This window comes from Halopseudomonas pertucinogena (assembly GCF_014646575.1).
Lineage (GTDB): Bacteria > Pseudomonadota > Gammaproteobacteria > Pseudomonadales > Pseudomonadaceae > Halopseudomonas > Halopseudomonas pertucinogena.
This window is the reverse complement of the sequence record NZ_BMNN01000001.1, coordinates 1-113,545: the sequence shown is the minus strand read 5'-3', so window position 1 is coordinate 113,545 and position 113,545 is coordinate 1. Positions and strand designations below refer to the sequence as shown.

Here is a 113,545-nt window from a genome sequence, read left to right as displayed (position 1 = left end):
GGCGGATTGACGGCAAGCACCTGCAGGGGCAGCAACAACAATCCCGCAAGCAGGACCTTGCGGCTGATATGTATCAACGACATGGTGACTCTCCTTCTTGTTCAGTTCGTTGGGATAGCACCCGGCGCGCCCGGAAACGGACGGCAAGGTGCAGGAACTATAGGAGACTCACGAACAAACAAAAGGCGAAACTGCATCACAAAGGACACAGATCACGATTATTGGTCGGAACCACACCAACGGGGGAGGCTGGCCGGTATTACCCAGCCCGCCTTATCAGCCAGCTGCCCATCAGCAGCAGTATGAGGATCGGCAGCAGCACCGCGATCAGCGGTGAGAATCCGAACACCAGGCTGGATGGCCCCAGCAGGTCCTGCACTATGCGGAAACTGAAGCCGACCAATACCCCGGTGAACACCCGCTGGCCCAGCGTAACCGAGCGCAGCGGACCGAAGATGAAGGAAATGGCGACGAACACCAGCGCAGCGGTGGTGACCGGCTGCAGCAGCTTTTTCCAGAACGCCAGCATATAGGGGCTGTTGTTCAGCCCCTGCTCGGCCAGGTAATTCTGGTAATGCCAGATGCCGGTCAGCGGCAGCACGTCCGGGTCGAGCAGGACCACCCGCAGCAACCGCGGCGACAGCCCGACATCCCAGCGCTGCTGGTCATGGCTTTCCACCCGGCTGGTGCCATCCGCCTCGAACAGGGTGGCGGAGACGTCCTCCAGCAACCAGCTTTCGTCCTGTACCCGGGCGCGCTGGGCAAAGCTGGTCTCCAGCAGCCGGCGGTCCTCGTCGAAACGGTAACGGGTGATGCCGTGCAGCGTGCCGTTGGGCTGCACCGCGTTTATATGGATGAAGTCGTCCCCTTCCCGATGCCACAGGCCCCTGGCCTTGACCGCCTCACCGCTGCCCACCGCCAGCGCCCGCCGGCTCTCCGCCAGATTCTCGGTATAGGGGGCGGCGTATTCACCGAGCAGTACGCCGGCGGCCATCAATATCAGCAGCGGCTTGAGGACCGCGCCCATGATGCGGGGTATGGACACACCGGAGGCGCGCATCACGGTCAGCTCGGAGTTGCTGGCCAGCGTGCCGAGGCCGATCAGACAACCGACCAGCGCCGCCATCGGCAGCATCTCGTAGAGCCGCCGGGGAATGGTCAGGACAACGTAGATCAGCGCCTCGAGCGCGCCGTAATCCCCTTCCAGGTCTTCCAGCTCGCCGATATAGGCGAACAGCAGATCCAGCCCGACGATGATCAGCGCCACGCTGACCACGCTGAAGAACACGGTGGTGCCGATATGACGATCAAGCAGCCGCATGGGCACCTCCCGCGGGCGCGCCCGGCGCGGTAAGCGCACGGAAGTTGAGGATCAGACCGATGCCCAGGAACAGCACGTGTACCCACCACAGGCCGATCGCCGCCGGCGTCGTGCCCGACTCCATCCAGCCGCGTGCGCTGACCAGGAGGGCCAGATAGGCCATGTACAGGATCACCGCAGGGACGAGCTTGAGAAAGCGCCCCTGGCGCGGGTTCACCCGCGCCAGCGGTACGGCAAAGAACGCCACGATCGGCACCAGCAGGGGAATCGCCAGACGCCACTGCAGCTCGGCAAGGTCCTTCAGGTCGTCGCTGTTCAGCAGCCGGCTGGTGGGCATGGCTTCGCGGTCGGTGATCTCGGTGATCACCTCCGGCTTGGGCAACAGCACGCCATAGGTATCGTACTGGATGGTACGGAAGTCAGCCGACCCGGGCCGCCCGTCGTAGCGGTAACCGTTGTGCAGCACCAGGTAGCGGCTGCCGTCGGGGCTGAGCTGCTGACGCCCGCCCTCGGCCACCAGCACACCGACGCTGGCATCCTCACCGGAGCCGGTGCGCTCGGCAATGAACACCGTTTCCAGCTCGGTACGGTCGTCCGACAGCCCGCCGGCATAGGTTACCCGCTGGCCCGTACCCAGCGCCTGGAAGCGGCCCGCTGCCAGGGTATCGAATTCGGTCATGGCGTCCTGCTCGTTGAACAGCTGCTGGGTCTGCCATACCCCCGCCGGCGCCACCCAGAGGCTGAGCCAGGCGACGAACAGGGCCACCAGCAGGGCCGGGCCCTGGGTATAGCCGAGGATGCGCCGGTCGCTGATGCCGGTGGCCGAGAGCACTGCCATCTCGCTGTCCAGATGCATGCGCCCGTATGCCAGCAGGATGCCCAGAAACATGCCCAGCGGCACGATCAGTACCACAAAACCGGGCAGCCGGAACGCCATGATGGTGAACAGCACGCCCGGGTCCAGCTGACCCGCAGCGGCCTGCGCCAGGTACTTGATGAAGCGGCCACTCATGATGATCAGCAGCAGCACACCGCTGACCGCCGCCAGCGTCATCAGCACCTCACGGCTGAGGTATCGGAATACAATCACACTATGCTTCCTTGAAGCCGGGGCTTTATGGGCCCACGGTAATAGGCCAGAATGAACTCACGCATGTCTGCCCATGAATGGCCAACCGTGCTCCTGCCGGAGCCGGTTGCAATGGGCGCATTATCGGTCAAACCATCTGATTTGTCTTGGGGAGTACCATGGATTTCAACGTCAAACACGGCGCGCTGGCAACCATCAAAACCGGTTGTCTGGTGGTCGGCATCAGCGAAGCAAAAACCCTCACCGGCCCTGCCGCCGAACTGGACGCCGCCAGCGGCGGCCAGATCAGCGCTGCAATCAAGCGTGGCGACATCACCGGCAAACAGGGTCAGAGCCTGATGCTGTTCGCCCTGCCCGGCGTCACTGCCCAGCGGGTGCTGCTGGCCGGCGTCGGCAAGGACGAACTGAATGACCGCAGCTTCCGCAAGCTGGTCGCCTCGGTAACCGCCACCCTGAAAAATGGTGGGGCGACCGATGCCGTACTGACCCTGACCGACCTGCCGGTGAAGGACCGCGACCTCTACGCCCGCACCCGCCTGCTGGTGGAAGCTGTGCGTGACAACCTCTACGTGTTCGACCAGTTCAAGAGCAAGAAAGCTGATAAGCCTCGCCTGGCCAAGTGCAGCCTGTGGTCTGCCGACAAGGCCGATGCCGACGCGCTCCAGCGTGGCATCCAGCATGGCCAGGCCATCAGCGACGGTGCCAGCCTGACCCGGGACCTGGGCAACCTGCCGGGCAACGTGTGCACGCCCACCTACCTGGCCAAGCAGGCCAAGGCGCTGGCCAAGCAGTTCAACGCCATCGAGGTCGAGGTGCTGGAAGAGAAGGACATGAAGGCGCTGGGCATGGGCTCGCTGCTGGCGGTAAGCGCGGGCAGTGCCGAGCCGGCCAAGCTGATCCGACTCAGCTATCAGGGTGCCGACGCCAAGGCCCAGCCCCACGTGCTGGTCGGCAAGGGCATCACCTTCGACACCGGCGGCATCAGCATCAAGCCCGGTGCCGGCATGGACGAAATGAAGTACGACATGTGCGGTGCCGCCAGCGTACTGGGCGTGTTCCGTGCGGTGGTTGCCATGCAGCTGCCGATCAACCTCACCGGCATCATCGCCGCTGCCGAGAACATGCCCAGCGGCACCGCCACCAAGCCCGGCGATATCGTCACCAGCATGTCCGGCCAGACCATCGAGATCCTCAATACCGACGCCGAAGGCCGTCTGGTGCTGTGCGACGCCCTGACCTACGCCGAGCGCTTCAATCCGGCCAGCGTGGTGGATATCGCCACCCTCACCGGTGCCTGCATCATCGCGCTGGGCACCAAGACCACCGGCGTCATGGGCAACAACCAGGAGCTGGTCAGCCAGCTGCTGGACGCCGGCAAACAGGCCGGCGACCGCGGCTGGGAACTGCCGTTGTTCGAGGAGTATCAGGAACAGCTGGACAGCCCCTTCGCCGACATCGCCAACATCGGCGGTCGCGAGGCCGGCACCATCACCGCGGCCTGCTTCCTGTCCCGCTTCACCAAGGCCTATCCCTGGGCGCACCTGGACATCGCCGGTACCGCCTGGGTCAGCGGCGGCAAGGAGAAAGGCGCCACCGGGCGCCCGGTCCCCCTGCTGACCCAGTACCTGCTGAACCAGGTCGGCTGACCCCGACAGCCCTCAGCTGCCGCTTGCAGCGCGCAGCTGAGGGCTGGACACTCCCACCATGACCAGAATCGATTTCTACGTGCTCAACAGCGACAGCCGCGAAGCCCGCCTGCACTATGCCTGCCGGCTGGCCCACAAGGCCTGGTCGCACAACCGCAAGGTCTACCTGCACTGCGCCACCGAGGAAGAGGCCGAACAGCTGGATGAGCTGCTGTGGTCGTTCCGCCCGGACGCCTTCCTGCCCCATGCGCTGCATCCGGATCAGCCGGACTCGAATGTCGTCTGCGGCTGGGCGGATGATCCCACTCCGCATCACGACCTGCTGATCAATCTCAGCAACGACACCCCGCTGTTCTTCAGCCGATTCAACCGTCTGGCGGAAATACTCGTGGAACACGAGCTTGTGCTGTCTCCAGCGCGAGAACGATTTCGTTTTTATCGCGAACGGGGCTATCCTCTGAAAACTCATCAGATACGGATAGCAGGATGAAGTATGACGCAGCGCGAGCCAACGGACCCGTCCCGCTTGCTGAAGGACCTGGAATCCATCCGCACCCTGCTGGATGACGATCAGCCGGGCGCCGAACAGATGGACATCCCCTTGCTGGATGACATCATCACCTCCGGCAGCGACAAGCCCGCTGCGCCGCCGGCTCCCCCTCCGCCTGCCGCAGAGCGGCCGCCGAACCCCTTTCTGCCCTACGAGTCGCTGGCCAGACTGGCCGGCGAACGGGTGCAGCTTGAACGGTTACTGCAGCAGAATCTTGACTACGCGCCGCCAGGCCCGCATACCGGGGCCCGCGAGGTGCGTCTGGAGGCCCGCCTGCATTCCGAGGCACAGCTGGTCATGCAGGACGTGATCGACGAGATGCTGCCGATCATCGAGGCCGAATTGCGCAAGCGACTGAGCGGCAGGATGGAACAGCTGGTGCGCGAGCAGCTCAGCCAGCACTCCTGATCTGCCGCCCCGGCCGTCAGTCCTTCCTGTCGTCCAGATCGTGTATGTCGTCCGCCGCCGGCGGAATCGGCGGCTCATCCTTGGGCAGCACGCTGGGGGTGAGAACCGACGAAGTGGCTGTCTCCGACGACAGGGTGAGGAACGCCAGGTGCGCCTCGTAGCGCTCCAGCACGTCATCGATCACTTGCTGCTTGGTCAACCCCATCAGGTCATAGCCACCGGACCCCGTCTGGGTGAACACTTCCAGCCGGTAATAGACGTCCGTTTCCCTCGACATGCGGCCGGTGAACATCGGTACCGGCGCCTCGACCACCGCCACCTGATAGTGGAACGCGCGGAAGGACTCCATAACGACCCGCAGCACCGGCTCATCGGTACCGAAGGCGTTCTGCATGACCTCGCGTTCCACGGTATATCCCTGGTTGCGGAACTCCGCTTCCAGCTCATCCAGGGCCGGGCGCACGGTACGCTCCATGAACTGCATGACCTGGCGCAGCGACGGATAGGACCGCATCTGCTCCAGCCGCTGCTTCCACGACCGCTCCGGCAGATGCCCGCCAATGGGTGCCAGGGTCGGCCTGCGCAGCACCTGCCCCTCGCGCTCGGCGCGCTCCATGCGCAGTACCTTGTGGAAGGACATCATCACCAGATAGGCGATGATGGTCACCGGCAGCGCAAAGATCAGCGTGGCATATTCCATGGTGGTGACCCCGCCCGCCAGCAGCATGGCGATGGTCAATACCGCCGTCAGCACTGCCCAGAAGATGCGCAGCCATTTCGGCCCGTCCTGAGCCGGGTCGGGGATCGACGCGGAGAAGTTGGACATGACCATGGCACCCGAGTTGGCGCTGGTCAGGTAGAACAGCAGGCCCGACAGGGTCGCCAGACCGATCAGCAACATGGCACCCGGGAACATCGACAGAAGCTCGTACCAGCCCTGCTCGGGACTGCCCATCGCCAGCTCGGCGAAGTCCAGATTACCCTGCAGCACCTGGAACAGCGCCGAGTTACCGAACAGCGAAACGATGATGAAGTCGCACAATACCGGCGCGGTGATCGCGGCGATGACGAATTCGCGCAGGGTACGCCCGCGGGAAATCCGCGCCAGGAACACCCCGACGAAGGGTCCCCAGGCCAGCCAGAAGGCCCAGAAGAACAGCGTCCAGCCGCCCATCCATTCCGAGCCGCCGGGTTCGTAGACGAAGGTCTGCAGCGTGCGCGACGGCAGCGTCATCAGATGGCGTCGTAGACATGGGCATCCTCTTGGTCAATACGCAACACGGCGCCGTGTGTACGGCACCGTGAGCGATGCAATGAGATTAGCAGACGGTCATCCCCATGCTGGGGCATAATCAATCGCTGTCTGCGGAGTTCATGAGAGATGTCGCTGGAAGGGTCTTTACAGCAGAACCGCTGCGCCACCGATGACAATGGCGAAGAGTACGGACAGACCTATCATTACCTTCCAGGGAAACCGGCGCGGAGGCGGTTCAACCGCAAGCTCCTGGTTCAGAAAGTCTCTGAGCAGTCGGGTATTACGCATGTTGGCTTTGAACACGGCGTCAAAGGCATCGCCCACGATCGGCACCAGACCCAGGACAAAGTCGATGCCCATGTTACGCAGCATCTGGCGCTTGATCCTGCCACTGGCGCCAGCCCGCTGTGCCTCCCACAGCACATAACAGGACATGGCAAGGCCCGCGAAATCACCAATTCCGGGCACCAGGCCGATCAGGGGTTCAACACCGATCCTGAATCGGGTGAACGGCAAAGCGATGCTATTGTCGGTGAACCGGCTGAACTTCTCAAGCCGGGCCAGGATGGCGCGCTGTTCGGCAACAGAGGGTTTTCTGGGCATCGGAGCTCCGGCAGGCAGATAGACGTTCCGGAAATATAGGAGAAATCCTGCGCTCCGGCCGCAGCGGAAAGCCTGCTTGTAAAGGCTGCAGTGCTGTAATACTGTTCCGCTATCGCAATGGAGTGCGACCCGACTGATCCGAACGCTTCCGTGCAGAGTGTCCGGGGCTCACCCAGAGCAGATAACGACAACAAGAAAAGGGAATGGAAACTATGGAATGGTATCTGGAAGTTCTGAAGAAGTACGCGGTATTCGCGGGTCGCTCTAGAAGAAAGGAATACTGGATGTTCTGCCTCTTCAACCTCATCGTTGCCGTTCTGCTGGCAATCGTTGAAGGCGCAATGAACAGTCCCGGTGTACTTGGCCTGCTGTACAGCCTCTTTGTCCTGCTCCCCGCACTGGCGGTCACGGTCCGCCGGCTTCATGATATCGACCGCAGCGGATGGTGGATCTTCATCTCCCTGATTCCGGTGGTGGGCAGCATCATCCTGCTGGTGTTCCTGGTGCAGGACGGTCAGGCCGGCCATAACCAGTACGGCGCCAACCCCAAGGATCTGGTCGCCTGACCGGCCCGACGCCTGCCTGGGGCCAGGCAGGCGTTGCTCGGTACCTGCAGTCAGAACCAGGCGGACAGCGTCAGCGAGCCGAACTGGTCATGCTCGTCCTGCTCATGAAACTCACGGGTACGCCAGACACTGGCGAAGGTCAGCTGCCATTGACTCCAGGTCAGCGCCAGCCCGGCCTTGGCATCACCTACCCAGTCGCGGCTGTCCACCGAATGGCTGCTCTTGAAGGTGTTGCCGTCGAGCAGCATGTTGTGAGCCATGTAGCGCCCCTCCAGATTGAAGAAGACGCTCCAGGCGAAGCCGCCGCCCTGGTCGAAGAACATGCTCCCGCCCTGCGCCGGAGCCACCGCCGGCAGGCTGAAGCTGCGCCGCAGCGACTGCCCGATGCGCAGCCCCAGGCCAGCTGATCCATAGGTATACAGGTTACCGACTGAGCCGCCGAGACTCGTGCCGTATTCCAGCTCCAGCCCCGCAAACCGCTGCTGCAGCCACCAGCGCTGCTGGTAGCCCAGGTTGATGAAAGGCTCATTGCGCAGCTGGTTGTCCCAGCCCCTGGGCTCGTCGCTCCCGGTCGCGTCATGCACCGCCCGCTGGATTCGCTTGCCGCCGGCACCCGGGCCTACCAGGCCGACGTCCACATGCAGACCACGCACATCGCGCCAGCCGTCATGCTCGGTATCATCGAACAGCGACACGCCCGCGAACAACAGGCCGGCGTAGGGTCGGTCGTCCTCGATCAGCTCGGCAATCTCGATATCATCCGGGGTGTAGATCTGGTGGCCGAAGCGATAGGCCACGTTATCGAGATCGTCCACCAGCCAGTCCGGCGCTGCGTTGGCCAGGCGCTGCGACCAGTGATCGGCCGCCGGCTGGAACGAGCGCATCAGCTCGACCCCGTTGCTGTAATGACCGTCGCTGTCGGAGGCGATGATGTCGTTCTCTATCTTCAGGGAATACAGGTCCGCATGGCCGGCCAGTGGAACCAGACCCATGACGGCGATCGCCAGACGGTGCTGCAAACGCATACTTCCCATGCCATTCTCCCTGACCGGATTCATGTAATCACGATATGCAGTGTAGACGCCGCCTCGCCTGAGCGTGCTGTTTTACGCGGCTGAGATAACATGGTCATCTACCAGGTGCACAGGTGCCCATGCGTTGCCATACTGGATCACCACCATCGGGTGCCCGACATGAGCGAACTCACTGATCCCCGTGCCATCGAGCAGGTCTACCGGAACCATTCCCGCCGCGTGCTGGCGGCGCTGATCCGACTGCTCAATGATTTCTGCCTGGCGGAGGAATGCCTGCAGGAGGCCTTCATCGCTGCCCTGCGGCAGTGGCCCGGGGACGGCATCCCGGAGAACCCCACCGCCTGGCTTATCAATACCGGCCATCGGCGCGGCATCGATCAGATCCGCCGCAACCAGACGGCGCGGCGCTATAACCCGCAACTGGAGCCGGACGAGCCGGTTTCGGAAGATTTCACTTCCGGGCCCATCGACGACGATATGCTGCGCCTGCTGTTCACCTGCTGTCATCCGGCACTGGCCATGGAAGCGCGGGTGGCCCTGACCCTGCGCGAGATGTGCGGTCTCAGCACCGAGCAGGTCGCCCGCGCCCTTCTGCAGCAGCCTGCTACCCTGGCGCAGCGCCTGGTGCGCGCCAAACGCAAGATCCGCGATGCACGCATTCCCTACGAGGTGCCGGACCAGGATGAACTGCCCGGGCGCCTGCCGGACGTGCTCAAGGTCATCTATCTGGTCTTCAACGAAGGGTATTCACGCTGCGAGGGCCGGCAGCTGCAGGATGTCAGCCTGGCCACCGAAGCCATCGCCCTGGCCGAATCCCTCTGCGCCCTGCTGCCGTCGGGGGAGGTGTTCGGCCTGACGGCCCTGATGTACCTGCAACACGCGCGCCGGGATGCGCGCCAGGACACCCATGGCGATCTGGTCACGCTTGAACAGCAGGACCGCAGTCGCTGGCACCAGGCGGAGATCCGGCGCGGGCTTGACCATCTGACCCGAGCCCTGCAGCTGACGCCCATCGCCCCGTATACCCTGCAGGCCAGCATCGCCGCCGAGCATGCCATGGCCGCGCGTGCCGATGACACCAACTGGAAACGTATCGTCCAGTTATACGAAGCCCTGTACCGGCAGCAACCCACCGCCGTGATCGGCCTGAACCGCGCCGTTGCCGTCGCCATGCATGACTCGCCACAGGCGGGCCTGGCTCTGCTGGAGCAGCTTGGCTCATCCCGCGAGGCACTCAACTACCACCTGTTCCATGCCGCCCGAGCTGACCTGCTGCGACGGGCCGGGAACAAGCCCGCCGCCCGCCTCGCCTACCAGCAGGCCCTGGCATTGGTCGCCCAGGAGCCGGAACGGCGCTTTCTGCTTCGGCAACTGGACTCGCTGGATGCCGCGCCACCGGCACGATAGGAAAATTTTTCAGGAAAATGCCGCTGCGCTGTCGATTACGGCGTCGATCGCACGACTCAGGGATAAACACTGCCCAATGAGGAGAGCGACAAGATGAAATTCATGCTGATGCGCAAGGCCGACGAAGAGACCGAACAAGGTGTCATGCCCTCTGCCGAACTGTTGCACGCCATGCTCAACTACAACCAGCGTCTGGCCGAGGCCGGCGTCTTTGTGAACGGCGACGGCGTACGCCCCACCGCCGAAGGCTGTCGCATCGTCTTCAGAAACGGCGAGCCAGAGGTCGTTCGCGGGCCCTTTACCCCGGCAGTCGACCAGTTGGCCGGCTACTCGATCCTTGAAGTGGACACCCTGGAAGACGCCATCGAATGGGCCAGGCAGTGGCCGGTGGAGGACGGCCACGGCAACGTCACGCTGGAGCTGCGCCGCTACTACGAAGCAGGCGATTTCGACCTCAGCAGCGTCGAGGAGCAGTACCAGCGCCAGCTGCGGCTGCCGACCGAGATGAACATCCACCTGTCCTTCCCCGGCAACTGCCGGGAAGCCATGGCCTTCTACCAGGAGCTTACCGGCGGCGTGCTCGAAGCCCTCATCCCCTATCGCGACACACCCGCCGCAGCGGATGTGCCCGCCGATATGACGGACCGCATCATCCATGCCTCGCTGAACATCCGTGGCCGGCGACTGATGGGCGCGGATATGGCCTGCGGCGGTCATGAACCCATGCAGGGCAGCTGCGTGCATCTGGAATTCACCAGCCTGGAACAGGCCGCTGCCGTCTTCGACCAGCTGCAGCAGGGCGGCTAGATCTTCATGCCCTTCGCCGAGACCTTCTGGGCCAAGGGCTTCGGCATGACCACCGACCGCTTCGGCATTCACTGGATGATCGGTTACGGCACCGGCCATTCACAGTCACCCTCGGAGGTACCCAACCCATGAAATACGTCGCTCTGGTGTACTACCAGGAGAGCCTTATCGAAGCCATGACCGAGCAGCAATGGCATGACCTGAATCAGGAATGCGTGGCGGGCGTCGAGCGCCTGACCGCAGCGGGCAAGTACATTACAGGGCAGGCGCTGCAGCCCACGGGCACTGCCACCACGGTGCGGGTACGCAATGGCGAAACCCTGCTCAGCGACGGTCCCTTTGCCGAAACCAAGGAGCAGCTTGCCGGCTTCTATCTGCTTGAGGCCGAGAATCTGGATGAGGCACTGCAGCTGGCCAGCCGCATACCGCCCGCGCGGCTGGGCAGCATTGAAGTGCGCCCGGTGCGGGAACTACCGCCACGTGACTGAATGCTTTTTATTCTCTAAGGAGTCAATCATGAACTACATCGATGGTTTTGTTGCTGCAGTACCCACCGCCAACAAGGAGGCCTACATCCACCACGCCCGCCTGGCAGCCGCAGTCTTCAGGGAGCACGGCGCCCTGCGCGTCACCGAGTGCTGGGGTGATGACGTGCCGGAAGGTCAGCTGACGTCCTTCAGCATGGCGGTGAAACGCAAGCCGGATGAAGCCGTGGTATTCGCCTGGATCGAATGGCCCTCCCGCGAGGTGCGGGACAGGGGAATGGAAAAGGTCATGAACGACCCGCGCCTGCAGTCGGATACCAACCCCATGCCCTTCGACGGCAAGCGAATGATCTACGGCGGGTTCAGTATGGTGCTGGATGAGTGAAGGATGTCCAAACTATCAAGCACCGGCGGCTGGCGCGTTACAATCTGTCCCGCACAGCCGCCATCACCCTGGCATCCACTGTCCGCTGTACCCTTTCTTCAATCTCGCTGCACAGCGATTCGACCTCCTGCGCAGAATTGCCCACCACAACAAAACTCCATTCACTCGCATCCAGCCGTTCGCGATCACCGCTCTCGCAGACTGCCACCGCTGGCTGCCGCCCGTAACGCTCATGAATGCCACCCATGCGTTGCCGCTTCTCCTTGAGAGACCGGCAGCCAGGGAGCGAAAAGCTCATTGTCAGGATCTGGATATGCATCGTTTACGCTCTGTCGAGATGGTCCGCAGCGATTTCTTACCTTGATGGATATCCGAGGCGCCGGCAAGCGAGCCTGCGGTGACTATTTAGTTGGAGATGCCACTTTCATTTCATTATGATGTCGCGCGCTGAGCGCCCGCTGCAGGTGCGCCAGTACAGGACTTGCGGGAAATGGCAACTCCGTTTCCTGCAAGCATGATTGAATTCAAAGGGAATCGTTATGTATCTGAAGTTAGGGAAGCTGTGTGCGAGTGTTCTGGCCGCGGCAATGATCACTGGCTGTGCCAGCGGGCTCAACTCCATGCAGGAAAGGGAATATCGCGCGATGGAAGCGGCCGATGTTCTGGTTGAGGAAAAGGATCCTTCCGTAGGTGCCGCCCTGGGCATACTTCCTGGTGGGGGTTCGTTCTATGCACGGTCGCCGGGCCTCGGCGTTGTCAACCTGCTCTTCTGGCCTCTGTCAATTCTCTGGGATCCCATCAGCGGCTATAACGGCTCGATGGCGATCAACTACGACATGACCAAGCATCATCTCAAGCGTGAGATGCAGGCGGAGCTCAGCCGTCTGGATGACCAGCTGGCGCTCGAGGAACTGGACCGTCACCAGTACGTGACCAAGAAGCGGGCCATCGAGAGCAAGTACGACTTCAACTGATCTGGCCTGCCGAAACACAAAGCCCCGGGACATTGCTGCCCGGGGCTTTTTTTCATTGCGGATGGTCAGTGTCCGCTGTTGGGGTCGATCTTCTCCTTGGTCTTGAACACGCTGTCGTCAGCCTCGCCATTGACGGTCAGGATACCGGCCAGGCCTTTCTCCGCGCGGGACAGTGCATGGTCCACCAGAATGTACTTGCCGGGGTACTCGGTCTTGAACTCCACCATGGTTGCGCCGCCCGGGGGTACCAGTGTGGTCTGTACATCGGTCAGCGGCGGGCTGGTCAGGGACGCCTGATCCCACACCCGGTCGAAGATCTCGCCGATCACGTGGAAGCTGGATACCAGGTTGGGGCCGCCGACGCCGAAGAAGATGCGCACGGTTTCACCGACATTGGATTCCATCTTGTGGGTGGCGGACAGCGCATCCATGGAGCCGTTGAACATCATGTGCTCTGGGCGCTCATCGAGCAGTTTTTCCAGCGAGAACTCCTGCAGACCGGATGAGCCATGGCGCTGCGCGGTATAGAGCTCGCCCTGCATCACGTAGTACTCGCGATCCACCTTCGACAGCCCGCCTTCAGGTTCCACCAGAATCATGCCGTACATGCCGTTGGTGATGTGCTGGGCAACCATCGGGGTGGCGCAGTGGTAGACGTACAGGCCGGGAGCCAGCGCCTTGAAGGAAAAGCTCTTGGTGTGACCGGGTGCTACCTGGGTCACTGCGGCACCACCGCCCGGGCCAGTCACGGCATGGAAGTCCACCGAGTGGATATGCGCGCTGTCCTCGGCGTTCTTCAGGTTGATGTTGACGGTATCGCCTACGCGCACCCGCAGCATCGGGCCCGGGACAGTGTTGTTGAAGGTCCAGAACTTGTAGCTGGAGCCGTCACTCAGCCGGCCTTCCACCTCGGTGGTTTCCAGGTCGAAGGTGACCGTCTTCGGTCCGCGCTTGCCCACCGGCTCGCCCACCTCAGCCGGGTTCTTGGACAGATCGGGGAACTGGCTGCCAGCGCTCTCCTGAACATCGCCGACGATCAGCTTGCCGAACATACCAGCCGCCTTGTGACCCGGCAGTGAACAGAGGTATTCATAGACGCCGGCCTTGTTCGCCTTGAACACAATGGCCGTGGCCGAGCCCTTGCCACCGATCTGGTCGGATTTGACCTTGAAGTCGGGAATGGCAAAGTCATGCAGGGCACCGTCGCCATTGACGATGTTCACCTGCACCACGGCGTCCACCGGCACCCGCAGCTCAGGGTTAACCTGCCCCTTGGTCGGGCCGGCTTCGCTGATATACACCAGCTTGCCGTCGGCGATATCGGTGCGCAGAGTGAAGACGACATCCGGCACATACTTCACATTGGCGGTGCCACTGGGGTGGTCGGCAAATGCCGGGGCACCCAACCCGACAAGGCCGCTCAAGGCAAACAGAAAGAGAAGTAAGGTTCTCATAGGTTCGATCCCGGATCAGATTGGACCCTGCAGAGCAGAGTCGGAACATGCTCGGGAACGCAGGTGTAGACCAAGGTCGTCCTTGACACCCGCTCCCAAGCTTCATGCTCAGGCTACAAGCGGCACCTGAGCTGCCCCTTGATGGCTGTCAAGAAAAAGTGCGGGGAAATGTGGTCAGTTGTCGCAGGGCCGGAGCGGCCTGCTGGAAAGCATGCTGACGCTTGCCCGGCCGACTTAACCGGGCTTCAATCGAAAACATCCAGCAGAATATCGGCAATCACGCCGGTAGCCACCGACACCAGAATCAGATCCGTTCCTGCCATCTGCCACTCGTAGCCCTGGTGGCGGGGCAAGCGGTCCAGAAACGCACCGGGTGCGACCTTTCTGGCGATGCCCGGAGGCAGGGGTTTGCCACGCGCGAGGTTCTTGCGAATACCCGGCGGCAGATCTCGATAACCGGTCAGGCCTGCCTGGCGTGCGTAATCCCGCGCCAACACCGCAGAGATACCGGCACTGACTACAGTGCGCACCAGGTCACGATCGGAATAATGGTCATTCCTGTGACGATGCTCCCTCCCCGACTTGCCATGTCCGGGGTGTCCGTTTTCATGGGCGCGGTGATGTGGCGGCCCCTTGCCCTCCGGTGGCCCGGCATGAGCGGGGGAAATACAGAGACAGCCCGCCAGAAGGCAAGCTGCTACAGCGATACGATGGTACATGGCGCAATCCTCGAAAATCGCCCGCGATCCCCCGGGCGGCCCTCCGCCCGGTACGTCGAACGCGCCGGCGCTACCTACTTATACCGGGGCCCGCCCAGCGGGGCCATATATGCGGCCATCCTCTCCGGATGGCCGCATTCCACTGCTCACACCATCGGCGGATCCGTTTCCCGCTCGAAATGCCGGTGCTTGATCATGGAGGCGATCAGATCCGCGGTTCCATCCCCGCCCTTGGCCACCACATGCACACCGGGGTAGCTTGCGGTCGGGTCGATATCGGCCTTCTTCAGCACCTGCGCGCCCTCACCTATCACAAGCATCGGTTTGCAGTGGCGGAACAGGGTACGGACAAAGCCCAGCGCCTCCCCGTTCTTCATCATGGCTTCGGCTGCCGACTTGCCGCCGGGCAGCACCATGGCGTCGAACACCACGGAAGGCGACGCTTCATAGGTCGTATCCGCTTCCACCGACAGGCTTTCGCCGGTGATCGCGCCCAGTCTTGAGCTGACCAGTCGCACCACCGCGCCCTCGGCAATCAGTGCTTCGGCCACGTTGCGTACTGCGGCCCCGTCCACGCCGTCCTCGCAGAGAATGGCGACCTTGCGGGTGCGGATGCCCGCCTCGCCGGGGAAGGACCGCAGCGACAGGAAATCGGACTTCTCCACTTCAGGCTTGAACACCTTGTCGGTGGCCGGCGGCATGGGCGGCGGCAGCTTGGTGATGCCGAGCTTCTTCGCTACCGGAATCGCCAGCGCGTCGGTCACGTTGCGCAGCATCGATACGGTGCGCTCGCGCACCGCCGGCACCGTCACCTTGCCCAGCTCGAAGGCAAAGGCATCGATGATGTGCTTCTGCTCCGCCGGCGTCTGGCTGTTGAAGAACAGCCGGGCCTGGTTGTAGTGCTCGGCAAACTTCTCCGGCTTGCCGGTCAGCTCGACCCCGGAAACCGGCTCGGGGAAGGGCACAAAACCCGCATTGCCTGCCTGGAACGGGCAGCCGCCGGCCAGGGAGTTGGGCTCGTAGGCTACCTTGCCGCGGTGAATGGTCTGGCGGTGGAAGCCATCACGCTGGTTGTTGTTGACCGGCACCACCGCCGCGTTGATCGGTATCTCGTGGAAGTTGGGCCCGCCCAGACGCAGCAGCTGGGTGTCCTGATAGGAGTGGATGCGCCCGGCCAGCAGCGGATCGTTGGTGAAGTCGATGCCGGGAATCACGTGGGCCGCGCAGAAGGCCACCTGCTCGGTCTCGGCAAAGAAGTTGTCCGGGTTGCGGTTGAGCACCAGCCGGCCGATCGGCGTCACCGGCACCAGCTCCTCCGGAATGATCTTGGTCGAGTCCAGCAGGTCGAAGCTGAACTTCTCCGCATCCTCCTCGGGAATCAGCTGCACGCCGAAGGTCCACTCCGGATACTCCCCGGCATCAATCGCCTCCCACAGGTCGCGGCGGTGGAAGTCCGGATCAGCCCCGGCAATCTTCACCGCCTCGTCCCACACCAGCGAGTGGGTGCCCAGCTTGGGCGTGAGGTGAAACTTCACGAAGGTCGCCTTGCCCTCCCGGGTGACGAAGCGGAAGGTGTGCACCCCGAAGCCCTGCATCATCCGGTAGCTGCGCGGGATCGCCCGGTCGGACATCTGCCACATCAGCATGTGGGTGCTTTCCGGCATCAGCGACACGAAGTCCCAGAAGGTGTCGTGAGCCGAGGCCGCCTGGGGCATGGCATGGTGCGGCTCGGGCTTCACCGCATGCACCAGATCCGGGAATTTGATCGCATCCTGAATGAAGAACACCGGCATGTTGTTGGCCACCAGATCCCAGTTGCCCTGATCGGTGTAGAACTTGATGGCAAAACCGCGCACGTCACGGGCGGTGTCCTTGGAGCCGCGCTCACCGGCCACGGTGGAGAAGCGCACGAACACTGGCGTCTTCTTACCTTTTTCGGCAAAGGGCGCGGCGCAGGTCAGGTGCTCAAGACTGTCGAAAGCCTCAAAGAACCCATGCGCACCCGAGCCCCGGGCATGAACGACCCGCTCCGGAATGCGCTCGTGGTCAAAGTGGGTGATCTTCTCGCGGAGGATGAAATCCTTGAGCAGCGCCGGACCGCGCAGGCCGGCCTTGAGCGAGGACTGGTTATCCGCCATCAGCACGCCCTGGTTGGTGGTCAGCGGCCCCTGGGGCGGCGGCGCCCGGTCCTTGTCCAGCGAGCCGTCCTTGAACTGGCCATCCTTCACCGGCCCTGCCCCGCCGGTTTTGGCGTTGCTGTTCATCTCGCTCGGTGTACTGGCCGCAGCCAGATCGTCGAACACCGGCGACACCGACCCCGCCGGCGGCGCACCGGCGCGGCCATATTCGCTGGCCTTGGTGTCGTTGTGCGGCATGCTGGCAGACACCTCACCGATCACCTTGGCCTGCTTTACTGCCGCCCGGTCCGCACTGGCGGGCGCGGAAGCGGGGCCGCCATCGGTGCCGAGGTAGGCGGTTTCGGGAATGTAGGTACCGCCTTTACCTTTCTTGTCATTCGGCATCGTTTCATCCTCTGGGGTAAACAAAAAGATTGCCCTCCCGAGATGTGGACAAGAGGAGCAAACGAAGCGTTCAGGGGTTATTTTGCGCCTGTCTGCGATCACCGCGGTTAAGCCGCCGGGGCCCTTAAATGCTAGAGTTACGCCAATTCAACCCGGACGACTCCCATGCTCATATACATCCTGGTCGCCTGCGACCGTCTTGAAGAAAAGCGCGAAAAGAAACTGCGGCAGAGCCTGCCGGAATTGCAGGCGGCGCTGCAGGCCTATGCTGATGAGAATGCGGCCCACAAGGTGACGCTGATCAACGACTGCGAAAGCGACGATTGTGAAGACTGGCAGCTGGGCATCAGCCAGCCGGCGACCAAGAAGATTCACCTCAATCCGCCGGTGGATCTGTTCAACCGCCTGGCCGAGCAACACGGCATAGATTGTGAAGTGGGTTATGTCGAGGACGATACCCGCGAGCCGGTCAGCTATTTCGGCAAGTACGAAGGCAAAGGTGAAGCGTTTCTGATCGCGGAGTATCTGGGGCTTTAACAACGCCCCCTGACACCCGCCCGCGTCCCCATCGGATACAACTCGCCCTCCACCACCAGCACCGCCGCCTCCCCGGCCTGCGGCTGAATATCCCAGCCGCCGGTCAAAGCGCCGAAGGACGGCAATACCGTCACTCCCTCACGACACCAGAATACCGGGGCGCGTAACCGGTCACCCGCCGCCGACAGGCTGTACACCGGATGCAGATGCCCGGCCAGCACATGTCGGCCGGGCACACTTTGCGGCTCATGACATAGGTGAAAGGGGCCGACATCCAGGGTGGCATGCCAGGGGATGCCGATATCGATGCCTTTGGCGTGCCGGTCATGGTTACCAATCACCGCCTCCACCTGGACATGGCCATGGCGCGCCAGCCAGCCAGGAAACTGCTCAAGGAAAGGTTCACCGGGTTTGGGCCGGTGATGGAAGAAGTCGCCGAGTACTATCACACGCTGCGGTGCAAAATGCGCAATCAGGGCGGATAACCGTTGCAGGTCATCCTGGCTCTGCCCGGTCGGCACCGCCAGCCCCTTGCGACGGAAGAAGGCGCCCTTGCCAAAGTGAGTATCGGCCACCATGAGCGTGGCGTGGGCCGGGTAATACAGCGCCTTGTCACCGTGCAGGATGACCCGCTCGCCCGCGAGCGCCCACTCCAACGTGCGGCTCATTTGCGCTTCTTCGCGACGCGATCGGCGTTGCGCTCCAGGGTCACCAGCATGCGCTGCACGCGCTGACGCCAGTTCTCGGTGCTCAGCCGGCCACGCAGGCGATCGACCCACAACGGGAAGGCCAGGGGCGAGAAGTGTTTCGGTGTCATGATGATCAGCTCCTGCTCGGCGGCGCGCTCGAGCACGGCACGCAGCCTGCGGATATCCAGCTGGTCTTCCATCACTTCGCGGCGGGCCTGATCGAGCAGCTTGTGCTCGGGGTCGTAGCGCGCCAGGGTGTCGTAGAGCAGCCCGGTGGAAGCCTGCAGCTGACGGTCGGTCTTGCCCCGCCCGGGATAGCCCTGAAACACCAGCCCGCTGATGCGCGCAATATCACGGAACTGCCGGCGCGCCAGCTCACTGGCGTTCAGCGCGGCGAGCACATCGTCCAGCAGCTGCTCCGGGCTGAGCAGCAACCGCCACTGGGTGTCGGTAAGCGCGGGCGGTTCGGTTGGCGTCAGCAGCTCCAGACCGTAATCGTTGACCGACAGGGAGAAAGTGGCCGGCTGCAGCTGACCGATGCGCCAGGCCAGCAGCGCCGCCAGCCCCTCATGGGCCAGCCGACCGGCAAAGGGGAAGATGAACAGGTGGTGACCTTCCCGCGAGCGGCAGCGCTCGATCAGCAGGTGCTGCCGTCCCGGCAGGGCCGACTGCTCGCGCTGCACTTCCAGCACCGGGCGCACGGCCTCCACTTCTGGGTCGCGGTAGATGCCCCGATCCACCTCCTCCAGTATTTCCAGCACCGTATCGGCCAGCTCGGAGGACAGCGGCAGGCGCCCGCCGTACCAGCGGGGCACGCTGTGCCGTCGGGTGGAGGCGGGCTTCACATAGGCCACCAGATCGCGCACCTTGATCAGTTCCAGCGCCCGCCCGGAAAACAGGAACACATCACCGGGATTGAGCCGGGCGATAAAGGACTCCTCCACCGTGCCCAGGTAGCCGCCACGCAGGAACTTGACCCGCATCTGCGCATCGCTGGTGATGGTGCCGATGGCCATGCGGTGGCGGCGGGCGATGCCGGTATCCTCCACCCGGTACAGGCCGTCCTGTTCGACCACCCGATGAAACTGCGGGTAATGCTCCAGCACCGGTCCGCCCTGGGTAATGAACACCAGGCACCAGTTGAACATCTCCTCGGTCAGGCCGGCAAAGGCGTGGGTCGCCTGGGCCTCGGCCAGAGCCTGTTCGGCGCGGAAGCCGGGGCCTGCCGCCAGCGTCACCAGATGTTGGACCAGCACATCCAGACACAGGCGCAACGGCCGCCGCGCCTCGACCCGCCCCGCCGCCCAGGCGCGGCGTGCGGCGGCAATCTCCACCAGCTCGAAGGCATGGCTGGGGACGCAGAGAATCTCGCTGGGCGCTCCGGGCTGGTGGCCGGAGCGGCCGGCGCGCTGCATCAGGCGAGCCACGCCCTTGGGGCTGCCCACCTGCACCACCCGATCCACCGGCGAGAAATCCACCCCCAGGTCCAGACTCGAGGTGCAGACCACACAGCGGAAATCCCCGGCGCGCAGCCCATCCTCGATCCGCTTGCGCAGCTTGCGGTCGATCGAGCCGTGGTGCAGCGCCAGCTGGGTCAGCCAGTCCATGCGCGCCTTGAGTACTGACTCGAACCACAGCTCGGCCTGGGATCGGGTGTTGGTGAACAGCAGCGCGGTATCGCCCTGCTCCAGGTAGTCCAGCACGCCCTCCAGCTGCGCCAGCCCCAGATGGCCGCCCCAGGGAAAGCGCTCCAGCGTCGCCGGAATCAGGCCGCGCACGGCCAGCGTCTTGTGGGTGTCGCCGGCAATACTGACGCCCGGCGCGGCGCCCTCACCGAGCAGCACCTGCATGGCCTCATCCAGGTTGCCTAGGGTTGCCGAGAGCCCCCACACCGGCAGACCCGGACGGCGCGCGCGCAACCATGCCAGGCACAGTTGCAGCTGCACACCGCGCTTGCTGCCGAGCAACTCGTGCCATTCATCGACGATGACCGCATCCAGCTGGCGGAAACTCTCCTCCACGTTGCGGTAAGACAGCAGTACGGACAGACTTTCCGGGGTGGTGACCAGGGCCTGGGGCAGCTTGCGCCGCTGCCGTGCCCGTACGCTGGCGCTGGTGTCGCCGGTGCGGGTCTCCACCTGCCAATCCAGCCCCAGCCCGTCCACCGCCTGTTGCAGATTGCCCGCCGTATCCGAGGCCAGCGCCCGCAGCGGGGTAATCCACAACACCCGCAAGCCGGCAGGTGCCCTGCCCTGCTCCAGCGCCAGGGAAACCGGGCCGAGCCAGGCAGCCAGGGTCTTGCCGGAGCCGGTCGAGGCATGAATCAGACCGGACTGCCCGGCGCGGAAGGCCGCCCAGCTGCGCCGCTGAAAAAGCGCAGGCTGCCAGCCCTGGCGGGCGAACCAGTCTTCAATTGCCTGGAGGCCATCCACCGAGGTATCAGCTGCCATAGATGCGCAACAGCTCTCTGACCTGGTCGAGGGTATCGGCCTCCTCGACCGGCTTGTCCTGCCGCCAGCGAACAATGCGCGGAAAACGCAACGCGATGCCTGACTTGTGCCGGGGCGAAGGCTGAATCCCCTCGAAGGCAATTTCCAGCACCTGCTGGGGCTTGAGCGAGCGCACCGGGCCGAATTTTTCCACGGTATTACGCCGGATCCAGTGATCCAGCTGCTGGATCTCCTTGTCGGTCAGCCCCGAGTAGGCCTTGGCGATGGGCACCAGATTCTCGCCGTCCCGCACGGCCAGGGTGTAGTCGGTATACAGGTTGGCGCGCCGGCCATGCCCCGGCTGAGCGTAGAGCAGCACGACATCGATAGTCAGCGGATCGATCTTCCACTTCCACCAATCGCCCCGCACCCGCCCGCTGCGATAGGGGCTGGCGCGACGCTTGAGCATCAGGCCCTCGACGCCGCGCTCGCGGCTGCCTTCGCGGAGAGCCGCCAGCGCCGGCCAATCGCGGGCGTCGGTTATCGGACTCAGGCGCAGCGCGGGCTGCGCGGCTTGCTCCACCACGGCTTGCAGGGCAATGCGACGCTCCTCAAGGGGACGCTCCCGCCAGTCTTCACCCTGATATTCCAGCAGATCATAGGCCAGAAACACTACGGGAACTTCCTTGAGCAGCTTCGGCCCTACGGTCTTGCGTTGAATGCGCCGCTGCATCTGCGAGAAGGGCAATACCTGCTCATCCCATGCCAGCAGCTCACCATCAAGCACCACCTCCGGCAGCGCCAACGCGGCTTCCTCCACCTCGGGGAAGCGCCCACCCATGGGTTCTTCGCCACGGGACCAGAGCCAGATACCGCCGGGCCGGGCAATCAACTGGGCGCGGATGCCGTCCCACTTCCATTCAGCCAGCCAGTGGCTCAGGTCACCCAAATCAGAAGGATCACCCTCCAGAGGCGACGCGAGAAAAAAGGGATAGGGCTGGCCCTGGCGCTCCTCCCGGTGCTCCTCATCAAACAACCGCTGATAGAATTCGGCGCTGGGCTCGAACTCACCCATCAGGCGGCGCGCTATCAAGGCCCGGGGCTTGCCACTGAGCGCCGCCAGGGCGCGCTCCACCAGACCGCGGGAGACACCGACCCGCAGGCTGCCGGTCAACAACTTGTTGTACAGAAAGCAGGCGTGGCGCGGCAACGTGCGCCACAGTGCGATGACATGTTCCTTGCGCTGCTCCTCCTCCAGATCGCGCAGGCTGAGAATGCTCTGCTCAACCCATTCGGCGAAGCTGCCCTGCACCGCCGGCCGCTCACTGTCGTCTTCCATCAGCAGGCTGATGGTTTCGGCCAGGTCACCCACGTGCTGGTAGGTTTCCTCAACCAGCCAGTCCGGCAACCCACTGGCCTCGGCCAGCCACTCGCGCAGCCGGCGGGGACCGACCAGGCGCTTCATGCGGCGGCCAGTCAGTATGTACACCGCCCAGGCGCCGTCATGGGGATCGACGCCGTCAAAGTAGGCCGTCAGTTCATCCAGCTTGGCCTGGGTCCGGGTGGTTGAATCCAGCGCGGTATAAAGTTCGGCGAAGGCCTGCATCAGTCGTCCTCGCCGCCATAGAGGGTTTCCAGCTCATGGGCTTCGATGCCCTCGTGCTCGCGCAGATAGCGCACCAGATCATCGCTGCGACCGTGCGTGGTCAGCACAGTGCGGGCGCCACACTCGCGGATGGTGCGCAGCAAGGCCGGCCAGTCGGCGTGATCGCTCAGCTCGAAACCATAGTCATAACCGCGCCGGCGGCGGTTACCGCGGATGCGCATCCAGCCGGAGGCAAAGCCGGTGCTGGCATTGCGGAAGCGGCGCATCCAGGGCGAACCGGCGGCCGAGGGCGGCGCGAGAATCAGCTCACCGGCAAAATCATGATCGGAGGGCAGCTCGGTAACAGGAATAGTCTGCAGCATCTGCACACCGGCCTGCCGGTAGATCTCCGTCATCGCCACCATCGCACCATGAACAAGAACCGGGCGATCGGTATGGGCCGTCAGCGCTGCCAGTACCCGCTGCGCCTTGCCCAGCGCGTAGGTAAAGAGAATGCAGGGCCGATCAGGATGCGCCGCCCACCACTGCCAGATCTGCTCCCCCACCCGCTCCACCGGCGGCCAGCGGTAGCAGGGCAAGGCAAAGGTCGCCTCGGTGATCAGCGTATCGCAGGGGATAACTTCAAAGGGCGCACAGGTAGGATCAGGGTCGCGTTTGTAATCACCGGTCACCACCCAGACGCGACCATCATCATGGGCCAGCCGAACCTGAGCGCTGCCCAGCACATGGCCGGCCGGGTGCAGGCTCAGCGTGATGGCACCGAAACGCCGCTGCTCGCCGTAATCCAACCCGGTAAAATGATGCTCCCCCAGGCGGTGGCGCATGATCGGCAGGCTGTGGTGCTGGGCCAGATAATGCTCGCTGCCGGCGCGGGCGTGGTCGGCGTGGGCATGGGTAATCACGGCGGTCGCCACCGGACGCCACGGATCAATATGAAAACTGCCCGCCGGACAGAACAGGCCTTCATCGGTGGGAATGATGATCGGATCATGCATACGCAACGGCGCCCCAGTCACTCGTCGAAGATCGACACCTGTTACTTGGGACAATCGAGGCGGGGGGATGTTACAGAGGATCGCGGTAGCCCGAGTCTAGGCAGCCCCCGCGTGCGGCATAACCGAACAAGGATGCCACCATGCGCAGCCGCTGATCAGGTTTTTCCTGAAATATAAAAATTGACATGGCTGCAATATGCTGTAGGGTAGATCTGGTTAGGAAGTTCTGATCTATATTGTAAAAGCCTGTTCGATCCCTGCCAGTAGCTAGCAACTCTCCAGCATGTAATCGTCCCGTATTTTTTAGTAATAGACTCTTTCCCGGCAACACCGGTCCGATTGGGCCATCCATATCTTATTTGTAGGTACGATTATGTCAGCAGTTACTGGTACGGTTAAGTGGTTCAACGAAGCGAAAGGCTTTGGTTTTATTGAGCAAGCATCTGGTGCAGATGTGTTTGCTCACTTCAGCGCCATCACCGGCTCAGGCTTCAAAACCCTGACCGAAGGCCAAAGCGTCAGCTTCAACGTGACTCAAGGCCCGAAAGGCCTTCAGGCAGAGAACATTCAAGCTATCTAAGATAGTTTGACTCGGCGCTTCGGCGCTGATGTTCTAAAAAGGCGACTACCTCAGGGGAGTCGCCTTTTTTCATATGTAAAGGAACAAAAAAGCAATTCCTTGCTGATTGGCGGCGCACGACAGACCGGCAAGACCGACGCCACTCTGATTGAAGCGGTGTTCAACCAACCCTGTAACTGGACATGCCCATGGGGCACTATAAGGGTCTGGCGTCGGGGCAGTTAAAGGCAGATGGCAAGCAATGAATGGATTGAACTACGGTACGGAATTGCTGGGCTTGCTGATTGCCCTGGCGGTCGGACTGATCATCGGATTCGAGCGGGGTTGGCAGTCGCAGAACCTGGATGCCGAGCGGCACCAGGAGATCGACGATCAGACAGTAACCGGCATCCGCACATTTGGCCTGCTGGGTCTGGGCGGCGGGGTGGTCGCGCAGCTGGGCATGCTGTCGTCGGATTGGATATTAGCGGCGGGGCTGCTGGGCGTCACCGCCCTGCTTATCGTCGGTTATATCCACAGCAGCAAAGTCACCGGTGATCTTGGGGCCACCACCGAAGTCGCCGCGCTGCTGGCTTTCCTGCTTGGCGCGCTCGCCGTGCACGGTCTGTATCTGGAAGCGGCAACGGCGGCAGTGATAACTGCAGTACTGCTAGGCGCCAAGGAACGGCTGCATGCACTGCTGCGCAGCCTGTCCCGCCTGGAGCTGAATGCATCGTTGCAATTGCTGGTGATCGTGCTGGTGATACTGCCGCTACTACCGAACGAGGCCATGGGCCCGTGGGGCAGCATCAACCCACAGGTGATCGGCTGGCTGGTGATCCTGATTGCCGGCATCAGTTTCGCTGGTTATTTCGCCGTCAGACTGTTGGGAGATCGTGTTGGGCTGGTGCTGACCGCCCTGCTCGGCGGACTCGCGTCCAGTACCGCGCTGACCCTCGCTTTCTCGCGCATGGCACGCTCGGATGGCAGCCGCAACGCCCTGCTTGGAGCGGGCATTGCCCTGGCCTGCGGCACCATGGCGTTACGTTTGATACTGGAAGTGGCTGTGGTCAATCGCACATTGCTGCCGCCCCTGCTGCCAGGCTTGCTCGGGCTGGCACTGGTACCCCTGATGGCATTGTTGTGGATCCTGTTACGCCGCCGGGATGAACAGCCGGTAGGTCATACACCACCAATGCATAACCCGCTGGATCTTCAACAGGCATTGATCATGGCCGGGTTCCTGGCGCTGATATTCATATTGTCCAAGGGTGCAGAGCATTGGTTTGGCAGTGAAGGCGTCTATATCCTCGCAGTCATTGCCGGGATTGCCGACGTGGATGCCGTAACCATCGCCCTGGCCCAACAAGCCAAGGGCGAGCTGGCCAACGACGTGGCCGTGCGCGGTATTCTCCTTGCGGCGCTGACCAATACCGCCGTCAAGGCCGGGATAGTACTGGTAATCGGAGGCCTGCCGCTGGCGCGCTGGGCCAGCTCAATCCTGCTGGTGGCATTGGCGGTAGGCGCTCTGGGACTGTTTTGGGTCTGATCAGGAAAAGAGGCTTATCGCTCAATTGCGGATCACCATGCCGGTTGCAGTTTCGGTTAGCCGTGAAGATTGAGCGAGGTCACTCAGCTTTTCCGTATATAGGACGGTTGCTCAAACCTGTCATAGTCAATTACGGATTCCTGCCAAATCGATCCGTTCTCCGTTCGCCGCTCCTCGATGGACTTACCGAACACTGCAACATGCGCCCGGCCCATCAGTTCGGCCAGCTCCTTGCTTGAAGCAAATCCCATAAACGCCGCCCCCTGCATGAACCCTTCCAAGCGGTGTCGATCCTCCGCGGGAGCCTTGTAACCTTCACGCGAGGCGGAAAAGTATTTGAGTAATCGCTTTTCAATTTCGCTCAAGTACCGCTCTTTATCCACGAGCCTAACCTCCTTGATTGCCAGCTACTGTAAATCATCACTTCCAACTTCAAGAGCCAACACCACACGCCAGGGCATCCCCGTATATCTCTACCCGCAATTGTATTTCACGGGAGCTGGCATAGGTACAAACATCCATCATCAGTTGAAACCAGTCCGCCAGATCAGCCTCATCCACCTCGGATGCATCCTCAATCGAGAAGCGCCAGAGCGCAGGTTCTGACAGCTGATCCACATGGTCGAGCAACAGGTCATAGGCTGCATCCCAGTTGTCACCGAAGTAAGCCGGAAAGTTGAAAGCGCCACAGAGCGCCTGCAACAGGATCGACTTGTTCAACCGACCATTTGCATCCAGAGCAACGGCAGGTTGATCCAGCTGGTGCCTCGGTTGCCAGGTGATTGGCGCGGACTGGTCAGGTGCTGTCGTCATGTCAGTGCCCCCTGATTCGACTAAAGGAACGGTAGTGATCCTCGGTGTAATAGAACTCCACAGGCGGGTTGCCACCGGTCACCACCCGGCGCGGCCCCCTGTGCGACAAACCGGGCGTGTCCACTGTGTATTCCCGGTAATACCCCCGCGGCTTGCTTGGCAACAATCGCTCCCGATTTTCGAAGGTGATGCCATCGCGTTGGTAAGGGAATGGACCGTTTCGGCTAATCCGCCCCAGCGTCTTCTGCAGCTCCTGTTCCTGCGCGGACAGGTTCGAGTAACCGGCAGAGTCGGACTGAGTAGAGCCGCCGCTATTAAGCAGAGCATCAAGATGCCCGCCCTGCTGAAGTTGGAACAGGCCAAAGACGAAGACCAGAACAAGTAAGATTTTCTTCACAGAAGGTACTCAAGAGTCGCAAGAATAATCGGTGTCAGTTCAGCTCGGCGCCGCTGTTGCTGGCATACCCACGCTTTAACGAAGTAGCAGCGAGTTGTCGCTGTTGAAGCTTTCCTTGCTGTAGCGGTGCACTTGGTTGAAGACTTCGTGAATCGCCACGCCGCGCCGTTTCAGCTCCACCTGCACCAGCGTGTAGGCCATTGTAATGGAGTTGGTCAGTGCGTCGAATTTGTCCAGGATATTCACGGTATGGACTTGTTTGGCGAGTGACTTCTCTGGGTCTTCTGGATAAGCAGGCAGAGAACAGTCAAGCTATCTAAGATAGCTTGACTCGGCGCTTCGGCGCTGATGTTCAAAAAAGGCGACTCCCTGACGGGTTAACGTAATGTAGGATCTACCAGCACGCTGCCTTCCACTTCATACCAATCGCGGCCATAGATCAGTGGAATATAGAAATACTTCCGGGTGATCACTCCGTCCACCAGCGCAACACCGCCAGGATGAGACTGAATGGCTCTATCCAGCGCGTTCTTTGCGTTCGGGTACATACCTGTAGGGATAAACGAAATGATGTGGATGGTATCCACGCCCTTTACCCGCTTGTTGACACGCTGATATTCACCCATGCGGGAAAGCTCAACGTTCTTTGAGGAGATAACCGTGAAGTCGGTCAGACGGGTGGAACAGCCTGACAGAAGCCCAGTCACTACGGAAACAAACAGCAGCCCACTTAAGATCTTTCTCACTTCTCACTCCATACACAGCTGATAAAACCGGCGCTTGGGTAAACCAAACGCCACCTCAGCAGGGAAGCTTCCACGATTGCTATCAGGACGCTTGTCCTTGTCGCGCCTGTGAAATGATCAGAGGTATCGCCTTCCCTGGCAGCGGGCAACCATATAGCAAAAGAAAGCCATGTGCCATCTCAGCAAAGCCCGACTAGAAGTAGCCTGCTCCCAACATCGGGATTTCAGCTGCCACAATCTCATGCGAACCTGATCACAGATCCAGGTAAGCGAGCCCTGACATGGTGACTGCAGACGTATGATCGCCACATCAGTGTGAAACATGTGGAATCCAGGATGCTCGGTATAGGAGGTTTACCGCCGCTAAATACTTAGGCCGCGTTCATTTCAACGCGGCGGTTACCGTTTCCCTGAATGGACGCGAGATCTATAACGCGCCAATTATGCACGGCGCAGACCCGGGAATGTGGCCTGCAGATGAATTCACACCAATCGGCTCGGTATCGCTCGATCTACCCGAGCCCAAGCAGATGAACCAGGCATCCATCACAATACGAGGTGGTTACATATATAGCGCTCCTGAGGTCAACGCCGTTCCGCTACAGCCTACCGGCGCCATCACATTGCCGCTGGATATTGTTGAAGAGTAATGAAAGCTTTAATACCGTTTCTTTTAATCAGCTTCCTATGCATCGGTTGCAGCAAAGAGAATCCTTCTGGTAACCCAGCGCCAGACGCGGCGCAGGCGGCGCTGAGGGTCTCGAATGCCACGAGCCGCATCCAAGAGCAGGACTATCTCGCGGCACTATCAGACATGGAAGCGGCGGCAGCACTGGCGCCGCAGAATATGGAGTACCGCTTCCTTTATTGTTTGCTCAAGGAACGCACAGGTGAGCCCCGCACTGAAGCGAAGGCGTGCTACGCGGAGGTGGCAAGGCTTTTGAACAATCCAGGTTTGCCCTGTGAGAAAAACATGAACTGCGTAATTGCTGAGCTAATGGCCGAGAGCGAACTGGCGGAAACACGTAAGCATCAATTCTTGTCGCTGCCCGCCTTAGAACCAGAGTCCGAGATGCGGAGGCATGTGCTAGAAGGGTTTGACCGAGCCGCTTATTTAAAAAACATTTTGCCCTGACACCGGATGAGCGTTTCACCGGGAAAGGAGCGATCGGTACGGGCAGTCAGCGCCGCCAACACCCGCTGCGCTTGCCCAGCGCGCAGCATAGTCAATGAGATGCCACGGTTAAAACTCGGGGCGGCGCAGCGTATATATCTAGTGAGGAAGGAGGATCAATTTGCTGTCAGAACGATATAGGTCATCCATTTTGCTCGTGTAGCACTTCTGCAACCAGCTCCGTTAAGAACGCTGGACTTTACAGCTTTTGATGCCGCGCCGAGCGACCGTCTTAACCATCCAGAAGCCAATACCCGGCCGCCCGACAGCATCTCTGCAACCAGCAACTTCATGGACTCATTGCAATTGAGGTTTTGGCCAATCATCTCCTCCACAGCAGCCACAGTGTTCTCGTTAAAGGGCGGCTTTACTGCATGAAGCCTCGGGTCGTCACCGACAAAGGCGACGATCACCGCGTGCAAGTGATCCTTTTCCTCATTACTCAGCCGCATGTTGATGTCCCGTCAGAATCGAAACCAGCTCGTTTTGACCGAGCCCCCGCGAAGTCAGGTGGAGGATCTGCTCGGCTTGGCTTTCCTGCACGACGAGAGCTTCACAGTGTGGGGAACAAGCGATGTATACCGTTGCGCCATCAATTTTCAATGTATCGATGGGTGGATCGTTCATGCTGGATTTCATCTCTTCGCGCGAGTTATCGAAAGGCTTGGCAACTTCGGGAGGAAGGTCAGAGGTGTCCTTCAACCCAAAAAAGTACAGCGGGTAATCAGCAAGGTTGAAGTCCGCATCGAGATTTTCCAGTTCGTGGGTGATGATTGTCCCGGCAACGTACTCTGTGGACGAAAACCTGATGCCCAGCCCCCCCGCATACGAACCAAAGAAGGTTGCCCCTTCCAGCGAAGCGGTCGGCACATAGCCAGAGAAGTAGGCGCTATAGAAGATCCTGGTTTTTCCGGTGGCGGAAGCATTAAGGCTCAGGCTGCACAGCACTGCGAAGATGAGATAAAGAAAAAACCTTGTAGCGGCCATGTGACTTCTCTGTGTGAGGGAACAGGAGAATATACCGTTATGGAATTGCGAGCGGGGCTTCATGCACCGAGATTGGGACCACTATCACACCCGCAAGCCCAACAGGTCATCATTACGTAGCCACTTGACACACGGATCAGCATGAATTTGCCCGCCAGGCAAAAAACCTCAGACCGCTCGACCGCTGAAAGAGCGTCGACTTCATCCAGCGCAGCCATCCAACGCCGCTCTATTGATGGGTAGCGGCACTCGTTCTACCTCCTCGTCGACCATGTGCAACTTCGAAAGCTTTAGAACACAATAATTTTTCACTCGTGAGAATTCAGCTTCATACTCCGCATTAGCTTCCGGCCGAAGCTTAAAACTCAACCCACAAACTGATCCTCCTGAGTTCGACAGGGTGTTAGCTCTAAACATCACCTCTTTTTCAGGTATTAGCTTTATCTCTATGTAGTTTTTCGCACCCTGCGGCGGAGGGGCAGACATAGAAACTCTCCGTCGGGTATCAACAACCAGCCAGTTATTCAGCAAGCCCGTTGGTACCCCTCCACAATTCTTATCATCAATATAATCAAACGTAGCGTTAGTCAGGTCAGACACAAATCTTATTTTCGCCACGTCTTGCTCCGCCGGATCCTGATAAGCACCGCTGACACATCCGGCCAGAGATGCAGAGACGAGAAATATCAACGAGTATTTTTCACGATATCCACGCTTAAGAGATAAAAACAGCATCCTTGCAGCTCCTGATAGCTAATCTGGTTAATACATTCTGGCCGAGCTGGATTGAGCTATCCTTGCCGCGTGGGCGGAAGTTGCTGCAATCCATTGCTGGCCCGACCTTAACTTAGAAAGAAGCTCGTGGCCATAGGCCTTTTCCTTGGTATTAGACGTAGTCTGAAAGTGATACCGGCCCGCTCGCGGTCCATCGCTACCAGGACGCAACTTCCACAGATGAGGGGCCGTCGATCACATATAAAACTCGGGTATGAAAGCAGTAGGTCAGATGAAACTCTGTGGGCCAGGCCGCGCCTCGCTCCTTCCCAGCCCACACTTTTTCGCAATGCTCCAAGCGCAACTGACCGGCCAGTCGGTGACACTTGGCAAGCCGGGACGCCCGCCCCGGCAAAGACGGACAGCCCAACCAGACGTAAGCGCTCCATAAACCCCACCTACAATCAAAGTTCTGTCCGCGCCATGCTGACCTTCCGTATACCCTCTGGAGGTTTTCCGCATGATGCGTCCGGGCGCCAAAGTGAAAAAAGTCTACCTGTACCCCAAGCCGGTGGACTTCAGAAAGTCCATTGACGGCCTGTCAGCCCTGGTCGAGCTGGACATCAAGGCCGCCGTGTTCGACCCCGTACTGTTTGTGTTCCTGAATCGGGCCCGCAACCGGGTAAAGATCCTGTACTGGGAACGCAACGGCTTCTGCCTCTGGCTCAAGCGCCTGGAGGCCGAGCGCTTCAAAGCACCGCCAGATATCCGCGATGATGCCATCGAGCTGACCGCCGAGGAGCTGAACTGGATGCTGGACGGTTTTGACCTGTGGCGCGACCGTCCGCACAAGGTATTGAGGCCGCGTTATGTAGCCTGACACTGGTATAATCCACAGCATGATTTCACTGCCTGATCCCCTGCCGAACGACCCCGACTTGCTCAAGCAAATGCTGCGCGATGCGGTTGTTGATCGCCAGGCGGATCAGAACACCATTGCGCAACTGCAGGAGCAGGTCAGCCTCCTGCGTCAGCGCCTGTTCGGGCGCAAGTCGGAGCAGAGTACTGACCCGAACTCGCCGCAGCTGGGCATGTTCAACGAGGCAGAAAATCTGGCTGAGGCATCGCCAACGGCAGAGGATGAAGAGATCGTAGCACCGGAGCCTGCCAAGAAGCGCGGCAAGCGCAAACCACTGCCTGCCGAGCTGCCGCGTGTCGAGGTGATGCATGAGCTGCCCGAGCACGAGCTGACCTGTGACTGTGGTTGCCGCAAGCAGGCCATCGGTGAAGAAACCAGCGAACAGCTGGAGATCATCCCGATGCAGATCCGGGTTATCCGGCATATCCGCAAAGTTTATGCTTGCAAGGGCTGTGAAACAGCGCCGGTTACCGCCGACAGGCCGGCCCAACTGATCGAAAAGAGCATGGCCAGTCCCAGTGTGCTGGCCATGCTGCTGACCACCAAGTATGCCGATGGGTTACCGCTGCACCGCTTCGAGAAAGTACTGCAACGCCATGGCGTCTCGATCCCGCGCAATGCGCTGGCCCGCTGGGTCATTCAGTGCAGCGACCACCTGCAACCGCTGGTGAACCTGATGCGTGACCGGCTGCTCGATAGCTCGGTGATCCACTGCGATGAAACCCGGTTGAAGGTGCTCAACGAGGCGGGGCGAGACCCGACCAGCCAATCCTGGATGTGGGTGCAGACCGGTGGCCCACCGGGCCACCCGGTGATCCTGTTTGACTACACCACCAGTCGAGCTCAGGAAGTGCCATTGCGCCTGCTCGCAGGCTATCAGGGCTACCTGATGACGGATGATTATGCCGGTTACAACGGCATCGCTGCTGTGGAAGGCGTTGAGCGTCTGGGATGCTGGGCCCATGCTCGACGCAAGTTCATTGAGGCGCAAAAGGCTCAACCCAGGGGCAAGACCGGCCGTGCCGACATGGCCTTGAACCTGATCAACAAACTGTATGGCGTAGAGCGTGAGGGCAAGCATGCGGACGACAGCATGCGCCGGCAAATCAGGCAGCAAAAAAGCGAGCCGATCCTGCAGCAACTGAAAAGCTGGCTGGACAAGACACAGCCGCACATCACACCGCAGAGTGCGCTGGGTAAGGCTATCAGCTACCTGTCCAACAACTGGTCCAGGCTGATCCGCTACCTGGAAGGCGGCCACCTGCCGATCGACAACAACCCAGCCGAACGTGCCATCCGCCCGTTCGTCATCGGTCGCAAAAACTGGCTGTTCAGCGACACATCCAAGGGCGCCCGTGCCAGCGCGCTGCTCTACAGCCTGATCGAAACGGCCAAGGCCAACGGGCAGGAACCCTATGCCTGGTTGCGCCACGTGCTGGAGCACCTGCCGCTGGCCACGACCACCGCTGACTACGAAGCACTGCTGCCGTGGAACTGCGGACAGGTCAATAGTTACTGATCAGTAGCCCTGCTGGAAGGTGGGGTTTATGGAGCGCATACGGACAATCGAGGCGGGGCATCGTTACATTTAATATAGTCCGTTAACATGCAGCCGCTCGGCCGCCACTTCCATGAGCCGCAGTGAAAATAAAAAATTGAGAACAGGGTTGGACGTCGCAAGTCAGCAGCCATTCATAAGCCTTCTATTTCCAATTGCCTACTTTCACCGGAATCGACTCTCTCGGATATTTTTTTTGCATATTCTGCAACCCTATGCAACCTTATAACAAAAATGATAGACAAAAAAATGATAAAAAATAGCAGGTAGCCCACCGTCCTTTGCTGATTAATAACTTTATCCAAATACTCATCCACCCCACCCTCATTTAAAATCTCGCAAACCACCGCGCCATCTTGGTCAGAAAGCGCAATTAAATACTCTGAGCTTCCACAAGATTCCTTGTCGACAACCCAAGAAAACCCGTTCCATGACCGCGCCTTATTTTGATCTTGCTGAACCCACATCACGGTACCCGTATCCTTTATCGTTAAAAGCGCGGCGGGAAAGGAAAAAACAATAACCAGAATCATTGATGCAATGAGAAAAACTCCCGCTAAAGCCAGAGAAAATACAAAGCAACCCAGGCAGGGACTTCGCAGCCTGACATTTTTTGAATCAAAGTAACTTCTAACTAAAATCAACTCTTCAAGACCGACTTTATGATAGTTCAACCACCACATAGTTTCTTCTATCTTTGCGTAGCTCGGAAATCGTATCCCCGTTTTAAACTTAAAACTTTCATACTCTACTGTTTTTCTCCACGCCTCATTAATATCCTGATTTGCGAATGTGATTTGCCCGCTCAAAAATCGCCAAATTCTCTCGTGTAAAAACAAAGTAGAACCAGCCCTCGCGCGGACATACATAAAACCGGAACAAAGTAAAACCAGCCCTAGCAACGGAACATATGGTGATATCCAAGACTCCGAAAAACTTCTAACGTAGCTTTCAATAGTATCCATTACATCACCTATCTTGAGTAAAATAGACGCACCCGGCGCACAGCGTCGGCATAACTAATGTTCAACCGCGCGACCTAAGACGACTTACAGCATCCCGTACTTCTCAGCAGTATAACTTTTCTTCCTTGGTACGAAGCCGCGATCACGGCCGTGCTCTGCTGGACCAATTACCGGCTCAATCGAGATCGCGCTGCAACTTCCCTACCAAGGTCAGGGCGTCCATCTTCGGTAGCGTGCTCCAGTAACCGACGCCAAATATCAACCCCGCTGAAGCCGGTCCGGTAGAGACAGCGATCAACATAGTTTAAATAACAGGCCTTGGCCATTCAGGTTGTTCGGACTCGCTAGCCAGCAGCGGATGCGCGGTCAGCGACCGCTGGCATCCGCTGTGCCTTGTCTAGGGCGCAGGAAAAGAGAATGCATGGGGCGAGTAAAGCCAGGATCAGATGAACATATATACATTAGCGGTTACCGCCACACCGCACCCTGTGGGAAAATCGCTATGGCTCTTTGCTTGGTGATTTTGACTAATGTCTGTTGCAGTGCCATCGAACTGCCCCGAGTACTCTAGACACCCGTCAGGCTCTGGAAATAGCGACGTTCATATTCGACCGGCGACAGGTTGTCGGTCGTGCCATAGCGCCGTCTCGGGTTATAAAACATTTCGATGTAATTGAACACATCGCGCCTGGCAGCCTCCCGTGTTGGGTATATCTGCCGTTTAATTCGCTCACGTTTGAGAAGCTGAAAGAAGCTTTCGGCCACAGCATTATCATGGCAGTTGCCACGCCGGCTCATGCTTCCTACAAGACGATTTGCTTTCAAGAAGCTTTGCCAGTCACTGCTGCTGAACTGGCTCCCCTGATCAGAATGAACCATGACCTGGCCTGACGGCTTTCGTCGCCACACGGCAGCCAAGAGCGCGTCCAACGCCAGATCGGAAGCCATCCGGGGTTTCATCGACCAGCCGACAACCTGCCGAGAGAACAGATCGATAACGACTGCCAGGTAGAGCCAGCCTTCATAGGTGCGGATGTAGGTGATATCGGTAACCCAGGCCACATTGGGTGCAGGCGCGTCAAACTGTCTATCAAGATGATTGGGGGAAACAACCGCCGGTTTGCCACTGTAGTGCCCTGGACGGCGTCGATAGCCGGTCTGGGACCGCAGCCCTTCGCTACGCATGAGGCGGGCGACTCGATGCTTACCGCAGCGAACGCCTTCTTCACGCAAATCCTGATGGATCTTGCGGTACCCATACACCCCGCCGCTTTCCAGCCACGCGTGTTTTATCCGGCCGAGAAGACGTTGGTCTTCCTGATCACGCTGCGACAGCTTGTTCTGGCACCAGGCGTAATAACCACTTGGATGAACAGACATCACCCTGCACAGCCGACGTACCGGACACTGATCCGAATGAGCTTCAATGAACGCGTACCTCAGTCGGACTCTCTGGCGAAGTACGCGGTGGCCTTTTTTAAAATATCTCGCTCTTCTGACACGCGCTTCAGTTCTGCCTTCAATCGACGGTTCTCGGCCTGCAAGTCAGCATCCTGTTGGCGCGTTTCGGCGGGCTTGGAGTGAAGCTTTATCCACTGGTACAGGCTATGACTGGAAATCCCCAGTCGGATAGCCACATCAGCAACCCGGTAACCTCGGTTTACCACCTGTTTAACGGCTTCGATCTTGAATTCTTCGGTGTATCGTACTCGGCTCATGCGTCCTCCTAGGTGCCTTCAGTATAAGGCCTGGAGGTGTCTACAAAACCAGGGGCGATTCAAACCGAAACCAGTTTGCGCAGCGATAGTTACACCAGGCTAATACTGCTGAAGCAGTAATAGCACCCATGCCCACGACAGGGTATACGACCCTGACAACACCTCACCGGTTGTACCTCGGGCTGGGCAACACTCCCATAGCGCAGCCAGGCTGCATAACGCGACCTGTTTTTTTCGAGCAGAGCGTGCTTGTGGACTCCAGGTCCTTCTTCCTGCGACCGCCTTTTATGATCCACCTATTCGCGCTCGAATCGAGGCATAAGTCCACATCAGCAGTCTTGCTGCAAAGATTTATGAGGCTTACTGTACTTAGATGCGCTTATTTTTTATAAGTATCCTGAAATAGGGGCACTTGCCGTTTATTGACAAATCCTTTTCATCATCCCCCTTCCTGAACTTTATTATCTCAAACTGATCAGGGTTGAACTTATGCAAAAATGTTATTGGCACACCCATAGCGCCCTTGTAATCCAAAGGTATATCTTTCGTCCTATCAATATTAATCCCATCATAGTTGTCATACTTTAAGTATTTGCTTTCGTTGCCGTAATATCTTTTTGTCAGAACAATATCTTCGTGACGCATGGAGGTATCCAAATTCGTTAGCCACAAACAATTGTTCGGAGAAACTATTCTATTCCCTTGTTCATCAATACGGGCTTCTGTACCGTAAAGCTCATAGTGCTCGGGGACGATAAAGCCAGAAACACCTCTTCCCAAATTGATTCCTAACCACGCTTTATTCTCTGCGATTAGCTTAAAAATTTCCTTATAAGTTATCGCATTAACATTTCCAATTATCAAAAACTTCTTGTCAAACTTAACCAGCTGATCAACATACTCTCTAAACAGTGAGAATGGTGGATTGGTCACGACTATATCTGCCTGCTTCAGAAGCTCAATACTCTCTGGACTTCTGAAATCCCCATCACCCTTAAAATAAGCCACCTCAGGAGAGCTTATCTGACTTTTTTCCTCATCAGTATTTGTATATTCAAAGAAAAAACCACGCTCTTCGTTCGACTCCTTAAACAAATCGCCTGACTGCTCTCTGTAGCATGATGTGATTATCTTCTTTAACCCTAATTCCTCAAAATTATTAGCGAAATATCTAAAAAAATTGCTCACCCTTGGATCATCGCAATTACAAAAAACAACTTTATCTTTAAAGTGAGACTTGTAATGCTGCAGCTCACTTTCGATGTCACAGAGCTGAGTGTAAAACTCGTCACTCTTTGACTTTTTCGCTTTTCTCAGCAATTCATTGGTTGCTTGCCTAGCCATTAATCACTCGCCTTGGTCCACAAACCTTATTACCTCCAAGCTATTCTTTAGATGTGATTTGATTAAACAGATCACTACCAAGCGCTCTAAGGGAGGTTTTAGCAACGTCAACCATAACTTCAAACATATCTTCGGCGTCCCACCTTTTACCGTACCCTTGCGAGTATATTGAAGCTGCCTGCAGCATAATCGCTTTATCTTTATGCTTCACAAACTTATTTACACATAGATTCTTGTTTATTGGCATCCCATAGTTAGCCGCAGTCAATCTGTCCAGTCTATTCAACATCCCTGAATTGCAATCAAGCGTTACAACTCTTCCGTCAGGCCTAGCAACTGAGATTGTTTCAGTCAAAAAATTAGAGCCCTCAAGGAACAAAACATACGGGAAGTAGCTTTCCGACAACATCAAATTAGCAATTTCTGAAATGTTTTTATGCGATCTTTCTATCGCATTTCCGGCGGCCATCAAGTCTTGGTCACTATTCTTACCAACCAACACCCCTTTTAATATGTTCTCCACATCTTTTCCTTGATTTTTTGCCTCCGTTACCAACACAACTCTCCACTCACCGTTGTCGTCTTTAACCTCTACCACTCCGCCATCCGGCTTAATGCTAGAGTTTGAAACGAACAAAGTTTGGCCCAGCTCGGGATCAACTTTCTTTAACGCTTCATTTATCTCAGATTTCCTTATACTCTCTCTATGTCTAAAAGATAACTTAGGAAACTCGCTCGCGAGTTCCTTCATAACTAATCTTGAAATCTTACCAACCGTGAGATCATGCAATTTTGCATTCTCACCAAATATACCAACCACCCCCTGAGACAACTTGTGCTGACTCGTCAACCTACTTGACTGCTTCTTTCTATACATATTTTATGAACTTCCATTTTCAAACTAACATTCAGCTGGAATACTGCACATATAAATGTCTGGAGCTCTCTTGCGCACCATCAAAAGCTCCTATAAACTAAACACCAAGGCTCGGTCTAATCGCATCCTCACAACACATAATTTTAAACCCGTTAACTACACTACCCTCGGCTCGCTTTACTGTGTCTTTTCATTGCCTATTATCAGCGAAAACCGCCTGATCAACTAAACTACCGCTCTGCCACAGACAGGGGGGGGGGCAGGATATCTTTGGTCTTTTATGAACAAAAACCACCCTCTGCGCGTGAAAATTTTCATACTTACTTAGTCATCAACATAGCTCAACCAATAGCGCTTGGCCATAACCCGGAGCAGTCCACGGCTTGCACCCGTAAGCCGGGCGGTATCTTATCAGTCCCCGCAGAACCCGCCCATCCACCAATCAAAGATGCCTCCACCGCCCCACCTCGCTATAATGGCCCCTTTTGCGACTCTGTCTCACGGCGCGCGGAGCCTGCCTGTCTTTTCAGCCCCACCGATCAGCGGGCCGGGCGGGACTCCTGTTCGGCGCCGTGGCACCCTGTTACGTCGCCAGCCTGATACCGGACACTCAGAACACCCATGGATAAAACCTACCAGCCCCACGCCATTGAATCTTCCTGGTACCAGACCTGGGAGCAAAACAACTACTTTGCTCCCCAGGGGTCTGGCGAGCCCTACACCATTGCCCTCCCGCCGCCGAACGTGACCGGCAGCCTGCACATGGGCCATGGTTTCAACAACTCGGTGATGGATGCGCTGATCCGCTTCCGCCGCATGCAGGGTCGCAACACCCTGTGGCAGCCGGGTACCGACCACGCGGGTATCGCCACCCAGATGGTGGTCGAGCGTCAGCTGGCGGCTCAGGGTGTGAGCCGACACGACCTGGGTCGGGAGAAGTTCCTGGAGAAGGTGTGGGAGTGGAAGGAGCAGTCCGGCGGCACCATCACCAGCCAGATCCGTCGTCTGGGCAGTTCGGTGGACTGGACCCGCGAGCGCTTCACCATGGACGAGGGTCTGTCCGAGGCGGTGAAGGAGGCCTTTGTTCGTCTGTATGAGGACGGGCTGATCTATCGCGGCAAGCGCCTGGTGAACTGGGACCCGAAACTGCACACGGCCATTTCCGATCTTGAAGTGGAGAACCACGACGAGACCGGTTCGCTGTGGCACCTGCGTTATCCGCTGGCCGATGGCGCGACCACCGCTGACGGCAAGAACTATCTGATCGTTGCCACTACCCGCCCCGAGACCATGCTCGGTGATACCGCTGTGGCGGTGAACCCGGAGGATGAGCGTTACAAGGCGCTGATCGGCAAGTTCGTCGAGCTGCCCCTGGTGGGCCGGCGCATTCCGATTGTTGGCGACGACTACTGCGACCCGGAGTTCGGTACCGGCTGCGTGAAGATCACTCCGGCCCATGACTTCAACGACTATGACGTGGGCAAGCGCCACAACCTGCCGCTGATCAACGTGCTGGATAAGGACGCAGCGATACTGGCAACCGCGCAGGTGTTCAATGTCGATGGCAGCGTGAATAACGAGGTGGACGCCACCCTGCCCGCCGCCTATGCCGGGCTGGACCGCTTCGAGGCGCGCAAGCGCATCGTTGAAGACTTCGACTCTGCTGGCCTGCTGGAGAAGATCGAGCCGCACAGCCTGAAGACGCCGAAGGGCGACCGCTCCGGTGCGGTGATCGAGCCCTGGTTGACGGATCAATGGTACGTGTCCACCAAGCTGCTGGCCGAGCAGGCAATTGCCGCAGTGGAAGATGGCCGCATCCAGTTCGTGCCCAAGCAGTACGAGAACATGTATTTCTCCTGGATGCGCGACATCCAGGATTGGTGTATTTCCCGCCAGCTGTGGTGGGGCCACCGCATTCCGGCCTGGTATGACGAGGCGGGTAACGTTTATGTCGGCCGCGACGAGGCGGAAGTGCGCGCCAAGCACAACCTGGGCGATGCACCGCTGCGTCAGGACGAGGACGTGCTGGACACCTGGTTCAGCTCGGGCCTGTGGACCTTCTCCACCCTGGGTTGGCCGGAGCAGACCGAGGCGCTGAAGACCTTCCACCCCACCGATGTGCTGGTAACCGGTTTCGACATCATCTTCTTCTGGGTGGCGCGCATGATCATGATGACCATGCACCTGATGAAGCATGAGGACGGCACCCCGCAGATTCCGTTCAAGACCGTGTATGTGCACGGCCTGGTGCGTGACAGCCAGGGCCACAAGATGTCCAAGTCCAAGGGCAACGTGCTCGATCCGCTGGATATCGTCGACGGTATCGATCTGGAATCCCTGGTGGCCAAGCGCACCAGCGGCATGATGCAGCCGCAGCTGGCGGCGAAGATCGAGAAGCAGACCCGCGCCGAGTTCCCCGAGGGCATTGCTGCCTACGGCACCGACGCCCTGCGCTTTACCAACCTGTCGCTGGCCTCCACCGGGCGGGACATCAAGTTCGACATGGGCCGGGTCGAGGGCTATCGCAACTTCTGCAACAAGATCTGGAACGCCGCGCGCTATGTAATGATGCAGTGCGAGGACAAGGATACCGGCGTCAATGGTGAGCCCGTCGAGCTGACCCTGGCCGACCGCTGGATCATTTCCCAGCTGCAGCGCACCGAGGCGGAAGTGACCCGTCATCTGGATCAGTTCCGGTTCGACATGGCGGCCAGCGCGCTGTACGAGTTCATCTGGAACCAGTACTGCGACTGGTATCTGGAGCTGTCCAAGCCGGTGCTGTGGGACGAGAACGCCCCGGCCGAGCGCCAGCGTGGTACCCGCCGCACCCTGGTGCGCGTGCTGGAAACCGCCCTGCGCCTGGCCCACCCGTTCATGCCCTTCATCACCGAAGAGATCTGGCAGCGCATCGCACCGATGGCCGGCGTCAGCGGCGACACCATCATGCTGCAGCCCTGGCCGGTGGCGGCGGATGATCGCATTGATGCCGAGGCCGAAGGGGATATTGAATGGCTCAAGGGCCTGATCCTCGGTGTGCGTAACATCCGCGGTGAAATGAACATTGCTCCGGGCAAGGCGCTGGAGGTATTGCTGCGCAAGGCCGGTGCCGAGGATCAGCGCCGCCTGAGCGAGAACGAGGCCTTCCTCAAGAAGCTGGCCAAACTGGAGTCGATCACAGTATTGTCCGATTCGGACGAGGCGCCGCTGGCGGCCACCGCCCTGGTCGGGGAGCTGGAAGTGCTGGTACCCATGGCCGGGCTGATCGACAAGGACGCGGAGCTGGCCCGTCTGGACAAGGAAATTGGTCGCCTGCAGGGCGAGGTCAAGCGTATTGGCGGCAAGCTCGGCAACGAGGGCTTTGTCGCCAAGGCCCCGGCTGCGGTGATCGACAAGGAACGCGCGAAGCTGGCCGAGGCGGAAAAGGCCCTGGCCCAGCTGAGCGAACAGCGGGCGCACATCGCCACTCTGTAAGCAGTAACACGGACGCAATAACAATTAGACGAGGCCTTCTGCCGGCCCAAAGGAAATACAATGAAGTCACCGATCGCTAAATGGATGTCCCTCGGAGTTCTGGCACTGAGTCTGGCTACTCCGTTTTCCAACGCTGCTGCCGAAACCAAATCGGTGGCGGTTACTGCCATTGTTGAACACCCCGCACTGGACTCGGTCCGTGACGGCGTGCGTGCGGCGCTGGAAGAGGCCGGCTACAGCGGCGACAAGCTGAAGTGGCAGTACCAGACTGCCCAGGGCAACACCGCTACCGCGGCGCAGATTGCCCGCAAGTTTGTCGGTGACAGGCCCGATGTGATCGTTGCCATTGCCACGCCCTCTTCCCAGGCCGTGGTCGCCAGCACCAAATCGGTACCGACGGTGTTTTCCGCAGTGACCGATCCGGTGGCCGCCCAGCTGATCGCCAACTGGGAGCCGTCCGGCACCAACGTCACCGGTGTGTCTGACGAGCTGGAGCTGGACCGGCAGATGGAGCTGGTCAAGCGTGTGCTGCCCGATGCCAAGCGTGTGGGCATGGTCTACAACCCCGGTGAAGCCAACTCGGTGGTGGTGGTAGAGCGCCTGCGCGAACTGCTGCCCACCATGGGCATGACCCTGGTTGAGGCCGCTGCCCCGCGCACCGTCGATGTAGGCTCCGCTGCCCGCAGTCTGGTCGGCAAGGTCGACGTGATCTACACCAACACCGACAACAACGTGGTATCTGCCTACGAGTCGCTGGTGAAGGTCGGTACCGACACCAAGACGCCGCTGATCGCTTCCGATACCGACAGCGTCAAGCGTGGCGCCATTGCTGCGCTGGGTATCGACTACTACCAGCACGGGGTGCAGGCCGGCAAGCTGGCAGTGCGTGTGCTGCAGGGTGAAGATCCGGGCACCATTGCTCCGGAGAAGACCGGTGAACTGAGCCTGTACGTCAACCGTTCCGCTGCTAAGGCACAGGGCGTTACCCTGTCCCAGGAGCTGCTGGATTCGGCCGCCGAGATCATCGACTGACCTGACATGCGCCGGTGCCTCCGCACCGGCGCTGCCGTTCACCTAAGGCACAACATTCCATGTCATTGTTTTCCCTTTTCGGCGCCCTTGAAGTCGGCCTGATCTTCAGTCTGGTGGCGCTCGGTGTTTATATCTCCTTCCGCCTGTTGCGCTTCCCCGACCTGACGGTCGATGGCAGCTTCCCGCTTGGCGGCGCCGTGTGTGCGGTACTGATCGCCAACGGCACTGATCCCTTCATTGCTACCGTGATCGCGACCTTTGCCGGCGCCTTTGCCGGGATGATCACCGCGGTGCTCAACGTGCACCTGAAGATCATGGACCTGCTGGCCAGTATCCTGATGATGATCGCGCTGTACTCGATCAACCTGCGCATCATGGGCCGGCCGAATATTCCGCTGATCATGGAACCGACCATGTTCAGCATCCTGCAGCCCGAGTGGCTGTCTGATTATGTTGCGCGTCCGCTGATCCTGTTGCTGGTGGTGATTGCCGCCAAGCTGCTGCTTGATGCGTACTTTGCCACCCGCCAGGGCCTTGCCATCCGCGCCACCGGCTCCAACCCGCGCATGGCCCGCTCCCAGGGCGTCAACACCGGCGCCATGGTCATCCTCGGCATGGCGATCTCCAACGCGCTGGTCGGCCTGGCCGGCGCGATGTTTGTGCAGACCCAGGGCGGCGCCGACATCTCCATGGGTATCGGCACCATCGTCATCGGCCTGGCGGCAGTGATCATCGGTGAAAGCATCATGCCGGCACGGCGTATCTTCTTCGTCACCCTGGCCGTGGTCATCGGTGCGGTGATCTATCGCTTCTTCATCGCCCTGGCGCTGAACAGCGACTTCATCGGCCTGCAGGCCCAGGACCTGAACCTGATCACGGCGGTACTGGTGGTGATCGCACTGGTCATCCCGCTGATCAAGCAACGCCTGTCCCGCCGGAGGTACAACTGATGCTCAGCGCACAGAACCTGAAAATCACCTTCAACCCCGGCACGCCGATCGAGACCAAGGCGTTGCAGGGGCTGTCGCTGGATATCCCCACCGGCCAGTTCGTTACCGTGATCGGTACCAATGGTGCCGGCAAGTCGACCTTTCTGAACGCGGTGTCCGGCGACCTGTCCGTGGACAGCGGCCGGATCATGATCGACGGCGATGATGTCACCCGCCTCCCCGTCTGGAGCCGTGCCGACCGCGTGGCGCGGGTGTTCCAGGACCCCATGGCGGGTACCTGCGAGGACCTGACCATCGAGGAGAACCTGGCTCTGGCCCAGCAGCGCGGCCAGCGCCGCGGGCTGCACCGAGCAGTGCAGCGGGAGATGCGTGAGGGATTCCGCGAGCGGCTGTCGACCCTCGGTCTGGGGCTGGAGAACCGCCTCACCGACCGCATCGGCCTGCTCTCCGGCGGCCAGCGCCAGGCGGTGAGTCTGCTGATGGCCGCCCTGCAGCCGTCGCGCATTCTGCTGCTGGACGAGCACACCGCGGCGCTCGACCCGCGCACCGCTGACTTCGTACTGCAACTTACCGCCCGTATCGTCGAAGAAAAAAAACTCACCACCATGATGGTCACCCACAGCATGCGCCAGGCGCTGGATGTGGGCGACCGCACGGTGATGCTGCACCAGGGTCAGGTGGTTCTGGATGTGGCCGGCGATGAGCGCAAGGGACTGGACGTGACGGACCTGTTGCAGATGTTCGAGAAGGTCCGTGGTGAGAAGCTCTCGGATGATGCGTTACTGCTAAGCTGAGATGCACTCCGGGTGTAGCGCACCTGTGCTATACCCGACCCACCTCCTGACTGACCTGACATGAATCGAGTTACAAGGCTGTTCAACCTCTCCGACGAAGCTGGCGTGCTGCGCGCTTCCATTGCCGCGACGGTATTCTTCTCACTGCTCGGCATCTGCTTCGGCATCATCTCCGGTTCCTTCTCCATCGTGTTCGACGGGGTGTATTCCCTCGTGGATGCCTGCATGAGCCTGCTGTCGCTGGTGGTGGCCCGGCTGATTGCTGCCGCGGCGGCGATCAAGCCGGTGTCGAAGAAGCTGCAGGAGCGCTTCTCCATGGGGCTGTGGCATCTGGAGCCGATGGTGCTGTGCCTGAACGGCACCCTGCTGGTCAGTGTTGCGACTTATGCACTGTTCAACGCGGTGGGCAGCATTCTGGACGGTGGCCGGGAACTGGAGTTCGGTTGGGCAATTCTCTACACCCTGGTCACGCTGATTGCCTGCGTGGTCATGGCCAGCGTCGAGAAAAATGCCAATGAAAAGATCAACTCCGACTTCGTGGCGCTGGATATCAAGGGCTGGATCATGGCGGGCGCCATCACCGCTGCCCTGCTGATCGCCTTCATCTTCGGTTATCTGGTGCAAGGCACGCGCCTGGAGTGGGTGTCGCCCTATATCGATCCGGTGATCCTGGCTGCCGTCTGCGTGATCATCATCCCGCTGCCCATTTCCACCATCCGCCAGGCCCTGGCGGATATCTTCCTGGTCACCCCGGCTGACCTGAAGGAACACGTGGAGGAGGTTGCCAAGGCATTCAAGGAGAAGCATGGCCTGGTGTCCTACCGCGCCTATGTGGCACGGATGGGCCGCTGCAGGGAGATCGAGATCTACTTCATCGTACCGCCCGACGCTCCCTCTCGCACCATCCAGGAATGGGATGCGCTGCGTGAGGAAGTAGGCGAGATGATCGGCGACAAGGGCCCGGACCGCTGGCTGACGGTGGTGTTTACCGGTGATCCGGAGTGGGCGGAGTGAGCTCCCCTGCCGCTACCAGCCGAACCAGCGATTTACGCTGATCATGCCGTGCCAGATTCTGCCGAGCAGGCTGGGAAACAGCCTGGGGACGACAAAGGCGATCAGCGCAAAAATGGCCACCGAGACCAGCAGATAGCTGCTGCTGACAAAGCCTCCCCAGAATGCCAGCTCCCGGTTGACCCATAACCAGATGAGCGCGGCCGTGGGCACCGAAACAAACAGTGAAAACAATGCGGCCATGAGACGCGAGCCGAGTGTTTCTTGTGTTTCATGCTTCCTTTTCATAACGCCTCCCTGAATACCGGTACAACTGCGTATGCCTTCTACCCGAAGCGTACCTGAGCGAAGTGCTTGTTCTCCTCCAGCGCCGTCATGCTCAGCGCACCTTCCAGCACCACCCATTGCGGCCCGTCGCCGAGCTCCATCTGCAGGCATTCCTGGCGTTGCTCGTTATAGCCGGTATCCAGCGGCACCCCTTCCACCCGCTTGCCATCGGCCCAGTCGAGCGCGATGGGGATGCGGTAGAGGCAGGCGATTTCCAGATAATCGGACTGGTCACAGGTAATCTTCACGACAGCCTCCGGTGATGCAGATGCGGGATATGTCGCGCATCAGTGTAGCGCAGGGGCTGGCTGCCGCCTGCCCTACTTGCGCTCCAGCGCCTCGATCAAGGGTTTCAGCGACGCCTGCAGACTGCCGCCCAGTTCGCCGGCAAACCACTGCATGGCGGCCTTGGGTGGGGTTACCACGCGCACCTTGGGGCTGAGCTTGTGCAGGCTTTCCAGGCCGTCCACCAGTTGCTGCCAGGGTATGTCTTCCATCCGCACTCCGGCTGGCTGGTTTGCGGTGGCGCCCAGAGCACGAACGCCGTTCACCAGATCGTTGAGCTGCGCCACGACACGGCTGCCCACATCGGCATCGTCGCCGCCCATGGCCTTGTTGCGCATGAAGTCGGTCTTGATCTGCTCCCAGCGCGCAGCCTGTTCGTCGGTCATGTTGCCGCGCAGCTCAGCGAGCTTGAGCATGTTTTCCTCGGCGCCGGTGGTCAACAGCTGGGACTCGCCCTGGTAGTGATCGGCGATCAGCTGCATCAGCTCGTTCTGGTTCATCACTGCGGAAATCTTTTCCGCCAGCTTGTTCATATTGCGGTAACTGCCCTGCAGGCGGAACGGCGGTTCGGTACGGTAGCGATCATCCTGTGCGGCACTGGCGATGTACTGCTGGTTGACTCGGAAAACTACGTCCCGGGCCTGCATCAGGCGCTGCAGGGTGGCGGTAATCTCGTTGATCTCGGCGGTGCTGTAATCATGGCTCAGCTCGTTGCTGGAGAAGGGCTTGCCTTCCGCCTTGTCGACGAAGCGGTAGAGATCCTGCATGTCCCGGGTGGCCAGCGGGGCGAGCACCGGATTGGAGGTCAGGCTGTTCTCGATATAGCTGAGGGCGAACACCTCCTGCATGCCCCCGAGGGTATCGCCCAGGTTGTAGATGTCCGCCCGGTTGGCCAGCATGTCCGGAATCCGGAATACCTCCCCGGACTCGGTATAGGGGTTGCCGGCCATGACCACACAGAACTTGCGGCCGCGCATGTCGTAGGTGCGGGTGCGCCCCTTCCATACCCCTTCGATACGCCGGGTGCCGTCGCACAGGGAGATGAACTTCTGCAGGAACTCCGGGTGGGTGTGCTGGATATCGTCCACGTACAGCATGACGTTGTTGCCCATCTCCAGCGCCAGGTTGAGCTTGACCAGCTCCTGAGCCGAGGTCGCGTCGGGCGCCTGCTCCGGATCCAGCGAGCGCACCTCGTGTCCCAGCGACGGGCCGTTGATCTTCATGAACACCAGGCCGAGGCGGTGGGCAACGTATTCCATCAGCGTGGTCTTGCCGTAGCCGGGTGGTGAAATCAACATGAGCAGGCCGGTGAGGTCTGAGCGGCGGCTCTCTCCCGCAGTGCCCATCTGCTTGGCCAGGTTGTCGCCGATAACGCCCAGATAAACGTCGTTGATCAGCTTGTTGCGCACGAAGGAGCTGAGCGGTCTTGGCTTGAACTCGGCCAGTCGCAGGGCGTCGCGCTGCTGCTGGATGACCTCCTGGCGCAACGCCTGATAGCGCTGCATGCCCGGCAGGAACGCCTCACGGTGACGGCGCAGGCGCGCGAACAGATCATCCAATGCCAGTGTCATGCTGCCATTGTCTATCCGTGGGTGGTCACCCAGTAGCCCGTCAACGGTAAAGCGCAGGTCCACTTCGGTCACCTGCACGCCCGCCGACTCGGGCAACAGCATCAGCGCGATGGCCTCGGGCAGGTAATGTCGTGCACCGGCAAATTCGTCACTCTCGCACAGCCCCAGCAACCAGCTTTCCACCAGGCGCCAGCGCTGGGCCGGCTGATCCGCCAGCTGGGCCAGGGTCGTTTGATATTCCTCCCACAGGCCGGCGTGCTGCAGGCAATCCTGCAATCCCTCCGTGAGTTGGCGGGCGTACTTGCTCATCACCGGCTGGTTCCCACCGGCCAGCTCGGCCAGTAGATACTCGGCCGCTTCGGCCAGTGGCGCCTGCTCCATTGCCAGCTGCTGCACGTGATCGGCAAGGTGCTGCTGAACCTCGGCCCGCAGTTGGGCGAAGGCATCGCGGCGGCCGAACAGGCGCTGGATATGCGCCGCAGCCCGGGCTCGTTGCGGCCACTGCCGCTGCGCTGAGAGGTCGCCACGGGTGGAGATGAACAGCAGCCCCAGCGCCCGTGCCAGCGGACTGAATGCCAGCAGGCCGGCACTGTCGCGCAGCGGTATCAGCTGATTCAGGATAAGCGCGGCGTCATGGTCATGAATGCCTTTCTCATAGCCTTCGCGGTAACGGGGGGTGGCAAACTCGCGGACCATCCGCACCAACTGTTCCGGCTGCAGCAGGAGCTCATGCAGTTGGCCCATGTCCAGCCCGTCACGGCCGGCCTCGCAGGCGGCCAGCACTTCGCCGGCCAGGTACTCGGCACGGTAAAGCTCGTCGGATTCCGACTCCAGGTTGACCTGCCAGAAGGGTTTGAGCGCCTCCAGCTCAGGATGCTGCAAGGGCTCGAGGAAGTCGGTGCCGGTCAGATGCAGGTACAGCTGATCGCCCCGGGGCATCAGCGTCAGGTCCAGTTCCTGGGTGTTGACGCTGAAGCGATGCCGCGGCCCCAGGCGGATGACATTGCCGCCTTCCTCGAACAGCTCGGCCTTGTCGCGCAGGCCGCGCACAGCCTGGTCCCGGGTATGCTTGAGACGGGCTTCGACATCGTCAGCCTTGACGTTATCCTGCAGCGTGCGCAGCCGCTCGGTCAGCTCGCGGAGCTTGAGAATCAGCGGATCGGTGGCGAAGAAGGCGTTCATCTCCTCCGGGGTCTCCAGCCGCCCGGTACGGCGAGGCAGGCTGTCGATGATGCGCACGGCTGCATCAAGCAGGCCCTGCGCGCGGCGCTGACGCTCATCCAGCAAGGCCTGTCGATGGCCTTCAAAGGTTTCCAGCAGCTCTTCACGCTTGGCCAGGATATCACCGAGGAACTGCTCATGATCGCCGAACTGGCTTTCCAGCTCCTCCAGCTGCACCAGCAGGCGCGACAGCTGCGCGTCGCAGCCTTCTGGATCCCGAGCCTGAGCCAGAGCGCTGGTGATGCTCTGGCTGAACAGACGGAACTGCGCGCCGAACTGTGCAACCTGCTCGGCAGAACCCATGCTGCGCCGGCGCTGTTCGGCTCGGGCCTTGGCCTGATTGAGCCGGGCGTAGACCTCGGAAATGGACTCGACGATGCGGGTACGCTGGGTGGCATCCTCGATCTGCAGCGAGGCCATCAGGGACGACAGCATGTCGAGGTCGGCCAACATTCGTTCGAAGGCGGCCAGCGGCTCACCCAGTCCGGCTACGGTCTCTGCTCGCTGCGCCTGCTCATCCGCATCCTGCAGGGCGGACAGGTAGGGCTGAAGTGCGGATTCGCCCGCCAGAAACTCGGCGGTAGCTGCCGCTGCTTCGGCCTGCTGTTCCAGAAGCTCCGCTTCCATCTGATCGATGCGCTCGATGTCGATGTAGCGATAATCGCGGATGGTCAGCAGCTGGCCACGCAGCTGAGCGAGGTTGTTCAGCGCCGAGACATGCGCCTGGACATCCCCCCGCTCGTCACGGTGCAGGGTTTCCAGCAGGGACTGCCAGCGTGTTTCCGCCTCGTTCATGGCGCGGCGTGATTGCTGGCGGATGCTCTCCACCTTTTCGAACTCGTCCAGCACCAGTTCGGCGGTCGAGGCGACCTGATGCAGCAGTTTGCCCAGCCCCTGGCATTGGGGATCATCCAGCCAGTGGTAGGCATCGAACAGCCGGCGCACGTCCTGGCACAGTCGGGTGTAGCGCTGGATGGACACCTCGCTGCTGTCTATCTCGCGGCTCAGGTTCAGCAGTTCGGAGATGCCGCGCACCAGCTCGGCATTGCCGGTACGTCCGAAGAAATCGCTGCGCTGGGGCTGGCGCGCTGCGTACTCATCGGTGAAGAACGGCGTCTGCCAGATCTGCATGGGATGGATCCGCGTGGGCTCATCGCCCTCTGCCGAGAAGATCACCATGCGCCCGTCTTCCAGCCGCGCATAGCCGTGGCCGAACACGGGATTCTGCAGCTCGCGGCGGATCAGGTTGTAGGTGAACAGCGCTGAGCGTCCCTGCTCCGGGTGGTAAAAGACATATTGCACATCCTCGCCGTTGGGCGAGCGCATCGCCCGCTTGAAGCGCATGCCTTCCATCGACTGGTCGAAAGTCTTGTGCTCACCGCTCTGCAGATAATAACCACCGGGGAAGATGATGCCGTGGTCTTCAGGCAGTTGTACGCAGGCCAGGCCAATCGCATCGATGCGCTCGACCTTCCGGGTCAGGCTGTTGAAGACCAGATAGCGCCAGACCTCCTCCCGGTAGGGCAGGATCTTCAGCAGCACCAGGCTGCCGACCCTGGCAAACTCGATGACCGCGTCATCCAGCGACTGGGTCTTGTCCTGCACCGGCTCGCGGTAGATGCCCAGGCCGTCTTCGGTGTTGTTTTCCACCTTCACCGTCAGGTCGCCACCGACGGTCTCGACGAAGACGGTATCGAGGATATTGACGTGCGGATGGCGACCATTGACCGCCATCTCCCTCGTTGCACGCTGCCACTCGAAGTCGAAGGGCTGCGGCAGCGCCACGTCACGCTCGCCGCGGTTGTCGATGTAGCGCACCTGTTCGCCGTTCTGGGAAATCGACCAGCGGAACACGCGGACGTCGCTGATGCGCTCGCCGATCTGGAAGCTGGCCAGCAGTTTGCCGTCGCGGATCGTCAGCTGCAGCAGCCGGGTGTTCTTGTAATAGGCGTAGAGCTCGTTGAAATCATTGACGAAGCCGGGCTCGTCAAGGAAGCTGCCGGTCAGCGGGAGTGGCTCTGCCTCGTAGCCTTCCTCGTGCTGTATTACCCGATACAGGGAGAAGACATCGGCGACCCGGGTCTCCTTCTTCAGACCGAGGAACACGTTGTAGCCAAACAGCAGCGCGTCGCCAACCTGCACGATATCCCTGGCCAGGCAATTGTTCTCGGTGCGGATGCGTACGCGCCCCGTGACCTCCATCCGGCTGCTGCCGAAGGCCTCCTGACGCTGCTGGTTCAGCCCGTCGGCAATCGCCCTGAGCTGCGCTCCCTGCTCCTGCAACCGCCGCTGCAGCACCTCGTAGGCGCCGCCTTCGGCTACCGCCCGATCAACCAGCTCCTGTCCCGGCGCCTCGGTGTGCACATCCGTCATGCTGTTGTTCCTGAATCAAGCCAGACAAGCACCCCCGGAAGACCGGGGGCGGAGAGGGTGAAGCTCAGATCTCGCCGGGGATGGCGTGACCGTTGGCCTTGGAGGCATCGACCGGGGCCGCCTTGCCGGCCAGCAGGCGCTGGATGACATCCTGCACCACCGGACTCTTGCCGACCACGCCTTCGATGGCCTTGCCCACCGAGAGGGACTTGGCGAAGGAATTGAAGAAATCGCCCTCGCCGCCAACGATGTCGATCTTGGTCTTGGACAGCGCTGCGGAGAGTACTTCGGCCTGATCCTTGGCGATGTCCTTGTTCGCGGCGATCGCAGCCATGGCTTCCTCGAAGCTCTTCTCCAGCTGCATGCGGAACTCCTCGTGCTGGCGGGCGTTGTCGCTGAGTGCATCCAGCGCGCTGAACTTCTTGCCCAGACCTTCGGCTTCGGAGTTGAAGCGCTCCGGCAGGATTTCCGCCTCGGCCAGACCCTGTTCGCGGGTGGCGCGCGCCTGGGCGACACCGAGCTGCTCCTCGCCGCGGGCCTGGGCGGTGAGTTTCTCTTCCAGCACCTTGGCCTCGGCCAGCCCTTCCTTCTCCTTGGCCAGTGCCTGGGCTTCGGTAATGCGCGCCTGCGCCAGCCCCTTCTCCTGCTCGCCCCTGGCATCGGCGGCCATGTATTCGGCGTGCACGCGCGCTTCGGCCAGGCCTTCCTTCTCCTTCGCCGCTGCGGTCACTTCCCGTACCTTCGCTGCCGCCAGACCGGTGGCAGCCTGCTCGGCCTGGGTACCTTCGGCCAGCTTCTTCTTGGCTTCGGCCTTCTTCGCCGCTGCTTCCAGCTCGGCCTGGGCCAGGGTGTTGATTTCCACCGCCTTGTGCCGGGAACGGGTTTCGTCCGCTTCGGCCTGCTTGACCTGGCGTACCAGCTCCTGCTCGGCCTCGGCCTGGGCATTGAGCAGTACCACCTGCTTCAGACGTTCGGCTTCGGACACTTCCCGCACTTCCTTGATGCGTTCCTCTTCCTGAGCCACTGTCTTCTCCACCGCCACGCGTTCGCGGATGACCGAAGCAATGTTCTTGCGCTCTTCTTCCAGCGCCTTTTCCTTCTCGATACGCTGCAGCTCGACTTCACGCTCACGGGCGACGATCTCCAGATCCCGGGCGCGGAACACCTTCTCCTTCTCGATCACCACCGCCCGTTCGCGGTTCTGCTGGGCCACCTCCACTTCGCGCTGATGATTCTCCGCGCGGATATCCAGCTCCTGCTGGGTCTGAATACGCGCCTGCTCGGCCTTCAGCCGTTCCTCCTCGCGCACCCGCAGGGTTTCGGCTTCTTCCCGGGCGCGGATGGTCTCGATCTCGCGTTTCTGACGGGCCTCGGCGTCGGCCTGCTGGCGCTCAAGCGCCAGCGTGGCTTCGCGGGTCTCGACGTTCTTCTTCTTGATCGCCAGCTCTTCGTTGCGCTCGAGCTCGTTGGTGATCACGTTCTGCGCCGCGGTCAGCTGGGTGATCTTGCGGATGCCCTCGGCATCCAGAATGTTGTGCGGATCCAGCGAGGTGCGCGGGGTCTGCTCCAGATAGTCGATGGCCACGTCTTCGAGGATATAACCGTTCAGATCATTGCCGATTACCTCGATGATGCGGTCACGAAACGCCTGACGCTCCTCGAACAGGCTGACGAAATCGAAGTTCTTGCCGACCGTTTTCAGCGCCTCGGAGAATTTGGCGTTGAACAGTTCGTTCACTGCGATCCGATCGGAAGCGCGATCCACGCCGATGGCCTTGGCCACCTTGAGCACGTCCTGAGCTGTTTCGTTTACCCGCAGGTAGAACGCAACGGTGATGTCCGCCCGCAGGTTGTCCTTGCAGATCAGGCCATCCTTGCCACGCCGGTCCACTTCCAGCGTCAGCAGGGAGATTTTCATGAACTCCTTCTTGTAGATCACCGGATAGACGAGTGCACCGGTGAAGTGCACCTTCGGCGTGGAGGACATGTCGTTGACGATCAGGGCGGTGCCCTGCGGTACCTTGATATAGAACGCCTGGAACAGAACGAAGAATCCAATCAGGATCAGAAAAAATACGCCCACCCCGATCAGGAAGGGCATCAGCATTGCCATGTTCATCTACATCTCCTTGTTTGCGGCACCCGTGACTGCTTCCTGCGGGTCATACATCATTGAATTCGTTTTCGGTTATCACGCGGTAGGCGTGTTCGGTCGGCAGATAGTCCAGCAGCACCACCCGGTCGCCCCGCTGCAGGCCGAGCTCCTCCTCGGCGCGGATGCGCAGGATGAGCCCCGCTCCACCGTTTTCCAGGCTGGCCTGCCCGGTGCGCATGCTGACCTTGCCACTGCGTACCACTGCGGTCTGGCCGATCAGCGAACGGGTACTGTCGCTGTTGACCTTGCGAAACAGCGGCCGCAGCGGTCTGCTGATCAGCCGCACTACCGGCAGCGCGAGCATGAGGCAACCGGCAACGACCACCAGCCCCAGCGGATAGCGCAGCCAACCCAGGGGCAGGAAACGCAGCGCCAGCAATTCGGCGAAGTAGCAGAGCATCCAGCCGAAGAACACCAGCAGCGTCAGCCACAGGGTGACCGGTACATCCCGGAAGCCCAGCTTCAGCAGCAGGCCGCCGAGTCCCTCGGCGGAGGAGAAGCTCGACTCCACCCCGTCCAGACTGAAATCCAGCGCCTCGATATCCAGCACCCCCAGGGCAACCGCCAGCCAGTAGAGCACCGCCACACAGAGCACGAAGCTCAGCAGCACTACGGGGAAAGACAGTGACGTCTGCAGAAACAGGTTCATGGGTACATCCTTGTACGCAGTAGCGGGGGCCGCGGGCAGGTCAGGTAGTGGCTCGGTTCTTCAGGCGCGCCAGCACACTGTCAGCGCTGCCTGCATCCGGGGTGATGCCTGCGGCGCGCAGCTTGCCTTCCAGCTGGTCATCCAGATTCGCTTCGGCAGCCAGCTCTTCGGCCGCTTCCATGCGCGCGCCCCGCTCGGCCTGCTTCTGCTTGATGCGCTCCAGCGACTCCAGCGCCGTATGCATCTTTGCCTTGGATCCGCTGTGGCGCTGGGAGACTGCCAGCTGCGCCTTGTGCACGCTCTCGGTGGCCTTGACCGTATCCACCTGCTGCTTCAGCCGCTTGAGGTTGCCTTCAGCCTGGGTGATTGCCTTGCGCAGCTGGGCCACACTGCTGGCGTAGCCATTGGCCTGCTCGCGCTCATCACCGAGCTGGGCTTCCAGCGCAGCAATCTTTTCCGCCACTTCCCGCGCCAGCGTCTCGTTATCGGCGTCCAGCGCCTTCAGGGCGTAACCTTCGTATTCCGTGATCTGATCCTGCAGTTTGGCCACCCGCTCGGCGGCCAGCTTCTGCTTGGCCATGATGCCGGCCAGTGCCTCGCGGGAGCGGTGCAGCTCGTCGTCAGCGTCGCGGATTTCCTGATCCAGAATGCGAAGGGCCTGGCTGTCCACCACCGCTTCGCCCACCTCATGTGCCCCGCCTCGTACCGCTGTCAGCAACTTTCTCCAGACATTCATCGCTTCTTCTCCTTGAAAACAATCAGGCGGTTGCCTTGAGGTGACCTTCGTAAGCCTCAGTGGCCTTGATGACGTTATCCGCCAGCAGCTCGATCTCGAACACCACGTCCGCCAGTGAGGAGGACGAGCTCAGTGCCCCGAACATGGTGTAGCAGAGCTCGCCGTCAGCCAGGGTTTCCAGCCCGATGCAGGACAGCGGGAACAGCTTCTGGGTGCGCAGCACCTCGGCATTGAAATCCCCCTGGTGCTCCACGTCACTGGCCGGCCAGAGCAGCGCCTCGACGATGATCTGCTCGCCGTGCACTGCCAGAAACAGCGGCAGCTCACCGTATTCGCACATGGTGATGTGCAGGCTTGGCTCGCTGCCATCAATCAGCTCGAGCCGCGCCGCTCCGCTGGTAAAGAGCTCGGTGGTCGCCAGCGCTTCATACAATCCCTTAGCAGTCCAGATCTGCTGCATTGCGTTTCCCTCTCTGTCTGTCAAAGCCAGCCCGGACCGCGGCTGGCGCCATTGCCGCTCACAGGCCATGAGCTGTGAGGCGTACTCGGGCAGCACCCAGACTTCCTTCTTGATCAGCCCACGCTCGCGCAAGCGCTGGCGATAAAGCCGCTGATAGTGTGCTGATGATTTGTTCTGCATGGGCGAAAATTAAGGCATTACATGTGAGGGGGGATAGCGGTTTGTTCAGTGGATTGTCTGTATCGAGACGTGGCTCACAATCCCTGCCGAAGCTGCCGGAGCAGGTTTTGAACTGGCGCACAAATCAAGCGCAACGAGCTGGCGACTCGCTCAAACGGCTCACCGGCTGTGCTAACTTGCCGCTCCGTGCAGCACCGGCAAACTCAGGTCGGTGCCACGGATGAAATTGTCAGGAGAGAGAAATGGATTTCAGAATACCGCTGGGCTTTGCGATACATTTGGCCGCAACAATCTGGACGCACTTCGAGCCGCAATACGAGGGGCTGTCAGTAATTTTTGCCGGATTTCTGGCTTTTAATGTTCTTGGCATGCTGCTGATTCTTGCAGGCAAGATCAAACCGGGTGCCATTATCTACGTTATCGGGTGCCTTCCTTTCGTACCGATAGGCATGATCGGCGCATTGGGGGCCAGAAAAATGCTGCAAGACCTCAAGCAGCCCCAGCCGGCAGTCTGAAGCCGCTTCCTGTATCCTCTGTTCCGCTTCGCAGGCAATCCCGGAACGGACCGATGAATACCCAACTGCTGATCACCCTCGCCCTGCTGCTCGCCAGCATGATGCTGTTTATCCGCAACAAGCCGCGCATGGACGTGGTGGCGCTGCTGGTGATCGTTGCGCTGCCACTGAGTGGTGTGCTGACGGTACAGGAGGCGGTGGCGGGGTTCAGTGACCCCAGTGTGCTGCTGATTGCTGCGCTGTTCGTGATCGGCGATGGGCTGGTGCGTACCGGCATTGCCTACAAGCTGGGCGACTGGATGGCCCATCAGGCCGGCAGCAGCGAGACCCGGCTTATCGTACTGCTGATGCTGACCGTGGCCGCGCTGGGCTCGGTGATGAGCTCCACCGGGGTGGTGGCGATATTCATCCCCGTGGTGATGAGCGTGGCGGTAAGGATGAACATTCCCGCTTCCCGGCTGATGATGCCGCTGAGCTTTGCCGGGCTGATCAGCGGCATGCTGACACTGGTGGCGACACCGCCGAACCTGGTGGTGCACAGCGAGCTGGTCCGTCAGGGGCTGGATGGTTTTCACTTCTTCAGCTTCACCCCCATCGGGCTGGTGGTGCTGTTCTGCGGTATCGGCTACATGCTCTTTGCCCGGCGCTGGCTGGGCAGCGGCCAGGTGGGCAAGGACGAGCCCGAGCGCCAGACCATGCAGGATCTGGCCGCGCTCTACCAGCTCACCGAGCGCGAGCGGCGGCTGCGGGTAGAGCCTGATTCGCCGTTGGTAGGCCGGCCGCTGAACGAGCTGGAGCTGCGCAGCGAATACGGCATCAATGTGATCGCCGTGGAGCGCCAGCGGCGCTTCCGCAATCTGCTGCAGGTGGCTACCGGCAATACCGTACCCCAGCCCGGGGATATTCTGCTGGTGGATCTGGCCAGCCCGGCGATTGCGCTCATGGGTGCCTATCAGGAGATCGGTGTTACGCCGGTGAGCCTGGAAAGCTCCTACTACAGTGAGCACTCCCATCAGCTGGGCCTGGCCGAGGTGACGCTGCCGCCGGAGTCCCGCCTGCCGGGCAAGACCATTCAGGACGTGGCGTTCCGCAGCCGTCACCGACTTAACGTGGTGGGCCTGCGGCGCAATGGCAAGGCATTGCCGGGCCTGCTGGTGGATGAAAAGCTCAAGCCCGCCGACACCCTGCTGGTGGCCGGCAGCTGGAAGGACATCGACCGTCTCCACACCCTGACCAAAGACTTCGTGCTGCTGAGCCTGCCTACCGAGATCAAGGAGGTGGTACCCGCCGCGCGCAAGGCGCCCTACGCGCTGTTCAGCCTGGCCGTGATGATCGTGTTGATGGTGTCCGGCGCGGTGTCGAACCTCATGGCGGCGCTGATCGGCTGTCTGCTGATGGGCGCCTTCAAGTGCATCACCATGGATTCGGCGTACAGGTCGATCCACTGGCCGAGCCTGATCCTGATTGTCGGCATGCTGCCCTTTGCCCTGGCATTGCAGAAGACCGGCGGCATCGATCTGGCCGTGGGCGGTCTGCTGAACGTGTTCGGCGATGCCGGACCGCGCCTGCTGCTGGCGACGCTGTTCCTGGCCACAGCGATCACCGGACTGTTCATCTCCAACACCGCCACCGCGGTGTTGATGGCGCCGGTGGCGGTGGCCACTGCCCAGGCGATGGGCCTGTCGCCCTACCCCTTCGTGATGACCGTGGCACTGGCGGCCTCGGCCGCCTTCATGACGCCGGTGTCGTCGCCGGTGAACACCCTGGTGCTGGACCCGGGCGGTTATCGCTTCAGCGACTTCCTGAAGATCGGCGTGCCCTTCACCCTGCTGGTGATGTTGATAACCGTGCTGCTGGTGCCGCTGCTGTTTCCGATGTAACGCGTTTGCCGGCCCATTGCGCACAATGGTCGACCGCCGGCGCTGCCGGCGTCAGCCACAGGTAATCCGCCTGCTCGGCGCTTGGCAGCGGTGTGCCGGCCTCATGCAGCATCAGCACCACGGGCGCTGCTTCGTCCATGTGCAGCGCCACGCCCAGGTCCTTGCGCGCATGGTAGTTACCGGCCAGCAGCACGGCCGGAGCCGGCGCCGACTGCAGCGCCTCGGCCATGCGCACGTCGCGCTGCTGCTGGATACCGAGCATGGCTGTCAGCTGCGGCTCGGCAATCTGTCCGCAGTGGGAGGTCTCTATGGTCTGGCGCAGCTCCCTCAGGGCCGATGCGGAATAGCGCGGCGACACCTCACCCGGATGACGGTAAAGAGCACTGATTTCGTCCCGGTCCAGATTGGCGGCCTGCAGATGGATGCCACTGTCCAGCGCCCAGCTGATGATTGGGCCGTAGAAGCGCCATTCCCAGCCGGGATTCCATTGCAGATGGTCGACCAGCTGATCATCTGCCAGCTGCCTGCCACCCCGCTGCAGTTCATCCAGCGCCTCCTGCTGGGATGGCGTGAGCATCTCCTGCAGGAGACTGGCCCGGGGCCGCTGCTCATGGAGCTGCTGCAACAGCCACAACTGCAGCTGATGATGGTCGGCGTTGTCGTGCCGCTCGCCGACCATCAGCCGGTCGGCAGCAGCCAGACGGGTTACCAGCTGCTCGGCGCTCAGCCACTCGCCAGTGGCGGTGTCCAGCGCCTGGCCCAATCGCTGCGTATCGCCAGGCACATCGTTTTGCCACGCCGGCAGCGGGCCGGCCACGGCGACGGATACCCACAGGGCGGCCGCTGCAGCCAGAAGGATGCGTGCCATCGATATCTCCGAAAATGTGGAATGACGCAGTATCCCCAATTTGCGAGCACCGGTGAACTGGAGTAACGTGCTGCCAGCTTTCGGCGTCGCCGACATTCCCCTTTTCCTTTGCTTTACCCGTGCGGATCTTCCATGCCCATCGACAACAGTATCGTTCACCAGATTCACAAGAAACCGGACGGCCAGCCGGCCAGCCTGACCCTGCGCGATGGCGAACTGGCCAACAGTGAAGCGCTGGAGCACCTGCTTGCCGGCCTGATCGAGACCTATAACAGCAAGCCGAACAAGGCCTGGGGCTTCTTCCATGAGGAAAGCGGCGCCTACCCCTTCAGTGGCTGGCTGCAGCAACTGGTCGACGAGGAACTGGATTTCGTCGAGTTCTCCAGGCGCTCCACCGAACACCTGAAGACGCTCATGGAAGGCTCCAACCTGGCCCTCGGCGGCCATGTGCTGTTCATCCGCTACCGCCAGGGCATGACCGCCTTCCTGATCATCGCCCTGCTGCACCACACCGAGGGCGTGACGGTGACCGACGACCTGGACGTGGCCGCAGCGCGCCACCTGGACCTGTCCGCGCTGAACATGGCAGCGCGCATCAACCTGACCGAGTGGAAACAGAACGCCAATTCGAAGCAGTACATCTCCTTTATCCGCGGGCGCAGCGGCAAGCGGGTGTCCGACTATTTCCGCGACTTCATCGGTTGTCAGGAAGGCGCCAACCCGGAAGAGGAGACCACCACCCTGCTGCAGGCCTTCCAGGACTATGTGGGCGAGGCCGATCTGCCGGTCGATGCGCAGAAGGACAAGGCCAAGGCCATGACCAGCTACGTCAACAGCCAGACCCGCCAGGGTGAGCAAGTGGCGCTGGAGGAGCTGTCCGGCGCGATGGACGAGGAAAACCCCCGGGCCTTCTACGACTACATCCGCAACAAGGATTACGGGCTGGCGCCGGAAATCCCTGCGGACAAGCGCACCATCAACAATTTCTTCAAGTTCTATGGCAAGGCGGACGGCCTGTCGATCAGCTTCGAGGCACACCTGCTCGGCGAGCGGGTGGAGTACGACGAGAGCGAGGACGCACTGGTCATCAAGCACCCGCCCAAGGGGCTGATCCAGCAGCTGCGCAACAAGCGCAAGCGCTGAGCAGAACGGCGGATACATTTTGTCGGATATGAATCCGGCTTTTTCCTGAACATCACAGCCGACCGGGGAGTCATTTGCTTAAGGCAACTGATTATCCCGGAGCGGCTCCATGAAGCATTCAGACAAGATCGTGGTGGTGACCGGCGCCTCCGCCGGCGTAGGCCGTGCCACCGCCGTCGAATTCGCCCGCCAGGGCGCCACTGTCGCCCTGCTGGCGCGGGGCAAGGCCGGGCTCGAGGGAGCCCGCGCCGAGGTTGAAGCGGCCAGCGGCAACGCCTGGGTCTGTCAGGTGGATGTCGCCGATGCATCGGCGGTGGACGAGGCCGCGGCACGTATCGAAGCCGAGCTTGGCCCCATCGACATCTGGGTGAACAATGCCATGGTCACGGTGCTCGCTCCGGTCAGCGAGATGAGCGCCGAGGAGTACCGCCGGGTGACCGAGGTCACCTACCTGGGCATGGTGCACGGCACCCTTGCGGCGCTGCGCTACATGCGCCCGCGCGATAGGGGGGTGATCATCCAGGTCGGGTCGGCGCTGGCCTACCGGGCCATTCCGCTGCAATCGGCCTACTGCGCGGCCAAGTTCGCCTGCCGTGGTTTCACCGATTCCCTGCGGGTGGAGCTGCAGCACGACAACAGCAACATCCACCTCACCAGCGTGCACCTGGCGGCTTTCAACACTCCCCAGTTCGACTGGGCCCGCACCACCCTGCCGCACAAGCCGCAGCCGCTGCCGCCGGTGTTCCAGCCCGAGGTGGCGGCTCGCGCCATCGTCTGGTCGGCCAGCCATCGCCGGCGTGAACTGACAGTCGGCTTTCCGGCCTTCAAGACCATCTGGGGCGACAAGTTTGCCCCGACCATCGCCGACCATGTGCTGGAGACCGACGGCTACGAAGGCCAGCAGGACGACCAGCCGGTGTCGCCGCAGCGGCCGGATAACCTGTTCCAGCCGGTGGAGCGGGACATGGGCAGCCATGGACGCTTCGACAGCGAAGCCAAAGACCACAGCTGGCAGCTCTGGGCGACCATGCACAGAGGCGCTCTGGCCGTTGCGGCGGTGGCGTTGCCTGCTGCCATGCTGTTGATGAAGAGGAAGCGCTGACCCCTCGGCAACGGAGTAACTGATGAGCCAACCCATCAAGGACTACGCCCTTATCGGCAACCTGCGCTGCGCCGCGCTGGCTGGCCGCAATGGCAGTATCGACTGGTTCTGCCCACCCCGCTTCGACGCTCCCGCCTGCTTCAGCAGGCTGCTCGGCAACGAACAGCATGGCTTCTGGCAGACCGCGCCGGAACATGAGCCGAGCGACATACAACGCCATTACGAACCCGACACCCTGGTATTGCGTACCGAATTCGACTGCGACGGCGGCCGGGTGCGCCTGACCGATTACATGCCGGTGGGCGACAGCGCGATCATCATCCGCAGCGTTGAAGGACTGGAAGGCAGCGTGCCCATGCGCATGCAGCTGGTACCGCGCTTCGGCTACGGTGCCCGCACTCCGCAGTGCGAACCGGACACCGACGGTTGCCGGATGCTGGATGAGAACGGCCAGCTGCTGCTGCGCACCAGCGCCGCGCTGGAACTGGCCGATGACCGCGCCGAGGCCCTGTTCGAGGTGAATGCCGGCCAGAGGGTGCACTTCGTTCTGCAATACCTGCAGGCCGACGAGCAAGCCGGCGCGCTGGAAGACCCGCAGCGCCAGCAGCAGGAATGCTGCCGCTGGTGGCGCAGCTGGGTCAGCCAGACCACCTATCATGGCCGCTGGCGGGATGCGGTGGTGCGTTCGCTGATTACCCTCAAGGCCATGACCTATCTGCCCACCGGCAGCATGGTGGCGGCGCCTACCACTTCCCTGCCGGAGGCACCCGGCCGGGGCGCCAACTGGGATTACCGCTTCTGCTGGATACGCGACGCGGTGTGGGCGCTGGATATCCTGATCGACTCCAACTTCCTCGAGGAGGCCCATGCCTGGCGCGACTGGCTGTTGCGGCTGATGGACCGGGACAGCAACCTGCGGGTGCTCTATGACGTCGATGGCGACGACTCGCCGGATGAACACGAGCTGGACTGGCTGCCGGGGCATCTCGATTCGCGGCCGGTACGGGTCGGCAACGCGGCCTACGGTCAGCATCAGCTGGATGTCTATGGCCAACTGATCGACTTCCTGCATATCGGCCGGCGCAGCGGCATGTGTCGCAGCCAGCACAGCTGGCATCGTCAGCGCCGGCTGGTGGACAAGGTCATCGCCTGCTGGCATGAGCCCGACGAGGGCGTCTGGGAGCTGCGCGGCCAGCGTCGCCACTACACCCACTCCAAGGTCTACGCCTGGGTGGCGCTGGACCGCTCCATCCGCGATGCGGAAGCCTTCGACCTGCCTGCCCCGCTGGAGCAGTGGCGCCGGGTGCGCGACGAGATTCATGCACAGGTGTGTGAGCGGGCCGTCGATCCGGTACGCGGGGCGTTCAAGCAGAGTTATGAAGGCACCGAACCGGACGCCAGCGTGCTGATGATTCCACTGCTGGGCTTTCTGCCGATCGAAGACCCGCGTGTGCAGGCCACCATCGACTGGATCCAGCAGGACCTGCAGCGTGAGGGCCTGGTCTACCGCTTCCGCCCGCATCAGAGTGAAGATGGCTGGGAGGGCTCGTTCATCGCCTGCTCGTTCTGGATGGTGGACAACCTGATCATGAGCCGGCGCCAGCACGACGCCGAGAACCTGTTCGCCAGACTGCTGGCCCTGCGCAACGATGTCGGGCTGCTGGCCGAGCAGTATCATCCGCAACACGGTCAGCTGGGTAACTTCCCCCAGGCGCTGTCACACCTGGCGCTGGTCAAGACAGCCTATCTGATCCAGGCCTGTGAGCAGGTCCACCACGGCGGTGGACCGGAGCGGCATTCCTACCGCCCGGTCGAATAGCGGCAGATCAGGCCAGCTCGACCCGATAGCCGATCCGCGGAAAGTGCACGTGCACCAGGCCGGCGCGCTCGTCCTCACGGGCAATGACGATCTCGTCCATCTCCTCGTGAACCAGCCTGCCGGCAACCGGATCGCATCCGTAATCCACCGGGCACACCGTTACCTGCGCGTCCAGCGACAACCCGCGGGTGCTGACAAAGCCGCGTTCGGGCAGCTCTTCGGGAGTCGCCTCCCGGGCGATGCGGATGGCTTCCTCTGCCTCCATGCGGGCCGAGGCGCCGGATCCGAAGTCGTGAATGCGTGCCATCCAGGCCCGTACCGCCGGATAGTCCTCCAGCAGAATCGAGATGGCGGCGTTGGCGGCAACGAACCACAGCGGGTGGTACCAGGACAGGTCGGCAATGCTGGGCTCGTCGCCGAGCAGGAACTCGCCGTTGCGCTGCAGCTGGGTCTCCAGCTGGCTCATCAGCACCGGCCACTGGGCCAGCGCCAGATCCGATTCGAGCCGTGACGCCGTGCCGCCGGAAAACAGCGCCTTGCGGTCCGCGACGAAGCTCTGCATCACCTGTTCCGGCAACTCGGCAAAACGCGCTTCCAGGGCGTTGGGCTGGAAATTGAGGGCGACCGAATGCTGGAACAGCACCTGGTCACCATACTGGGACAGCGCGGCGGCAATGGCTTCCTGGCCTTCCGGAAACAGCGCCGGTACCGCCTTCTCCCGCTCCAGCCGGCGGGCAATGAGCGCGGTATCGCAGTAGATATCCGCACCTACCTGCAGCACCGGCGTACGCCGGTAGCCCCCGGTGAGCGCGGTGAGGTCGGGCTTGGGCATGATCGGTGGGATCAGCACCGAATGCCAGGACAGGGCCTTGAGCCCCAGCATCAACCGGGCCTTTTCAGCGAAGGGCGATTGCGGGTAGTGATGCAGTATCAGCTCGTTCATGACAACCTCGGATCAGTGCACAGAGCCCTTAAGCTTAGCCGCTGATCCGGGCCTCTGCCTGAACATCCGGCAGGCAGTATTCACCTCTTATCAGGGCTTCCTTGGTCTTCTTTGACAGCCGTTTCACCGCGACCTCCCGGCGCAACGCGTCGGAATGGTCGATGCATTCCTGGCGCCAGACCAGCGCCTGCGCCGGGCTGCTGTTGAAGAATCGTGCTCCGCCCCTGCCGCTGGCATGCTGGCGGAAGCGCCGCTCGGGGTCTGTGCTGATGCCGGTGTACAGGTTACCGTTCTGCGCACGGACCATATAGACCGACCAGGTTCTGGCCGGGGCATCGGGGGCGGGGCTGTGTTCTTCCGCAGCAGCGGGCATACTTGATTCATTCATTGGGGAGACAGCCATGTTTGTACAGATCTTCAGTACCGGTGGCACCATCGACAAGGTGTATTTTGACGCGCTGAGCGAGTACCAGATCGGCGAGCCCATGGCGGGCGAGCTGCTGAAGGACGCGCGCGTCGGGTTCGATTATGCCATCGAGTCGCTGGTGAAGAAGGACAGTCTCGAACTGGACGACGCCGACCGGGCACTGATCCACGCCCGGGTGGCAGCCTGCCCGGCCGAGCATATCCTGATTACCCACGGCACCGACACCATGACCGTCACCGCTGCGGCGCTGGCGGATATTCCGGACAAGGTGATCGTGCTGACAGGGGCGATGCAGCCGGCGCGCTTTCGCGATTCGGATGCATTGTTCAACCTGGGGCTGGCCATCGGCGCGCTCAACGTGTGCACACCGGGGGTGTATATCGCCATGAGCGGCAAGGTGTTTCCGGCGGACGGGGTGAGGAAGAATCGGATTGCGGGGCGGTTTGAGGGGGTTTGAGGGCCTATCTGATCAGATGGTGGGTAGCCCGTGCGGGGGCCGGGCGCGCTCTGCGCGCCAATCGCGGCGAGGTCGCCGCTCCTACAGTCGAGAGAGAACGGATCGTTTCATTACATGCCCCCACCCCCGGAGCGATGAACCACCACACCGAAGCCCCCACCACCCCCGTAGGAGCCCCGACCCCGGGGCGATCGAACCGCCACACCGGAGCCCCCACCAACCCCGTAGGAGCCCCGACCCCGGGGCGATTGCCCCCCCACACTGGAGCCCCACCACCCCGTAGGAGCCCCGACCCCGGGGCGATGGGGCCGTCAGGCCCCGGTTCCACCCACGGTGATCTGGTCGATCTTGAGGGTCGGTTGGCCCACGCCCACCGGCACCGACTGCCCGTCCTTGCCGCAGGTGCCCACCCCGCTGTCCAGCTCCAGGTCGTTGCCCACCATCGACACCCGATCCATCACTTCAGGCCCGTTGCCGATCAGGGTCGCGCCCTTCACCGGCGCGGTGATTTTGCCATCCTCGATCAGATAGGCCTCGCTGGTGGAGAACACGAACTTGCCGCTGGTGATATCCACCTGCCCGCCGCCGAGGCTGGCGCAGTAGATGCCCTTCTTCACCGACCGGATGATCTCCTCGGGATCACTCTCGCCGGCCAGCATGTAGGTGTTGGTCATGCGCGGCATCGGCAGGTGCGCATAGGACTCGCGGCGACCGTTGCCGGTGGGCGCCACGCCCATCAGCCGGGCGTTGAGCTTGTCCTGGATATAACCCTTGAGGATGCCGTTCTCGATCAGCATGGTGCAGTTGGTGCCGACACCCTCGTCATCCACACTCAGTGAGCCGCGCCGGCCCTGCAGGGTGCCGTCGTCGACGATGGTGCAGAGGCTGGAGGCTACCTTTTCGCCGACCCGACCGCTGTAGGCCGAGCTGCCCTTGCGGTTGAAGTCCCCTTCCAGGCCATGGCCGACCGCCTCGTGCAGCAGCACACCCGACCAGCCCGGCCCCATCACCACCGGCATGCTGCCGGCCGGGGCGGCAATCGCGTCCAGATTGACCACCGCCTGGCGCACCGCTTCCCGGGCGTAGGCCATGGCCCGTTCCTCGGCCTCGAAGAAGCGGTAGTCGGTACGCCCGCCGCCGCCGAAACTGCCTCGTTCGCGGCGGCCGTTGTGTTCGATGATCACGCTGATGTTCAGCCGCACCAGCGGGCGTACATCGCCGGCCCAGGTGCCGTCACTGGCGGCAATGAGCATGGTGTCGTGCACCCCGCCGAGACTGATCGACACTTGCGTTATCCGCGGGTCGAGGCTGCGGGTATAGGCGTCCAGCCGCTGCAGGAAGGCGACCTTGTCGGCCTGGTTCAGGCTGTCCAGCGGGTTGTCCGCCGAATACAGCGGGGCGGCGGCGTTGCGCTGCCAGGCCTGCACGCTGCCCTGCTGGCCGCTGCGAGCGATGGAGCGCGCCGCACCGGCAGCCTGGGTCAGGGCCTGCAGGTGCAGGTCATTGCTGTAGGCAAAGCCGGTTTTCTCACCAGCCTGGGCGCGTACGCCGACGCCCTGGTCGACATTGAAGCTGCCATCCTTGACGATGCCGTCCTCCAGCACCCAGGACTCGCTGACCTGATGCTGAAAATACAGGTCTGCCGCATCCACTCCGGGCGCGGATACCAGATGACCGAGCACACCGGCGATGCTGTCCGGACTCAGATCGGCGGGTTGCAGCAGTCGGCTCTCGGCCTGTGATAGCAGGTTACTCATAAACTCAATGCTCCCTGGCCGGCAGGATCGGCCCTGGCGGCGCAAAACGGCGATGCCCGGCAACCGGCATGCGCCCACGAATGGATTGCAGATGCTGCAGGTCGATCTCCCCGCAGATGACGCCCTCACCCCTGGGCAGACAGGTGGTGATCTCACCCCAGGGGTCGATCAGACAGCTGTGACCGAAGGTCTCGCGACCGTTGGCATGGGTACCGCCCTGATTGGCGGCAAGCACATAGCACTGGGTCTCTATCGCCCGGGCACGCAGCAATACCTCCCAGTGGGCGGCGCCGGTCACCGCGGTAAACGCAGACGGAACCACGATCAGCTCGGCCCCGGCGTTACGCAGCGTCTGATACAGCTCGGCAAAGCGTACATCGTAACAGATGCTCAACCCCAGCCGGCCCACCGGGGTATCGATGCAGACGACCCTGTCGCCATAGCCGTAATCCCTGGATTCGCGGTAACTGCGCTGGTTGTCGGCCACCTCGACGTCGAACAGGTGCAGCTTGTCATAGCGGGCGACCTCCCGGCCCTGGTTGTCGATGACCAGACAGCAGGCCATGGGCCTGGCGCCGGCTGCGGCGGGCAACGGGATGCTGCCGGCAACCAGCCAGACGCCGTGGCTACGCGCCTGCTCGGCGAGAAACGGCCGGATCGGTCCGCTGCCGTCGTACTCCGCGGCGGCGACGGCTTGCAGCGAGCGGTTGCCGAAGGCAGCGAAACACTCTGGCAACAGGATCAGCTGAGCGCCCTGCTCCGCGGCTTCGCCAATCAGCCTGGCGGCGACATCAAGGTTCGCCTGCACATCGGCTCCGCTGATCATCTGTATGGCGGCTATGCGGGACATTTCAATCCTCCAGGGCGGGTTTGTCGTCAAACGCGCGGTCGAATTCCACGTTGGGTTGCTTCCAGCTGCCACTGACTCGATAGCGTACCGAGGCAAACCGGGCGACCCGGTCGCCCAGTATGCGATCTACCAGAAACAGCACGCCACCTATCTGCGGGGCGCCGGCGATAATCGCCGCCAGCGGCAGGTTGTTGGTCACCGGCAGGGTCACCAGCAGGCCCATGTCGACCCGGTCCGCAGGCAGGTCGAGGTTGCCGTCGAGCTGCAGCTTGACGCTGGGACCGTCCATGACCAGCGGCGAGAGGGTCTGCAGCAGACCGTTGGTCAGCACCGCTTCGCCGCTGAAGGTGTCATAGGCTACACCCTTGCCGAACAGGTCGGAGAAGTCCAGACGCAGGCGGCGGGTCAGCGCGTTGAAGTTGAGCAATCCGAACACCCGCAGCGCGTCCGCGGACGATTCGCCGCTGTCCAGGGTGCCGTCCTCGGCCTGCAGGGACAGCGAGCCGGAGCTGCGTTTCAGAGCAAACCAGGCCGGTGAACCCGGCCAGCTCAGGGACACCTGCGAGCCGAAACTGCTGCTGCGCACGCTCGGTGCATAGCCCCAGGCGCTCAGCACCCGACCGATATCGGTAGCCGCGAGGGTGCCATCGAACCGGCTGCGGGACTCGTCCCAGCGCATGCTGCCCATCACCTGCAACCCACCACGCAGGCTCAGGTCGATGTCGCTGATGTCCAGCGCCGCCGTAGCGGGCCGCAGGTTGAACGCAGTGGCGCCGACCAGCTCGTCCCCCCAGTGCAGCTCATCGATACTCACCCGCATGGCCGGTACGCTGGCTGGATTGAAGTCCTTGAGCGGGTCCTCGGGCAGCAGCGGTTCAACCAGCCCGTGGGTGTCCACGGGGTCTTCCTGCGGGCGGGCCACGACCAGTCGCTGCAGGTCAAGCTCGATGGGCGCGCCCTGCGCCGGCAACAACACCCGACCGCTGAGCTGCGGGTGTTCTGCCGTCAGCTGCCAGCCGCTGTCCCGTGGCGTGGCCAGTACGTCAAGATTCTGCAGGTCGAGCCCGAAGCCACTGAGCCGACCGGCGCTGATCTGCACCCGGCTGATCAGCTGTTCGCCGGGGCCCGCTCCCGGGCCGGAACCACCTGCCCCGGTACCGGACAGCAGGTCGGGACGCCACCAGTCGCGCCACTGGTCCACATCCACCCGGTCGAACCGGGCGGCGACGGCAATACCCCGGGTGGCCGGCTGCTGGGGAATCCCCTGGCGGTAGCGGATATCACCGGCGAGCACACCGTCGCGCTCAAGCAGGATCCCGCGCAGGTCATCGCCAAGCTGGAACTGCCAGCGTCCCGTCTGCCCCATGTCCAGCTGCAACCGGCTGGGCAGGCGATCGCCGCTGCGCTTGGCCAGTTCGCCGGGCAGGTCCAGCTGCACATCGCGCAGATCGCTCTGCACGACCAGGCGCCTGAGTCCCTCGCCGAGCAACAGCTGCGCGGTCCACGCCGCCCTGCCACTGGCGAGCTTCTCTGGCACCGCCTCCAGCATCGGCCAGCTGCGCAGCTGTTCCATGCTGTGGCTGCCGTCCATGCGCAGCTGATGAGTCCCGTCCCGGACGCCCAGCTGAGCCCGCACCGGCTCTCCGAGAAACTGCGCGGTGATGTTCTTGCTGCTCAGGCCCGTGCCGTGCTGATAGATGAACTCGGCGCTCAGGTCCCGCAGCGGCGCCCTGGCCTGGGCGATGTTCAGTTGCGAGGCGCTGGCCTGCAATTGCAGGTGCACATCCGGCTCGCTTGCACCGCCGAGCGGCACGCCCAGCTGCAGGTTACCCTGCAGGCTGCCTTCACCTGTCCAGCCCTCCAGCGGGTCGCCGGTCAAGCGGGCCAGTGGCGTCTGCTGCATGATGTGCAGACCGTCGGCGAGGGGGCCATCGATATCACCCCTGATCGACAGCTTAAGGGCCTGGTCTGCGGTGCGGCCGAGCGCCACCTGGATATTGTCCAGGCTGGTCTGCAACAGCTGACCCCGTGCCTCGCTGATATTCATATCCAGGTTGTGCAGATGCAGCGTGGCGTCCACCTGCTCCAGAGCCGGCCAGCCCGGCTGGAAGTTCAGCCGCCCCTGCTGCAGGCGCGCATACAGACGAATGGCGCGCTCTTCACGGGTGGCCCCTCTGAGCGGTCCCTGATAGGAAAAGATGGCCTGGGGCACGTCCCCGCTGAGTTCGGTTGCCCGCAGCCATTCGGTCAGTGCCGGCTCCATCGCGGACGACTCGGTGGGAAGATAGCGGCCATGAAACTCCGCTCGGGTGTCGTTCAGCGCCACTCGCAGGTCCATGGTCGGGGTACCGCCCGGCGGCGGTAGTTGCAGGTGCAGGCGCGTGGTGGCAATGCCTTCCTCACCCTCGGCCTCGGCGCCGGGGATGGTCAGCTCCAGCCCCTGCGGTTGGGACCAGCGCCAGGTCAGCCCGCCCTGCAGGCGGTGATAATGCCAGCGCTCGGGAAACAGTCTCGGCAGGTGCATGCTCCACGGCCCGCTGTCTACCCGCAATTCGCCCCCCGCCGGCTTGCCCGCGATCACGCCACTCATGCCGTCCATGGCCGGCACCCCTTCCCAGGCCTGCACGCCCACTTCGTGCAGTGCTGCCTGGATGTTCCAGTCGGCAAAGTCGGCGAGTTTCCCGCCGCGGACCAGTACGCCCTGCAATTCGCCCTCCGGCGCCAGGGTGTCGAGTATCTGCGCCGCTCCCTCATGGGGCAGTGCTGCCGGCAACCACTGACCGAGCAGCTGCAGCGGTACCCGATCGATACGCGCCTGCCAGTCCCCATGCTGCGGGTGCCTGGTCAGTTGCAGGCGGGTGTCGGGCCAACGTTGTTCGCCCAGGCGCAGGCTCAACTGCTGGATATCCAGACGCTGCTGGTCATCCTCCAGCTGCAGCTGAAACTGGAGCTCCAGATCCTCGGTTGCCGGTGCCGGCCGCGGCAGATCCAGCTCCACCACGGGCATCCGCAGTACCCCATCCATCCGCTCCAGACGGACATTGCGCCATTGTCCCCAGAGCTGCCCGCCGGCCACCATGCGCTGGATGCGTGCCTGCGCCAGCAGCTCGGCAGGCAACCACTGGTGCCAGTCGCTGGGCGGCAGTTCGGCGAAAAATGCCATGTCGGCGCGGCGCCAGTCGCGATCGGGCAGGCGCCCCCTGATCTGCAGGCTCACCAGCTGCTGGTCGGGAAGACGCATCCGGGCATCCAGACGATGCCGGTCATCACGGGTAAGCAGGGTGAGGTCACCATCGGAGAATACCCACTGGGGTTGGGCCCAGGGGGTGATGCGGATGCTGGTATCCAGCAGGGTGATGCGGCGCTGGTCGAACACCCGCTGCAGCGCCCGGTCGAGCCCGCCGCTGTTCGGGTCGCTCTGACCGAGGCCGCTGAGTCGCCAGCTTCCCTCTTCATCCTCGATGAACTCCAGCTCCAGCCCCTCAAGCTGCAGCGCATCCATCACCGGCTCGCGTTGCCAGAGACTGGCGAACACATCCACCCGAGCGGTGACATGCTGCAGTTCAAGCAGCACCGGGCTGTTACGGTCGGCGCCCTCGTGCACCCGCAGCCCCTGCAACGTCAGGACCGGCTGGGAGCCCTGCATTTCCGCCTGCAGGCTGTCCAGCTCGATGGCCCGCCCGGTCTGCTGCTGCACCCACTGCACCAGCTCGTCCTGGTAATCGGCCAGGGCCGGAACGAACTGCCGACCGAGGCTGACATAGGCTGCGGTCAGCAGCAGCCAGCTGATGAGCAGCAGGATCAGGCCGTCCAGTAAACGCCGAAGCCAGCGTGCGCCATTCATGTAAGGTGAGTTTTCCTGTTGCAGTGGTGCCTGTTACATCAGCACTACGTCGTATTGTTCCTGGGTGTACATGGTTTCGACCTGAAACCGGATCGGCCGCTCGATGAATATTTCCAGATCCGCCACGTTCCCCGACTCCTCGTCCAGCAGCCGGTCGATCACCGCCTGGGAGGCCAGCACCATGTAGCCGCCGGCCTGATAGGCGCGGGCCTCTCGCAGGATCTCGCGGAAGATTTCATAGCACACGCTTTCGGCGGTCTTCTGGATACCGCGACCGGAACAGCTTGGACAGGGTTCGCAGAGGATCTGTTCGAGGCTTTCCCGGGTACGCTTGCGGGTCATCTGCACCAGCCCCAGCTCGGTGATGCCGATGATGTTGGTACGCGCATGGTCGCGTTCGAGCTGGCGCTCCAGGGTACGCAGCACCTGGCGGCGGTGCTCCTCGTCCTCCATGTCGATGAAGTCGATGATGATGATGCCGCCGAGGTTGCGCAGCCGCAGCTGCCGGGCGATCGACGTCGCCGCTTCGAGGTTGGTCTTGAAGATGGTCTCTTCCAGGTTGCGATGACCGACAAAGGCACCGGTGTTGACGTCGATGGTGGTCATCGCCTCGGTCTGGTCGATCACCAGATAGCCGCCGGACTTGAGCATCACCTTGCGCTCCATGGCCTTCTGGATCTCGTCCTCCACGCCATACAGGTCGAACACAGGTCGTTCGCCGGGATAGTGCTCCAGCACGCTTTCAACGCCGGGCATGAGTTCATGCACGAACTGTTCTACCTTCTGGAAGGTCTCCCGGGAATCGATGCGGATCTTTTCGATGCGCGGATTGACCAGATCGCGCAGAGTGCGCAGCGCCAGCGGCAGGTCCTCGTAGAGTACCGAAGGGGCAGGAGCGGTACTGATCTGCTGGGAGATCTGCTGCCAGAGTCGGCGCAGATAGCGGATGTCCATCAGGATGTCTTCTTCGCGGGCGGCCTCGGCCGCGGTGCGCAGGATGAAGCCGCCGCGCTCCTCGATACCCTCCTGCTCGATGCAGCGGGCGACGATGTCACGCAGGCGGTCGCGCTCGGTCTCGTCCTCGATCTTCAGGGAAATGCCCACGTGCGGGGTGCGCGGCATGTAGACCAGGTAGCGCGACGGTACCGAGAGGTGGGTGGTGAGCCGCGCACCCTTGGTGCCGATGGGGTCCTTGGTGACCTGCACCACCAGCGCCTTGCCCTCGTGCACCAGCGAGCTGATCGGCTCGACGGCTGCGCCTTCGCGCTGGGAGATTTCCGATGCGTGGATGAACGCGGCCCGCTCCAGGCCGATATCGACAAACGCCGCCTGCATGCCGGGCAGCACCCGTACCACCTTGCCCTTGTAGATGTTGCCGACAATGCCGCGCCGCAGTGTGCGTTCGATGTGGACTTCCTGCAGCACGCCGTTTTCCACCAGCGCCACCCGAGCTTCCATAGGTGTGATGTTGATCAGTATTTCTTCACTCATGGAGCTCCCCCGGCACCTTCAACAGTCCCTCAGCATACCTGCTGGTGTCCGCCCTGTCAGCGCGCCTGCCAGCAGCGGATACCGAACCGATCGAGCAGCTCGGCCGTCTCCATCAGCGGCAGGCCGACCACCGCGCTGTAACTGCCTTCGAGATGGGCGACGAAGACCGCAGCCAGGCCCTGGATACCGTAGCTGCCCGCCTTGTCCTGCGGCTCGCCGGTGTCCCAGTAGGCAGCCAGCTCAGCCTCGGCCAGCGGGCGGAAACGGACCCGGGAGATCACCAGCCGAACCTGCAGCTCATCGCCACGGGCTACCGCTACCGCCGTCATCACCTGATGTTCGCGCCCGGACAGTGCCCGCAGCGTGCGCAGCGCATCGTCACGATCACGCGGCTTGCCAAGGATGGTGCCGTCCAGCACCACGGCAGTGTCGGCGGCCAGCACCACGGCGCCGGCAGGCGCCAGGGCAACGCCGGCCCGTACCTTGTCGCGGGTAACCCGTTGCACGTAGGACTCGGCGGATTCGTCCGCCAGCGGCTGTTCATCGACAGCACAGCGCACCAGCCGTACCGGCACGCCGATCTGCTCCAGCAATTCCCGCCGGCGCGGCGAGGCGGAGGCCAGATACAGCAGCGAGCGATCAGAGGACATGGAAACGCCGGCGCAGCAGCCGGAGTACGGTGAACACCCAGGGCCAGAGCACTGTACTGATCACCGCCGGCAGCAGATACAGCAGCGTGGGCGGGCGGCTGCCGGCCAGGCTGCTGAGCCACAGCGACACCATCTGGGCAATGCCCAGCACCGGCAGCATGACCAGGCTCTGCTGCCACAGCGGGAAGCGGCGGATGCGCTGGTACAGCAGCAGTATCAGCCAGGCGACCATCACCAGCACCAGCGCATTCTGTCCGAACAGCTCACCGAACAGCACATCGGTCGCCAGCCCGGCCACCCATGCCGTCAGCAATCCGACACGGTGCGGCAGTGCCATGACCCAGTAGGCCGTTACCAGCGCCAACCACATGGGACGGCCGGCATCGAAGGGTGCCGGCATCGGCACCACGCTGAGGATGAGGGCCGCCAGAAAGGTCAGGCCGATGATCAGGCTACTGCGCATCGCTCGTCTCCTCCTGTGCCGGCGCCTGCGGCTGGGTGTCCGCGGGTTGTTCCGGGGCCTCGCCCTCCAGCTCGGTTTCCGCTCCTTCGCCCTCGGTCTCCAGACTCAGCGAGGGGAATACCTGGCCGTAGGCGCTTTCCGGGCTGAATACCAGCAGCAGATAGCGACTGCGGTTGAGCTGTGCGGTGGGCTCGACCCGTACTTCGGCAAAGGGCTGGGAGGAGTCGCGGTTGACATGGACCACCCGGCCCACCGGATAGCCGGCGGGGAAGCGCTGGCCCAGCCCGGAGCTGACGACAATGTCATCCACCCGGATATCGGCAGTATCCCCCACATGCCGAAGCTCCAGCCATTCGCTGTTGCCGGTGCCGCTGGCAATGGCGCGCAGACCGTTACGGTTGACCTGCACCGGCAGACTGTGGGAGACGTCGGTGACCAGCAGCACGCGGGAGGTGAACGGCAGCACTTCGACCACCTGCCCCATCAGACCGGTGGCGTCCAGCACCGGCTGGCCGAGGAACACCCCGTCGCGCTCGCCCTTGTCGATCATGATGCGCTGGGAAAAGGGATTGGGGTCAATGCCGATCAGCTCGGCGACCAGCACCCGCTCATCAAGCAGTTCGGAGGAATTCAGCAGTTCGCGCAGCCGCACGTTCTGCTCGGTCAGCGACGCCAGCTTCTGCAGCTTGTGCCTGGCCAGCAGGGCCTCGGCGCGCAGCCGCTCGTTCTCGGCGATCAGGTCTGCCCGACTGGTCAGCTGCAGATACACCGCGTCCCATGCGCGCACGGGCAGCTCGGCAACATAATAGAGGGGCGTCAGCACCATGCCCAGCTGCGAGCGCAGGGGCTTGAGTGCGGCAAAGCGGGCGTCGACCACCATCAGCACCAGCGAAAGCACCGTCAATGCGAAGAAGCGGACCCCGAGTGACGGGCCTTTGATGAAGAGCGGCTTGATGATGGGCTCCTTGGGACAGCACGCGACGGCTCAGACGGCCGGCCCCGGCGGGCCGGCCACGCCGGTCATTCGGTGGACAGCAGGTCCATGGCGTGCTGGTCCATCATCTCCAGCGCGCGCCCACCGCCACGGGCCACACAGGTCAGCGGCTCTTCCGCGACAATCACCGGCAGGCCGGTTTCCTGGGCGAGCAGCTTGTCCAGATCCCGCAGCAGCGCGCCGCCGCCGGTCAGAATCAGGCCGCGCTCGGCGATATCGGAGGCCAGCTCCGGTGGCGACTGTTCCAGCGCGCTCTTGACCGCCTGGACGATGGTCTGCAGCGATTCCTGCAGCGCCTCCAGCACCTCGTTGGAGTTCAGGGTGAAGGCTCGCGGCACGCCCTCGGCCAGGTTGCGGCCGCGCACGTCCACCTCCAGCACCTCGCCACCGGGGAAGGCCACGCCGATTTCCTGCTTGATACGCTCGGCGGTGGATTCCCCGATCAGGCTGCCGTAGTTGCGGCGTACATAGGTGATGATGGCTTCATCGAAACGATCCCCACCGACCCGTACCGACTCGGCGTAGACCACGCCATTCAGGGAAATGAGGGCGATCTCGGTAGTACCGCCACCGATGTCCACCACCATGGAGCCATGGGCTTCCTCTACCGGCAGGCCGGCACCGATGGCTGCAGCCATGGGCTCCTCGATCAGGTAGACTTCCCGGGCGCCGGCACCCAGTGCGGATTCGCGGATCGCCCGGCGCTCGACCTGGGTGGACTTGCAGGGCACGCAGATCAGCACCCGCGGGCTGGGCTGGATGAAGCTGTTTTCGTGAACCTTGTTGATGAAGTACTGCAGCATCTTCTCGCAGACGCTGAAATCGGCGATGACGCCGTCCTTCATCGGCCGGATGGCCTGGATGTTGCCCGGGGTACGGCCCAGCATGCGCTTGGCCTCGGTGCCGACGGCCACTACGCTTTTCTGGTTGCCATGGGTACGAATTGCAACAACGGAGGGCTCATCCAGAACGATGCCCCGCTCGCGGACGTAGATCAGTGTGTTGGCGGTTCCCAGGTCGATGGAAAGATCACTGGAAAACATGCCGCGAATTTTCTTGAACATTCTGTTTATATACCCCGAGGGCATTGTGGTTTAAGTCACGGGAGCATGGAAAAAAGACAGCTACCTGGCAAAGGGCCACCAGACCCGTGGCAAACAGCGGCAGTATGCCTCGGACACAGGCAACTGATCGATACGTCCCGAAGTGTCGCAACTCTAACAATGGCGGGGTTTTTGGGCAAGGCGCGGATGTGGTAAATTCCCTCCTTTTCCCGGGACCACGCGCATTAACCCGGCTCATTCGCTTCAAGGAGAAAACACATGGCCCTGGATCGCTCCGACGTGGAACGCCTCGCCCATCTGGCACGCATTGGCCTCCAGGATGCGGACATTCCCGCCACCGCCGCCAAGCTGTCCAGCATCATGGGTCTGATCGACAGAATGCAGGCCGTTGATACCAGCGGCATCGAGCCCCTGTCCCACCCGCTGGAAGCCACCCAGCGTCTGCGCGCCGATGAGGTCACCGAAGTCGACCAGCGCGACGCGCTGCAGTCCATCGCTCCGGCCACTGAACAGGGGCTGTATCTGGTACCCCGGGTTATCGAATAATTGACACGAGATTCCACTTTCATGCATGAGAAATCCCTCGCCGAGCTGTCCTCGGCCCTGCACAGCAAGGCGATCTCCAGCGTCGAGCTGACCGAGCTGTACCTCAAGCGCGTCGAGCAGCATGACGGCACCCTGAACAGTTTCATCACGGTCACCCCCGAACTGGCTCTGGAGCAGGCCCGCGCCGCCGATGCCCGCCTGGCCGACGGCACCGCAGGCCCGCTGACCGGCATTCCGATCGCGCACAAGGACCTGTTCTGTACCCGCGGCGTGCGCACCAGCTGCGGCTCGAAGATGCTCGACAACTTCATTGCGCCCTATGAGTCGGCCATTACCCAGCGTCTGCTGGACGCCGGCACCGTGATGCTTGGCAAGACCAACATGGACGAATTCGCCATGGGCTCCTCCAACGAGTCCAGTTTCTATGGCCCGGTGCGCAACCCGTGGGATACCCGGCGTATTCCCGGCGGTTCCTCCGGCGGCTCGGCTGCGGCGGTGGCCGCACGGTTGTGCGCCGCGGCCACCGGGACCGATACCGGCGGCTCCATCCGTCAGCCTGCGGGTTTCACCGGCATCACCGGACTCAAGCCGACCTATGGCCGGCTGTCGCGCTGGGGCATGATTGCCTACGCCTCAAGCCTGGATCAGGGCGGCCCGATGGCCCGCAGCGCCGAGGATTGCGCCATGCTGATGCAGGCCATGGCCGGCTTCGATGAAAGGGATTCGACATCGGTCGATCAGCCGGTACCGGATTACAGCGCCGAGCTGAACAAGCCGCTGGCCGGCCTGCGGGTGGGTCTGCCCAGGGAGTATTTCGCCGAGGGCCTGGACGCCAGCATTGCCGACGTCATCGGTGCGGCGATCACACAGTTGCAGGCGCTGGGTGCCGAGGTGAAGGACATCAGCCTGCCGAATGCCGAGCTGGCGATTCCTGCCTATTACGTGATCGCGTCCGCCGAGGCGTCCTCCAACCTGTCGCGTTTCGACGGCGTGCGCTTCGGCTACCGCTGCGAGAACCCCACGGACCTCAACGACCTGTACCTGCGCTCCCGCGCCGAGGGCTTCGGCGACGAGGTCAAGCGCCGTATCATGGTGGGCACCTACGCCCTGTCCGCCGGCTATTACGATGCCTACTACCTGCAGGCGCAGAAGATCCGTCGGATGATCAAGAATGATTTCATGGCGGCCTTCGACGAGGTGGACGTGATCCTCAGTCCCACCTCCCCGGCGCCAGCCTTTGCGCTGGGCGAAAAGATCGATGATCCGGTGAACCTGTACCTGACCGACATCTACACCATCACCGCCAATCTGGCAGGCATTCCCGGTATCGCCCTGCCCGCCGGCTTCGCCAGTGGCCTGCCGGTCGGCATGCAGCTGCTGGGCCGCTACTTCAGCGAACCGCAACTGCTGAACATCGCCCACCAGTATCAGCAGGCCACCGACTGGCACACGCGTACTCCGGCTGGTCTTGAGGAACACTGAACATGCAATGGGAAATCGTCATCGGGCTGGAAATTCATGCACAGCTCACCACCGCGTCGAAGATCTTCTCCGGCAGCGACACTACCTTCGGCGCCGAGCCCAACACCCAGGCCAGCCTGATCGACCTGGCCATGCCCGGCACCCTGCCGGTGCTCAACGCCCAGGCAGTGAAGAACGCCGTGAAGTTCGGCCTGGCGATCAATGCCGAGATCGGCATGACCAACGTCTTCGCCCGCAAGAACTATTTCTATCCTGACCTGCCAAAGGGCTATCAGATCAGCCAGATGGAGCTGCCCATTGTCGGCAAGGGTTTCGTTGACATCACTCTGGATGACGGCACCGTCAAGCGTGTCGGCGTGACCCGTGCGCATCTGGAAGAGGACGCCGGCAAGAGCCTGCACGAAGACTTCCACGGCATGAGCGGCATCGACCTGAACCGGGCCGGCACGCCGCTGCTGGAGATCGTCTCCGAACCGGACATGCGCAGCGCGAAAGAGGCGGTGGCCTACGCCAGGACCATCCACTCGCTGGTGCGCTACCTGGGCATCTGTGACGGCAACATGGCCGAGGGCTCGTTCCGCTGCGACTGCAACGTCTCGGTGCGGCCGAAAGGCCAGACCGAGTTCGGCACCCGCTGCGAGATCAAGAACGTCAACTCGTTCCGCTTCATCGAACGGGCGATCAATACCGAGGTGCAGCGCCAGATCGAGCTGATCGAGGACGGCGGCAAGGTCATCCAGGAAACCCGCCTGTACGACCCGAACAAGGACGAGACGCGCTCCATGCGCAGCAAGGAAGAGGCCAACGACTACCGCTACTTCCCCGACCCGGACCTGCTGCCGGTGATCATCGAGCCTGCCTTCGTCGAGCAGGTACGCGGCGAGCTGCCCGAATTGCCCCAGCAGAAGCGCGAGCGCTTCCAGAGCGAGTTCGGCCTGTCCGCCTACGACGCCAGCGTGCTGTCGGCCAGTCGCGAGATGGCCGACTACTTCGAACAGGTCCAGCAGACCTGCGGCGACGCCAAGCTGGCGGCCAACTGGGTGATGGGCGAGCTGTCCAGCCTGCTGAACAGATCGGATATCGACATCGACCAGTCGCCGGTCAGCGCCGAGCACCTGGGCGGCATGATCCTGCGCATCAAGGACAACACCATTTCCGGCAAGATTGCCAAGATGGTGTTCGAGGCCATGGCCAACGGTGAAGGCAGTGCGGATCAGATCATCGAAGCCAGGGGCCTGAAACAGGTCACCGACAGCGGCGCGATCGAGGCCCTGCTGGACGAGGTCCTGGCCGCCAACGCCGAGCAGGTCGAGCAATACCGTGCCAGCGACGAGAACAAGCGCGGCAAGATGTTCGGCTTCTTTGTCGGCCAGGCCATGCGAGCATCAAAGGGCAAGGCCAACCCGCAGCAGGTCAACGAACTGCTGAAGCAGAAGCTGGATGGCTGAGCGCATGGCTCTCTGGCAATGGCTTATCGGTGAACTCCTGCGCCCCACCGGCACCAAGCCGATGTGGCGCAGGCACTGGCTGCTGGCGGTCCTGCTTGCGTTGTCCAGCCATACTGCGGTCGGCAACAGCCCCATGGACAGCGGGGGCCTGAGCTACGATGCCGAGGGCCGCGCTTCCTACTACTCATCCCGCCTGCACGGCCGGCCCACCGCCAGTGGCGAGGAGTACGACGAAACCGCGCTGACCGCAGCACATCCGCATCTGCCCTTCGATACCCAGCTGTGCATCACCAACCTGAAGAATGGGCGCAGCACCGCGGTGCGGGTCAATGACCGCGGGCCTTTTGTCGGTGGACGCATCATTGACGTGTCCCGGGCCGCTGCACGGGAGCTTGGCATGCTTCGGGCCGGGACCGCAAAGGTCAAGGTGGAAGCCTGCAGCATGGATACCTGAATCCGGACGGGCACTTATCTGACGCGGCTATACTCCAAAGGTACACATCAGACCTGAGGAGCTAGTCCCGTATGCCGGAAGCGACACGGAAACGACTCTGGAACACCACCATCCTGCTGCCGGTATTCATACCGGCATTCTTTTTCATCCTGCTGCTGGTCATCGGTACCGCCAGCCAGCCGGAACTGGCCGGCGAGCTGTTCGCTTCGGTACTGGGTTACATCACCGAGACCTTCGGCTGGTTCTACATGCTGGCAGTGGCGATATTCCTGGTATTCGTGGTCATCGTTGCCCTGAGCAAATGGGGACACATCAAGCTGGGACCCGACCATGCCGACCCGCAATACAGCTTCCCCGCCTGGTTTGCCATGTTGTTCTCCGCCGGCTACGGCATCGCCCTGCTGTTCTTCGGGGTCGCCGAGCCGGTACTCCATTATGCCGACCCTCCCGAGGGAGCCGAAGGCCTGACGGTGGATGCGGCCAAACAGGCCATGCAGATCGCCTTCTTCCACTGGGGTTTTCATATCTGGGCCATCTACGGCCTGACCGGGCTGGTACTGGCCTATTTCTCCTTCCGCCATGGCCTGCCGCTGTCAATCCGTTCGGCGCTCTATCCGCTGATCGGCGAACGCATCCACGGCCCGATCGGGCACGCGGTGGACACCTTCGCCATTCTCGGCACCATGTTCGGTATTGCCACGACACTGGGACTGTCGGTGGCGCAGATGAATGCGGGGCTCAACTACCTGTGGCCATCAATTCCTCTCAGTACCTGGGTACAGATCGGCTGTATCGGCGGTATCACCCTGCTGACAATGGGCTCGGTGGTGGCAGGCATGGACAAGGGCATCAAGCGGTTGGCCATGCTCAACATGGCCATCGCCACCGCGCTGATGCTGTTCATCTTCTTCGTCGGCCCGACCATTTTCATTCTGGAAACCTTTCTGCAGAACACCGGCAGCTACCTGAACAACATTGTCGAGCGTACCTTCAATCTGCAGGCCTATTCGCGCAGCGACTGGATCGGCAACTGGACGCTGTTCATTTTCGGCTGGACCATCGCCTGGGCACCCTTCGTCGGCCTGTTCATTGCCAAGATCAGCCGTGGCCGGACGATCCGCCAGTTCGTCTTCGGCGTGATGCTGGTGCCTACGCTGTTTACCTTTTTCTGGTTCTCGGTGTTTGGCGACACCGCGCTGCACCTGATCATCAACCAGGGCTATAACGAGCTGATCGACCAGGTGCAGGCTGACAACGCCATCGCCCTGTTCAAGCTGCTGGAGCAGTTTCCGTTCACGGCAGTCGCCTCCTTCCTCACGGTTCTGCTGATCACGCTGTTCTTCATCACCTCGGCGGATTCCGGTGCCCTGGTGGTCGACTCGCTGGCCTCCGGCGGCGCTCTGGTTACACCGGCCTGGCAGCGTGGCGCATGGGCCATTCTCAGCGGGGTGCTGGCATCGGTACTGTTGCTCGCCGGTGGGCTCAAGGCCCTGCAGAGCATGGCGGTCGCCAGCGCGTTGCCGTTTGCCATCATCATGCTGCTTTCTGCTCTGGGCATGTGGCGGGCGCTGGTGATCGAGAGTCACCATCAGAAGGTCAACGTGCATTCCAACCGCAGCGGCGGCAACCAGGGTGCCAGGCTGTGGCGCAAGCGCCTGGCAGGCATCGTCAACTACCCGGAAAAGGATGAGGTGGAGCAGTTCATCAAGGGTACCGCTCTGACCGCAATGATCCGGGTGGCCAAGGGGCTCCAGGCCCAGTCATGGCCAGCAGAGGTACATTATGATGAGGAGCACAGCCGTGCCTATTTGGAAGTGGTGGTACCGGATCAGCTGGACTTCCTCTACGAAATCCGCCTGCGTGATTATCTGCGCCCGGCCTTTGCCCATCCGGATACCACCGAAACAGCTGACGAGGAAAGCTTCTACTACCGTGCCGAGGTCTTTCTGCGCCGCGGCGGCCAGGCCTATGACGTCTACGGTTATGACGACAGGGAACTGATCGGCGACATTCTCGACCATTTCGAGAAGTATCTGGACTTCCTGCACCTGACGCCCGGGGTACTGCCATGGAACATGGCGGAGCATGACGAGATGCTGCATCCGCCGAAAGCGGACTGATGGCAACAACGGGCCACCGGGAGGTGGCCCTTTCACTGTGGTTACTGCTGCAGAACGCGGGTGATTTCCGGGTCGCGGAAGACACGCGACAAGGCATCGCTCATGACCTCGGTGACCAGGCGGGTGTTGGTGGCCTGGTTGGGCGCATAGCCGAAGCGATGCTGGGCCGAAGCACTGTAGCGGCCATTGTAGCGCTGGTTCAGCGAACGAACCTCGGCAGTGAAGGCGGCCGAGATATCCGCCTGGGTGACGTAAACGCCGTCCTTGGGCGAGACATAGGACAGCTCGGCAAGACTCACCACCAGACTGTTGGCATTGGGCGTACCCTGGGGCACAACCTGGAACCCCAGCTTGCGCAGCGCCTGTTCCACCTGCTGACGCACCTGGTCGATAGCCTGCGGGTTGATGGTCAGATTGCTGGAATCAGGATATAGCCCGCCGCGGGTGCCCAGCACCGGGGAGCTGCGGCTGTCCTGCACGGTCACCGTCACCGGCTGCTGACGGGCCACCTGACTCAGCGGCGCGTTGATCGTCGGTGCCACGTTCAACTGCTGCGGGCTGTGGGCGCAGCCGGCCAGCACCGCTGCCAGCACCACGACGCCTGCCCAGCGCGAATATTTCAACATATCTGGTTCCTCCAGCGATGGAATGAGTTTGCCAACCGGCCGTCGGTCATCACTCTTCGACCGGGTGCGCGCCCGCTGCGAGAAGCGCCGCCACGTACTCGTCAGCCTGTTCGTGTTCACTGATGAGCTGCAGTACCGTGCGCCCCCGGACATCCACGGCATTGACGTCGTGCCCCGCCGCCTGAAACATCTCGAGAAAGCGCATGAAGTCATGCGCACGCAGACTCCGGTAGGCCCGGGCCAGGATATAGTGATCAACCGGCTCGTCACCCTGCGGGCGGAACCCGAGGAACACGGCAATCTGTTCGTCGGTCATGGGCTCGCCAACCACCTTCTTCTTGTCTTTACGCACGGACAACCTCTTCAAGTAGATAAACCAGCAACAAGGGGTAAATTGTAACCATCCGGCCGCCCGGCCACCAGCACCGCGCAGATCGAGGCGAAGCGCGGGCACTACAATGCCGGACCGCCGAGGAGTATGCTGATAGGCGGCCTGCTGCATTTCCATCAGGGTAGCCCTGCAATCTGTCGTCGCAGCAGGCACCTGGGCTGTCGATAGAGGAATCATCATGTCCAACGCGTCTTTTCGCCCCCCCTCTTTTCACTGCCCTGCGCGAGACCTTCCGCCAGGGCTATTCGCTGGCCCATCTTCGCAGCGACATCCTTGCCGGCATCACCGTCGGCATCATCGCCATCCCGCTGGGCATGGCGCTGGCCATCGCCGTGGGCGTGGCGCCGCAGCATGGCCTCTATACCGGCATCGTCGGGGGCCTCATCATCGCCCTGTGCGGCGGTTCGCGTTTCAATATCTCGGGGCCCACCGCTGCCTTCGTGGTGATCCTGCTGCCAATCACCCAGCAGTACGGTCTGGGCGGACTGCTGCTGGTGACCCTGATGGCCGGGGCCATTCTGGTCGCCCTCGGTCTGGCGCGCATGGGCAACCTGATCCAGTTCGTGCCCTACCCCGTGGTGATGGGCTTCACTGCAGGCATCGCCATCGTCATCGCGACGCTGCAGATCAAGGACTTTTTCGGGCTGCAGGAAATCGGCCAGCACAGCAACTACATTGAGCAGCTGCACGCACTGGCCCTGGCATTGCCTTCGTTCAGCCCGGGCGATGCGCTGGTCGGCGCAGTGACCCTGGCAGTGCTCATTCTCTGGCCGCGGCTGACGCGCCGCATCCCCGGCCACCTGATTGCGCTGCTGCTGGGCAGCCTGCTGGGCGCCCTGCTGATGCATCTGGATGTATCGGTTGCCACCCTCGGCAGCCGCTTCAGCTACGAGCTGGATGGCGTCACCCATGCCGGTATCCCGCCCTTCGCGCCCCAGTGGGTATTGCCCTGGCAACTGCCCGGCGCCGATGGCCAGCCGCTGGTGATAAATTTCGAGCTGCTGCGCCAGCTGCTGCCTTCGGCCATCGCCGTCGCAATGCTCGGCGCTATCGAATCGCTGCTCTGCGCGCTGGTGGCCGACGGCATGGCCGGCACCCGGCATGATCCCAACGCCGAGTTGCTCGGTCAGGGGCTGGGCAACATGCTGGTGCCGTTCTTCGGCGGGATCACTGCCACTGCCGCCCTCGCCCGTACCGCCACCAGCGTCCGCAGCGGGGCACATTCACCTATTGCGGCGGTGGTGCATGCGCTGGTCATATTTCTCGCGGTGGTATTGCTGGCCCGGCTGTTCGCCTGGCTGCCGATGGCATCACTGGCGGCGATGCTGCTGATCGTTGCCTGGAACATGAGTGAGGCGCGGCGGGTGGTTCGGCTGCTGCGTGTCGGCCCGCGTCAGGATGTGCTGGTGCTGATGATCTGCCTGCTTCTTACCGTACTGTTCGACATGGTGCTGGCGGTGGGGGTCGGTCTGCTGCTGGCGTCGGCGCTGTTCATCAAGCGCATGGCCGATCTCAGCGGTGGAGCACCGGACCAGCCCCGCACGGACGTCGGGCAACTGCCGGAAGACCTGGCGGTATACCGTATCCATGGCCCCCTGTTCTTCGCTGCTGCGGACAAGGCGCTGCGCGCACTGAGCCAGTTCGATGAGCGGATCAGGCACCTGATCATCGACATGGAATCCGTGCCGAGCATGGACATGAGCGCCCTGGTGCTGTTCGAGCAGGCACTGCTGGACCTCGAACAACGGGGCATTCATGTCTACATGACGGGAGTGAAGCCGGCGCTGAGGCTCAAGTTGAAACGGGCCGGCGTGGGCGCCCGGCGGGATGTCAGAAGCTTCGCCGTCACCCCAGAGCGTGCCGCCCGGCTGATCGACGAACAGCGGACGGCGGGCGCCGCTGGAGACTGACCGGGCTCAGTGACCCTTCAGCGCATAGATGCCGGCGGCATTGCGCCAGTAGCCCTTGTAGTCCAGGCCGTAGCCGAAGACGTAGCGGTCGACCACATCCAGCCCGGTGAAGTCGGCACGCATGTCCGGATAGGCCTTGCGGTCGTGGGTCTTGTCCAGCAGCACGGCGGTGAGCACCTGCTCGGCACCGGCATCGCGACAATATTCCATGATCGCCGCCAGGGTGTGCCCTTCGTCCAGAATGTCGTCGATGATCAGCACCGTGCGCCCAACCAGAGAATGCTCGGCCCGGGCCTTCCAGAACAGCTCGCTGCCGGACAGCTTGTTGCGGTAGCGGGTGGCGTGCAGGTAGCCCACTTCCATCGGGAAATTCAGGCGGGTGAGCAACTGGCCGGCAATGATCAGCCCGCCGTTCATCACGCTGTAGACGATCGGGTTGCTGTCCTTCAGCTGATCGGTGATGGCGGCCGCCATCCTGTCCATGGCAGCCTCGACCTGCTGCTGAGTGTAGAGGCAATCGGCCTCTTCCATCACCTGTCTGACGTGATCGAGATCAAGGGACATGCAAAGCCTCCGGGGCATGGAAAAGCGACGCAAAATACTGCACCTGACGCAGCCATGCAAGCAATGCGATGATTTGGCGCAGCTTTGCGGATGACCGGCCTGCCACATTGGTTTACGCTATCGGCGTATTTGGCCCGCCTGGAATCCCACCAATGAAGATCCGTGAAATTCAGCACCCCCTTATCCGCCATAAACTCGGTCTGATGCGTCGCAACGATATCAGTACCAAGAACTTCCGTGAACTGGCGCAGGAAATTGCTGCCCTGCTGACCTATGAAGCCACCAAGGACATGCCGGTTGAGACCCATACTATCCAGGGTTGGTGCGGCAATGTCGACGTCGAGAAACTCGCCGGCAAGAAAATCACCGTCGTGCCGATCCTGCGTGCTGGCCTGGGCATGCTCGACGGTGTTCTGAGTCTCATCCCCAGCGCCCGGGTCAGCATGATCGGACTGGTACGCAACGAGGAGACCCTGGAAGCGGATACCTATATGGAGAAGCTGGTCGGCGAGCTCAACCAGCGGCGTGCTCTGATTGTCGACCCGATGCTGGCGACCGGGGGCTCCATGATTGCCACCATCGAGCTGCTCAAGCGTGCCGGCGCGCACGAGATCCGGGCCCTGGTGCTGGTAGCGGCCCCCGAAGGCATCAAGCGGGTGAACGCGCTGCATCCGGACGTGGAGATATTCACTGCTTCGGTCGACGAGCGGCTCAATGAACAGGGCTACATCATCCCCGGCCTGGGCGATGCCGGTGACAAGATCTTCGGCACCCGGCAGAAGGACGTTCATTGATGGAGAACATGAACACCAGCGGCTGGCGTACGCTGGTCGCCGGCTCGCAGATGCTGTTCGTGGCATTCGGCGCGCTGGTGCTGATGCCATTGATCACCGGCATGAGCCCCAGCGTGGCGCTGTTCACCGCCGGTCTGGGGACGCTGATCTTCTATTTCGTCAGCGGCCGCCAGATCCCGGTATTTCTCGCCTCCAGTTTCGCCTTCATTGCCCCCATTCTCTACAGCAACCAGACCTGGGGGCTGCCTGCCACCCTGGGCGGCCTGGTTGCTGCGGGCCTGGTCTACATGCTGCTGAGCCTCGCCGTGCATCTGCGTGGCCCCGGCTTCATCCAGAAGCTGCTGCCGCCGGTGGTAGTCGGCCCGGTGATCATGGTCATCGGGCTGGGCCTGGCGTCCACTGCGGTGAACATGGCTTCCGGCAAGTCCGGTGATGGCAGCATCCAGCTGGTGGACTACTCCACCGCGCTCATCATTTCCATCGCTTCCCTGGTCACCACGCTTCTGGTTGCCGTGTATGGCCGTGGGCTGTTCCGGCTGGTGCCGATCATGGCCGGGGTAGCAGTGGGTTACATGCTCTCCTGGCTGCTGGGTGTAGCCAGCTTCACGCAGGTCGCGCAAGCCAGCTGGCTGGCCACACCGGAGTTCGTGCGCCCCGAGTTCCATCTGGCAGCCATCCTGTTCATGATCCCGGTGGCCATTGCGCCGGCCATCGAGCATGTCGGCGATATCATGGCGATCGGCGCGGTCACCGGCAAGGATTACATCCGCAAGCCCGGCCTGCAGCGCACCCTGTTGGGCGACGGTTTGGGCACCTCTGCCGCCGCCTTCTTCGGCGGCCCGCCGAGCACCACCTATTCCGAGGTGACCGGTGCAGTGGTACTGACCCGCAACTTCAATCCCACGGTGATGGTGTGGGCCGCTGTATTCGCCATCTGCCTGGCCTTCGTCGAGAAGTTCGGTGCCGTGCTGCTGGGCATGCCGGTGCCGGTGATGGGGGGCATCCTGTGCCTGCTGTTTGGCTCCATTGCGGTAGTCGGGATCAATATCCTGATACGGCACAATGTCGATCTGGCCGATGCGCGCAACCTGAGTATCGTTTCAGTCACCCTGGTGTTCGGTATCGGAGGTATGGCCATCGGCAACCAGACCGTTACCCTGCAGGGCATCAGCCTCTGCGGTGTGGTGGCCATCCTGCTCAACCTGATGCTGCCGGCGAGCAAGCCCGTGGCGGAGCACGACCCCGCTCCATGAATATCAGCGCCGCCAGCACTTGCTGTCATCGGGTGTACGCTGGTTGACCTGATTGACGCTGTAGCTGGCGCAGGCATCGCCGGCCATGATGCCACCCGGCACGGCCGTGGCGGTAAGGGTAAACCCCTCTGCCGCGGTGCTGACCGCAATCCGGTACACCGCTGCGCCGGTCGGCGGGCTCTGGGTCGGGACCGGAGCGGCCGGTTCGGCATCATAGGTGCCATGCCGCGTGTAGTGGCGCTCCAGCAACTGCGCACTCTCGAGCATGACGGTGGACACCTCCGCCCTCCGGGCCTGCCGTACATGCTCCTGGTAGGAAGGCAGGGCGATGGTCGCGAGAATGCCGAGCACGACCACCACCAGCATGATCTCGATCAGAGTGAATCCCCGCTGCGTTCCGTTCATTTCAGCTGGCGCCATATGATGCGTTCGAAGCTGCACTGTGACTCACCGGCCAGCAGCGCGAGCTCCCGGGAGCCCGGCACCAGGTAGCGCTCACCGGCACAGCCCGGAAGCCGCGAAGCATCGGCCAGCTCGATCAGGCCCAGGCCCCCTGGCAAGCCGTCAGGCAGTTCGAGCCCGGCCGCCGGCACGTCATCCCCGTCCACCCGCAGATCGCCAGTGACGTCCAGCGTGGCCTCCGGTGGCAGGCCACCGCTGGCCAGCATCAGCGACATCAGCCAGCCACCGGTATGGGTAATGCACGGGTCACCGGTATCCACGCCGGCAACTGTTGTGGGGAACATGACCCGGGAATGGCGCACCACCGCTTCGTGAATCACCCGCTCCCCCGGCACGCCGTCGAACGGCAGGTGCCAGCCATGCCGGCTCGACCAGTCCACGGGCGTGGCATCGACCACGCGCAGGCGCTGGCCTGTCACGGGGTCGACGGTGGCGTGCAGGCGCTGCTTCTGCAGTGCAGCAGGCGAAAGCCCGGCGGAGGTACCGGGCCTATCCAGCACCGCATAGAACGCCTGGACCTGCGTATCGGCAAGATCCCCGGCCTCCAGCAATTTGCCGGTGCCGAACATCAGCAGATTGCCGTCGCCGGTGAATCGCGGAAGCAGTACCGGCTGCGAGGTGATGGGCTGCCCCGGTGCGGCAGTGAACAGGGGCGTACCGGCATTGGCCACGCGCCAGCCGGCCGGGTCGTTGCCTATCAGGTCAAATTTCCAGAGTTGCCCGTGCAGGTCGCCGGCGATGGCGGCGCGCAGCGTTCCAGCCGAATCGAACTGCAGAACCGGTGCGGACAGACCGTTGCCGTGTGTGGCCCCGTCCCTGCCGCCGACCGTCAGTTCCGCCAGCAATGCCCCGGTGAGCATATCGAGCGCCAGCAAGGACGCCTGGCCCCGCGCACTGCCGTAGCCGTTGCCCAGGATCAGCACCGCGCGGTCTCCCAGCTGGGCAAACTGCGGCGGACCGTAGACGTGGCCCAGCCCGGGGATTTCATCGGCTCCGCGCTCCCGCAATACCTGCGGGATATCGGCGGATTCGCTGAACAGGCGCAGCGCAAACAGCGCCCTGCCCCCGGCACCCAGGCCGCCGGCAGCGACCGTCGCCCATTCGCCCGACAGACTCACGTCGCCCACCGCCAGGCGGCCATCAACGCCCGAGCGATGCTGGTAGCCCTGCGCATAGCCCGGATGGGCACGCGCACCGAGCCCGCGGTGAGCCGCTGCCGGCAGGTATGAGTAGAGATGGCCGCCTTCGCTGTCGAACAGCCGGACAAACCCGTCATTGGAGCCCACAATTACCGCTTCGGGCATGCGGCGCAGGCGGCGCGCCAGGTAACTGTCATAACCACGCACCATGGTCGCCGACAATGCGTGATGGTCTGCGCCTGTTACCAGCGGCGCCGAACGGACGATATCGCCCAGCAGCCGATCGCGGCGGCGCAGATCGGGGTCCTCCTCGCCCCTGGCCCAGTTCAGCAGGCGTTGCCCCTCCTCGCGGCCGAGTCCGGCGCGCTGCGCCTCCTGCTCCAGTAGTCGCTGTTGAACCGTGCTCAGCGCCGACAGGGTGCCCGAGTCCAGCGGAACACCGACGCCGGCGGCACCGCCCTCGCCACGGCGCCAGGTTTCAAAGCGCCCGGTCGGGCTGCCGGGGAGAAAACTGCCGTCGGTATCCATCAACAGCCCCGAGGGTGCACCGTCCTCGCCGATGCGGTAGGCCCTGAGGCTGCCGCTCCAGTCCGCGGTATCGATCCGGGTCTGGTACACGCGGTCCGCTCCAACCGCCACGGCGCCGGCTCCGGTATCGATGCCGCCCGCTGCTCCGGCCACCGAGGTCATGGAGAGCAGCGCGGCAGTCAGCGCACCTTCCAGGTCCGGGAAATCGCCCACCTGCACATGCTCGCCAGCGCCGGCGGCGGCGGCCCGCTGCAGGTAACCACCACCCGCTGCCAGCGCGACGGTGGAGGTGCGCAGATTCTGGACGGCAAAGGCCGGGTCATCCCAGCTGGAGCCGGCCAGGTCGGCTCCGCCGCTGCGCAGGTCGACCTGCCAGGCCTCCCGCGCCTGCTCTTCCAGGTCGATGGCGGCGACTTCCTCTTCGGGCTGGTCGCCCGCCACGATAAGGCCGAGATTGTGCTGGCAGCGCAACGTCTGAGGGCTGACCAGCGGATCGCCGAGATGGTCGGCAACGCCGCGCCAGGCAGCGGCAAGAGCAGCGCTGCTGCCACCGGCCAGCGGTCGGAGGTCCGTCAGCGCCCGGTGCATCGTGGCACGCCGTGCGTCCCCATCGGTACCGCCCGCTTCAGCGAGCATGACGCCAACCGGGGCCGACTCACCCGCCAGCGGGGCACGCAGCCCAAACAGCCCGAAGCGCAGCTCATGATGCCTGTCCATCAGCGTCTTCACTGCTTCACCGACGCCGGACAGGACAGCATCGCCGGCGGGATCGGTCGCGGCAATGGACGTGTTGTCCAGCAACAGCAGCACATTCGGCGGCACCACCGAGGCGGCCTGCATCGGTCCGCTGAAGGGCGCGAACGCGGATGCCTGCGCTGCCAGCACGGCGCTGGCCAATGCAGTCGAGAGCAGAATCAGCCGACGAGTTTCACAGACGGGAATAGGCATAGACAGCCTCCAGCAGGGTCGGGGACGAGTCGCGCCGGCTGAGCACCGATACGCGGTACAGGGTGCCGGTTGCACCGGCGGCAATATTGACCGCCAGTGCGCTGTCCCCCAGTTGGACGATACGAAACCAGACCTCCGTCTCCTCTCCGGTGATGGCGGTCGGCACCCGCTGCCATTCAGGGCCGGGGGATCCCGAGGCGCCCGGGCGCAACAGCGCGGCGGGGACATCACACCCCCCTCCGCTGCAGACCGACGTCGGCAGCATCAGCTCTCGCAGGTTCAGTTGCTGCTCGACATGGCGCAGACCGCTTTCGGCAGCCTGAAAACCGAGATTCATCCGCTGGGCGTTGTGTGCCATCCGCTCCTGCAGCGCCGAGCTGGAAACACCACCCAGTGCCATCAGCGTCAGCACCAGCAGCAGGACCAGGCTGACAAGGAGAGTGCTGCCCTGCTGGGAGTGTCGACCGACCGGCATCATGGTCAGTCCAGTCGGTTGCGCAGGGCCGTCACCAGCGTGTACTGCTGGGGCCGGGGCTGAGCTGCGCGCGGGTCGGCCGGATCGTGCATCAGTCGCAGCGCCAGCCGCACGCTGCGTACCAGATCCGCCTGCCCGGGCCCGAGGGCGCTCTGGTAGCCGCCGGCAAGCCGGCGCTCCCCGGCACTGTCCGCCAGGCCGAACCGCACATCAAGGCTCGCCACGCCATCGATGAGCGTTTCGAAGTGCCCGGCATCGTTCAGCCGCGCCTGCAGACTGTAGCGGGACTGACGGTATTCGATCTGGCGTACCGCTATCAGGAAGTCACCCGGCTGCACGCTCAGCTCCTCGGTGCCGGTGGCGATACGCAGCTCATCGAGGCAGTTGCTGGCCAGCAGCCATCTGGCATCGTAGTCCGCCGCGCTGCGCACGCCCGGCCCGGTTATCGAGTCATGCGCGCTGACCGCGGTCACCAGCCTGAGTACACCATCGCTGTAGCTGATCGGTTCGGCGAACTCGGCCGGCAGGCTTGCCCGGGTGGAAGCGGACAGGCGCTGCAGGTCAAGGCAGCCGAACATGCCCGCCTGCCGGATATCTCGACTCATGCGCGCCAGAATGAATCGGGCGTTCTCCTGCATGGACGCCAGTTGCTGCTGCATGAGGAAACTCTGCTTGTTACCAAGCAGCATCTGGGTTACGCCGAGCACCAGGAGCAGGCCGAGGGTCATGGCCACCATCAGCTCCACCAGGCTGATGCCGCGCTGTGCGCTCCCAGGTCCGATCATGGCTGCCCGCCGATCAGCGCGGAGACCGTCAGCGAGGCGCTGCCGGCATCCGCCAGTATGCGTTCCTCGGACCAGCTCAACGTTACCGTCGCCCGCTGACCGGCGATGGTCACGGCGCCCTGCCCGCCCGGGAGCAGACAACTGACCGCATGGGTGAAATCGGCAAGGTCGGTGGCGCGGATGGAGGCCGGCGTGGTTGGCGCGTCCGCCCGGCAGCCCGGGCCAACACTGACTGCGTAGTGTTCCAGCTCGACGGCATTGGCGCGCACCCGATCAAGCAGATCATAGGCAATGAAACTGGCCTGGGTGCGGTCCGCTGCGCTGGTGCTCAAGCGCAGGGCGCTGGTCTGCATCATCACTGCACCGAGCGCCCCAACAGCCAGCAGCAGCAGCGAGATGACCACTTCCAGCAGGCTGAAGCCATTCTGACGCATGGGTCTGTTCAAGATCGGGCACCCCGCAAGCAAATGGATTGCTCCCAGGTATTGCCCACTCCTGGAACGAAGCGCGGAAGTTACCGAGCGTTTCTCACCAACGCATCGCCTGAATGTGTGGCCCGCTGCTTTCTGTGAAGTGGGTCAAGTGCAATATGCCGATCAGATTACGGCGCGACCCGGCGTGGCGACGGGCCAGTCCCGCTGCTGGCATGCCGCAGGTTCTCCGCAAGCTGGCCGACGATACGCTGGCGCGCCTCCCGGCTGCCCCAGGCACAGTGCGGGGTAATAACCAGGTTGGGCAACCGGGCGTCGAGCAGCGGATTGCCGTTGACCGGCGGTTCCTCGGTCAGTACGTCCAGCCCCGCGCCCCCCAGATGACCGCAGCGCAGGCTGTCGAGCAATGCCTGCTCGTCCACCAGCCCGCCACGCCCGGCGTTGATCAGGAGACTGCCTGGCTTCATCGCCGCCAGTTCAGCCGCCCCGATCATGCCCCGGGTGGCGTCCGTCAACGGACAGTGCAGGGAGAGCACATCGACCTCCGGCAGCAGTTGCTCCAGGGACGGCCGGTCCGGGTGTTCGCGCCCCGGGATCGAGCCGACCCTGACGCGCATGCCAAAGGCGCTGGCCAGACGCGCCACCTCCCGACCCAGCTCGCCGTAGCCGAGGATCCCGAGGGTCCGGCCGGACAGCTCGCCGATCGGGTAATCAAGCAGACAGAACTGGCTGCTGCGCTGCCAGGCGCCGTCCTGTACCGCCTGGCGATAGGCGTCGTACCGGGTGATCAACACCAGCATGAGCATCAGGGTGTGCTGGGCAACCGCGGGGGTGCCGTAGGCCTGGCAGTTGTAGACCGCGATACCGCGCCGTGCGGCTGCCTGCAGATCGACATTGTTGGTCCCTGTCGCTGCGATCAGGATGACCTTCAATTCCGGGCAGGCCTGCATGACCTCGTCATCGATCACCACCTTGTTGGTGATCACCACCTGATGCGCGCCGATGCGTTCGGCCACCTGATGCGGCGCGGTCGCATCGTACAGGGTCAGCCCTGCGGTGCTGTCATGCAGGGTGCGAAGATCGAGATCGCCCTGGTCCAGCGATGCGTGGTCGAGAAAGACGGCAGTCATTCCGTTCATCCTGTTCACCCTCGCACCGGCTCGCTGCGCGCCCAGCCGGCCAGCACATCCATCCACTGCGGCTGATCGTTGAGGCAGGGGATCAGCACCAGCTCCTCGCCGCCGGCATTGATGAACTGCTCGCGCCCGCGATCTCCGATTTCTTCCAGGGTTTCAATGCAGTCCGCAGTGAAAGCCGGGCACATGACCAGCAGCCGCTTGACGCCGCGGGCGGCGAGCTCATCCAGCTGCGCCTCGGTATAGGGTTCGATCCACTTGGCGCGGCCCAGTCGGGACTGGAAAGCACTGCTCCATTGGTCATCCCTGAGGCCGAGCCGCTGGGCGATAGCGCGGCTGCCCCCCAGACACTGGGCACGGTAACAGGTGGCATGGGCCGGAGACGGGCGCTCGCAGCAGCCCGGGGTCAGACAGTGCCTGCCGGTCGGGTCGACCTTCTGCAGATGGCGTTCCGGCAGCCCGTGATAACTGAACAGCAGATGATCGAACCCGCCTTCCAGATGGGGACGGCTGCTGTCCGCCAGGGCGTCCAGATAGTCGGGGCGATCATGGAACACCGGCAGGATGGTCAGGCGCACCTGCAGGCGATGCTGTTCGATCACCCGCTCGACCTCGCGTATGGCCGTGGTGACCGTACTGTCAGCGAACTGGGGATACTGGTGCATCAGCAGGATCTCACCGACACCCTGCTGCGCCAGCGCAAGCACGCCACGCTCGATGGACGGCTCGCCATAGCGCATGGCCAGTTCCACCGGCATGTCCAGCCGATTGCGCAGCTGGTCGCGCACCCGCTCGCTGATCACCACCAGCGGAGAACCTTCATCCCACCAGATGGAGGCATAGGCCGCCGCCGACTCCGCGGGACGCCGCACCAGAATCAGGCTGACCAGCAACCGCCGCAGCGGCCACGGAAGATCCACGACACAGGGATCCATCAGGAACTGGTTGAGATAGCGGCGTACATCGGCAACTTCGGTGCTGGCCGGCGAACCCAGATTCACCAGCAGGACTCCACGTTCGGACATCAGGCTATCTCCCATAGGACTCATCATGTAAACGATGCCGCAGATTGTACCCCGCCCGCCGTGCTTTTGCCGCCAAAGGCGCTGATAGGCGGTGGCTATTGACGGCGGCGGGCCGCAGTTGCAGTGCCGGCATGATTCGGTAATGCTTGGCCGAACCGCGCGTTCCCCGCGCTCCCGGGCAAGGACAGAATATGCAGGACACAGTTGCGCAAGTCGCCGTGATCGGCGCCGGTCTGGCCGGTATCAGTGCGGCAATGACCCTGGTCGAGTCGGATCTGCCGGCCACCCTTTTTTCAGCCGACCTTCCGGTCGGCGGACGTCTGGGTGGCGCGGGTCACGTCGACCTGGGTGCCCAGTATTTCACTGCCCGCCATCCCGCGTTCCGCCTGGCCAGCCGGGAGTGGCAAGAACGCGGCTGGGTGGCGGAATGGCCCGCGGATCTGTACCGCTACGACGACGAACACGGGCTGCGCCCCTCCGCCGATGATGTCCAGCGTCTGGTGGCGGTGCCGCGCATGAATGCGCTGGCCGGGCACCTGGTTCAAGGCTTGCCGTTACAGCATGCGGACATCGTCTCGCTGCGCAGAACGACGGATGATCAGTGGTTCCTCCACAGCGGGGAAGGAGCGGAATACGGCCCTTTCAGCGCGGTGATCATCGCTACTCCGCCCGCTGCGGCAACCGAGCTGCTGAGCGTGGCGCCGCAACTGCAGCAGGACGTGGCACGGGTTCGCATGCGCCCGTGCTGGGCCGTGGATCTGCAGTTCGCCCAGCCGCTGACCACGCCGGTGGACGCCTGCTTTGTGCGCAGCGGCCCGCTGGACTGGCTGTGCCGTGACAGCAGCAAACCGCAGCGGGCCGCCGGCGAGCGATGGGTGCTGCAGTCCACAGCCAGCTGGGCGGAGCAACACGCTGGCGCCAGCCAGGAACAGGTGATAAGCGAGCTGGCGTTGGCAATGTCGCGTGTGACCGGCCTGAGCCTACCCCAGCCGGTCGCAACCACAGCGTTTTTCTGGTCGCAGGCGCGGCCAGCGGAACAGTTGAAATGGGGAGCACTGGCGGCGCCGAGATTAAGTCTGTACGTATGCGGGGATTGGTGCCTGGGCGGGCGGGTGGAAAATGCCTGGTTGAGCGGGCGTCAGGCGGCCCAGGCATTACTTGGGCAGTAGCGCGGGTAAACCTGCGCCTGCAGGGGCGTCGACCTCGGCGCGATAGGCGCGCAAAGCGCGCCCCGCCACCATCGCCTCAGAAAGCCAGCCGATAATAGACAGCCGCCATGTCGATCCCGTCGTTAGGCTGCTTGATGCTGGCGTTGGAGTAGTGGTAATAGCGCACCCCCACTTCGGATCCACCGGAAAAGGCAAGGCCCGCCCCCAGACGGTCTTCGAACTGGAACTTGCTGCCCAGGTCCTGATCGTCCAGATCCGTCTCGGTGAAATAGGCCGCGCCGATTCCGCCTTCGAGGAAGGGGGTCACGCCGGCGTCGCTGGTGCCGAAGCTCAGGCGGAACATGGGCGTAATCGTCAGACTGGTGGCGTCCAGGCTGCTCCAGCGGGTAACCCCGGCATCCCAGTAGCCATCCAGCTTCACGCCGCCACCGTCGCTCTGCCACAGCGTGCGGCCGAACTCGAACTGGGCGCCCAGCCGGTAGGTGGTGGTATTTTCCGAGGACTCGCCGATCTGGACCGTGATGCCGTCCAGCGCCAGCGCAGCAGGCATAACAAGCAGAGTGGATAGTGCGAGAACAGCTCTCTTCATCTTGTCGTTTCCTTACCAGAGGTGTACGGGTTTGAGTCACGCACCGCTTACTGGTTCCACTGCGACCGGCTAAAAAGGCAAAACGGCCACGGCCGGATCCGGCTCGCTCCAGAGGACCGGCAACACCGCTCGCAACCGCTGGATATCTCCACTGCTCCAGAACTGTGCCGGGCGAGCCGGGCCGTCCCCCAGCAGCCCGGATTCCGCCAGTCTGGTCCGCACCTGCCGCGCCACTGCCGCGCCGGTATCCACCAGCCTGACATCGGCAGGCAGCAGCCGCGTCAAAGCGGGTCTGAGAAAGGGATAATGGGTACAGCCGAGGATCAGCGTGTCGCACCCTGCCTCAAGAAGGGGCCGGGTATAGTCGCGCAGCAGCGCTGTGAGCTCTGCCCCGTCCAGATCACCACGCTCGACGCACTCGACCAGCCCCGGACAGGGCTGGGTAATGAACTCCACCGAACCGGCGAAGCGGTCAAGCAGCGCGGCAAAACGGGCGCTGCGCAGGGTGCCGGTGGTGGCCAGCACGCCCACCACGCCGCTGCGTGTGGCCCCCGTCGCCGGTTTGACTGCCGGCTCCATACCGATGATCGGTACGCTGTAGCGCGAACGCAGATCGCCAATGGCCGCCGCGGTGGCCGTGTTGCAGGCAACCACCAGCGCCTTGGCACCCCGATCCAGCAGGAACTCGGCGATCCGCCGGCTGCGCTCGACGATCAGTTCGGGCGGCTTTTCCCCGTAGGGAACGAATCCGCTGTCCGCCACGTAGAGCAGCGATTCGGCTGGCAGCAACCGGTCAATCTCACCCAGTACCGACAAGCCGCCGACCCCGGAGTCGAACACGCCGACAGGCGCATCAGGCCGCGCCATGGCCCGCTCCGCAGCAGCCGCAGTCCGGGTCCCGCCTGACACGCAGCTCGCGGAAACCCGCCTGCATGGCGTCGATCAGCAGCAGCCGGCCCACCAGCGGTCGACCGAAGCCGACCAGCAGTTTCATCGCCTCAAGGGCCTGAACACTGCCGACGATACCCACCAGCGGCCCGATGACCCCCGCCTCGGCGCAGCTCAGGGTCTCGTCATTGCCTTGGCCATCGCCGTACAGGCACTCGTAGCACGGGCTCTCCGCATCGCGCAGGTCGAATACGCTCACCTGCCCCTGCAGGCGTATCGCCGCCCCCGACACCAGCGGTTTGCGCAACGCGACGCAGGCAGCATTCAGCGCCTGCCGGGTAGTGAAGTTGTCGGTGCAGTCGAGCACCAGGTCGGCCTGGGCGACGGCCTCGTGCAACTGCTCACCGAGCAGCCGATGATCAAGCCGGGAAATCTGTACATCCGGGTTGATAGACGCAAGCCGGTCCGCAGCGGAGGCGGTCTTCTGTCGTCCGATATCGGCGGTCGCGTGGAGAATCTGCCGCTGGAGATTGCTCAGTTCGACATGGTCATCGTCTGCCAGCAGCAGCCGGCCGACGCCCGCTGCCGCCAGGTACATTGCCGCGGGACTGCCCAGCCCGCCCATGCCGACAATCAACACGGTGCTGTCGAGCAGCCGCTGCAGTCCGTCGACATCGATCTGCTCGAGCAAAATATGCCGGCTGTGTCGCAACAGTTGCTGATCATTCATGCCAGCGCCCTCCACTTACCCGTTGGTGACCACTCAGATCGAGCCATGACTGCACCCCGATGAAACCCCGCCCGAGCAGCAGGTCACGTACCGCACCGGCCTGCTGCCAGCCGTGCTCCAGCAGCAGCCAGCCGTCCGCCTCGAGATACGCCGGTGCGGCGTCGATGATGACACGGATGTCATCCAGCCCATCGCGGCCGCTCACCAGCGCGCTGGCCGGCTCGAAACGCACGTCGCCCTGTCTCAGGTGATGATCGTCTTCGGCGATATAGGGGGGGTTGGATACGATCAGTTCGAAGCGCTGGTCCGCCAGCGCGCTGAACCAGTCGCTGGCCAGGAACCGGGCATTGCCCAGCGCCAGCCGGTGGCGATTGTGCTCGGCCAGTTCGACGGCGCCGGCCATGCGATCCACACCGGTCAGCTGCCAGGCACTGCGTTCGGCGGCCAGCGCCAGCGCGATCGCCCCGGTGCCGGTGCCCAGGTCGAGCACCCGAGCGGGCCCCGGCGGGCCCACTTCCAGCGCGACTTCCACCAGCCGTTCGGTGTCGGGACGAGGGATCAGCGTGTCGGGGCTGACCTGCAGCTCCAGCGACCAAAAGCCCTGATTGCCCAGCAGGTAGGCAATGGGCTCCCCCTTACATCGGCGCGCCAGCAATTGCTCGAACCGGTCCCGCTGCTCGGCCGTGGGCTCGCGCTCCGGCCAGGTCCGCAGGTAACTGCGCGGTTTGCCCAGCACATGGGCCAGCAGCAACTCGGCGTCCAGCCCCGGGGTGTCCGAGTCCGGTAGCGAGGCTGCCGCCAGCAATTGCGCGATGCTGGCGCCCATTCAGGAGTCCAGTGCCGCCAGTTGATCGGCCTGATACTCCCGGCGCAGCGGCTCGACGATGGCATCCAGCTCGCCTTCGATGACATGGTCCAGACTGTACAGCGTCAGGTTGATGCGATGGTCGGTGACCCGGCCCTGGGGAAAGTTGTAGGTGCGGATACGCTCGGAACGGTCCCCCGACCCCACCAGCGAGCGCCGGGTATCGGAGATGGCCTTCTCGTGCGCCTCGCGCTGCTGGTTGGCCAGCCGCGCCTGTAGCAGAGCCATGGCCTTGGCGCGGTTCTTGTGCTGGGAACGCTCTTCCTGACACTCCACGACGATACCGCTGGGCAGGTGAGTGAGGCGGATGGCTGAATCGGTCTTGTTCACGTGCTGACCACCGGCGCCGGAGGAGCGGAAGGTATCCACCCGCAGATCAGCAGGGTTGATCTCCACCACCGCCTGCTCGTCCGGCTCGGGCATGATCGCCACGGTGCAGGCCGAGGTATGGATCCGGCCCTGGGATTCGGTTTCCGGGACGCGCTGCACCCGATGTGCACCGGACTCGAACTTCAGATGAGCATAGACACCCTGCCCTTCGACCCGGGCGATGATTTCCTTGTAGCCACCATGTTCGCCGGGGTTCTCCGACAGCACCTCGATGCGCCAGCCGCGCCGTTCGGCGTAGCGCGAATACATGCGGAACAGGTTGCCGGCAAAGATCGCGGCCTCATCCCCACCGGTACCGGCGCGGATCTCCAGAAACACGTTGCGCTCGTCGTCCGGATCCTTTGGCAGCAGCAGCAGATTCAGCTCGCTTTCCAGCTCCGCCAGAGCACTGGCGCACAGCGCTGCGTCATCCTCGGCCATGGCGCGGATGTCCGGGTCGCTGTCCTTGAGCAGGCTGCGCGCCTCTTCCAGATCATCCTGCGTCTTGCGCCACTGCCCGTAGCACTTCACGGTGGGCTCGAGCTCGGCGTATTCCTTGGAATAGGCGCGGAAGCGATTCTGGTCGCTGATGACTTCGGCATCACTGAGCAACGCCGAGAGCTCCTCGAAGCGGTCACGCAGGGTATCGAGACGTTGTAGCAGTGACGCTTTCATGATTTGCCCTGTGCAGTGGTGTCGTCATCCAGTCCGAACAGTTCCATGGCCAGCGACAGCGACTCGCTGCGCCCCTCGGCGCTCATGCGCTTGAGTTGAACGCTCGGTTCGTGCAACAGCTTGTTGGTCAGCGCGCGGGCCATCTCCGCCATCACCGCGGCCGGCTCGCCGCCCCGCTCCAGCCTGGCCAGCGCCTTTTCCAGCTCCTGGTCGCGCTGCTCCTGGGCGCGCTGGCGATAGCGCTTGAGCACATCCACCGCCGCCCGCGCGCGCATGCGTTGCATGAACTCGTCTGTACCCAGCTCAATCAGCCGCTCCGCTGCCTCGGCGGCGTCCTGGCGCGAACGCATGTTCTCCTCGATGACCTCATGCAGGTCATCGACGCTGTACAGATAGACATCAGGCAGCTTGCCCACTTCCGGCTCGATATCCCGGGGCACGGCGATATCCACCATGAACATCGGATTGTGGCGGCGGGCCCTCAGTGCGCGCTCGACCGCACCCTTGCCGAGGATCGGCAAGGGGCTGGCAGTAGAGGCGATGACAATCTCGCACTCATGGAGCACATCGGGGATCTGATTGAGTGTGATGGCGCGTCCACCCAGCGGTGCGCTCACTTCTTCGGCGCGCTCCAATGTGCGGTTGGCCACGATGAGTTTGCTGACGCCCTGCTCGTTGAGATGGCGGGCGACCAGGGCAATGGTCTCGCCCGCACCGATCAGCAGTGCCGTGCTGGCGCTCAGGTCGGAGAAGATCTGCCGGGCCAGGCTGACCGCGGCAAAGGCGACGGAAACCGGGTTGGAGCCGATGGCGGTATCGGTGCGCACCTGCTTGGCGGTATTGAAGGTGCTCTGGAACAGCCGATCCAGCCGCGGACCCAGCGTGCCTGCAGTACGCGCGTACTGCCAGGCGTCCTTCATCTGGCCGAGGATCTGTGGCTCACCCAGGATCATGGAGTCCAGCCCGGCGGCAACCCGCATCATGTGGCTGACGGCACCGGCATCCTGATGCACATAACTGCAACTGGCGACCGCCTGGGGGTCGAGCCCGTGGTAACGCGCCACCCACTCGATCAGACGCCGCGGATTCAGCTGATCCTGCGTGCAGTAGATTTCCGTGCGATTGCAGGTGGACAGGATCGCCACTTCCGGAGAAGCGGTCTCATCACGCAACTGCTGCAGCGCATCGGCCAGTTGGTCGGGCGCGAAGGCGACACGCTCGCGAACATCCACGGAAGCGGTCTTGTGATTGATCCCGACTGCGAGAAAGCCCATGACACCTCAATGATTAAAGCCCGGCATTCCCGGGTTGAAAACAGGTAATTGTCCTATTTAAACGGGCGCCGATCAATTCCCGGCTTCCCAAGGGTACTAAAACTGTCGCCCTGCCAGGCTCGCACTTGCGCGCTGAGTCTTTGCCACTCATCCTGTATCATCATCTGCTGGCGATGGCTGCAGACGGCGGCTCAACGAGATCATCCATGACGGTTACACGCACTTCCCTGACCCTGGCCCTGGCATTCGGCGTGCTGCTGAGCGCCTGCGCAGCACGGGGCCCGGCCCCCGACACGGCGCCGACACACGAGGCCCCGCCCACCGAGTCGGCCACTGACGTGCCGGTCGTCCATGGACAGTTTCCGGCCGAAACGCTCTATGCCCTGCTGACGGCGGAGATCGCCGGGCAGCGCAACCGTTTTGATATCGCCCTCAACAATTATCTGGAACAGGCGGTAGCAACCCGCGATGCCGGCGTCATCGAGCGGGCCATGGAAATCTCGGAGTTCCTCGGGGCCCGGCAGCAGGCCCTGGACATGTCGCTGCTCTGGGTGGAAGTGGCCCCACAGGACCCCGATGCTCTGCGCGCTGCCGCCCTGCAGCTGGCCCGTGCCGGCCAGCATGACCACGCCATGCAGATAATGCAGCAGGTGCTGCAGCTGGATGATGATACCCATTTCGACCTGCTGGCGCTGGCCGCGCTGCAGGCCGACAGCGAGACCCGCCAGGGCCTGCTGGACAATCTTCTGGGGCTGCTGGACCAGCACCCGGGTAACCCGCAGCTGAGCTTCGCCGCCGCCCTGCTGCTGCAGGAAGAACAGCGCAGCGACGAAGCCCTGGCATTGCTCGAGAAGCATACCCGGCAGAACCGCAGCACGGCATCGGTGATGCTGCAGAGCCGCCTGTATGCGGGCCGTGGGGAGACCGAACAGGCGCTGGCGCTGCTGCGCGAGGGTGTCGCGGAGTTCCCGCAGGACCACCGTCTGCGCCTGCTGCTGGCGCGGATGCTGGTCAATGACGAGGATTATCAGGGAGCCATCGAGCATTTCCGCGAACTGGTACGACAGAACCCCGACGACGAAGAGATCCAGCTGGCTCTGGCGCTGATCGAGATGGAAGCCGGCGAGACCGAGGCCGCCATTGCCGGGCTTGAACTGATGCTGGAGCAGGATCCGGACAACGCCAGCGCCGCCCTGCACCTGGGCCAGGCCCTGGAACAGGCCGGGCGTATCAACGAGGCCATTGCCGTCTGGCAGGGCATCAGCGCGGGTGATGAATATCTGCCCTCCCGGCTGCGCATCAGCCGTGCGCTGGTCAGTGAGAAGCGATTCGATGAGCTGACCGCTTTCATGCGCGATGAGCGCAACCGCCAGCCCCAGCGCGCACTGGAGCTTTATCTCGTGGAGATCGAGACGCTGATGCCGACAGACGCAGCGCTCGCGATGCAGCGCGCGAACGACGCACTGACCCAGTTCGAACAGAACACCAACCTTCTCTATACCCGCGCCATCCTCGCCGAGCGCCTGGGTGATCCCGCCGGGCTTGAAGCGGACCTGCGCTCGATCCTGCAGCGCGAACCGGAAAACGCCATGGCCCTGAATGCCCTGGGCTACACCCTTGCCGACCGCAACGAGCGACTCGACGAGGCACTGCAATTGATTGAGCAGGCCCATCGTCTGAAACCTGAGGACCCGGCCATCCTCGACAGTCTCGGCTGGGTGCACTACCGGCTGGGCGACCTGAAGCTGGCCGAGGAACTGTTGCGCCGCGCCTATGCCGCCTTTCCCGATGCAGAAGTGGCCGCCCACCTGGGTGAAGTACTCTGGCAGCAGGGCAAGCACCGCGAAGCTCGCCGGATCTGGGACGAGGCTGCAGAACAGGCCGAGGACAGCACACTTATCGACGCCACCCGCAAACGACTGAAGGGCGACTGATCCATGTCATATCTGCGCACCTTGCTCCTGCTGACAGTCGCGCTGGTTATGAGCGCCTGCAGCAACCTGCATCAACGTGAAACCCTGGAGTTCGGAGGTGATGCAGCGGCCTGGCAGGCCCACCGCCAGACGGTCGCACCGCTGGAGAACTGGATCCTGCAGGGCAAGCTGGGGGTCAAGGCGCCGGGCGAGTCCGGAAGCGGCACGGTGTTCTGGCTGCAGCAGCAGGACTATTACGACATACGGCTGTCCGGCCCACTTGGGCGTGGCGCCACCCGCATTCAGGGCAGCAACCGGGGCATTACCCTGGATATCGCCGGACAACCGAGCATGAGCGCCCCCTCCGCCGAGGCGCTGCTGGAAGAGCAGATCGGCTGGCGGTTGCCGGTGGAGCATCTGCTCTGGTGGGTCCGCGGCCTGCCCGCCCCGGACAGCCCGAGCCGCCTGCAGCTCAATCCGGACAGCCAGCTTGCGCGGCTGGCCCAGTCCGGCTGGACAGTCGAATACAGCCGCTACCAGCAGGTTGACGGTGTCACCCTGCCGCAGCGTCTTCAGCTTTCCGGTCACGACATGCTGTTGACCCTGGTCATCACCCGCTGGGAACCTCGTAATACAGAATGACTGCCCCCACCCTGAGCCTGCCGGCACCGGCCAAACTGAACCTGTTCCTGCATATTACCGGTCGCCGCGACGACGGCTACCATCTGCTGCAGACCCTGTTCCAGTTCCTCGACCATGGTGACACCCTGCACTTCACGCCCCGGGATGACGGCCAGCTGCGGCTGCTTACCGAGCTGCCGGGCGTCGCCATTGAAAACAACCTGATCATGCGTGCCGCCCGCCGATTGCAGCAGGCCAGCAATACGACCTGCGGTGCCGACATCCGACTGGACAAGCGTCTGCCCATGGGTGGAGGAATCGGCGGAGGCAGCTCGGACGCCGCCACCACCCTGGTCGGCCTCAATCACCTGTGGCAGGCGGGGCTGGCCGAGGATCAGTTGGCAGCGCTCGGCCTGGAGCTCGGGGCCGACGTACCGGTGTTCGTGCGCGGACGGGCGGCCTGGGCCGAAGGCGTGGGCGAGCAGCTCACCCCGGTTGAAGTGGATGAACCCTGGTACCTGGTCGTGGTTCCGCCATGCGAAGTGAGCACAGCGGAAATATTTTCCGATCAGAGGTTGACTCGCGACACCCCGCCTATTACATTAGCGGCCTTTCGAGAGCACGGCGGTCGGAACGATTGCCTGCCGGTTGTCACAGCGCGTTACCCTGAAATTCGTAACACGTTGATCTTGCTAAACAAATTTTGTGAAGCTAAGATGACCGGAACTGGCAGTTGCTTGTTTGGGGCCTTCCCAAACGAACGCGAAGCTGATAAAGTTCGCGCCCGGTTGCCAGCCACTCTGCAAGCCTTTGTTGCCAAGGGGTGTAACGTCTCACCGTTACATGCTTTACTCAACAAAGCGACGCAAAAAGGATGCAACCCTTAAGCATCCGGACAGTTACAGGGGCGTAGCCAAGCGGTAAGGCAGCAGGTTTTGATCCTGCCATGCGTTGGTTCGAATCCAGCCGCCCCTGCCATTTTTTCCGGCAGCAATAATCAATGACATCTTGAGTCCGGCTCGACCGGCCAGGCGTCTTTTGTTCGCCCGGCTCTCTCACTGACTCATCGCAATAGACCCACTACCCAGAAGGTAATGTAGCGTGTCCAAGATGATGGTCTTCACCGGGAATGCAAACCCCGATCTGGCACGGCGCGTCGTGCGTCAATTGCATATTCCACTTGGCGATGCCCTGGTCAGTCGCTTCAGCGACGGCGAAGTGAGCGTTGAACTGAACGAGAACGTTCGCGGCAAGGATGTCTTCGTCATCCAGCCGACCTGCGCCCCGACCAACGACAACCTGATGGAACTGGTGGTCATGACCGACGCCCTGCGTCGCTCCTCCGCCTCGCGCATCACGGCAGTCATCCCCTACTTCGGTTACGCCCGTCAGGACCGCCGCCCGCGCTCGGCGCGGGTGCCGATCAGTGCCAAGGTAGTGGCCGACATGCTGGACGTGGTCGGCGTCGATCGGGTCCTCACCGTAGACCTGCACGCTGACCAGATCCAGGGCTTCTTCGACATCCCGGTCGACAATATCTACGGTTCGCCGGTACTGATCGATGACATTCAGGCACAGCGTCTGGAAGATCTGCTGATCGTATCCCCGGATATCGGCGGCGTGGTCCGCGCCCGTGCCGTGGCCAAGAGCCTCGGTGTCGATCTGGCGATCATCGACAAGCGTCGCCCCAAGCCCAACCAGTCAGAGGTCATGCACATCATCGGTGATGTGGAAGGCCGCAACTGCATCCTGGTCGACGACATGGTCGACACCGCCGGCACCCTGTGTGCAGCGGCCCGTGCCCTGAAGGAATACGGCGCCCAGCGCGTTTCCGCCTACTGCACGCACCCGATCCTGTCGGGCAAAGCCATCGAGAATGTCAACAACTCGGTGCTTGATGAGCTGGTGGTGACCAACACCATCCCGCTGACCGCCGCCGCTGACGAATGTCCGCGCATCCGTCAGCTGGACATGGCGCCGATCATCGCCGAGGCGATGCGCCGCATCAGCAATGAAGAATCCATCAGCGCCATGTTCCGCTAGGAACGGGCGCTGGTACAAACAGCCCGGCAATCTCGCCGGGTTTTATCAATCGTCCGACGTGCTGGTCGCAAGTACCCGGACGCTCAGCAAGGAGACTATCAATGGTCGACTTCACTTTGAATGCGAATGTGCGTGAGGACCTGGGGAAAGGTGCGAGCCGCCGCCTGCGTCGTAACGCTGATCTGGTTCCGGCTATCGTTTACGGTGGCAACAAGGAGCCGCAGAGCATTTCCATCGCCGCCCGCGAGCTGAACAAGGCGCTGGAAAACGAAGCTTTCTACTCCTCCATCATCGGCCTGTCCATCGATGGCAAGGTAGAGGAAGTTCTGGTCAAGGCTCTGCAGCGCCACCCGGCCAAGCCGCGCGTACTGCACGCCGACTTCCAGCGCATCGTTGCCGGTCAGAAGGTTACCGTTCAGGTACCCCTGCACTTCGCCAACGAAGATATCTGTGTAGGCGTCAAGCAGGAAGGCGGCATGGTATTCCGCAACCTGCCTGAAGTTGAAGTCAGCTGTCTGCCCAAGGATCTGCCCGACTTCATCGAAGTCGACCTGAAGGACTTGAAGGTGGGCGAGGCACTGCACCTGGCCGACCTGAAGCTGCCTGAGGGTCTGACCATCCCGAGCCTCGCTCTGGGTGACGACCACAACCTGCCGGTAGTGACCATCATGGCTCAGCGCACTGCTGCTGCCGCCGATGAAGACGACGCCGCAGAAAGCGGTGAAGAATCAGCGGAATAATCCCCGCTGAGTGATAGAGGGCGCCCGTTGTGACGCAGGGTATCAGGTTGATCGTCGGTCTCGGTAATCCGGGCCCGGAATATGACATGACCCGGCACAACGCGGGCGCCCTTTTCGTTGAGCGCCTCGCCGAGGTGCACAACCTGGCACTGCGCCAGGAAAAACAGTTTTTCGGCCTGACCGGTCGTCTCACTCTCAACGGTCAGGACCTTCGTCTGCTCATCCCCACTACCTTCATGAACCGCAGCGGCCAGGCCATTGCCGCCATGGCGGGCTTCTACCGCATCACCCCCGAGGAAATCCTGGTCGCTCACGACGAGCTCGACCTGCCCCCCGGTGTGGTGAAATGCAAGAAGGGTGGCGGACATGGCGGGCACAACGGACTGCGCGACACCATCGCCAGTCTGGGCAACAACAACGGATTTCATCGCCTGCGGCTGGGCATCGGCCACCCCGGCCATGCCTCGCAGGTCACAGGCTACGTTCTCGGTCGCGCACCGAAGGACGAGCAGCAGGCGCTGGACGCCTGCATCGATGAGGCGCTCCGCGAGGTCCCCGGCATGCTCGCCGGCGACTGGACCCGCGTCATGCAGCGCCTGCACAGCTTCAAGGCCTGATTCATTTTCGCCGCAGCCGCGGCAGAGGACACCAGTATGGGATTCAATTGCGGTATCGTCGGACTGCCCAACGTCGGCAAATCCACCCTGTTCAACGCCTTGACCAAGGCCGGTATCGGCGCGGAGAACTTCCCGTTCTGCACCATCGAACCGAACAGCGGCATCGTACCCATGCCCGACCCGCGCCTGGACGCCCTGGCTGCCATCGTCAAACCCGAGCGGGTGTTGCCGACCACCATGGAGTTCGTCGACATCGCCGGTCTGGTGGAGGGCGCCTCCAAGGGCGAGGGGCTTGGCAACAAGTTCCTGGCCAATATCCGCGAGACCGACGCGATCGCCCACGTGGTGCGCTGCTTCGACGATGACAATGTCATTCACGTCTCCAACAGCGTCGATCCCAAGCGCGACATCGAGATCATCGATCTGGAACTGATCTTCGCCGACCTGGACAGCTGCGAGAAACAACTGCAGCGCGTGGCGCGTAACGCCAAGGGCGGGGACAAGGAAGCAGTGGCGCAGAAGGCCCTGCTGGAGAAGCTCATCCCCCACTTCACCGAAGGCAAGCCCGCGCGCACGCTGCTCAAGGACCTGGGCGATGAGGAGAAGAAGCTGATCAAGGGCTTCCACCTGCTGACCAGCAAGCCGGTCATGTACATCGCCAACGTCGCCGAGGACGGCTTCGAGAACAACCCCTATCTGGACATTGTCCGCGAGATCGCTGACGCGGAAGGCGCCATGGTGGTGCCGGTATGCAACAAGATCGAGGCGGAGATCGCCGAGCTGGACGACGAGGAAGAGAAGCTGATGTTCCTCGAAACCATGGGCATGGACGAGCCGGGTCTGAACCGGGTGATTCGCGCCGGCTATGAGCTGCTGAACCTGCAGACCTACTTCACTGCTGGCGTGAAGGAAGTACGTGCCTGGACCGTCAGGGTCGGCGCCACCGCGCCCCAGGCGGCCGGTGTGATCCACACCGACTTCGAGAAGGGCTTTATCCGTGCCGAGGTGGTCAACTACGACGACTTCATCCAGTACAACGGCGAAGCCGGCGCCAAGGAAGCGGGCAAATGGCGCCTGGAAGGCAAGGAATATATCGTCAAGGACGGTGACGTGATGCACTTCCGCTTCAACGTGTAACCCCCCGCCCGCGCCATGGCCGAGCCTCCTCGGCCATGGAAGCCTGCAATGCCGAGCTCCCCCAGCGCGGTGGAAGATCGAGTTCCATCTCGACCATACCGACCTGGCGACCACTCCAACGATCCAACCCGCTTACCGCCCTCATCTACACTGCAACCGCCAGCCGATCGAGTGGTATGCTGCTCCGCTGAACCCGGCCCGATACTTTCCCGGAAAATATGGCAGCATGCTTTTCTACGGCTTTACCGCATTGTCCAAACGGTCATGGCTCCTGGCGCTCCTCGGAGTGGCCATGCTGACCGGTTGCAGCCTCCCCCCTCAGAACCTCCGGCCGTCTTTCGCGCTCAGTGCTGAGGAGGCAGAGGCGACGCGTCTCGGTCAGGCAATTGCTCCGCTGGCGGCCGAGCACCCGGGCAAGAGCGGTATCCACCCCCTGTCCAACCCGCATGACGCCTTCGCCGCGCGCGTGCTGCTGGCGCGCGCGGCGGAACGCACGCTGGACGTTCAGTACTACATCTGGCACGGAGACATGACTGGCACCCTGCTGCTGGAAGAACTGCATACGGCAGCGGACCGGGGCGTGCGTGTCCGGCTGTTGCTCGACGATAACGGCACGGTGGGGCTGGATACCGAGCTGGCCGCGCTGGCACAGCATCCGTTGATCGAAGTCCGGCTGTTCAACCCCTTCGTCCTTCGCTCGCCGAAATGGCTGGGGTTTCTCACCGACTTGTCCCGGCTCAACAGACGCATGCACAACAAGTCCTTCACCGCGGACAGCCAGGCCAGCATCATCGGCGGCCGCAATGTGGGTGATGAATATTTCGGCGCAACGGAGGGTGTGCTGTTCGTGGATCTGGACGTGCTGTCGGTCGGGCCGGTAGTCGGGGAAGTATCCGCAGATTTCGACCGCTACTGGGCCAGCGGCTCGGCCTACCCGGTCGAACAGATTCTGCCGGCGGTATCACCCCGCACCCTGGACAGGCTGACCCGCAACGCCGCACTGGTGGAAAGAAATGCCGACGCAGCCGAATACGTGGCCGCTGTTTCGCGCTCGGATTTTATCCGCCAACTGCTCAACGGGCAGCTGCCGCTGGAATGGGCCAGAACGCGCATGGTCACCGATGACCCGGCCAAGGCGCTCGGCCAGGCCGGGCCCGACGGACTGTTGACTCGCCAGTTGTCACACATTCTGGAGCAGCCCAGCGATGAAGTTGTGCTCATCTCGCCCTACTTCGTACCAACCGCCGCGGGCGTGGAGGCGTTTGCCGCGCTGGCTGAGCGAGGCATCCGCGTGCGCATCCTGACCAATTCGCTGGGTGCCACCGATGTTGCCGCCGTGCATTCAGGCTACGCCAAGCGGCGCAAGAACCTGTTGCGCGCGGGCATAGAGCTGTATGAGATGCGTCGCCTGTCTCCTCACCTGGAGCGCAACGAAAGCGCCGGCCCCTTCGGCAGCTCGGGCTCCAGCCTGCATGCCAAGACCTTTTCCATCGATGGAAAGCGTGTCTTTGTCGGCTCCTTCAATTTCGACCCCCGCTCGGCCAACCTGAACACGGAACTGGGCTTTGTCATTGACAGCCCGGCCCTGGCCCAGCGAATCCATCAGGCCTTCGATACGACCGTCCCTGCCAATGCCTATGAGGTCCGCCTCGACCAGGACGGACGTCTCTACTGGCTGGAAGATCATGACGGCCGGCAGATCCGGCATGACCACGAACCCCATACCGGACTGCTCAAGCGCAGCGGCGTGTGGCTGCTGTCCCTGCTACCCATCGAATCACTGCTGTGATTGCGCGGAACCGGCTAAGCGATTGAAATTTTTACCAATTGAACGGATAACCCCTTGACAACTTTCCCGCGGATGGGAATAATGCGCGCCTCGGATGGCTACATAGCTCAGTTGGTTAGAGCACAGCATTCATAATGCTGGGGTCCCTGGTTCAAGTCCAGGTGTAGCCACCAACCTTTCAAGGGCTTGGCTTCGGCCAGGCCCTTTTTGTTTGTACCGTTCCCTGCCCCGCTCCCCTAGCGGCCCCCCCGACGCCAGCGCGTCGCCACGATCAGTCCCAGAAAGGTCAGAAGCCCTCCAGCCAGGTGATACCATTGCAGCGGCTCCTGCAACAGCAGCACGCCCAGCAAGGCGGTAAATACCGGCACCAGATAACTGAACAGCGACGCGGTTGCCGGCCCCAGCACCCGAACACCGTGATTCCAGGCCACATAAGCCAGCAGTGAGGCAAACACGGCGGTATAGACTATCGCACCTGCCGCATGCGCGGTGGCAGGCATCGGTCCAAGCCGAGCCTGCTCCCACAGGAATATCGGCAGCAGCAGCGGCACACCACAGAGCAGCAGCGCCGCCATCAGTACCAGTCCGGGAACGGGCAGCGACCACCGCTGCAGCAGGACCGAATACAGTCCCCAGGAAAGCACGGCGAGCAGCATGAGGATGTCGCCGCGGTTGAAGCTCAGCTGCAGCAATCGGCCGACCGCGCCGCCCGAAAGCACCAGCAGTAGTCCGGCGAGGCCCAGCAGGGCGCCTGTCACCGCTGCACCGCTCGGCCATTGGCGCAACAGCAGCACTGACCAGAAGAATGCCGCCACCGGCAGACCGGTGCCGACCAGTGTCAGGTTTATCGCTGTAGTGGTCTGCGCCGCCTGATACAGGAGGGTGTTATAGGAGCTGATGCTCAGAGCGGAAAGAACGATGATCTGTTTCCAGTTGCCCAGCAGTACTCGCCGATGCTGCCACACTCCTTTCGCAGTGAAGGGCAGCAGTAAAAAAAGTGCCAGACTCCAACGCCAGAAGGACAGGCCGACCGGTGGCAGCACCCCGGTTGCAGCCCGGGCAATCAGCGCGTTGCCAGCCCAGGCCAGGCTGGTGAGCAGCAAACCGAAGATGGCCCAGTATCGAGCGGTCATGGGCATCAAGGCAGAAGGTCAGTCAAACAGGGTGCAGGCCATTACCAACGCATCCTCGCGGCCGCCCACCGCCGGATAGTAGCCACGCCGGCGTCCTATTTCATTGAACCCGGTCCGCTCATAGAGGTGAATGGCAGCCCGGTTGGATTCGCGCACCTCCAGAAAAACGGTTTCCGCCCCTCGTTCACGGCCGCGCCGCAGCAGATGCTCGAGCAGCTTGCCACCCAGCCCGTTGGACTGGCTTTCCGGTTTTACCGTCAGGTTGAGCAGATGGCACTCGTCCCCCGCAGCGGAAAGTACCCCATGCCCTACCTGCTGATCGCCGAGAAACATCAGCCAGCACTCATAACCGGATTTAACGCAGTCAAGAAAGATGCCCCGCGTCCAGGGGTGGCTGAAGGCGGCAAACTCGATCCGGAGCACAGAATCCACATCGGCCTCGCCCATCGGGCGGAATTGCGGCTCGCTCATTGCTCCGCCTGCCAACGGCGCATGATGCGTTGCAGTTGCTTCCAGAGGGGCGCCTTGCGTTGCGGCTGGGCCATGAGTTCACCGAGTCCCGGGGCGAACCAGACCGGTGCCAGCCCTTCCAGCACCTGCTCGCCCTCGGGGATCCCCTGTCCCGCTGCCTGCTCCGGCCCCGCCAGCAGCTGAGGGGAACGGCCGAAACACCCTATGGAGACTACCTGCCGACCCTCGAGCCGACCCTGCATGAAAACGTTCAGAGCGAGACTGGCAGCCGGAGCACTGCGGTCCAGCTGGGGATTGCGATTCAGCGGCCATTGAAAGTCCGCCAAGGGTCTCGAGACCGGGGGCAGTTCTACCGCCCTGAGGATATCGTTGAGCAGAGCGAGCTCTGGGGAGGCGCTCTCCAGGCCGGGCTCATGCGCTTCCACAAGCAAGGCACAGGGCCCAGCCAGCCACAGTTGCAGATAGAAGGGACTGATCGGCTCCCGAGGCTCGTCCGTCCCTACAGGGGCGGTCGAAGCGGTCTCCCCTGCCGGGGCCACCGGCGCAGGCCGTGAGGGCCCGTCATTCCGGGCGCTGATACTGGCCCTGATCCGCGCTACAGCGGTCTGCGGCCGGTTACCGGAAGCAGTCTGCGGCGCGGGGGGAGCGACAGCTGCTGGTGCCGGTTGCCGCGGTTGCGGCGAGACGATTTCCTCAGTCTCCGGCTCCGCCTCCGGCATATCGGGCGGCATGCGGAACGCGGCCAGGGCCAGCGGCTCCCGTGGCACCCAGCCGACCACACCCATAGCCGCCAGGTATTCCAGTCGCGTTGATTCCAGCATCAGATACCTTCAACCTGGGGATGCGCCCGAAGCACGCCGGCGTGCATCAGGTTCAGCGCGTTGATATAGGCTTTGGCGGAGGCAATCACGATATCGGTATCGGCACCATTGCCATTGAGAATCCGGCCTGCCTTCTCCAGCCGTACGGTCACCTCTCCCTGGGAGTCAGTCCCTTCGGTTATGGCATTGACCGAGTACAGCTGCAGATTGGCACCCGATCGGGCAATTTCTTCCAGCGCACGGAACGTCGCATCGACGGGGCCTGAGCCCGTCGCTGTCGCGTGCTGCTCGATCCCATCGACTTCCACACTGATCTTCGCTTCCGGAATCTGACCGGTGCGGCTGGTGACATCCAGAAAGGTCAACCGCATGCGCTCCGGTACATCGGTCACACTGTCGGAAACAAGCGCCTGCAGGTCCTCATCGAAGATTTCCTGCTTCTTGTCCGCCAGTTCCTTGAAACGGGCAAAGGCTGCATTCAATTCATTCTGATCGGCCAGGTCGATCCCCAGCTCCTGCAGCCGGGTACGGAAGGCATTGCGTCCGGACAGCTTCCCCAGCGACAGCTTGTTGGCGTGCCAGCCCACGGATTCGGCGCTCATGATCTCGTAGGTCTCGCGGTGCTTCAGCACGCCGTCCTGATGGATACCGGATTCGTGGGCGAAGGCGTTGGCACCGACAATGGCCTTGTTCGGCTGGACCGGAAAGCCGGTAATGCTGGATACCAGCCTGGAGGTGCTGAGGATGTGCTCGGTGACGATGCCGGTCTGCAGCTGAAAGACGTCCTGCCGGGTCTTGAGTGCCATCACGATCTCTTCCAGCGAGGCATTGCCGGCACGCTCGCCTAACCCATTGATAGTGCACTCGACCTGCCTGGCGCCCGCCGATACCGCCGCCAGCGAGTTGGCCACCGCCAGCCCGAGGTCGTTGTGGCAGTGGACCGAAAATATTGCCTTGTCGGCGTTGGGCACCCGCTCGATGATCTGCCGGATGGTGTCGGCAAACTGATGGGGGATGGCATAACCCACGGTATCGGGAATATTGATGGTCCGTGCGCCGGCATCGATGGCCTTTTCTATGATGCGGCAGAGAAAATCGATGTTGGAGCGGCCGCCATCTTCGCAGGAGAACTCCACATCACCGCACAGGTTGCGGGCGCGCTTTATCGCCTGGACAGCCTGTTCGATCACCTGATCGGGCTGCAACCGCAGCTTGTATTCCATATGGATGGGGCTGGTTGCTATGAAGGTGTGGATGCGACCGGAGCTGGCGTTGGCCAATGCTTCCGCTGCGCGGTCGATATCCGCATCCACAGCACGGGCAAGACTGCAGACAGTGCTGTCCTTGATGGCATCGGCAATGCTTTTAACCGCCTCGAAGTCACCGGGGCTGGCAATCGCGAAGCCGGCTTCTATGACGTCCACGCGCAGCTTCTCGAGAGCCTTGGCGATGCGCAGTTTCTCCTCCCGGGTCATGGATGCTCCGGGGCTCTGCTCACCATCACGCAACGTGGTGTCGAAAATGATGACACGATCCTGACTCATCTGCCTGCCTCCTGGTGGCACTGCGATAGTTCCGGATTATACCGCAACCCCGCTGCCGGGGCAGAGACGATGGGCCCAACCCCTCCCGGGGTGCTCCCCCTGCTCAGCGATGCGCGTCGAACGCCGTCCAAGAAAAAACCCCGATCTGTTTCCAGATCGGGGTTTTTATTTGATGCTTGACGATGATTCCAATGCTCTATGGTCGTCAAGCAATTCGGTTGCTGTGCGGGATTGAGTCCACACGGCGAAAGAGGGGAAAAGTGATAGCTGACTGGCTTGTAATCTCTGTGCTGTTCCTGACTGTCGTTTCTCATGGCAGACCACGACCCGGATTGCTTGGGTGTTATATGGTCAAG

The 113,545-nt window shown here is 62.3% G+C and carries 107 protein-coding genes, 2 tRNA genes and 1 pseudogene (1 of these 110 cut by a window edge); 46 read left to right on the top strand and 64 right to left on the bottom strand.

Annotated elements, in window-relative coordinates:
- The 3 genes from IEW63_RS00545 to lptF all read right to left on the bottom strand — a co-directional run.
- On the bottom strand, positions 1-83 hold the beginning of the coding sequence (locus IEW63_RS00545; RefSeq protein ID WP_188634660.1) for a poly(ethylene terephthalate) hydrolase family protein. 757 nt of this gene lie to the left of the window's left edge; the window shows 83 of its 840 coding nt (coding positions 1-83); its start codon is at positions 81-83; its stop codon lies off the left edge, out of view.
- A 176-nt stretch (positions 84-259) separates the two neighbouring features.
- Positions 260-1,321 carry an LPS export ABC transporter permease LptG gene (gene lptG / locus IEW63_RS00540; protein ID WP_188634659.1) on the bottom strand — a complete coding sequence of 354 codons (1,062 nt, stop codon included), beginning with the start codon at positions 1,319-1,321 and terminating at the stop codon, positions 260-262.
- Positions 1,308-2,411, bottom strand: a complete 1,104-nt coding sequence (gene lptF / locus IEW63_RS00535) for an LPS export ABC transporter permease LptF (RefSeq protein WP_188634658.1) — start codon at positions 2,409-2,411, stop codon at positions 1,308-1,310. Before lptF ends, lptG begins: the two co-directional genes overlap by 14 nt.
- Before the next feature lie 158 nt (positions 2,412-2,569).
- On the opposite strand from lptF, the gene IEW63_RS00530 reads away from it, so the two are divergent.
- The 3 genes from IEW63_RS00530 to IEW63_RS00520 are packed head-to-tail and all read left to right on the top strand — an operon-like array spanning position 2,570 to position 5,015.
- The gene (locus IEW63_RS00530; protein ID WP_188634657.1) at positions 2,570-4,057 is read left to right on the top strand and encodes a leucyl aminopeptidase; all 1,488 of its coding nucleotides are present in this window, start codon (positions 2,570-2,572) and stop codon (positions 4,055-4,057) included.
- Between the two features lie 58 nt (positions 4,058-4,115).
- On the top strand, positions 4,116-4,547 hold the full coding sequence (locus IEW63_RS00525) for a DNA polymerase III subunit chi (protein ID WP_188634656.1): 432 nt from the start codon (positions 4,116-4,118) through the stop codon (positions 4,545-4,547).
- 3 nt (positions 4,548-4,550) lie between these two features.
- A complete protein-coding gene (locus IEW63_RS00520; RefSeq protein ID WP_188634655.1) occupies positions 4,551-5,015 on the top strand; it encodes a hypothetical protein in 465 nt (154 codons plus the stop codon).
- Positions 5,016-5,031: 16 nt separating this feature from the next.
- On the opposite strand, the gene IEW63_RS00515 is transcribed toward IEW63_RS00520, so the two are convergent.
- Together IEW63_RS00515 and IEW63_RS00510 are read right to left on the bottom strand one after the other, a co-directional pair.
- A complete protein-coding gene (locus tag IEW63_RS00515; protein ID WP_229710237.1) occupies positions 5,032-6,249 on the bottom strand; it encodes a BCCT family transporter in 1,218 nt (405 codons plus the stop codon).
- Positions 6,250-6,414: 165 nt separating this feature from the next.
- The gene (locus tag IEW63_RS00510) at positions 6,415-6,873 is read right to left on the bottom strand and encodes a DUF4112 domain-containing protein (RefSeq protein ID WP_188634654.1); all 459 of its coding nucleotides are present in this window, start codon (positions 6,871-6,873) and stop codon (positions 6,415-6,417) included.
- A 212-nt stretch (positions 6,874-7,085) separates the two neighbouring features.
- Here IEW63_RS00510 and IEW63_RS00505 point away from each other — a divergent pair, with 212 nt between their 5' ends.
- On the top strand, positions 7,086-7,439 hold the full coding sequence (locus tag IEW63_RS00505) for a DUF805 domain-containing protein (protein ID WP_188635504.1): 354 nt from the start codon (positions 7,086-7,088) through the stop codon (positions 7,437-7,439).
- Between the two features lie 50 nt (positions 7,440-7,489).
- Here the strand turns inward: IEW63_RS00505 and IEW63_RS00500 are convergent, their stop codons facing one another.
- Positions 7,490-8,473: a lipid A deacylase LpxR family protein gene (locus IEW63_RS00500; RefSeq protein ID WP_188634653.1), complete on the bottom strand. Its 984-nt coding sequence runs from the start codon at positions 8,471-8,473 to the stop codon at positions 7,490-7,492.
- A 159-nt stretch (positions 8,474-8,632) separates the two neighbouring features.
- Between IEW63_RS00500 and IEW63_RS00495 the strand changes: the two genes are divergently transcribed.
- From IEW63_RS00495 to IEW63_RS00480, 5 genes are all read left to right on the top strand, one after another.
- The gene (locus IEW63_RS00495; RefSeq protein ID WP_188634652.1) at positions 8,633-9,880 is read left to right on the top strand and encodes an RNA polymerase sigma factor; all 1,248 of its coding nucleotides are present in this window, start codon (positions 8,633-8,635) and stop codon (positions 9,878-9,880) included.
- Positions 9,881-9,973: 93 nt separating this feature from the next.
- A complete protein-coding gene (locus tag IEW63_RS00490; protein ID WP_229710235.1) occupies positions 9,974-10,687 on the top strand; it encodes a YciI family protein in 714 nt (237 codons plus the stop codon).
- Between the two features lie 6 nt (positions 10,688-10,693).
- The gene (locus tag IEW63_RS14680) at positions 10,694-10,819 is read left to right on the top strand and encodes a hypothetical protein (protein ID WP_272872559.1); all 126 of its coding nucleotides are present in this window, start codon (positions 10,694-10,696) and stop codon (positions 10,817-10,819) included.
- Positions 10,816-11,175, top strand: coding sequence for a YciI family protein (locus IEW63_RS00485; protein ID WP_188634651.1), 360 nt, complete (start codon positions 10,816-10,818; stop codon positions 11,173-11,175). The genes IEW63_RS14680 and IEW63_RS00485 overlap by 4 nt, the downstream gene beginning before the upstream one ends.
- 28 nt (positions 11,176-11,203) lie before the next feature.
- The gene (locus IEW63_RS00480; protein ID WP_188634650.1) at positions 11,204-11,557 is read left to right on the top strand and encodes a DUF1428 domain-containing protein; all 354 of its coding nucleotides are present in this window, start codon (positions 11,204-11,206) and stop codon (positions 11,555-11,557) included.
- A 37-nt stretch (positions 11,558-11,594) separates the two neighbouring features.
- Here the strand turns inward: IEW63_RS00480 and IEW63_RS00475 are convergent, their stop codons facing one another.
- Positions 11,595-11,876, bottom strand: a complete 282-nt coding sequence (locus IEW63_RS00475; RefSeq protein ID WP_188634649.1) for a DUF503 domain-containing protein — start codon at positions 11,874-11,876, stop codon at positions 11,595-11,597.
- Positions 11,877-12,096: 220 nt separating this feature from the next.
- On the opposite strand from IEW63_RS00475, the gene IEW63_RS00470 reads away from it, so the two are divergent.
- Entirely contained in the window at positions 12,097-12,531 is a 435-nt protein-coding gene (locus tag IEW63_RS00470; protein WP_188634648.1) for a hypothetical protein, read from the top strand.
- A 65-nt stretch (positions 12,532-12,596) separates the two neighbouring features.
- Here the strand turns inward: IEW63_RS00470 and nirK are convergent, their stop codons facing one another.
- The 3 genes from nirK to IEW63_RS00455 all read right to left on the bottom strand — a co-directional run bounded on the left by nirK (position 12,597) and on the right by IEW63_RS00455 (position 16,968).
- Entirely contained in the window at positions 12,597-13,985 is a 1,389-nt protein-coding gene (gene nirK / locus IEW63_RS00465) for a copper-containing nitrite reductase (RefSeq protein ID WP_188634647.1), read from the bottom strand.
- A 245-nt stretch (positions 13,986-14,230) separates the two neighbouring features.
- Positions 14,231-14,704, bottom strand: a complete 474-nt coding sequence (locus IEW63_RS00460; RefSeq protein ID WP_188634646.1) for an anti-virulence regulator CigR family protein — start codon at positions 14,702-14,704, stop codon at positions 14,231-14,233.
- Positions 14,705-14,850: 146 nt separating this feature from the next.
- A complete protein-coding gene (locus IEW63_RS00455; RefSeq protein WP_373288208.1) occupies positions 14,851-16,968 on the bottom strand; it encodes a catalase in 2,118 nt (705 codons plus the stop codon).
- Between the two features lie 423 nt (positions 16,969-17,391).
- Here IEW63_RS00455 and IEW63_RS00450 point away from each other — a divergent pair, with 423 nt between their 5' ends.
- Positions 17,392-17,763, top strand: a complete 372-nt coding sequence (locus tag IEW63_RS00450) for a hypothetical protein (RefSeq protein ID WP_188634644.1) — start codon at positions 17,392-17,394, stop codon at positions 17,761-17,763.
- On the opposite strand, the gene pdeM is transcribed toward IEW63_RS00450, so the two are convergent.
- Genes pdeM through IEW63_RS00430 form a run of 4 tightly spaced genes read right to left on the bottom strand, consistent with a single transcriptional unit; the run spans position 17,760 to position 23,482 of the window.
- A complete protein-coding gene (gene pdeM / locus IEW63_RS00445; RefSeq protein ID WP_188634643.1) occupies positions 17,760-18,431 on the bottom strand; it encodes a ligase-associated DNA damage response endonuclease PdeM in 672 nt (223 codons plus the stop codon). The two genes, IEW63_RS00450 and pdeM, sit on opposite strands and share 4 nt — an antisense overlap.
- Positions 18,428-20,902 carry a ligase-associated DNA damage response DEXH box helicase gene (locus IEW63_RS00440; RefSeq protein WP_188634642.1) on the bottom strand — a complete coding sequence of 825 codons (2,475 nt, stop codon included), beginning with the start codon at positions 20,900-20,902 and terminating at the stop codon, positions 18,428-18,430. Before IEW63_RS00440 ends, pdeM begins: the two co-directional genes overlap by 4 nt.
- On the bottom strand, positions 20,892-22,487 hold the full coding sequence (locus tag IEW63_RS00435; RefSeq protein WP_188634641.1) for an ATP-dependent DNA ligase: 1,596 nt from the start codon (positions 22,485-22,487) through the stop codon (positions 20,892-20,894). The genes IEW63_RS00440 and IEW63_RS00435 overlap by 11 nt, the downstream gene beginning before the upstream one ends.
- Positions 22,487-23,482, bottom strand: a complete 996-nt coding sequence (locus tag IEW63_RS00430) for a ligase-associated DNA damage response exonuclease (RefSeq protein ID WP_188635503.1) — start codon at positions 23,480-23,482, stop codon at positions 22,487-22,489. The genes IEW63_RS00435 and IEW63_RS00430 overlap by 1 nt, the downstream gene beginning before the upstream one ends.
- Before the next feature lie 373 nt (positions 23,483-23,855).
- Between IEW63_RS00430 and IEW63_RS00425 the strand changes: the two genes are divergently transcribed.
- Entirely contained in the window at positions 23,856-24,062 is a 207-nt protein-coding gene (locus IEW63_RS00425; protein WP_044497641.1) for a cold-shock protein, read from the top strand.
- A 241-nt stretch (positions 24,063-24,303) separates the two neighbouring features.
- Positions 24,304-25,590 carry an MgtC/SapB family protein gene (locus tag IEW63_RS00420; RefSeq protein WP_188634640.1) on the top strand — a complete coding sequence of 429 codons (1,287 nt, stop codon included), beginning with the start codon at positions 24,304-24,306 and terminating at the stop codon, positions 25,588-25,590.
- Between the two features lie 83 nt (positions 25,591-25,673).
- Here the strand turns inward: IEW63_RS00420 and IEW63_RS00415 are convergent, their stop codons facing one another.
- From IEW63_RS00415 to IEW63_RS00395, 5 genes are all read right to left on the bottom strand, one after another.
- A complete protein-coding gene (locus IEW63_RS00415; protein WP_188634639.1) occupies positions 25,674-25,955 on the bottom strand; it encodes a hypothetical protein in 282 nt (93 codons plus the stop codon).
- A gap of 67 nt (positions 25,956-26,022) precedes the next feature.
- Entirely contained in the window at positions 26,023-26,403 is a 381-nt protein-coding gene (locus IEW63_RS00410) for a barstar family protein (protein WP_188634638.1), read from the bottom strand.
- 1 nt (position 26,404) lies between these two features.
- A complete protein-coding gene (locus tag IEW63_RS00405) occupies positions 26,405-26,800 on the bottom strand; it encodes a guanyl-specific ribonuclease (protein ID WP_229710234.1) in 396 nt (131 codons plus the stop codon).
- A 75-nt stretch (positions 26,801-26,875) separates the two neighbouring features.
- Positions 26,876-27,046 carry a type I restriction endonuclease gene (locus tag IEW63_RS14565; protein WP_229710233.1) on the bottom strand — a complete coding sequence of 57 codons (171 nt, stop codon included), beginning with the start codon at positions 27,044-27,046 and terminating at the stop codon, positions 26,876-26,878.
- Between the two features lie 131 nt (positions 27,047-27,177).
- On the bottom strand, positions 27,178-27,546 hold the full coding sequence (locus IEW63_RS00395) for a hypothetical protein (protein ID WP_188634637.1): 369 nt from the start codon (positions 27,544-27,546) through the stop codon (positions 27,178-27,180).
- Positions 27,547-28,195: 649 nt separating this feature from the next.
- Here IEW63_RS00395 and IEW63_RS00390 point away from each other — a divergent pair.
- Positions 28,196-28,681, top strand: a complete 486-nt coding sequence (locus IEW63_RS00390) for a hypothetical protein (protein WP_188634636.1) — start codon at positions 28,196-28,198, stop codon at positions 28,679-28,681.
- Between the two features lie 155 nt (positions 28,682-28,836).
- Here the strand turns inward: IEW63_RS00390 and IEW63_RS00385 are convergent, their stop codons facing one another.
- From IEW63_RS00385 to IEW63_RS00375, 3 genes are all read right to left on the bottom strand, one after another.
- Positions 28,837-29,172 (bottom strand): hypothetical protein, encoded by a 336-nt coding sequence (locus IEW63_RS00385; protein WP_188634635.1) that lies wholly within the window; start codon positions 29,170-29,172, stop codon positions 28,837-28,839.
- Positions 29,159-29,707, bottom strand: a complete 549-nt coding sequence (locus IEW63_RS00380; RefSeq protein ID WP_188634634.1) for a hypothetical protein — start codon at positions 29,705-29,707, stop codon at positions 29,159-29,161. The genes IEW63_RS00385 and IEW63_RS00380 overlap by 14 nt, the downstream gene beginning before the upstream one ends.
- Positions 29,708-29,908: 201 nt before the next feature.
- Positions 29,909-30,442 (bottom strand): hypothetical protein, encoded by a 534-nt coding sequence (locus IEW63_RS00375; RefSeq protein ID WP_188634633.1) that lies wholly within the window; start codon positions 30,440-30,442, stop codon positions 29,909-29,911.
- Positions 30,443-30,941: 499 nt separating this feature from the next.
- Here IEW63_RS00375 and tnpB point away from each other — a divergent pair, with 499 nt between their 5' ends.
- Together tnpB and tnpC are read left to right on the top strand one after the other, a co-directional pair.
- Entirely contained in the window at positions 30,942-31,301 is a 360-nt protein-coding gene (tnpB, locus tag IEW63_RS00370) for an IS66 family insertion sequence element accessory protein TnpB (RefSeq protein ID WP_229710231.1), read from the top strand.
- Positions 31,302-31,320: 19 nt separating this feature from the next.
- Positions 31,321-32,859, top strand: coding sequence for an IS66 family transposase (tnpC, locus tag IEW63_RS00365; protein WP_188634632.1), 1,539 nt, complete (start codon positions 31,321-31,323; stop codon positions 32,857-32,859).
- Between the two features lie 173 nt (positions 32,860-33,032).
- Here the strand turns inward: tnpC and IEW63_RS00360 are convergent, their stop codons facing one another.
- The 4 genes from IEW63_RS00360 to IEW63_RS00345 all read right to left on the bottom strand — a co-directional run bounded on the left by IEW63_RS00360 (position 33,033) and on the right by IEW63_RS00345 (position 37,802).
- Positions 33,033-33,863 carry a DUF6216 family protein gene (locus IEW63_RS00360; protein WP_188634631.1) on the bottom strand — a complete coding sequence of 277 codons (831 nt, stop codon included), beginning with the start codon at positions 33,861-33,863 and terminating at the stop codon, positions 33,033-33,035.
- Positions 33,864-34,430: 567 nt separating this feature from the next.
- Positions 34,431-35,581 (bottom strand): IS3 family transposase gene (locus IEW63_RS00355; RefSeq protein WP_188634630.1). Its coding sequence is split into 2 segments (ribosomal slippage): positions 34,431-35,344 and positions 35,344-35,581, totalling 1,152 coding nucleotides; the frame shifts between segments, so codons are not numbered across the junction.
- A 369-nt stretch (positions 35,582-35,950) separates the two neighbouring features.
- Complete coding sequence (locus IEW63_RS00350) at positions 35,951-36,925, bottom strand: adenine-specific methyltransferase EcoRI family protein (RefSeq protein WP_188634629.1); 975 nt, start codon at positions 36,923-36,925, stop codon at positions 35,951-35,953.
- A 40-nt stretch (positions 36,926-36,965) separates the two neighbouring features.
- Positions 36,966-37,802: an EcoRI family type II restriction endonuclease gene (locus IEW63_RS00345; RefSeq protein WP_188634628.1), complete on the bottom strand. Its 837-nt coding sequence runs from the start codon at positions 37,800-37,802 to the stop codon at positions 36,966-36,968.
- Positions 37,803-38,423: 621 nt separating this feature from the next.
- Here IEW63_RS00345 and IEW63_RS00340 point away from each other — a divergent pair.
- The 5 genes from IEW63_RS00340 to IEW63_RS00320 are packed head-to-tail and all read left to right on the top strand — an operon-like array spanning position 38,424 to position 45,063.
- Positions 38,424-41,273 carry a valine--tRNA ligase gene (locus tag IEW63_RS00340; RefSeq protein WP_188634627.1) on the top strand — a complete coding sequence of 950 codons (2,850 nt, stop codon included), beginning with the start codon at positions 38,424-38,426 and terminating at the stop codon, positions 41,271-41,273.
- Between the two features lie 60 nt (positions 41,274-41,333).
- Positions 41,334-42,305 carry an ABC transporter substrate-binding protein gene (locus IEW63_RS00335; protein ID WP_188634626.1) on the top strand — a complete coding sequence of 324 codons (972 nt, stop codon included), beginning with the start codon at positions 41,334-41,336 and terminating at the stop codon, positions 42,303-42,305.
- Between the two features lie 59 nt (positions 42,306-42,364).
- Positions 42,365-43,255: an ABC transporter permease gene (locus tag IEW63_RS00330; protein WP_188634625.1), complete on the top strand. Its 891-nt coding sequence runs from the start codon at positions 42,365-42,367 to the stop codon at positions 43,253-43,255.
- The gene (locus IEW63_RS00325) at positions 43,255-44,049 is read left to right on the top strand and encodes an ABC transporter ATP-binding protein (RefSeq protein ID WP_188634624.1); all 795 of its coding nucleotides are present in this window, start codon (positions 43,255-43,257) and stop codon (positions 44,047-44,049) included. Before IEW63_RS00330 ends, IEW63_RS00325 begins: the two co-directional genes overlap by 1 nt.
- Positions 44,050-44,109: 60 nt before the next feature.
- Complete coding sequence (locus tag IEW63_RS00320) at positions 44,110-45,063, top strand: cation diffusion facilitator family transporter (protein WP_188634623.1); 954 nt, start codon at positions 44,110-44,112, stop codon at positions 45,061-45,063.
- Between the two features lie 12 nt (positions 45,064-45,075).
- On the opposite strand, the gene IEW63_RS00315 is transcribed toward IEW63_RS00320, so the two are convergent.
- The 7 genes and pseudogenes from IEW63_RS00315 to bacA all read right to left on the bottom strand — a co-directional run bounded on the left by IEW63_RS00315 (position 45,076) and on the right by bacA (position 55,017).
- Positions 45,076-45,348, bottom strand: coding sequence for a hypothetical protein (locus IEW63_RS00315; protein ID WP_188634622.1), 273 nt, complete (start codon positions 45,346-45,348; stop codon positions 45,076-45,078).
- 38 nt (positions 45,349-45,386) lie between these two features.
- Positions 45,387-45,635, bottom strand: coding sequence for a Rho-binding antiterminator (locus IEW63_RS00310; protein ID WP_188634621.1), 249 nt, complete (start codon positions 45,633-45,635; stop codon positions 45,387-45,389).
- Positions 45,636-45,710: 75 nt separating this feature from the next.
- Positions 45,711-50,837 (bottom strand): annotated as a pseudogene (locus tag IEW63_RS00305) (DNA repair ATPase); the annotation flags it as partial.
- A gap of 64 nt (positions 50,838-50,901) precedes the next feature.
- On the bottom strand, positions 50,902-52,956 hold the full coding sequence (locus IEW63_RS00300) for a flotillin family protein (RefSeq protein WP_188634619.1): 2,055 nt from the start codon (positions 52,954-52,956) through the stop codon (positions 50,902-50,904).
- A gap of 43 nt (positions 52,957-52,999) precedes the next feature.
- Positions 53,000-53,641, bottom strand: coding sequence for an OB-fold-containig protein (locus IEW63_RS00295; RefSeq protein WP_188634618.1), 642 nt, complete (start codon positions 53,639-53,641; stop codon positions 53,000-53,002).
- Between the two features lie 40 nt (positions 53,642-53,681).
- Positions 53,682-54,377, bottom strand: coding sequence for a PspA/IM30 family protein (locus IEW63_RS00290; RefSeq protein WP_188634617.1), 696 nt, complete (start codon positions 54,375-54,377; stop codon positions 53,682-53,684).
- 22 nt (positions 54,378-54,399) lie between these two features.
- Positions 54,400-55,017: a biofilm formation regulator BacA gene (bacA, locus tag IEW63_RS00285; RefSeq protein WP_188634616.1), complete on the bottom strand. Its 618-nt coding sequence runs from the start codon at positions 55,015-55,017 to the stop codon at positions 54,400-54,402.
- A 242-nt stretch (positions 55,018-55,259) separates the two neighbouring features.
- On the opposite strand from bacA, the gene IEW63_RS00280 reads away from it, so the two are divergent.
- Together IEW63_RS00280 and IEW63_RS00275 are read left to right on the top strand one after the other, a co-directional pair.
- Complete coding sequence (locus tag IEW63_RS00280; RefSeq protein WP_188634615.1) at positions 55,260-55,532, top strand: hypothetical protein; 273 nt, start codon at positions 55,260-55,262, stop codon at positions 55,530-55,532.
- A gap of 53 nt (positions 55,533-55,585) precedes the next feature.
- Positions 55,586-57,412 (top strand): SLC13 family permease, encoded by a 1,827-nt coding sequence (locus IEW63_RS00275; protein ID WP_188634614.1) that lies wholly within the window; start codon positions 55,586-55,588, stop codon positions 57,410-57,412.
- Here IEW63_RS00275 and IEW63_RS00270 read toward each other — a convergent pair.
- The gene (locus IEW63_RS00270; protein ID WP_188634613.1) at positions 57,354-58,280 is read right to left on the bottom strand and encodes a ChaN family lipoprotein; all 927 of its coding nucleotides are present in this window, start codon (positions 58,278-58,280) and stop codon (positions 57,354-57,356) included. The two genes, IEW63_RS00275 and IEW63_RS00270, sit on opposite strands and share 59 nt — an antisense overlap.
- A gap of 132 nt (positions 58,281-58,412) precedes the next feature.
- Here IEW63_RS00270 and yejK point away from each other — a divergent pair, with 132 nt between their 5' ends.
- The 3 genes from yejK to IEW63_RS00255 all read left to right on the top strand — a co-directional run bounded on the left by yejK (position 58,413) and on the right by IEW63_RS00255 (position 62,344).
- Positions 58,413-59,423 carry a nucleoid-associated protein YejK gene (yejK, locus tag IEW63_RS00265; RefSeq protein ID WP_188634612.1) on the top strand — a complete coding sequence of 337 codons (1,011 nt, stop codon included), beginning with the start codon at positions 58,413-58,415 and terminating at the stop codon, positions 59,421-59,423.
- Positions 59,424-59,532: 109 nt separating this feature from the next.
- Positions 59,533-60,525, top strand: coding sequence for an SDR family oxidoreductase (locus tag IEW63_RS00260; protein WP_188634611.1), 993 nt, complete (start codon positions 59,533-59,535; stop codon positions 60,523-60,525).
- A gap of 22 nt (positions 60,526-60,547) precedes the next feature.
- A complete protein-coding gene (locus IEW63_RS00255) occupies positions 60,548-62,344 on the top strand; it encodes a glycoside hydrolase family 15 protein (RefSeq protein WP_188634610.1) in 1,797 nt (598 codons plus the stop codon).
- A gap of 7 nt (positions 62,345-62,351) precedes the next feature.
- On the opposite strand, the gene IEW63_RS00250 is transcribed toward IEW63_RS00255, so the two are convergent.
- Together IEW63_RS00250 and IEW63_RS00245 are read right to left on the bottom strand one after the other, a co-directional pair.
- Positions 62,352-63,287, bottom strand: coding sequence for a glutathione S-transferase family protein (locus IEW63_RS00250; RefSeq protein WP_188634609.1), 936 nt, complete (start codon positions 63,285-63,287; stop codon positions 62,352-62,354).
- A 34-nt stretch (positions 63,288-63,321) separates the two neighbouring features.
- A complete protein-coding gene (locus IEW63_RS00245; protein WP_229710229.1) occupies positions 63,322-63,675 on the bottom strand; it encodes a GIY-YIG nuclease family protein in 354 nt (117 codons plus the stop codon).
- A 13-nt stretch (positions 63,676-63,688) separates the two neighbouring features.
- Between IEW63_RS00245 and IEW63_RS00240 the strand changes: the two genes are divergently transcribed.
- Positions 63,689-64,171 (top strand): asparaginase domain-containing protein, encoded by a 483-nt coding sequence (locus tag IEW63_RS00240; RefSeq protein ID WP_188634608.1) that lies wholly within the window; start codon positions 63,689-63,691, stop codon positions 64,169-64,171.
- 311 nt (positions 64,172-64,482) lie between these two features.
- Here the strand turns inward: IEW63_RS00240 and tldD are convergent, their stop codons facing one another.
- From tldD to mreB, 8 genes are all read right to left on the bottom strand, one after another.
- On the bottom strand, positions 64,483-65,928 hold the full coding sequence (gene tldD / locus IEW63_RS00235; protein WP_188634607.1) for a metalloprotease TldD: 1,446 nt from the start codon (positions 65,926-65,928) through the stop codon (positions 64,483-64,485).
- 4 nt (positions 65,929-65,932) lie between these two features.
- A complete protein-coding gene (locus IEW63_RS00230; protein ID WP_188634606.1) occupies positions 65,933-66,778 on the bottom strand; it encodes a carbon-nitrogen hydrolase family protein in 846 nt (281 codons plus the stop codon).
- Position 66,779: 1 nt separating this feature from the next.
- Complete coding sequence (locus IEW63_RS00225) at positions 66,780-70,622, bottom strand: YhdP family protein (protein WP_188634605.1); 3,843 nt, start codon at positions 70,620-70,622, stop codon at positions 66,780-66,782.
- A gap of 33 nt (positions 70,623-70,655) precedes the next feature.
- A complete protein-coding gene (rng, locus tag IEW63_RS00220; RefSeq protein WP_188634604.1) occupies positions 70,656-72,113 on the bottom strand; it encodes a ribonuclease G in 1,458 nt (485 codons plus the stop codon).
- A 56-nt stretch (positions 72,114-72,169) separates the two neighbouring features.
- Positions 72,170-72,763, bottom strand: a complete 594-nt coding sequence (locus IEW63_RS00215; protein ID WP_188634603.1) for a Maf family protein — start codon at positions 72,761-72,763, stop codon at positions 72,170-72,172.
- A complete protein-coding gene (gene mreD / locus IEW63_RS00210; RefSeq protein ID WP_188634602.1) occupies positions 72,753-73,226 on the bottom strand; it encodes a rod shape-determining protein MreD in 474 nt (157 codons plus the stop codon). Before mreD ends, IEW63_RS00215 begins: the two co-directional genes overlap by 11 nt.
- A complete protein-coding gene (gene mreC / locus IEW63_RS00205) occupies positions 73,216-74,166 on the bottom strand; it encodes a rod shape-determining protein MreC (RefSeq protein WP_188635500.1) in 951 nt (316 codons plus the stop codon). Before mreC ends, mreD begins: the two co-directional genes overlap by 11 nt.
- A gap of 80 nt (positions 74,167-74,246) precedes the next feature.
- Entirely contained in the window at positions 74,247-75,284 is a 1,038-nt protein-coding gene (mreB, locus tag IEW63_RS00200) for a rod shape-determining protein MreB (protein ID WP_185268553.1), read from the bottom strand.
- 258 nt (positions 75,285-75,542) lie between these two features.
- On the opposite strand from mreB, the gene gatC reads away from it, so the two are divergent.
- The 5 genes from gatC to IEW63_RS00175 all read left to right on the top strand — a co-directional run bounded on the left by gatC (position 75,543) and on the right by IEW63_RS00175 (position 81,334).
- Positions 75,543-75,830, top strand: coding sequence for an Asp-tRNA(Asn)/Glu-tRNA(Gln) amidotransferase subunit GatC (gene gatC / locus IEW63_RS00195; protein ID WP_188634601.1), 288 nt, complete (start codon positions 75,543-75,545; stop codon positions 75,828-75,830).
- Positions 75,831-75,851: 21 nt separating this feature from the next.
- On the top strand, positions 75,852-77,312 hold the full coding sequence (gene gatA, locus IEW63_RS00190) for an Asp-tRNA(Asn)/Glu-tRNA(Gln) amidotransferase subunit GatA (protein ID WP_188634600.1): 1,461 nt from the start codon (positions 75,852-75,854) through the stop codon (positions 77,310-77,312).
- 2 nt (positions 77,313-77,314) lie between these two features.
- On the top strand, positions 77,315-78,760 hold the full coding sequence (gatB, locus tag IEW63_RS00185) for an Asp-tRNA(Asn)/Glu-tRNA(Gln) amidotransferase subunit GatB (RefSeq protein WP_188634599.1): 1,446 nt from the start codon (positions 77,315-77,317) through the stop codon (positions 78,758-78,760).
- Between the two features lie 61 nt (positions 78,761-78,821).
- Positions 78,822-79,214: a septal ring lytic transglycosylase RlpA family protein gene (locus IEW63_RS00180; protein ID WP_188635499.1), complete on the top strand. Its 393-nt coding sequence runs from the start codon at positions 78,822-78,824 to the stop codon at positions 79,212-79,214.
- A 71-nt stretch (positions 79,215-79,285) separates the two neighbouring features.
- A complete protein-coding gene (locus IEW63_RS00175) occupies positions 79,286-81,334 on the top strand; it encodes a BCCT family transporter (RefSeq protein WP_188634598.1) in 2,049 nt (682 codons plus the stop codon).
- Between the two features lie 41 nt (positions 81,335-81,375).
- On the opposite strand, the gene IEW63_RS00170 is transcribed toward IEW63_RS00175, so the two are convergent.
- Complete coding sequence (locus IEW63_RS00170; RefSeq protein WP_188634597.1) at positions 81,376-81,960, bottom strand: YajG family lipoprotein; 585 nt, start codon at positions 81,958-81,960, stop codon at positions 81,376-81,378.
- Positions 81,961-82,009: 49 nt separating this feature from the next.
- Positions 82,010-82,312 (bottom strand): PA4642 family protein, encoded by a 303-nt coding sequence (locus tag IEW63_RS00165; protein ID WP_229710228.1) that lies wholly within the window; start codon positions 82,310-82,312, stop codon positions 82,010-82,012.
- Positions 82,313-82,515: 203 nt separating this feature from the next.
- Between IEW63_RS00165 and dauA the strand changes: the two genes are divergently transcribed.
- On the top strand, positions 82,516-84,261 hold the full coding sequence (gene dauA, locus IEW63_RS00160) for a C4-dicarboxylic acid transporter DauA (RefSeq protein ID WP_188635497.1): 1,746 nt from the start codon (positions 82,516-82,518) through the stop codon (positions 84,259-84,261).
- A gap of 6 nt (positions 84,262-84,267) precedes the next feature.
- Here dauA and IEW63_RS00155 read toward each other — a convergent pair whose 3' ends face one another.
- The gene (locus IEW63_RS00155; protein WP_188634596.1) at positions 84,268-84,825 is read right to left on the bottom strand and encodes a hypoxanthine-guanine phosphoribosyltransferase; all 558 of its coding nucleotides are present in this window, start codon (positions 84,823-84,825) and stop codon (positions 84,268-84,270) included.
- Positions 84,826-84,977: 152 nt separating this feature from the next.
- Here IEW63_RS00155 and upp point away from each other — a divergent pair, with 152 nt between their 5' ends.
- Positions 84,978-85,619 carry a uracil phosphoribosyltransferase gene (upp, locus tag IEW63_RS00150; RefSeq protein WP_188634595.1) on the top strand — a complete coding sequence of 214 codons (642 nt, stop codon included), beginning with the start codon at positions 84,978-84,980 and terminating at the stop codon, positions 85,617-85,619.
- A complete protein-coding gene (locus IEW63_RS00145; protein ID WP_188634594.1) occupies positions 85,619-86,872 on the top strand; it encodes a uracil-xanthine permease family protein in 1,254 nt (417 codons plus the stop codon). The genes upp and IEW63_RS00145 overlap by 1 nt, the downstream gene beginning before the upstream one ends.
- 3 nt (positions 86,873-86,875) lie before the next feature.
- On the opposite strand, the gene IEW63_RS00140 is transcribed toward IEW63_RS00145, so the two are convergent.
- The 7 genes from IEW63_RS00140 to hemH all read right to left on the bottom strand — a co-directional run bounded on the left by IEW63_RS00140 (position 86,876) and on the right by hemH (position 93,801).
- A complete protein-coding gene (locus IEW63_RS00140; RefSeq protein ID WP_229710227.1) occupies positions 86,876-87,277 on the bottom strand; it encodes a type IV pilin protein in 402 nt (133 codons plus the stop codon).
- On the bottom strand, positions 87,274-89,949 hold the full coding sequence (locus IEW63_RS00135) for a pilus assembly protein (protein WP_188634592.1): 2,676 nt from the start codon (positions 89,947-89,949) through the stop codon (positions 87,274-87,276). The genes IEW63_RS00140 and IEW63_RS00135 overlap by 4 nt, the downstream gene beginning before the upstream one ends.
- Positions 89,930-90,427, bottom strand: a complete 498-nt coding sequence (locus IEW63_RS00130; protein ID WP_188634591.1) for a pilus assembly PilX family protein — start codon at positions 90,425-90,427, stop codon at positions 89,930-89,932. Before IEW63_RS00130 ends, IEW63_RS00135 begins: the two co-directional genes overlap by 20 nt.
- A 2-nt stretch (positions 90,428-90,429) precedes the next feature.
- A complete protein-coding gene (locus tag IEW63_RS00125) occupies positions 90,430-91,209 on the bottom strand; it encodes a PilW family protein (protein ID WP_188634590.1) in 780 nt (259 codons plus the stop codon).
- Positions 91,206-91,655, bottom strand: coding sequence for a type IV pilus modification protein PilV (gene pilV / locus IEW63_RS00120; protein ID WP_229710224.1), 450 nt, complete (start codon positions 91,653-91,655; stop codon positions 91,206-91,208). Before pilV ends, IEW63_RS00125 begins: the two co-directional genes overlap by 4 nt.
- Before the next feature lie 155 nt (positions 91,656-91,810).
- Positions 91,811-92,779 carry a 2-hydroxyacid dehydrogenase gene (locus IEW63_RS00115; RefSeq protein ID WP_188634588.1) on the bottom strand — a complete coding sequence of 323 codons (969 nt, stop codon included), beginning with the start codon at positions 92,777-92,779 and terminating at the stop codon, positions 91,811-91,813.
- Positions 92,780-92,784: 5 nt separating this feature from the next.
- Complete coding sequence (hemH, locus tag IEW63_RS00110) at positions 92,785-93,801, bottom strand: ferrochelatase (protein ID WP_188634587.1); 1,017 nt, start codon at positions 93,799-93,801, stop codon at positions 92,785-92,787.
- Positions 93,802-93,992: 191 nt separating this feature from the next.
- Here hemH and IEW63_RS00105 point away from each other — a divergent pair, with 191 nt between their 5' ends.
- On the top strand, positions 93,993-94,970 hold the full coding sequence (locus IEW63_RS00105; protein ID WP_188634586.1) for an NAD(P)/FAD-dependent oxidoreductase: 978 nt from the start codon (positions 93,993-93,995) through the stop codon (positions 94,968-94,970).
- Positions 94,971-95,046: 76 nt separating this feature from the next.
- Here the strand turns inward: IEW63_RS00105 and IEW63_RS00100 are convergent, their stop codons facing one another.
- From IEW63_RS00100 to hemA, 6 genes are all read right to left on the bottom strand, one after another.
- On the bottom strand, positions 95,047-95,559 hold the full coding sequence (locus IEW63_RS00100) for an acyloxyacyl hydrolase (protein WP_188634585.1): 513 nt from the start codon (positions 95,557-95,559) through the stop codon (positions 95,047-95,049).
- 69 nt (positions 95,560-95,628) lie between these two features.
- Positions 95,629-96,426: a glutamate racemase gene (murI, locus tag IEW63_RS00095; protein ID WP_188634584.1), complete on the bottom strand. Its 798-nt coding sequence runs from the start codon at positions 96,424-96,426 to the stop codon at positions 95,629-95,631.
- Positions 96,413-97,177 (bottom strand): HesA/MoeB/ThiF family protein, encoded by a 765-nt coding sequence (locus IEW63_RS00090; RefSeq protein WP_188634583.1) that lies wholly within the window; start codon positions 97,175-97,177, stop codon positions 96,413-96,415. The genes murI and IEW63_RS00090 overlap by 14 nt, the downstream gene beginning before the upstream one ends.
- Complete coding sequence (gene prmC / locus IEW63_RS00085; RefSeq protein ID WP_188634582.1) at positions 97,170-98,003, bottom strand: peptide chain release factor N(5)-glutamine methyltransferase; 834 nt, start codon at positions 98,001-98,003, stop codon at positions 97,170-97,172. The genes IEW63_RS00090 and prmC overlap by 8 nt, the downstream gene beginning before the upstream one ends.
- On the bottom strand, positions 98,004-99,086 hold the full coding sequence (gene prfA / locus IEW63_RS00080) for a peptide chain release factor 1 (RefSeq protein ID WP_188634581.1): 1,083 nt from the start codon (positions 99,084-99,086) through the stop codon (positions 98,004-98,006).
- Positions 99,083-100,360, bottom strand: a complete 1,278-nt coding sequence (gene hemA, locus IEW63_RS00075; RefSeq protein WP_188634580.1) for a glutamyl-tRNA reductase — start codon at positions 100,358-100,360, stop codon at positions 99,083-99,085. Before hemA ends, prfA begins: the two co-directional genes overlap by 4 nt.
- Before the next feature lie 206 nt (positions 100,361-100,566).
- On the opposite strand from hemA, the gene IEW63_RS00070 reads away from it, so the two are divergent.
- The 10 genes from IEW63_RS00070 (at position 100,567) to IEW63_RS00025 (ending at position 109,393) form a co-directional block, all read left to right on the top strand.
- Positions 100,567-102,294 carry a tetratricopeptide repeat protein gene (locus IEW63_RS00070; protein WP_188634579.1) on the top strand — a complete coding sequence of 576 codons (1,728 nt, stop codon included), beginning with the start codon at positions 100,567-100,569 and terminating at the stop codon, positions 102,292-102,294.
- Between the two features lie 3 nt (positions 102,295-102,297).
- On the top strand, positions 102,298-102,915 hold the full coding sequence (gene lolB, locus IEW63_RS00065; protein ID WP_188634578.1) for a lipoprotein insertase outer membrane protein LolB: 618 nt from the start codon (positions 102,298-102,300) through the stop codon (positions 102,913-102,915).
- A complete protein-coding gene (gene ispE, locus IEW63_RS00060) occupies positions 102,912-103,781 on the top strand; it encodes a 4-(cytidine 5'-diphospho)-2-C-methyl-D-erythritol kinase (RefSeq protein ID WP_188634577.1) in 870 nt (289 codons plus the stop codon). The genes lolB and ispE overlap by 4 nt, the downstream gene beginning before the upstream one ends.
- 16 nt (positions 103,782-103,797) lie before the next feature.
- A tRNA-Gln gene (locus IEW63_RS00055) sits at positions 103,798-103,872 on the top strand.
- Positions 103,873-103,995: 123 nt separating this feature from the next.
- Positions 103,996-104,937: a ribose-phosphate pyrophosphokinase gene (locus IEW63_RS00050; protein ID WP_188634576.1), complete on the top strand. Its 942-nt coding sequence runs from the start codon at positions 103,996-103,998 to the stop codon at positions 104,935-104,937.
- Between the two features lie 101 nt (positions 104,938-105,038).
- A complete protein-coding gene (locus IEW63_RS00045; RefSeq protein WP_188634575.1) occupies positions 105,039-105,677 on the top strand; it encodes a 50S ribosomal protein L25/general stress protein Ctc in 639 nt (212 codons plus the stop codon).
- Positions 105,678-105,763: 86 nt separating this feature from the next.
- Positions 105,764-106,294 carry an aminoacyl-tRNA hydrolase gene (gene pth / locus IEW63_RS00040; protein ID WP_229710222.1) on the top strand — a complete coding sequence of 177 codons (531 nt, stop codon included), beginning with the start codon at positions 105,764-105,766 and terminating at the stop codon, positions 106,292-106,294.
- Between the two features lie 36 nt (positions 106,295-106,330).
- Positions 106,331-107,431, top strand: a complete 1,101-nt coding sequence (ychF, locus tag IEW63_RS00035) for a redox-regulated ATPase YchF (RefSeq protein ID WP_188634574.1) — start codon at positions 106,331-106,333, stop codon at positions 107,429-107,431.
- 292 nt (positions 107,432-107,723) lie between these two features.
- Positions 107,724-109,220, top strand: a complete 1,497-nt coding sequence (locus tag IEW63_RS00030) for a phospholipase D family protein (RefSeq protein ID WP_188634573.1) — start codon at positions 107,724-107,726, stop codon at positions 109,218-109,220.
- A 96-nt stretch (positions 109,221-109,316) separates the two neighbouring features.
- Positions 109,317-109,393: transfer RNA gene (locus IEW63_RS00025), tRNA-Met, on the top strand.
- A 63-nt stretch (positions 109,394-109,456) separates the two neighbouring features.
- Here the strand turns inward: IEW63_RS00025 and IEW63_RS00020 are convergent.
- The 4 genes from IEW63_RS00020 to IEW63_RS00005 are packed head-to-tail and all read right to left on the bottom strand — an operon-like array spanning position 109,457 to position 113,189.
- Positions 109,457-110,353, bottom strand: coding sequence for a DMT family transporter (locus IEW63_RS00020; RefSeq protein ID WP_188634572.1), 897 nt, complete (start codon positions 110,351-110,353; stop codon positions 109,457-109,459).
- An 18-nt stretch (positions 110,354-110,371) separates the two neighbouring features.
- Positions 110,372-110,824 carry a ribosomal protein S18-alanine N-acetyltransferase gene (gene rimI, locus IEW63_RS00015; protein WP_188634571.1) on the bottom strand — a complete coding sequence of 151 codons (453 nt, stop codon included), beginning with the start codon at positions 110,822-110,824 and terminating at the stop codon, positions 110,372-110,374.
- Complete coding sequence (locus IEW63_RS00010; RefSeq protein WP_188634570.1) at positions 110,821-111,645, bottom strand: hypothetical protein; 825 nt, start codon at positions 111,643-111,645, stop codon at positions 110,821-110,823. The genes rimI and IEW63_RS00010 overlap by 4 nt, the downstream gene beginning before the upstream one ends.
- Positions 111,645-113,189 (bottom strand): 2-isopropylmalate synthase, encoded by a 1,545-nt coding sequence (locus tag IEW63_RS00005; protein ID WP_188634569.1) that lies wholly within the window; start codon positions 113,187-113,189, stop codon positions 111,645-111,647. The genes IEW63_RS00010 and IEW63_RS00005 overlap by 1 nt, the downstream gene beginning before the upstream one ends.
- Positions 113,190-113,545: the final 356 nt, after the last annotated feature.

Excerpts from the sequence above, each read along its gene's own strand:
- lptG (WP_188634659.1), bottom strand. The coding sequence starts at position 1,321 with ATGCGGCTGCTTGATCGTCATATCGGCACCACCGTGTTCTTCAGCGTG.
- IEW63_RS00530 (WP_188634657.1), top strand. The coding sequence starts at position 2,570 with ATGGATTTCAACGTCAAACACGGCGCGCTGGCAACCATCAAAACCGGT.
- IEW63_RS00525 (WP_188634656.1), top strand. The coding sequence starts at position 4,116 with ATGACCAGAATCGATTTCTACGTGCTCAACAGCGACAGCCGCGAAGCC.
- IEW63_RS00520 (WP_188634655.1), top strand. The coding sequence starts at position 4,551 with ATGACGCAGCGCGAGCCAACGGACCCGTCCCGCTTGCTGAAGGACCTG.
- IEW63_RS00515 (WP_229710237.1), bottom strand. The coding sequence starts at position 6,249 with ATGACGCTGCCGTCGCGCACGCTGCAGACCTTCGTCTACGAACCCGGC.
- IEW63_RS00510 (WP_188634654.1), bottom strand. The coding sequence starts at position 6,873 with ATGCCCAGAAAACCCTCTGTTGCCGAACAGCGCGCCATCCTGGCCCGG.
- IEW63_RS00505 (WP_188635504.1), top strand. The coding sequence starts at position 7,086 with ATGGAATGGTATCTGGAAGTTCTGAAGAAGTACGCGGTATTCGCGGGT.
- IEW63_RS00500 (WP_188634653.1), bottom strand. The coding sequence starts at position 8,473 with ATGGGAAGTATGCGTTTGCAGCACCGTCTGGCGATCGCCGTCATGGGT.
- IEW63_RS00495 (WP_188634652.1), top strand. The coding sequence starts at position 8,633 with ATGAGCGAACTCACTGATCCCCGTGCCATCGAGCAGGTCTACCGGAAC.
- IEW63_RS00490 (WP_229710235.1), top strand. The coding sequence starts at position 9,974 with ATGAAATTCATGCTGATGCGCAAGGCCGACGAAGAGACCGAACAAGGT.
- IEW63_RS14680 (WP_272872559.1), top strand. The coding sequence starts at position 10,694 with ATGCCCTTCGCCGAGACCTTCTGGGCCAAGGGCTTCGGCATGACCACC.
- IEW63_RS00485 (WP_188634651.1), top strand. The coding sequence starts at position 10,816 with ATGAAATACGTCGCTCTGGTGTACTACCAGGAGAGCCTTATCGAAGCC.
- IEW63_RS00480 (WP_188634650.1), top strand. The coding sequence starts at position 11,204 with ATGAACTACATCGATGGTTTTGTTGCTGCAGTACCCACCGCCAACAAG.
- IEW63_RS00475 (WP_188634649.1), bottom strand. The coding sequence starts at position 11,876 with ATGCATATCCAGATCCTGACAATGAGCTTTTCGCTCCCTGGCTGCCGG.
- IEW63_RS00470 (WP_188634648.1), top strand. The coding sequence starts at position 12,097 with ATGTATCTGAAGTTAGGGAAGCTGTGTGCGAGTGTTCTGGCCGCGGCA.
- nirK (WP_188634647.1), bottom strand. The coding sequence starts at position 13,985 with ATGAGAACCTTACTTCTCTTTCTGTTTGCCTTGAGCGGCCTTGTCGGG.
- IEW63_RS00460 (WP_188634646.1), bottom strand. The coding sequence starts at position 14,704 with ATGTACCATCGTATCGCTGTAGCAGCTTGCCTTCTGGCGGGCTGTCTC.
- IEW63_RS00455 (WP_373288208.1), bottom strand. The coding sequence starts at position 16,968 with ATGAACAGCAACGCCAAAACCGGCGGGGCAGGGCCGGTGAAGGATGGC.
- IEW63_RS00450 (WP_188634644.1), top strand. The coding sequence starts at position 17,392 with ATGCTCATATACATCCTGGTCGCCTGCGACCGTCTTGAAGAAAAGCGC.
- pdeM (WP_188634643.1), bottom strand. The coding sequence starts at position 18,431 with ATGAGCCGCACGTTGGAGTGGGCGCTCGCGGGCGAGCGGGTCATCCTG.
- IEW63_RS00440 (WP_188634642.1), bottom strand. The coding sequence starts at position 20,902 with ATGGCAGCTGATACCTCGGTGGATGGCCTCCAGGCAATTGAAGACTGG.
- IEW63_RS00435 (WP_188634641.1), bottom strand. The coding sequence starts at position 22,487 with ATGCAGGCCTTCGCCGAACTTTATACCGCGCTGGATTCAACCACCCGG.
- IEW63_RS00430 (WP_188635503.1), bottom strand. The coding sequence starts at position 23,482 with ATGCATGATCCGATCATCATTCCCACCGATGAAGGCCTGTTCTGTCCG.
- IEW63_RS00425 (WP_044497641.1), top strand. The coding sequence starts at position 23,856 with ATGTCAGCAGTTACTGGTACGGTTAAGTGGTTCAACGAAGCGAAAGGC.
- IEW63_RS00420 (WP_188634640.1), top strand. The coding sequence starts at position 24,304 with ATGAATGGATTGAACTACGGTACGGAATTGCTGGGCTTGCTGATTGCC.
- IEW63_RS00410 (WP_188634638.1), bottom strand. The coding sequence starts at position 26,403 with ATGACGACAGCACCTGACCAGTCCGCGCCAATCACCTGGCAACCGAGG.
- IEW63_RS00390 (WP_188634636.1), top strand. The coding sequence starts at position 28,196 with ATGAAAGCTTTAATACCGTTTCTTTTAATCAGCTTCCTATGCATCGGT.
- IEW63_RS00385 (WP_188634635.1), bottom strand. The coding sequence starts at position 29,172 with ATGCGGCTGAGTAATGAGGAAAAGGATCACTTGCACGCGGTGATCGTC.
- IEW63_RS00380 (WP_188634634.1), bottom strand. The coding sequence starts at position 29,707 with ATGGCCGCTACAAGGTTTTTTCTTTATCTCATCTTCGCAGTGCTGTGC.
- IEW63_RS00375 (WP_188634633.1), bottom strand. The coding sequence starts at position 30,442 with ATGCTGTTTTTATCTCTTAAGCGTGGATATCGTGAAAAATACTCGTTG.
- tnpB (WP_229710231.1), top strand. The coding sequence starts at position 30,942 with ATGATGCGTCCGGGCGCCAAAGTGAAAAAAGTCTACCTGTACCCCAAG.
- tnpC (WP_188634632.1), top strand. The coding sequence starts at position 31,321 with ATGATTTCACTGCCTGATCCCCTGCCGAACGACCCCGACTTGCTCAAG.
- IEW63_RS00360 (WP_188634631.1), bottom strand. The coding sequence starts at position 33,863 with ATGGATACTATTGAAAGCTACGTTAGAAGTTTTTCGGAGTCTTGGATA.
- IEW63_RS00350 (WP_188634629.1), bottom strand. The coding sequence starts at position 36,925 with ATGGCTAGGCAAGCAACCAATGAATTGCTGAGAAAAGCGAAAAAGTCA.
- IEW63_RS00345 (WP_188634628.1), bottom strand. The coding sequence starts at position 37,802 with ATGTATAGAAAGAAGCAGTCAAGTAGGTTGACGAGTCAGCACAAGTTG.
- IEW63_RS00340 (WP_188634627.1), top strand. The coding sequence starts at position 38,424 with ATGGATAAAACCTACCAGCCCCACGCCATTGAATCTTCCTGGTACCAG.
- IEW63_RS00335 (WP_188634626.1), top strand. The coding sequence starts at position 41,334 with ATGAAGTCACCGATCGCTAAATGGATGTCCCTCGGAGTTCTGGCACTG.
- IEW63_RS00330 (WP_188634625.1), top strand. The coding sequence starts at position 42,365 with ATGTCATTGTTTTCCCTTTTCGGCGCCCTTGAAGTCGGCCTGATCTTC.
- IEW63_RS00325 (WP_188634624.1), top strand. The coding sequence starts at position 43,255 with ATGCTCAGCGCACAGAACCTGAAAATCACCTTCAACCCCGGCACGCCG.
- IEW63_RS00320 (WP_188634623.1), top strand. The coding sequence starts at position 44,110 with ATGAATCGAGTTACAAGGCTGTTCAACCTCTCCGACGAAGCTGGCGTG.
- IEW63_RS00315 (WP_188634622.1), bottom strand. The coding sequence starts at position 45,348 with ATGAAAAGGAAGCATGAAACACAAGAAACACTCGGCTCGCGTCTCATG.
- IEW63_RS00300 (WP_188634619.1), bottom strand. The coding sequence starts at position 52,956 with ATGAACATGGCAATGCTGATGCCCTTCCTGATCGGGGTGGGCGTATTT.
- IEW63_RS00295 (WP_188634618.1), bottom strand. The coding sequence starts at position 53,641 with ATGAACCTGTTTCTGCAGACGTCACTGTCTTTCCCCGTAGTGCTGCTG.
- IEW63_RS00290 (WP_188634617.1), bottom strand. The coding sequence starts at position 54,377 with ATGAATGTCTGGAGAAAGTTGCTGACAGCGGTACGAGGCGGGGCACAT.
- bacA (WP_188634616.1), bottom strand. The coding sequence starts at position 55,017 with ATGCAGAACAAATCATCAGCACACTATCAGCGGCTTTATCGCCAGCGC.
- IEW63_RS00280 (WP_188634615.1), top strand. The coding sequence starts at position 55,260 with ATGGATTTCAGAATACCGCTGGGCTTTGCGATACATTTGGCCGCAACA.
- IEW63_RS00275 (WP_188634614.1), top strand. The coding sequence starts at position 55,586 with ATGAATACCCAACTGCTGATCACCCTCGCCCTGCTGCTCGCCAGCATG.
- IEW63_RS00270 (WP_188634613.1), bottom strand. The coding sequence starts at position 58,280 with ATGGCACGCATCCTTCTGGCTGCAGCGGCCGCCCTGTGGGTATCCGTC.
- yejK (WP_188634612.1), top strand. The coding sequence starts at position 58,413 with ATGCCCATCGACAACAGTATCGTTCACCAGATTCACAAGAAACCGGAC.
- IEW63_RS00260 (WP_188634611.1), top strand. The coding sequence starts at position 59,533 with ATGAAGCATTCAGACAAGATCGTGGTGGTGACCGGCGCCTCCGCCGGC.
- IEW63_RS00255 (WP_188634610.1), top strand. The coding sequence starts at position 60,548 with ATGAGCCAACCCATCAAGGACTACGCCCTTATCGGCAACCTGCGCTGC.
- IEW63_RS00250 (WP_188634609.1), bottom strand. The coding sequence starts at position 63,287 with ATGAACGAGCTGATACTGCATCACTACCCGCAATCGCCCTTCGCTGAA.
- IEW63_RS00245 (WP_229710229.1), bottom strand. The coding sequence starts at position 63,675 with ATGAATGAATCAAGTATGCCCGCTGCTGCGGAAGAACACAGCCCCGCC.
- IEW63_RS00240 (WP_188634608.1), top strand. The coding sequence starts at position 63,689 with ATGTTTGTACAGATCTTCAGTACCGGTGGCACCATCGACAAGGTGTAT.
- tldD (WP_188634607.1), bottom strand. The coding sequence starts at position 65,928 with ATGAGTAACCTGCTATCACAGGCCGAGAGCCGACTGCTGCAACCCGCC.
- IEW63_RS00230 (WP_188634606.1), bottom strand. The coding sequence starts at position 66,778 with ATGTCCCGCATAGCCGCCATACAGATGATCAGCGGAGCCGATGTGCAG.
- IEW63_RS00225 (WP_188634605.1), bottom strand. The coding sequence starts at position 70,622 with ATGAATGGCGCACGCTGGCTTCGGCGTTTACTGGACGGCCTGATCCTG.
- rng (WP_188634604.1), bottom strand. The coding sequence starts at position 72,113 with ATGAGTGAAGAAATACTGATCAACATCACACCTATGGAAGCTCGGGTG.
- IEW63_RS00215 (WP_188634603.1), bottom strand. The coding sequence starts at position 72,763 with ATGTCCTCTGATCGCTCGCTGCTGTATCTGGCCTCCGCCTCGCCGCGC.
- mreD (WP_188634602.1), bottom strand. The coding sequence starts at position 73,226 with ATGCGCAGTAGCCTGATCATCGGCCTGACCTTTCTGGCGGCCCTCATC.
- mreB (WP_185268553.1), bottom strand. The coding sequence starts at position 75,284 with ATGTTCAAGAAAATTCGCGGCATGTTTTCCAGTGATCTTTCCATCGAC.
- gatC (WP_188634601.1), top strand. The coding sequence starts at position 75,543 with ATGGCCCTGGATCGCTCCGACGTGGAACGCCTCGCCCATCTGGCACGC.
- gatA (WP_188634600.1), top strand. The coding sequence starts at position 75,852 with ATGCATGAGAAATCCCTCGCCGAGCTGTCCTCGGCCCTGCACAGCAAG.
- gatB (WP_188634599.1), top strand. The coding sequence starts at position 77,315 with ATGCAATGGGAAATCGTCATCGGGCTGGAAATTCATGCACAGCTCACC.
- IEW63_RS00180 (WP_188635499.1), top strand. The coding sequence starts at position 78,822 with ATGTGGCGCAGGCACTGGCTGCTGGCGGTCCTGCTTGCGTTGTCCAGC.
- IEW63_RS00175 (WP_188634598.1), top strand. The coding sequence starts at position 79,286 with ATGCCGGAAGCGACACGGAAACGACTCTGGAACACCACCATCCTGCTG.
- IEW63_RS00170 (WP_188634597.1), bottom strand. The coding sequence starts at position 81,960 with ATGTTGAAATATTCGCGCTGGGCAGGCGTCGTGGTGCTGGCAGCGGTG.
- IEW63_RS00155 (WP_188634596.1), bottom strand. The coding sequence starts at position 84,825 with ATGTCCCTTGATCTCGATCACGTCAGACAGGTGATGGAAGAGGCCGAT.
- upp (WP_188634595.1), top strand. The coding sequence starts at position 84,978 with ATGAAGATCCGTGAAATTCAGCACCCCCTTATCCGCCATAAACTCGGT.
- IEW63_RS00145 (WP_188634594.1), top strand. The coding sequence starts at position 85,619 with ATGGAGAACATGAACACCAGCGGCTGGCGTACGCTGGTCGCCGGCTCG.
- IEW63_RS00140 (WP_229710227.1), bottom strand. The coding sequence starts at position 87,277 with ATGAACGGAACGCAGCGGGGATTCACTCTGATCGAGATCATGCTGGTG.
- IEW63_RS00135 (WP_188634592.1), bottom strand. The coding sequence starts at position 89,949 with ATGCCTATTCCCGTCTGTGAAACTCGTCGGCTGATTCTGCTCTCGACT.
- IEW63_RS00130 (WP_188634591.1), bottom strand. The coding sequence starts at position 90,427 with ATGATGCCGGTCGGTCGACACTCCCAGCAGGGCAGCACTCTCCTTGTC.
- IEW63_RS00125 (WP_188634590.1), bottom strand. The coding sequence starts at position 91,209 with ATGATCGGACCTGGGAGCGCACAGCGCGGCATCAGCCTGGTGGAGCTG.
- IEW63_RS00115 (WP_188634588.1), bottom strand. The coding sequence starts at position 92,779 with ATGAACGGAATGACTGCCGTCTTTCTCGACCACGCATCGCTGGACCAG.
- hemH (WP_188634587.1), bottom strand. The coding sequence starts at position 93,801 with ATGTCCGAACGTGGAGTCCTGCTGGTGAATCTGGGTTCGCCGGCCAGC.
- IEW63_RS00105 (WP_188634586.1), top strand. The coding sequence starts at position 93,993 with ATGCAGGACACAGTTGCGCAAGTCGCCGTGATCGGCGCCGGTCTGGCC.
- IEW63_RS00100 (WP_188634585.1), bottom strand. The coding sequence starts at position 95,559 with ATGAAGAGAGCTGTTCTCGCACTATCCACTCTGCTTGTTATGCCTGCT.
- murI (WP_188634584.1), bottom strand. The coding sequence starts at position 96,426 with ATGGCGCGGCCTGATGCGCCTGTCGGCGTGTTCGACTCCGGGGTCGGC.
- IEW63_RS00090 (WP_188634583.1), bottom strand. The coding sequence starts at position 97,177 with ATGAATGATCAGCAACTGTTGCGACACAGCCGGCATATTTTGCTCGAG.
- prmC (WP_188634582.1), bottom strand. The coding sequence starts at position 98,003 with ATGGGCGCCAGCATCGCGCAATTGCTGGCGGCAGCCTCGCTACCGGAC.
- prfA (WP_188634581.1), bottom strand. The coding sequence starts at position 99,086 with ATGAAAGCGTCACTGCTACAACGTCTCGATACCCTGCGTGACCGCTTC.
- hemA (WP_188634580.1), bottom strand. The coding sequence starts at position 100,360 with ATGGGCTTTCTCGCAGTCGGGATCAATCACAAGACCGCTTCCGTGGAT.
- IEW63_RS00070 (WP_188634579.1), top strand. The coding sequence starts at position 100,567 with ATGACGGTTACACGCACTTCCCTGACCCTGGCCCTGGCATTCGGCGTG.
- lolB (WP_188634578.1), top strand. The coding sequence starts at position 102,298 with ATGTCATATCTGCGCACCTTGCTCCTGCTGACAGTCGCGCTGGTTATG.
- ispE (WP_188634577.1), top strand. The coding sequence starts at position 102,912 with ATGACTGCCCCCACCCTGAGCCTGCCGGCACCGGCCAAACTGAACCTG.
- IEW63_RS00045 (WP_188634575.1), top strand. The coding sequence starts at position 105,039 with ATGGTCGACTTCACTTTGAATGCGAATGTGCGTGAGGACCTGGGGAAA.
- pth (WP_229710222.1), top strand. The coding sequence starts at position 105,764 with ATGACCCGGCACAACGCGGGCGCCCTTTTCGTTGAGCGCCTCGCCGAG.
- ychF (WP_188634574.1), top strand. The coding sequence starts at position 106,331 with ATGGGATTCAATTGCGGTATCGTCGGACTGCCCAACGTCGGCAAATCC.
- IEW63_RS00030 (WP_188634573.1), top strand. The coding sequence starts at position 107,724 with ATGCTGACCGGTTGCAGCCTCCCCCCTCAGAACCTCCGGCCGTCTTTC.
- IEW63_RS00020 (WP_188634572.1), bottom strand. The coding sequence starts at position 110,353 with ATGACCGCTCGATACTGGGCCATCTTCGGTTTGCTGCTCACCAGCCTG.
- rimI (WP_188634571.1), bottom strand. The coding sequence starts at position 110,824 with ATGAGCGAGCCGCAATTCCGCCCGATGGGCGAGGCCGATGTGGATTCT.
- IEW63_RS00010 (WP_188634570.1), bottom strand. The coding sequence starts at position 111,645 with ATGCTGGAATCAACGCGACTGGAATACCTGGCGGCTATGGGTGTGGTC.
- IEW63_RS00005 (WP_188634569.1), bottom strand. The coding sequence starts at position 113,189 with ATGAGTCAGGATCGTGTCATCATTTTCGACACCACGTTGCGTGATGGT.